Here is a 110500-nt window from a genome sequence, read left to right on the forward strand (position 1 = left end):
CGTTGACGAGCAGCGTGCCCCAGGGGAACGCCGAGCCGTGCCGGGACTGCACGGCCCGGTCGGTGAGGTAACGCAGCGGCGCGCCGACCGCCGCGCCCAGTGCGATGAGCAGGACGGTCATCGGGTCACCCGACGCAGCAGCCCGGCGGTGACGGCGTCGCCCAGGGCGACCGCCACGAGCGCACCGAGCACCGTCGCGGCGAGGTACGTCAGCGCCGTGCCCGGCGCGCCCGCGACGATCGCCTGCTGCACGTCGACCGCGTAGGTGGAGAAGGTGGTGAACCCGCCGAGCACCCCGACTCCGAGGAACGGGCGAGCCAGCGGGGGCCCACCGTCGAGGTGCCCGAGCACCGCCATCAGTACGCCGATCAGCAGACACCCGGCCGTGTTGATGGTGAACGTGGCCCACGGGAAGCCGGTCGGTGGGTGCGGAACGGCGTGTTGCAGGCCGGCCCGGGCCAGCGCGCCGAGCGCCCCGCCGGCCGCGATGGCGGCGAGGATCGTCGCGGGGCGCGCGGTCAACTCGCGGCGGTCGGCGGGGACGCGCAGGTCGACGTCGGGGTCGGTACGCGGCTCGAACGGCTCTGGCACGGCTCCTGAGCGTAGTGCCGGCGACGGCAGCGTCCGCGCACCGCCGCGACAGGGCGTCAACGCACCGCCGCGACAGGGCGTCAGCGCACCGCCGGCGACGGCCGGGTCAGCGCACCGCCGCGACGGCGGCGTCCGAGCCGCCTCGCCAGACCGTGCCCACCTCGCTGAATCCGGCCGCGGTGAGCGCGGCCAGGTGCCACGAGACCGGTGGGTTCCATTCTGGGCTGTGCCCGGTCGGGTAGATGGCGTGTCGCTGGGCGACCAGCGGGGCGAGCGACGGGTCTGCGCCGGCGCGCTGCCACCAGTCCGACCAGGACAGCACCGAGCCGGCGGCGTACCGGGCATTGCGCCGGTCCCGGGCCCGGTCCATCAGCCGCTTGGTCAGCTCCGGCACTGAGTCGTCGGGCATGTGATCGGCGTTGACGAAGACGCCGCCCGGCCGCAGCACGTCGCGTAGCTCGGCGTAGAGCTGCCCGAGCCGGTCTGCCGGCAGCCAGTGCAGGGCGGTGGCGGTGAGCACGGCGTCGTACTCCTGGTGCGGCAGCGTGGAGCGCCACTCGGGGGTGCCGAGGTCGGCCGTGACGATGGTGGCCCGGTCGGCAAGCGAGGCGTCGGCGATGGCGAGCAGCGCCGGGTCGAGGTCGACCACTGTGGTCTCGGCGGCGGGGAAGCGAGCGAGGGTCCGCAGCGAGATGGTGCCGGTGCCGCCGGCCAGGTCGAGCACGCGTGGCGGTCGGTCGTCGAGGACCGCGTCGACGGTGTCGAGCATGGCGGTGAACCGGTGCTCACGGTCCGGCATGAACGCTTCCTGCTGGCGGTCCCAGCTTTCCTGCCAGGCCCAGGGATCTGCGATGTAAGGACTCATGGCGATCAGGCTAGTTACGCCGCCGACGCGTTGTCCAGACCTTGTTGCACATCTTTTGCAATTGCGAGAAGATGGCAGGGCGATGATCGAAGCGACGCCGGGCCGGGCATCCGCCCGGCCCGGCGTTGTCGTCGAGGCGGGTCAGACGGCGGTCCCCGCCAGCTCCGCCTCGGCTCCCGCCGGCTCGTCGCGGCGGGCCAGCCGCAGCGCGCCGAGGAGTACGACCAGACCGATGAGGGTGAGTGCGGCGCCGGCCCAGATCGGCGAGGTGTAGCCGAGTCCGGCGGCGATGGTCACCCCGCCGATCCACGCGCCCAACGCGTTGCCGAGGTTGAACGCGGCGATGTTCGCCCCGGACGCCAGGGTCGGCGCCTGGTGGGCGTACCGCATGATCCGCATTTGCAGCGGCGGCACCGTGGCGAAGCCGAACCCGCCCATCAGCACCAGCGCGACGATGGTCAGCGCCGGATTCGTGGCCGTCAGCGCGAAGCCGACGAGCACCACGGTGAGCACCGCCAGGACGGTGACCAGCGTGCGCGACAGTGACCTGTCCGCCGCCCGGCCGCCGAGCAGGTTGCCCGCGAAGAGCCCCACGCCGAAGAGGACGAGCAGCCACGGCACGGTGCTGGAGGCGAAGCCGCTGACCTCGGTCAGCGTGTAGGCGATGTAGGTGAACGCGCCGAACATCCCACCGAAGCCCAGGACGGTGATCACCAGGGAGAGCCAGACCTGCGGGTGGGTGAAGGCGCGCAACTCCCCGCGCAGCCCACCGGCCGGCCGGTCGGCGTTGGTGGTGTCGCCCACCGGGATCAGCAGGGCCAGCCCGATCAGGGCGACCACCCCGATGGCGGTGATCGCCCAGAACGTCGACCGCCAGCCGAAGTGCTGCCCGAGGAAGGTGCCGAACGGCACGCCGAGCACGTTGGCGATGGTCAGACCGGCGAACATCATGGCGATGGCGCCCGCCCGTCGGGCCGGTGCGACCAGGCCGGCGGCGACCACGGCGCCGATGCCGAAGAACGCGCCGTGGCAGAGCGCGGCGACGATCCGGCCGGCCATCATCACGGCGTAGTCGCCGGCGACGGCGGACAGCAGGTTGCCGATGATGAAGAGCACCATCAGGCCGAGCAGCACGGGTTTGCGCGGCAGGCGGGTGACCGCCGCGGTGAGGGCGACCCCGCCGACGGCCACGCTGAGCGCGTAGCCGGAGATCAACCAGCCGGCCACCGGCTCGGTGACCGCGAAGTCGGCGGCCACCTCGGGCAACAGCCCCATGATCACGAACTCGGTGAGACCGATGCCGAAGGCACCGATGGCCAGCGCGATCAGGCCGGGCGGCAGGGACTTCTGGGGTACGGACATGGTCTTCCCATCGAGTGGAGGCAGATAGGCGGCGCGTGCAACTACACGCGCCAACAACGAAATACTTGCACGCGCTTTATATCGGCGCAAGCGTGCTAGTCTGGGGCCCGTTCAGATCACACCGAGGAGGCCAATATGGGCATCGCCGACGACGCGGTCGAGATCCGCGCCCAGGGCTGGCGCACCCTCGCCGCCCTGCACGCGCTGATCGAGACATCCCTGGAGCGGGCGCTGCAGGCCTACCACGAACTCTCCGTCGTCGAATACACGGTGCTCGACGCGCTCTCCCGCCAGGACGGCTGGCACATGCGGATGAGCCAGCTCGCCCGGGCCGCCGCGCTCTCCGGGAGCGCCACCACCCGGCTGGTCACCCGCCTCGAACAACGGGGGCTGCTCACCCGCATCCTCTGCGCCGACGACCGGCGCGGCATCTACACCGAGCTGACCCCGGCCGGCTCCGAGCTGCTCGCCCAGACCCGACCCACCCACGACCGGGTGCTCACCGACGCGCTCGCTCAGGCGGAGGCCGCCCCCGAGTTGGCGCCGCTCGTCGACGCCCTGCACCGGCTGCCAGCCACCCGCTGACCGCCCGGCGGCCGGCGCGGCAGCGGGCGTACGGTACCCGCAGCCCCACCGGGACCGCCGCGCCAAGGAGGCAGCCGATGCAGGATCGCACCCCTCGTCCCGAGGAGCTGGAGCCGATCGAGCGCGCCGGCATCGACGAGCTGCGCGCCCTGCAACGCGACCGACTGCGCTGGTCGTTGCGGCACGCGTACGACAACGTGCCGCACTACCGGCGGGCGTTCGACGCGGCCGGGGTGCACCCCGACGACTGCCGGGATCTCGACGACCTGGCGCGTTTCCCGTTCACGGGCAAGGCGGAGCTGCGGGAGAACTACCCGTTCGGCATGTTCGCCGTACCCCGGGAGCGGGTGGCCCGCCTGCACGCCTCCTCCGGCACCACCGGCCGGCCGACAGTCGTCGGCTACACCCGCGACGACCTGCGCACCTGGGCGCGACTGATGGCCCGCTCGATCCGCGCCTCCGGCGGCCGCCCGGGCGACCGGGTGCACGTCGCGTACGGCTACGGGCTCTTCACCGGCGGTCTGGGCGCGCACTACGGAGCCGAGGAACTGGGCTGCACCGTCATCCCGGTCTCCGGGGGCATGACCGAGCGTCAGGTCATGCTGATCCGCGACTTCGAACCCGAGGTCATCATGGTCACGCCCAGCTACCTGCTGGCCATCGTCGACGAGATGCGCCGCCAGGGCGTCGACCCGCGGGCCACCTCACTGCGGGTGGGCATCTTCGGCGCCGAGCCGTGGACCGAGGACATGCGCCGCGAGATCGAGCAGCAGTTGGACATCCACGCCGTCGACATCTACGGACTTTCCGAGGTGATGGGCCCCGGCGTGGCGACCGAGTGCGTCGAGACCAAGGACGGCCTGCACCTCTGGGAGGACCACTTCTACCCGGAGATCATCGACCCGGTCACCGGGGCGGTGCTGCCCGACGGCGAGCGGGGTGAGCTGGTGTTGACCTCCCTGACCAAGGAGGCGATGCCGGTGGTGCGCTACCGCACCCGCGACCTGACCCGGCTGCTACCCGGCACCGCCCGCCCGATGCGCCGGATCGAGAAGATCACCGGCCGCACCGACGACATGATGATCCTGCGTGGAGTGAACATCTTCCCCACCCAGATCGAGGAGCTGATCCTGCGCACCCCGCAGCTCTCGCCGCACTTCCAGTGCGTCCTCGATCGGCACGGCCGGCTGGACACCCTCACGGTGCGGGTGGAGCGGCGGGCCGACGTCGACGTGGACGCCGCCGAGCGGGCCGGCGGCGCGCTGGTTCAACTGGTCAAGAACACCATCGGCGTCAGCGTCGCGGTCGACGTCCTCGCCCCCGACACCGTGGAACGGTCGATGGGCAAGATGCGCCGCATCGTCGACCAGCGACCGTCCGCCTGACCACTGACCGACGTTCCGGGTCGGAAGCTGCGGGCGGATAGGCCGCCGGCCATCCCCACCGGCTGCATTGCCCGGCCTCGCCCTACGCTCGGCTGGTGGACACCATGAGGTACGGACACCTGGGCCGCTCAGGTCTGCTGGTCAGCCGGATCGGCCTCGGCACCATGAACTTCGGGTACACGGTGGACGAGGCGACCAGTTTCGCGGTCATGGACGCCGCCGTCGACGCTGGCATCAACATCTTCGACACCGCCGACGTCTACGGCGGGCCACAGTCACCGGAGATGCAAAAGGGCTACGGCATCGCGGAGGAGACCGTCGGCCGGTGGCTGCGGCGCAGTGGGCACCGTGATGACATCGTCCTGGCGACGAAGGTGTACCAGCCGATGGGGCTCGGCCCGAACGACCGCCGGTTGTCCGCCTACCACATCCGCCGCGCCTGCGAGGCCAGCCTGCGGCGACTGGAGACCGACCACATCGACCTGTACCAGATGCACCACGTGGACCGGGCCACGCCGTGGGAGGAGATCTGGCAGGCGATGGAGCAGCTCGTCCGCGAGGGCAAGATCACCTACGTCGGCAGCAGCAACTTCGCCGGCTGGGACGTGGCGCTCGCCCAGGCCGCCGCCTCGGCACGCCACTTTCTCGGCCTGACCAGCGAGCAGAGCCTCTACAACCTTGCCGTACGCGCCGTCGAGCAGGAGCTCGTCCCCGCCCTGCGTCACCTCGGCGTCGGACTGATCCCGTACAGCCCCCTGCACGCCGGTCTGCTCGCCGGCGCGCTCGACGCACTGGATCAGGGCCGCACCACCGACCCCTCGGCCCGGCAACGCGTCGAGGCGCACCGCGCCCAGCTCAGTGCCTACGAGGGGCTGTGCCGAGAGTTGGGCGCACAGCCGGCGGCCGTTGCTGTGGCCTGGCTGCTGCGCAATCCGGTCGTCGCCACCACGATCGTCGGCGCTACGACGATCGACGAACTGCGATTGGACCTCGACGCGTTGTCCGTGCGGCTGGACGACGAGGTGGTGGAACGACTCGACCGGATCTGGCCCGGGCCGGGAGAAGCCCCACAGTCCTACGCCTGGTGAGTCGGTTACCCGTCGGTGACGCCGACGGGCAGCAAGGGGCCCCTGGTGTGGCTGTGGTCGACATAGGATCGGGTCCATGCGCGTGTTGGTGGTCTCCGCCCCGCTCGTCGGTCACGTCTTCCCCCTGGTGCCGCTCGCGGTCGCCCTCCGCGATGCCGGCCACGAGGTGCTGGTGGCCACCGGCGGCGGAGCGCTGGCCGCCGCCGAGGCGGGTCTGCCGGTGCACGACATCGCGCCCGGTTTCGACTTCGGCCGGATCGCGCTGCGGGTCTTTCCCCGCCACCCGCTGATCGCGCGGGCGGAGCTGGCCGGCACCGCCGGCACCCGGGGCGCCGGCCTGTTGTTCGGCGCGCTCAACGACCAGCTCGTCGACCCGGTGGTCGCGCTGGCCACCCGGTGGCAGCCGGATCTGGTGCTGTACGAGCCGTTCGCGGTCGCCGGCGCGGTGGCCGCCGCGAGGCTCGACGTGCCGGCCGTCCGCCAGGAGAACGCCCTCTTCGACGGCCGGGACCTGGTCGGCGCCACCGTCGCCCGACTCGGCGCGGCGCTGCGCCGCCACGGCCTCACCGAACTGCCCGCGCCGGCCGCCGCCCTCGCCGTGGCCCCACCCAGCGTTGCCACGCAGGGCGGCTGGCCGATGCGCTACATGTCCTATGTCGGCGGCGGGGAACTGCCGGCCTGGCTGCGCGAGCCGGGTGAGCGCCCCCGGATCCTGGTCACCCGCAGCACCCTCACCGGCCCCGGAGACCGGGGGCCGATGCCCGCCGTGGTGGCCGCCGCCGCCGAGGTGGACGCCGAGATCGTGCTGGTCCGCCCCGACGAGCGGTCGGCCCGCTCGGTGCCCGGCAACGTGCGGGTGGTCGACTGGATCCCGCTCGACGAGGCGTTGCCGGCGAGCGCGGCGCTGGTGCACCACGGTGGTGCGGGCAGCGCCTTCGGCGCCCTCGCCGCAGGCCTGCCCCAGCTGGCCACCACGGGTGCGGGGGACCGGCGGCACAACGCCGAGCTGGTGGCCCGCCGGGGGGCCGGCCTGGCGCTGCGCCCCCGGGACATCACCGCGCGGGCACTGACCCAGCTGCTCACCGACGAGCGCCTGCGGACCGCTGCCGCGCAGGTCAGCCGCGAGATCGCCGAGATGCCGCCGCCGACGGACCTGGTCGCGCGGCTGGCGGCACTGGTCTGACGTCCACCCCGCGTGGCCACCCCGGATGCACTGTCGACTGCGGCAGGATGGCCGGATGCGACACGTCGTGCTGTTCCACTCCGTGTACGGGCTGCGACCCGCCGTGCGCGCCACCGCCGACCGGTTGCGCGCCGCCGGGCACCAGGTCAGCACCCCCGACCTGTACGGCGTCCCGGCCACCGACACCGTCGAGGAGGGCTTCGCGCTGCTCGACAAGATCGGCCAGGAGGTGGTGCTGGACCGGGCCCGCGCCGCGCTGCGTGACCTGCCACCGGAGACGGTGCTCGCCGGCTTCTCGATGGGCGCCGGGGTGGCCGGGGCGCTGCTCGCCGAGCGCCCCGCCGCCGCCGGTCTGCTCCTGCTGCACGGCACCGGTGGTGCCCCGGACGCGGTCTCACCCGGGTTGCCGGTGCAGCTGCACCTCGCCGACCCCGACCCGTACGACGCGCCGGACGAGGTCGACGAGTGGCAGCAGAGCATGACCGACGCCGACGCCGATCTGACGGTCTTCTGCTATCCCGGCGTGGGTCACCTGTTCACCGACCCGGACCTGGCCGAGTACTCCCCGGACGCCACCGCGGCGGTCTGGCCGCGCGTGCTGGCCTTCCTGGCTGCCCGCTGAGCGCCCGGCTCGACCGTGAGTTACCACTCCCGGGCGGTGACGTGCCGTTGCGCCAGCTCACGGCAGGTGCGGGCGGCGGCCCAGCAGCGCGCGGGGCACCGCCGAATACGCCTCGTTCGATAGCGTGACACCACCATCAAGATCCTCGAAGGGCGCGCCTGGCAATGACGACGACGGCCTTCGACGAATATGAACGGTCGCGCTGGGCCGGGCGCGCCGGAGCGTTCGACCGCAGTCTCGCCGCGCTCTGCGCGTACCCCGCGCCAGCGTTGTTGGACGCCGCCAACGTCGGGGCGGGGATGCGGGTGCTCGACGCGGGCACCGGCTCCGGCACGGTGGCCAGGCTGGCGTGCGCCCGCCACGCCAGCGTCGTCGCCGTCGACGCCGAACCCAGCATGGTCGAGTTGGTGCGCGGCCGCGTTCCGTCCGTCGACGAAGTCCGCCTCGCGTCGCTGCCGCACCTCCCGTTCGCCTCCCGGTCGTTCGACGCGGCCGTGGCGAACTTCGTGATCAATCACGTGGGCGATCCGCTGGCCGCGATCACCGAGCTGCGACGGGTCGTCCGGTCCGCTGGTCGGGTCGCGGTCACCGTGTGGCCGCACCCCCCACCCGAGGCGCAGAGCCTCTGGGGTGAGGTCTTCGACGCCGCTGGGGTCGACCGTCGCGCCGCCGCCCCGACGGTGGACGCCGACCGGGACTTCCCCCGTACCCCCGACGGGTTGGCGGGCCTGCTCGACCAGGCCGGGCTCACCGACGTACGCTGCGACACGATCACCTGGGCGCACCGCACCGACCCGGAGGCCTGGTGGAGCGGCCCCGCCAACGGCATCAGCACGCCAGGTCTGGTGATGGAGACCCAGCCGGCGGCCATGATCACCCGCATTCGTGCCGCGTACGACGAGCTGACCGCCCGCTACCGTGGCTCCGACGGCCTGCTCGCGCTGCCCACAGCGGCGCTGCTGGCCTCGGCGTCCGTGCCATAGGCGACAAACCGGTCGACCGAGTGGGCCGGGTTGTCGAGAATGCGCGGCATGGAGTTTCTCTGTTACCACAGTGACCGGCCCGGCTCGGCGGCGTTGCGCGACGAGTTGCTGCCCAAGCACTGGTCCTACATGGACCGGTACGCGGCGGGCATGATCGCCCGTGGCCCGACCCTCGTCGGCGACACGGCCACCGGCAGCGTGCACATCGTCGACGTGCCCGACCCGGCCGCCGCGCGAACCTTCGCCTTCGAGGAGCCGAACTACCAGGCCGGCGTGTACCGGGACGTGCTGCTGCGCCGGTGGCACAACATGCTGGGCCGCACCATGTGGGACTTCCCTGGCGGCCGGACCGGCGGCAACCGTTATCTGGTGCTCGGCCTCGGCGCCGGCCAGGCCGCCGACCTGGCCGTGCCGCCCGACCCCGACGAGCTGATCGCGTACGGACCTCTGCTGGCCGACGACGGCGTCACCTGGCTCGGCACCGCCGCGCTGCTCCGGGCGCCGAACCCGGACGCGGCGCGCGCCATCCTGACGGCCGACCGGTATGCCGACATCGAGGTGCACAACTGGCAGTTCGGCGGGCGACCGTCCTGACCTGCCCTGCTGACCAGTCGGCATGGGGCCGGTCTGGCTGCCGGGCATCAAGTGATCATCGGAGTCAGGCGGAGGCGGGCAGGCCGTCCAGTGGGCGGATCAACGGTGGGCGGAGTACTGCCCGCACCACCCCTGGTGGAGTGCCCGCGTCGGCGAGTGTCCAGTGCCCAGCCGAACTCGCTCGCGTGGGGCGGCTCGGCGCTGCGGGCCGTCCGAGGTCCCGAAATGGGTTACCGCCCGTACCGCGCGCAGGCCGGGACGCCGCTGTGGCCGGCGTCGGCGGTACGTCGCCCGCCGAGGCGACGGCTCGGAGCCGGCGTGGGCCCGCCGTACGGTTGGCGCCGGGGCCCGCCGCGGCGGGACGGGTGGCCATCGTCGGGATGGGGCTGCCTCGCCTCAGCACGGTAGGGCCGGTGGCACCGCCCGGCCCGGCCGAGGCCAGCGCCGCGAAGACGGCGTCGAGGCGGCCGCTCCGAGCGCCAACGGTGTCGAGGCGCTCGATCTCCGCGCTCCTCGCCGCCGAGCCGGTGACAGCACCAGCGAGCGAGTCGGGCGGGCCGGCGTCCCGGTGCACCGTGTCGAGGTGCGGCACGGCGGCGGTCCGGCGTTGGAAGACGGCCCGCAGGGCCCGGGGCAACCGTTCGACGGCGACCTGGCGCAGCGCGGGAGCGGCGAACGCGTACCCGTCGACGTGGTGGGGGAGCAGCAGCCCTGCGGTGACCAGCTCGCGGAGCGCGGGCGCGGACCGGCCGGGTGTCCAGCCGAGTGCCCGGTCCACGGCCGCCCCGGAGATCAGACCACCGAGGGTGCCGGCGGCCATCAGCACCGCCCGCCGCTCACCGTCGAGGTGGTCCAGCTCCGCGCCGACTGCCCGGCGTACGGTCTCGGGCAGCGGGAGGGCCGCCGGATCGGCACCGTCCACCAGCGACGTGACGTACGCCGCCGAGTGCCCGGGGCGGCCTCCCACCAGCGGCAGCAGCTGGTCGACCAGGGCCACCGGCTGTCCGGCCCGGGTGAGCAGGTGGCGCAGCAGCCGTCCGGACTGCACCGTGGCCAGGGGTCCGATCGTCATCTGGCGGGCCGGACCGGGCCGGGTGTCGGTCCACTGCGGCTGGTGCACTGTGAGCAGGGCCAGCGGCAGCCCACGCTCCGTCGCCGCGTCGTACAGCGCGTGCAGGAAGCGGCTCACCGCGGGCGCGGCCCGGTCCAGGTCGTCGACGGCCACGATCAGCGGCTGGTGGGCGGCCATCCGCAGCAGGACCTCGCGGCAGATCGCCGCGCCGGTGAGGGCGGTGGCCGAGCCGTCCGGGGTGGTCAGCATCCGCTGGAGCGCCGGAACCGCGGTGGCCACCCGGCTCGGCGGAAAGAGCGGAGTCAGGGCGGCGACGAGCCGGTCGTGGATCGCCGCCGGGCCGTCGCTGTGCCGAATCCCGGCGAGGCCGCGGAGCAGGTGCGCGACCGGCGCCAACACCTGGTCGGGGTACGGCTGGCAGGTCGCCACGCACCAGCGGACCGGCAGTCCGTCCACCGTGGTCAGCCCACGGGTCAGCTCGTGCAGCAGCCGGCTGCGGCCACTACCGGTGGGGCCAACCAGTGAGATCCAGCGCGGTGTCCGGTTTCGGATGGCCGAGCCCAGCTGGTCGCGGATGGTGGCCAGCTCGCGGCGTCGACCGATCAACGGGCCGTCGTGCCGGTCGGCACCGGGGCGAACCGGACCGAGGGCGTGCCAGACCGGCACCGGCGACACCCGGCCGGCGACGGGCGTCGGCGTCAGCTGACGTTGGGTGATCAGGCCGGCGGTGGCGCGGGCGGTGGCTGCGCAGAGTGCGACGGCGCCGGGCGCGGCGTACTCCTGCAGGCGGGCCGCTGTGGTGATCACCGCCCCGCTGGCCAGGCCGTGCCCGCCGGTGACGGCGTCGCCCAGGTCGACCACCACCTCGCCCGTGGCGACACCGACCCGGACGCGCAGCCTGATGCCGTCGACCATGGGCCGTCGGTCCAGCGCGGCCTGGATCTCGAGCCCGGCGCGCACCGCCCGGTACGCGTCGAAGCCGTCGGAGTGCCGGGCGCCGAAGAGCGCCATCACGGCGTCGCCGATGTACTTCTCCACCACCCCGTGCCAGCGGTGCAGCACACCGGCGACGGTGTCGAAGTAGGCCCGTTGCAACGCTCGGACGTCCTCGGGGTCGAGCCGGTCCACCAGGGCCGTGGATCCGACGATGTCCGCGAAGAGGACGGTGACGACGCGCCTCTCCTGGGGTACCGGCCAGAGCGGGGTGACGGTCCGCTGCGTGTCGACGATGATGCTGGTGGTCATGGGTGTCGCACCGGCCTCTCTCCCCGCTGTTGCCTGATCACCTCCGGAGATTGGCATTAGTGGGCCGACGGGGGATCTGCCGAACGACGTATGTCGGCCACCTGCAACCTTTAGTCGCAAAGTCGACGCGAGGAGTACCAGAAGCGGTGGGCGGCCGTAGAACGGTGTGGGGCCCTGTGATTAGGCTGCGTGGCATGGCCAGCGATGTGGACACCGCACCACTCGTGGGCCGGGCCGAGCTGGTGCAGACGGTTCGGTCCGCGTTGCTCGGTGAGGCCGCGCACGGGCAGACCGCGGCGGTCTTCCTGACCGGCGAGAGCGGTGTGGGAAAGACCCGGCTGTTGGGCGAGATCGGTGACCGCCTGCGGGAGCGGGGCGCCGTGGTGCTCACCGGCAGCTGCCTGGACATCGGCGACGCCTCTCCGTTGCACCCGTTGTTGCAGGCGCTGCGCCGGTTCGACGCCGAGGTTTCCACCTCGCCCGCCCGCACCTCCTCGGCGGTGCGGGGGCTGTTGCAGATGTTCGCCGACGAGACCGCCAGCCCGGACGGCGCCGGCGCGTTGCTGGAGCGGGTCTCCCGTGGCCTGCACCTGATCGCCGAGGGCCGCCCGCTGGTGCTGATCCTCGACGACCTTCAGTGGGTCGACCGCAGCACCCGGCAGCTCCTGCTCTACCTGCTCGCCGGCCTGGGTGATCTTCAGCTGTCGGTGCTGGCGGCGGTGCGCGCCGAGTCGTTGCAGGGCGCCCACCCACTGCGCCGGGTGCTCACCGAGCTGCGTCGGCTCCGCACGGTGCGGGTGCTCGACCTGGCGCCGCTGGGCCGGGCCGACACCGAGACGCTCGCCGTCGCGGTGGTCGGCCGGACGCTGAGCGCCGACGCGGCCGAGCAGGTGTGGCAGCGCAGCGGCGGCAACCCGTTCGTCATCGAGGAACTGGCCCGGGATCTGCGCGACGGCCGCGACGGGCTGTCCGAGACGCTGCGGGAGATCTTCCTCGACCGGGTCGACGCGCTGCCCCAGCACGCGCACGCCGTGGTGCACGCGGTGGCCGCCGGTGTCGAGCCGGTGCAGCACTGGCTGCTGGCCGAGGTGCTGCGGATGCCGGAGGACGAGCTGATCGCCGCGGCCCGGGCCGCGGTGGCGCACCGGCTGCTGGTCGGCGCGGACGAGGGCTACCGGCTGCGCCACCGCCTCGTGGCCGAGGTGCTGGCGCACGAGCTGCTGCCGGCCGAACGCTCCGGCCTGCACCGCCGCTACGCCGAGGCGCTGACCAGCGCGCCGGGTGAGTTGCACCAGGCCCGGCTGGCGCACCACTGGCGGCTGGCCGGCGAGCCGGCGCGCGCCCTGCCGGCGGCGGTGGCCGCCGCTCAGGAGGCCGAGCGGCTGCACGGTTACGCCGAGGCACACCGGCACTGGTCGGCGGCGTTGCAGTTGGCCGCCGAGCCGGGCCCGCTGACGGTGGACCCTGTCGAGTTGCTTGAGAACGCCGCCGAGGCGGCCCACCACTGTGGGGAGCACGCCCGCGCGTTGGCCCTGCTGGAGGAGCTGGCCGCGCTGCGGGGTGGCGAACCGAGCTGCGCGCTGCACATCCGCCGCGCCCGCTACCTGGCCGCCGCCGGTCGCTCCGCGCTGGCCGAGGAGGAGTACCAGCGGGCGCTGAAGGCGGCGGACTGCTCCCCTCGGGACCGGGCCAGCGCCGCCGCCCGCCTGGCCGAGCTGCTGCTGCACCTGGGTCGCTACGCCGACGCCGGTGAGCGGGCCCGCGAGGCGCTGGCGTTGGCCGAGAACGTGGCGGGCTCGGCCACCGAGGTGGTGCTGGCCAGTTCGGCGTTGGGCTTCAGCGACGCCTGTCTGGAAGACCCGGACGCCGGGCTGGCGGTCATGCGCGACGCCCTCGACACCGCCGAGCGTGCCGGTCAGCCCGAGGACGTGGCCTGCGCGTACCTGCACCTGGCTGAGCTGCTGACCGGGCCGCTGAACGTCCTCGAAGAGGGTGTGGTGGTGGCCCGGCGGGGCGCCGAACGGGTGACCGAGCTGGGCCTGGGCCGCACCTGGGGCACCCGGCTGCTGGCCATCGCCATCAACGGGCTGTTCCGGGTGGGCCAGTGGGCCGAGGCGGAGAAGGTGGTGGCCGCGGCCCTGCGACACCGACCGTCCGGTGCGGACGCCGTCGAGCTGCTGTTGGCGCGGTGCCGGCTGTCGGTGGGTTACGGCGACATCGAGGCCGCCGGTCGGGACCTCGACGCGGTGGCGACCCTGCTCGCCGGCGGCGGGGCGCGACACGTCATTCCGCTGCTCACCCTGCGCTCCGGGCTGGCCATGTGGGAGGGCCGGCACGACGTGGCGCGGCAGGCGGTGCAGCGCGGCCTGACCGAGAGCCGTTCCGACGACGTGATGATCCTGTCCGCGCTGGTCTGGCACGGCCTGCGCGCCGAGGCTGAGGCGCACGCCAGCCGCACTGTGGAGGTGGACCCGACGGCGGTCCGCCGACTGCGCGACGTGGCCGAGCGGGTGGCCCGCAAGAGCGCCGGTGCGGCCCGGCCGGTGCGTTCGGTGGTGGAGGGCTTCCTGGCGCTGTGCGCCGCCGAGGTCAGCCGCCTCGACGGCAGTGATCCGGAGCTGTGGGCCGCGTCGGCGGCCGAGTGGGATCGACGCAACCACCCCTATCCGGCGGCGTACTCGCGCCTGCGGCAGGCCGAGGCGCTGCTGGCTCGGCGCAGCCGGGTGGCAACCGCAGGCAAGCTCCTGCGGGAGGCGTACCGGGTGGCGCAGGGGTTGGGCGCGGTGCCGCTGACTTCGGAGATCCGCGAGTTGGCCGGGCGGGCCCGGGTGTCGCTGGACGAGCGCGACAACATCAGCGGTGCGCGCGGCGTCCCGGTCGAGGCGTCCGACGACGAGTTGGCAGCGCTCACCGCCCGGGAGCGGGAAGTGCTCGCCCTGGTCGCCGAGGGGTTGACCAACAGGGAGATCGGGCAGCGGCTGTTCATCAGCGAGCGGACCATCGGGGTGCACGTGTCGCACATCTTCGACAAGCTCCAGGTCCGTACCCGCGTGCAGGCCAGCGCGATCCAGTTGCGCAACCAACGGGGCTGACCGACTCCACAGTGCGTACGTATCCCGGCGCCTGTGCGCGCCGGGATACGTCGTTCTACTGATCCGGTGGCCGGGTGTCGGCTGAGAGGCTGGGCCGCGTCGACGACGGCACGGGGGATGCCGCCGACCACAATGGAGGAGAAATGATCGAACCGGTCTGGGGGCCCGTGCACCGGGACATCGTCGACCTGCTCGCCGATCATCCCGCGGACGTGCCGGCCGTGGTCGATCATCTGACCAAGCTTCAGGACATGCTGGTCCGGTTGCCACCGTTGGAAGCCAGTTGTCCGCTGGCCGACTTCAACAGGCTCTATCTGACAATCACCAGCAGCGTGCTGGACGGGCTGTACGACGACCGCTTCGTCGATCCGGTCTTCCTCTCCCGGCTCGACGTCGAGTTCGCCGCCCGGTACTTCGACGCGATGCGGCTGTGGACCGACTCCAGCCCCGGCACCCCGAAGGCGTGGTCGTGCCTCTTCGAGCGGATGCGGGGGCCGGATGCCCGGCCGCTGCCGTCGGCGGCGGCCGGGGTGAACGCGCACATCAACTTCGACCTGCCGTTCGCCCTGGTGACCACGTTCGATCACCTGGAGTCGGAGCCGGTCGACGGCAGCGACCAGCACCACGACTACCTCGAGATCAACAAAATCTTCGCGGACAAGATCCCCGGCCTGCGCCGGGGCTACCTGGAGCGGTGGCAGCTGCTCATCGACATGCTCAACGGCGACATCGACGACTGGTACCAGGGGGAACTGGTCGAGTACACCCGCGATGTCGCCTGGCGTAACGCGCAGAAGATCTGGCGGTGCCGGCACGATCCGGACGCCCGAGAGTGTGAGCGCACACGGCTGGACGACAACGCCGCGGCGCTCGGCCGGTTGCTGCTGTCGCCCCTCGGGGCGTTCCTGCAGTAGCCGGGACGGGGGGCCTCCGCGCTCCGCCCCGTGGGGGGCGGCGGAGCGCGGAGGCGCGTCCCACCAGTTCCACCCCGTGTGGCCGCCCGAGGTCGGGTCGGTCACTCAGGGGACAGCCGGTCGGCCCCGGGGGGTGTCGACCGTCTGCCGCCGTCGGCCGGCCCGGGGGGGTCGGCCGGCGGTGGGGGAACGCCGGGTGGGAGTCGCGTCGACGGCCGGCGGATCCGGGGGTGTCGGCGGGCGCGGATCGGGTACGCCCGCGCCATGACCGTCCTGGCCCGGCGTCGGCCCGCCGCCCGCCCCCGGCCCGCGCGGCCCGGCCCGCTGCGGCCGGGTGGCCCGGTGTCGAAACCCACCGCTCGGCCCGGCGCCCGATGACCGGCGTCGTGGCCCGGTTCCCGTTCCGCTTCGATCCAGCGTTCCGCCCGGTGCTGGCGCTGCTCGGGGTCCGCCCGGCGACGGCCTGGGTCGCCGTCACCGAACGGGATCTGATGATCCGGTACGGGCCGTGGCGGCTGCGGACCGACCGGGGCAACGTCACCGCCGTCGAGCTGAGCGGACCGTACCGCTGGTGGCGGGCGATCGGCCCGCACCTGTCGCTGGCCGACGGCGGCGCGACCTTCGGCAGCAGCGTGGCCGGCGGGATCTGCCTGCGCTTCGGCGTACCGGTGGCGGCGCTGGTGCCCGGGGGACGGCCCCGGCACCCGGCGGCCACTGTCACCGTCGCCGACCCACCCGCGCTGGCCCGGCTGCTCGCCGTCGCGGACCTGTCCTGAGCAGGCCGAACAGGTACCCGGTTCCGCCGATCGGGCGCCGGGGCACCGCCTACCGTCAGATCAGGACCTGTGAGGGTGGGACTGGCGATGGGTGACGAGCACCGGGCAAAACCACGGCGGTGGAGCGGGCGCCGACACGCGCCGAGCGGGCCGGACCCGGCGCTGCGGGCGGCCCGCGATCCGGCCCGCCCACATCGCGGTGGTCGGCAGGGCGTCGTGGTGCCCGAACGCGTGGCCACACCGGCCCGCTCGGCGCCGCCGGCCAGCCCGCTGCGCCGGTGGCTCTTCCAGCACCAGGTGCAGCCGCCCGGCCCTGAGGCGACCGAGGGGCAGAACCGTAGGCACGCCTGGTGGCAGGTGATGTGCCTGACCGGCGTGGACTACTTCTCCACGCTGTCGTACCTGCCGGGCATCGCGGCGGTGGCGGCCGGGGCGCTCTCCCCGCTGGCGACCTTGTTGATCGTCGTGCTCACCCTGTCCGGCATGCTGCCGATGTACCGGCGGGTGGCCCACGAGAGCCCGCACGGTCAGGGTTCGGTGGCGATGTTGGAGCGGTTGCTGCCGTTCTGGCGGGGCAAGATCTTCGTCCTCGTGCTGCTCGGCTTCGTGGCCACCTCCTGGATCATCACGATCACCCTCTCCTCGGCCGACGCCACCGTGCACCTGCTGGAGAACCCGTACCTGCCGGACGTCCTGCACGGGTCCGTGGTGCCGGTCGTGGTGACGGTGGCGCTGCTGCTCATCCTCGGCGGGGTGTTCCTGCTCGGGTTCCGCGAGGCGGTGGTGGTGGCCATCCCGCTGGTCGCGGTCTTCCTAGTGCTCAACGCGGTGATCGTCGTGGTCGCTGTGGGTCGGATCGTCGAGGACCCGGGCATCGTGTCGAACTGGACGGCCGCGGTGACCGCGACCGGTGGCGGACCGGGCCAGGTGCTGCTCACCGCCGTGTTGGCATTCCCGCTGCTGGTGCTGGGGTTGTCCGGTTTCGAGACCGGGGTCAGCATGATGCCTCTGGTGGCGGCCGACGGCCCGGACAAGCAGGCCCGGCTCGCCGCCCGGATCCGCAACACGCGCCGTCTGCTCACCACCGCCGCGTTGATCATGTCGGTGTACCTGATCTCGACGACCTTTGTGACCACGGCGCTCATTCCGGCGGAGGAGTTCCGGCCGGGCGGCGGCGCGAACGGGCGGGCGCTGGCGTTCCTGGCGCACGCCTACCTGGGGGAGGTGTTCGGCACCGTCTACGACGTGAGCAGCGTGCTCATCCTCTGGTTTGCCGGCGCCTCGGCGATGGCCGGGCTGATCAACATCGTGCCCCGCTACCTGCCGTCGTACGGCATGGCCCCGGAGTGGGCGCGGGCGGTCCGCCCCGTGGTGATCGTCTACACCGTCGTCAGCGTCGCCATCACGATCGCTTTCCGCGCCGATGTCAACGCCCAGGCCGGGGCGTACGCCACCGGGATCCTGGCCATGATGGTCTCCGGGGCGGTGGCGGTGACGATCTCCGCGGCCCGTCACCACCGGCGGGGTTCCGCGATCGGCTTCACGGTGCTGACCCTGGTGCTGCTGTACGCGCTGCTGGAGAACGTCATCGAACAGCCGGACGGCATCACGATCTCCGCGCTGTTCATCCTCGGCATCATCGTGGTCTCGTTGGTCTCCCGGGTCACCCGGACCACCGAGCTGCGCGCCGAGCGGATCGAGTTCGACGAGGCGGCCCGTCGGTTCATCAGCGAGTCGCTGGCGCACGACGGGCAGCTGCACCTGATCGCGAACAAGCGGCAGAAGGGGTCGGTGAAGGAGTACACGCTCAAGGAGCGGGCGCAGCGCGGGATGAATCCGGTGCCCGGGGCCGCGGACGTGCTGTTCCTGGAGATCGATGTGGTCGATCCGTCGGAGTTCAGTCAGGTGTTGCGAGTGCACGGCATCGAGGTGGGCGGCTTCCGGGTGCTGCGGGCCGACAGCCCGGCCGCGCCGAACGCGATCGCCGCGATCCTGCTGGCCCTGCGGGACGCCACCGGGGTCCGGCCGCACGCGCACTTCGAGTGGTCGGAGGGCAGCCCGATCGCGCACCTGGCGCGCTACCTCATCCTGGGCCGGGGGGACACCCCGCCGGTGGTGCGGGAGATCATCCGTCGGACCGAACGGGACCCGCTGCGTCGACCCGGCATCCACGTCGGCGGGTGAGCCTGATGCCGCTCTGGCGGTTTTAAAGATGAAAGAGGGCACTATTCACGTTCACACCTTCCTGTCCGTATTGCGGACCTATCGTGACGTTTGGTAGCCGGCGAACTCGTCGAGCCCCCCGCGCCCGAATCGGCGCGCGGTCACGTCACGTACGCAGGAAGGTAGGCACCGTTGATGTCCACGTACCGAGAGGGAGACCGCGCGACTCAACCCAGACGGCGGTCCCGATGGCTCTTAGCCAGCGGCTTGCTGGCGGGGAGCTTGGTCGTGGGAGCGGCCGGAGCGGCCGCCGCCGCCGACCGCGCCCTCGCCCTCCCCGGTCTGGCCCGGCTGACCCCGGCAGCCGACGACGACCGCCGCACCGGCGACCGGCCCGACCCCGACGCCGAGCGGGCCCGTCCCACCACCCCCGGCACCGGCAAGCGAGGAGTGGTGTCGGTGCCGTGCGACGCCGCGAAGCTGGTGGCGGCGCTGGTCACGGCCAACGCCGAGGGCGGCGGCGAACTCCGCCTCGCGCCCAAGTGCCGCTACACCCTCACCGAGGCGTTCCACGAGACCGACCAGTACGACGGCGGGATCCGGGACGCCCGCGAGGCCGCCGACGCCGCGGAAACCCCCGGCGACGCCGACGCGCCGCCGCACAACCCGGCCGACGACACCGCCGGCCTGCCGGTGATCTACCAGGCGATCACGATCGACGGCGCGGGCGCCACCATCTCCCGGGCCGCCCAGGCCGCCGCGTTCCGCTTCTTCACCGTCCGTGATGGCGGCGAGCTGACCCTGCGCGACGTGGAACTGCACAACGGCCGATCGGCCATCGAGGGCGGCAGCCTGCACGTGGTGCACGGCGCCACCGCCGTGGTGGAACGGGTCACCGTCACGCAGAGCACCTCGCTGTCGCCCGAGGGGGGTGGCGGCGGCATCTTCAACGACGGCAACATGGTGGTCACCGATTCCACGTTCGTCGGCAACAGCGCCTCCGGCGCCGCGGGCAAGGGCGGGGGCCTGCTCAACGGCGGCGTACTGACGCTGAAGCGCTCGGAGTTCCACCGCAACAGCGCCAACGCCTACGGCGGCGGGCTGGGCAACTACCGTGGTGCCGCCGACGTGGAGAGCGTCTCCTTCACCCAGAACAGCGCCGTCCAGGGTGGCGGGCTGGCCAGCTTCTCGGCCCGGACGAAGGTCTCCGACACCGAGCTGCTGAACAACACCGCGCAGGTCGGCGGCGGTGCCGCCAACTCCGACGCGGTGCTGGTGATGCGCACGATGACCATCCGCGGCAACACGTCCACACTCAACGGGGGCGGTGTCTCGACAGTGAAGGGCCTCACGCCGATCGACGACAGCGTGATCGAAGGCAACACCACCCACGGCCTCGGAGCCGGCATCTACGCCGAGAAGGCGAACCTGCTGGTCCGCGGCAGTGACGTGACCCGTAACGAGGCTGTCGGCGCCGCGTCCCAGGGCGGGGGCATCTACGCCAACGCGGGCTCGGTGGCGATCTACACCAGCAAGGTCACCCACAACGCGTCGACGGTGAAGCCCGGCGGCATCTTCGGCATGCACGCCCAGGTCAAGATCGACGATGAGAGCGTGGTGGTCGAGAACGAACCGACCAACTGCGAGGGCAGCCAGGTGCCGATCGCCCACTGCTTCCGCTGAGCGTCGACCCGCGCACCATCCCGAGCGCGTTCATCCCGAGTGCACCGCCCGTCCGGACGATCGTCCGGACGGGCGGTGCTCCGTCACGTGACGCCGAGGGTTCGGCGTCGTCACGGCGTTAACCCCTCGCGCGCAGGGTCACGGCGCGTCAACCCATCGCGCGCAGGCGGCCGGAGAGGTCGCCGGCGAAGAAGTCGAGAAAGCCGTCCGGGTCGGGGCCGGCGTTCTGCAGGACGATGTGGTCGAAGCCGGCCTCGACGTACGACCGGACCTTGGTGACGTGGGGTTCCGGGTCCGGGCCGATGGCGAAGAGCTGCCGGATGTGCTTCTCCTCGACGTACGCGCTGGCCGCGTCGAAGTTGACCGGGTTCGGCAGTTCGCTCATCACCTTCCAACCGGTGACCATCCATCGGCTCGTCTGCAACACCGCCTGCACCGCCCGTTGCTCGTCGGTGGCCCAGGCCAGTGGCACCTCGGCGTAGCGCGGGCCCGAACCCTTGGCGCGTCGGTAGTGTTCGACGATCGACGCGTCCGGCTCGGTGGCGAACAGGCCGTCGCCCAACTCGGCGGCGAGCCGCGCCGACACCTCGCCGCTGGCCGCCACCGCGATCACGGGCAGGGTGTCCGGCAGATCGAAGATGCGGGCGTCCTCCAGGTGCAGGTGCCGGCCCTCGTACGACTGGTAGCCGCCCTGCCAGAGCAGCCGGATGATCTCCAGCGCCTCGCGTAGTCGCTCGTGTCGCCCTCGAACGCTGGGGAAGCCCTGCCCGACCACGTGCTCGTTGAGCCGCTCGCCGGCGCCCACTCCGAGGGTGAACCGACCGTCGGAGATCAGCGCCATGGTCGCTGCGGCCTGCGCGATGATCGCCGGGTGGTAGCGGACGGTCGGGCAGGTGACCCCGGTGGCCAGGCGCAGGGTGCTGGTCCTGGCCGCGATGGCGCCGAGCACGCTCCAGGTGAAGGACGAGTGCCCCTGCGCGTCCAGCCACGGGTGGAAGTGGTCGCTCATCTCGACGAAGTCGAAGCCCGCCCGTTCGGCAAGGACGGCCTGGCGGATGATCTCCTGCGGGCCGTACCCCTCTGCGGCCAGCTTGTAGCCGATCTGCATGCCCACACTCCCGATCCCGTTCGCCGACTGAGGCATCGGCCGTTCCCGGCCCCGGCGTGGACAAACGCCGCAGGACTGCAAACCAGCCTCCTAGGATGCCTTAGGCGGCGTGCGGTGGCCGACCGCAAGCACCAAGCACCGGCCTCCAGCCACCGCACGCCGTCAGCGCACCAGCAGATCGATGACGCCCGTCAGGTCCTCCTCACCACCTCCCTCCGCCAGGCGGCGGCGCATCAGGTCGAAGTAGGGGCGGAGCAGTTCGGGGCTGACGCCCTGCTGCTCGGCGGTGCGCAGAAAGGTCGGCGTGCCCGCCACCTGCATGGCGAGAGGGGAGACGACTCCGTCGGTGTAGTTCCCGCTGCGCAGTTGGTCGGCGGTCTGCCGAACCGTCGGGATCATCGCGACGAGCCAGTCGGCGAGCAGTGGGGCGAGCGCCGTCGGGTCGATGTCCTCCCGACGGATCAGGGCGAAGGCGTGCGCGGTCCCGGCGAACATCCCGTACATGGCGCTGAGGAGAGCCACGTCGTGCAGGGCCGCGAAGCCCGCGTCCTCGCCCACGTAGGTGGTGCCGACCGGGACGCCCAGCGTCGTGCGGTGTCGTTCGAAGAGCGCTCGCGAGCCGCTGTAGAAGACGTAGCCGCCGGCCTCCGGAACGCCAACCATCGGCGGGACGGCCATGATGCCACCGTCCAGGTAACGCGCGCCGTGTCGGCGTGCCCAGGCCGCGCGGGCGCGGGCCTGGGCCGGGGTGCTGGTGGTCAGGTTGACCAGATCCCGGCCGGTCAGGTCCACACCGGCCAGCACCTCCTCGACCGAGCTGTCGTCCAGCAGGCACACGACGACCAGGGTGCTCGCCGCGACCGCCTGAGCAGCGCTGTCCGCGACCCTTGCCCCTTCGGGCGCGAGCGCGGCGGCGCGGGCCGGTGTGCGGTTCCAGACGGTGAGCGGGTGGCCGGCGGCAAGCCAGGCGCGGGCCAGTGCGGTACCCATCGCGCCGAGTCCCAGCATCGTGACGGACGGCTTCTCCACAGTGTTCGGTTCCATGCCGATTAGGCTGGTCATCGCCCACCAGGTGATCAAGTACGCACTTCGGAGTGCGTGGTTACCCGGGGGTGAGCGAGCAGGTCGGAGGGGTGGGCATGGCGACGGTGAACCGGCCGGGCACCGCGGACGGACACGCCTGCGGTATCGACACCGCGATGGAGGTGATCGGCGGCAAGTGGAAGGTGCTGATCCTCTGGGCGCTTCACGAGCACCCCCTACGTCGCTTCGGCGAGCTGCGTCGACTGCTTCCGGGGGTCACCGAGAAGGTGCTGGCCTCCCACCTGCGGGAGATGGAGGCGGACGGCATCGTACGCCGCGTCTCCCACGACGAGGTGCCGCCCCGCGTCGAGTACTCGTTGACCGAAGACGGCACGCGCCTCAACGACGCCCTCGAGCCGCTGGCCGCCTGGGGACGCGACCGGTCGACCGTTCGACGGTCGGGGGAGGAGTCGGGCTAGTGCTCCGGTGCGACCTCGCCGAAAACTGCACCGGCCCGCGCCCCACTGCGGGGGCACGGGCCGGACTACGTCTGTTGCCTACTTGGAAGGCTCGGGCAGCTTGCAGTCGACCTTCGGGTTGGCGCCGATGTAGTTCAACGGCCCGGCCACGATGGTGACCAGGATGGTGCCGGCCTCGGCGCAGTTGGTGTCGTCGCCGCTGTAGTAACCGCGCTGGCCACCGGCGATGGCGCCGATCACCAACCAGATCACGACGATGACTCCGAGAATCGAGGTGCCGCGCATCGCTGCCTCCTGAGGTATGTGGTGGATCTGAGGTGCAGCCGTTGTACCCAATCAGGTCGCGCGGCTAACGGTTGCGCGCTAGGACCCCCGCCGGATCCCCCATCCGGCCGATGCCGTCCGCCGTTGTGTACCGCCCGGGCATCCGCCGCCCGCACCGGGTAGCGCCTGTCGGCTATCGGATCGGCGACCGACCTCGCCGTCATCCGGGTGAGTGGACGTAGAACTGCCTCACGGCCCCGCCGAGGAGGACTCATGGACGCCCCGACACCGCCCCTCTACATCGACCGCCCCGAAGACGTCGCGGTCGCGGCCCGCGCGCTTGCTGGCGGCGCGATCGTCGCGGCGGCGTTCGCCAACTTCTACGCCATCGTGACGCGCCCCGACGCGGCCACCGTACGCCGGGTCAACCTGGCCAAGGGTCGACCGGCCCACCAGGTCGGCAGCATCACCACGGTGATCGGCCGGATCCCCGGGATGTTCGACTGGACGCGGATCTCGCCGCGGTTGCCGGTCGGTCGGGTGCGGGCGCTGATGGACGCCCTCTACGGGGCCGGGCCGTTCGGCTTCCGTGGGCCGGCCGCCGACCGGCTCCCCGACCATTTCACGCAGATCGACCAGGGGATGAGGACCACCCAGGTGATCGCACCAGGGCTGACCTGCCCCTCCAACGCCTTCTTCGAGCGGGCGCTCGCCGAGACCGGGACGGATCACCTCTACATCACCTCGGCGAACCGCTCCCGGCATCTCACCGGCGCGGCGGAGGAACCGGCGCACTGGAAGGCGGGCGCCCTCGCCGCCGACTTCGCCCACCTCGACGATCTGGTGGTGCTGGTCCACCGGGACGAGGCAGCCGCCCGCGCCGCGTACCCGGGCTACCTCACCACCTCGGTCACCCTGCTCTCGTTCCACGCGCCGGAGGGTGACCTCGAAGAACCGCCGGTGCTCACCGTGGACCGGCACGGATCGCTGCACGTGGACGATGTCCGCCGCGCCGCCGCGCCGCTCGGCCTGCAGGTGCGCCTGGCCGGAGGTGCCCGGGAACGACTGCAGGTCCGGGGGTACGCCGGGGCGCTGGTGTAGCTGGCGGGCGGCTCAGTGCGGCGGTGACGGGGCCTCCGGCGGCTTGCCGCGGCTACGCCGGAAGTCCGCGTAGGCAACGCCGACCAGGACCAGCAGCCCACCGAGGGAGGCGAACACCGGCGGCAGGTACAGCAGGCCGGGGGCGATGGTCAGCAGCGCCAGCACCCCGCCGGGTCGGGACCACGACACCCGGCTGAAGACCTCGTACTCGAACGAGGCCCGGCCGGCCAGGAACAGCGCCGGGCCGCCGAGGATCACCGCCAGCCAGGCCGGCGGTGTCCGTCCGGTCGGCTCGTGCAGCACCAGGTGGAAGCCGGCCGCCGTGGTGACCACGCCGGAAATCATCAACAGATGGGTGTACGGCGCGCTGAACAGGAACTTGCTGGGCGACTCCGCCGCCTTGATGGCGGTCGGCAGCAGCTCGCCGGACTTGTGCACGTAGATCCGCCAGAGCAGCAGCGTGGTCAGGAACGCCACAGCGAAGGCCCCGATGTTCTCGGCCTCGGTGTGCTCCATGCTGAACATGGTGCCGATAGTCAGGATGGCGTCGCCGAGCGCGATGATGAAGAACTGCTGGTAGCGCTCGGAGAGATGCTCCGCGGTGACGTTGCGCTGCTTCTCGGGCACCACCCCGAGACCCGGCACCGGGTACGCGAGTCGGAAGCCGAGGTAGTCGATGGCGAGCGCGATGGCCCAGCACACGATCCGGGCGTCTCCGCTGACGAATGCGCCGATGAGCCACGGGATCGCCGACACCACGAACCAGACGAAGATGCGGGCGGCCCGACGCTGGGTCTGTGGTTCGCGGCGTACCGCCGGCATCAGGAACAGCCCACGCCCCAGGTGGATCGCCACGTAGGTGCCGCCGAAGACGAGCCCTCGGTTGTTGAACGCCTCCGGGATCGCCGTGGTCATCAGCAGCGCGCCGAACATGACGGCGCTGATCAGCAGCTTGATCTCGGTGCGTTCCGGGTCGTACAGGTCGGTGACCAGCGTGGTGATCGCCCAGGTCCACCAGACGGCGGCCAGCATGATCAGTGCCTCGGCGGCCCGGTGCCAGTCGAGTCGTTCGGCCAGTCCCCGCGAGATGAGCGCCAGGGCGACCACGTACACCAGGTCGAAGAAGAGTTCGAGGAGGGTGACCCGGCGCGGGCCCTCTGGATCGCGCACCGGCGGACCGATGGCCCGTGGCGATCCGGGCTCCGGCGCGGGGAGGTGCACGGGTTACTCCTGCGGAACCGCTCGACTCGATGGACCTGTCCGGCCCACCTTCACGGACGGTAACGAGCGGGGGAGCGCGGGAACCCGCGTTCACCCGCTCGTCCCCCAACCGGGTCGTGCCGGGCGGTCACCCCGCCTGCGGGGATGTCGACGGCTTTTCGCCGCCGCGCGGGGCGGCGAGGGCGTCGACCAGGCGGCGGGCCGAGCCGGCCAGGTTCCATCGTTGGGCGAGCTCGAGCAGCCGGTCCGGGTCGGCCGGCGCGCTCGGCAGCGCGGTGGGCAGCTCCGGCAGGGGCACGTCCAGGGCGACCCGGACCACCGTCGGCGCGACGCCCAGGTAGTCGCGGGCCGCGACCAGCTTGGCGCGCAGGCCCGGTGCGAAGGACGAGTCGGAGTCGTCGAGCGCGGCCAGGATGCCGGCGATGCTGCCGTACCGCTCGATCAGCCGGGCGGCGGTCTTGTCGCCGACGCCGGCCACCCCGGGCAACCCGTCACTCGGGTCGCCGCGCAGCGCGGCGAAGTCGGCGTACCGGTCGGCGGGCACGCCGTAGCGGGCCCGCACGGCGGCGTCGTCGCAGTCGTCGAGCTTGGCGACGCCGCGCCCGACGTAGAGCAGTCGGACCGGTCGGGCGTCGTCGACGAGTTGGAACAGGTCGCGGTCGCCGGAGACCACCTCGATCGGGCCGGGCTGGGTCACCGAGAGGGTGCCGAGCACGTCGTCCGCCTCGTAGCCGGTCGCGCCGACAGCGGTGATGCCCACCGCGGTCAGCACCTCCAGGATCATCGGCACCTGCGGGGAGAGGGTGTCCGGAACGATCTCGCCGCCCTGCGGGGCGACCCGGTGCGCCTTGTACGACGGCAGCAGGTCGACCCGCCAGGCCGGGCGCCAGTCGTAGTCCAGTGCGCAGATCATCCGATCGGCGCCCCGCACCCGGATCAGGGTGGCGAGCATGTCGAGGAAGCCGCGCACCGCGTTGACCGGGGTGCCGTCCTCGGCCCTGGCGGCGGACTCCGGGATGCCGAAGTAGGCCCGGAAGTAGAGGCTGGCTGAGTCGATCAGCAGGATCGGGGGTCGGTGTGCCACGCCGGACAGCCTGGCACAACCGTCCGACGATCTGGGGTACGCCCGGCCGCTGGTGGTGGTGTCAGCGTCGCTCGTCGGGCTGGTAGACGGTGTCCCGGCGGGCCAGGTGCTGCACGACGTAGCTGGTCACCAGCAGCAGGATCGCGACCACCACCTCGACCCAGGCCGCGATGCCGTCGGCGACGGTGACGCCGATGACGAGCAGGACCAGGCCGACGAGCGCGAGGACTCCGGCCCACAGTTGGCGGCGACGGCGGGTCGCCGCCCGGTTCGTCTGGTTCCCTGCCACGTCGGTCCTCCCGGTCAGGTCGCCCGCACGGGCACCCCGATCCCAGGCTAGGGCCGTGGGGACGCGCCGGGCCGGCAAACGACGGTGCGGGCTGTTACGCGGACGGGGCCCAGGACGGTGCGCGCGGTCAGGGGCAGTGCGACCGCGCGCACCGCCGACCCGACCGTGCTGGTCGTGCCGGCGGCCCGCCAGCGCCAGAACACCCGGCCCGTTCGTCGACGTGCGCGTCGCCGTCCCCCGTTCGCCGAGCCAGTCCGTTCCAACCTGAAACGGACTATAGTCGGAACGGGGTAACGGAGGTAGCGGGTGCGGCGAGAAGATCTTGCCGATGCGGACTGCGGCATCGCGCAGGCGCTCGGCGTACTGGGGGACTGGTGGACGTTCCTCATCGTGCGTGACGTCGCTGGCGGGACGACCCGTTTCGACGCGCTGCAACGGGAGCTGGGCGTCAGCCGACGCGCGCTGACCGAACGCCTCGGCGCGCTGGTCGAGCACGGCGTGTTGGAGCGCCGGCCGTACTCACGACACCCACCGCGGTACGACTACCTGCTCACCCGGAAGGGCGAGGGGCTGTTGCCGGTGCTGATCGCGTTGCAGGACTGGGGAACGAGGCATCTGATGGGTGACGGTGACGTGACCGCCACGGCCGACGCCGACTCGGCCGAGGCGCGCCGGGTGCGCGACCTGGTGGGTCGGCGGTTGCCCGACGTCGTCCTGCCCGCCGCTGACGGGCATCCGGTGGCGGTGACCGCGACGGACGGGTGGACGGTCCTCTACCTGTTCCCCGGGGCGTACGCGCCGGGGATGCATGGCCATCCGCCCGGCTGGGCGGAGATTCCCGGCGCCCGGGGTTGCACACTGGAGTCGACCACCTACGCCAAGCGTCATCCGGACTTCGTGACCGCCGGTGTCCGGGTGTACGGGATCAGCACCCAGCGGCCCGACCAGCTCGCCGACTTCGCCGCGTACGCCGAACTGCCCTTCCCGTTGCTGTCCGACCAGGACGGGCGGCTCGGAGCGGGGCTGCTGCTGCCGGTGTTCCGCGCGGGCGGGGTGACCCGGTTCAAGCGGCTGACCCTGTTGGTCGACCCGACGGCGGTGGTGCGGGCCGTGCAGTTCCCGGTCACCGACCCGGCCGGCTCGGTGCAGGAGATGCTCGACCTGGTCGCTGAGCACGCCGGGGCCCCCGGCTGACGCCTACGCGCCGACCGGGGGCCCTGCGAGCCAGGCTGGTCCGGGGAGAGCCTGTGCGCGCGGTGTCAGGCCGGGAGCGTCCAGCGCTGGTTGGCGCCGGCGAAGCAGTCCCAGATCTGCAGCCGGGCGCCGTCGGCGGAGGTGTTGTCGGTGACGTCGAGGCACTTGTTCGACTGCGGGTTGCGCAGCGTCCCGTTGGACTGCGCCTGCCAGACCTGGGCGCCGCTGCCGTTGCAGTCCCAGAGCTGGACCTTCGCGCCGTTGGCGGTGGAGCCGCTGGTGATGTCGGCGCACTTGCCGAGGGCGCGCAGCGTGCTGTCGCTGGCGACCGTCCAGGTCTGCGCGTTGGTGCCGTTGCAGGTCCAGATCTGGATGGCGGCTCCGTTGGCGGTGCTGGCCGAGGCCACGTCGACGCACTTGCCACCGATGCCGGTGATCCGGCCGGTGCGTCCGGTCGGCGGCGGGGTGGTGCCGCCCATGATGGTGTCGTACATGGCGCTCAGCAGTGAGGTCGAGCCGCTGGTGTCCTGCGACAGCTCCCAGTTCATCACGCCGCCGGCGTTCGCGAGGGCCCACTGCGTCTTGCGCTTCACTGTCGGAATGCCGTTCCAGCACTGCTGGGACCCGTTGATGGTGGCGCAGTCCCGGTTGGCGTTCGCCGGGTCGAGCCCGACCAGGTACGAGTAGTTGTAGTAGACGGGGCGGCTGTAGAACGGGATGCCGAGGACGGCCTTGCTGGCCGGCAGGCCGCGGGCCTTCCATCCGTTGATGGCGTTGATCGACCAGTCGTAGTTGGCGTGCGGGCTGCCGCCGTCGTAGGCCATGATGTTGAGCCAGTCGACCTGGTTGAACACGGCCGTCTGGACGCCCTGGACGCTGCCGCCCTCGCTGACCACGGCGGCGGTGAGCAGCTTGCCGCGGCTGTGCAGGGCGCTGCCGAGTTGCGTCATGAGCGCCGTGTAGTTGTTGGCCGAGGCGCCCGGGTCGGGGTACTCCCAGTCCATGTCGACGCCGTCGAGGTTGTACTGGTTGACGAAGTTGATCAGGTTGTTGACGAAGTTCGTGCGGCTGGTGGTGTTGGCGGCGAGCGCCTCGAAGGCGGAGTCGTTGCCGTCGTTCCAGCCGCCGACGGCGATGGAGACCTTGACGTTGTTGGCGTGCCCCTGCGAGACCAGCGAGGAGAGCCGGGCCCCGTCCACCCCTTGCAGGGTGCCGTTGCTGTTGGGCAGGACGAAGGCGTAGTTGATGTGGGTGAGCTTGTTGTACTGGATCGTGTTGATGTTGCCGGCCCAGGAGGGCATGTAGCCGACGCTCTTGAAGTTGTTCGGCAGCACCACTGCCTGCGCGGCGGTGGGAATGACGGTGAGGGTGGCGCCGGCGGTAGCCAGCGCGAGCAGGCCGGCGGCAAGGACGCGGCGCAGTGGTGAGGACATCGGGGGCCTTCCCGTGGGCGGGGGACGACACCCGCCCGCGCAGGGTTGTCGCGGGCGGGCGGTGCGGGGACGCAGGGACGGGTGGGCCTCGAGGCAGCCAAATCTTAAAGAGTGTTAACTGTCTGAGTCAATCAACACCTATGGATTTCCGGTCATCCGGTGCAGATAGGGGGTTTGCCCAAACGACCGTTAAGCTGGCGGGGTGGGAATCGACGAGCTGTATCCGCCGGATCGGTTGACCGCCGCGCAGCGAGCGACGGCCGCCGCCGGCCTGGACGCACTGCTGCTCACACCCGGCTCCGACCTGCGGTACCTGACCGGGTACGACGCCCACGCGGGGGAGCGGCTGACCTGCCTGGTGCTGCCCGCCGACGGTGAGCCGACGCTGATCGTGCCGAGATTGGAACGTCCCGCGGCGGAGGCCGCCCCGAACACCGGCGTCCGCATCGTCGACCACGTCGACGGCACCGACCCGTACCCCCTGGTCGTCGCCGCCCTCGACGGCCCGGTCGCGGCGGTCGGGCTCGCCGACCGGATGTGGGCCGAGCAGGTTCTCGGCCTGCGCGCGGCGCTGCCCGACGCCGCGCAACGGCTCGCCGGGGAGGTTCTGCGCGAGTTGCGGATCCGCAAGTCCCCGGCGGAGATCGCGGCGCTCGCCGAGGCCGGCGCGGCGATCGACGAGGTGCACCTGCGGATGGGCGAGTGGTTGCGCCCCGGTCGCACCGAGGTCGAGGTCGCCACCGACATCGCCGCGGCGATCCGCGCCGCCGGACACGTCACTGTCGACTTCGTCATCGTGGCGGCCGGACCCAACGGGGCCAGCCCGCACCACGGCACCTCCGACCGGCCGATCGGCGTCGGCGAGCCGGTGGTGGTCGACATCGGCGGCACGATGGCGTCGGGCTACCGCTCGGACTGCACCCGCACCTACCTGGCGGGCGGGTCGGCACCGGCCGACTTCCTGGACTACTATGCCGTGCTGCGCGACGCCCAACGCGCCGCGGTCGAGGCGGTGCGGCCCGGGATCACCGCCGCGGCGGCCGACGCCGAGGCCCGCGCGCCGATCGCCGCCGCCGGCTTCGGTCCCGCGTTCCTGCACCGCACCGGTCACGGCATCGGTCTGGACGGGCACGAGGAGCCGTACCTGGTGGCCGGCAACGACCGACCCCTCGACGCCGGCATGGCGTTCTCCATCGAACCGGGCATCTACCTGGCGGGCCGGCACGGCGCCCGCATCGAGGACATCGTCGTCTGCACAACGGACGGCGTGCAACGGCTCAACACCACCCCCACGGAGCTCATCGCGCTATGACTGTCGACCGGATCCTCCCCACCGACGAGGCCCACGACCTGCTGGGTCTCGCCACCGAGCTCGCCGACGGGGAGCTCGCGCCGAAGGCCGCGGCCTTCGAGGAACGCGCCGAGTTCCCCCGCGAGGTGCTGCGCACGCTGGGCCGCGCCGGCCTGCTCGGCCTGCCCTACCCCGAGGAGTACGGCGGCGCGGCCCAGCCGTACGAGGTGTACCTGCAGGTCCTGGAGATCCTGGCCAGCCGCTGGCTCGCTGTCGCCGAGGCGGTCAGCGTGCACACCCTGTCCTGCTACCCGGTGGCGGCGTTCGGCAGCGACGAGCAGCGCAAGCTGCTGCCGGACATGCTCGGCGGCGAGTTGCTGGGCGCGTACTGCCTCTCCGAGCCGCAGGGTGGCTCGGACGCGGCGGCGCTGACCACCCGGGCGGATCGCGACGGTGACGCGTACCTGGTCTCCGGCACCAAGGCGTGGATCACCCACGCACGCACCGCCGATTTCTACAACGTCTTCTGCCGCACCGGCGGGCCCGGTCCGAAGGGGATCTCCTGTCTGCTCGCCGACGCGGGCACGGCCGGCATCACCCCGCAGGCGGCCGAGCGGACGATGGGGCTGCGCGCCTCCCCGGTCGCGCAGATCGCCTTCGACGAGGCCCGGGTGCCGGCCGACCGGTTGATCGGCGGCGAGGGGTTAGGCTTCACCATCGCGATGTCCGCGCTGGACTCCGGCCGGCTGGGCATCGCGGCGTGCGCGGTCGGGCTGGCCCAGGCCGCCCTGGACTACGCGGTCTCCTACGCCCGGGAGCGGCAGCAGTTCGGGCGTTCCATCATCGACTTCCAGGGGCTGGGGTTCCTGCTCGCCGACGCGGCCACCCAGATCTCCGCTGCCCGCGCGCTGACCCTGGCGGCGGCCCGGCTGCGTGACGCCGGCCGGCCGTACGCCATCGAGGCGGCCAAGGCGAAGCTGTTCGCCACCGATATGGCGATGCGGGTGACCACTGACGCGGTGCAGGTGCTCGGCGGTGCGGGTTACGTGGCCGACCACCCGGTGGAGCGGTACATGCGTGAGGCGAAGGTGTTGCAGATCGTCGAGGGCACCAACCAGATCCAGCGGATGGTGATCTCCCGGGCACTCGCCAAGAGCTGACAACGGTACGTGGTGGTGGGGCTGCGGTGGGTGCGTCACGGCCCACCGCGGTCCGCCACTCGGGTACCTCGTCGCCGTGCGACGGTTTTCCCGGTAGGTTGCACGCCGTGGAGGAGATCGACCGCGCTATCGTCGCCGCGCTGACCGCCGACGGCCGTCTGTCGTACACCGACCTGGCCGAGCGGGTGGGGCTGTCGGTGTCCGCCGTGCACCAGCGGGTCCGTCGGCTGGAGCAGCGTGGGGTGATCAAGGGGTACGCCGCCCGGGTGTCGTTCGAGGCGCTGGACCTGCCGCTCACCGCGTTCGTGGCGATCCGGCCGTTCGATCCGTCGCAGCCGGACGACGCCCCGGAGCGGCTGGCCCACCTGCCGGAGATCGACTCCTGCTACTCGGTGGCGGGGGAGGACTTCTACCTGCTGCTGGTGCGGGTGGCCAGCCCCACAGACCTGGAGCGGGTGCTGCAGGAGATCCGCACCTCGGCGAACGTCACGACCCGGACGACAGTGGTGTTGTCCACGCCGTACGAGAACCGGCCGCCGAAGATCAGCTCTGCGGCACCGAGTCGGTCGCGGTCCCGGGTGCCGGAGGAGCCGGCTGGTTCCACCGCAGGATGACCTGCCGGCCGTGTTCGTGACCGAGCGCGCTGACAGTGGCGGTGTCCAGGCGTAGCCGCCCACCGGCGGACGGGGGCAGGCCGATCCAGCGGGCACCGAGCACCCGCAGGCTGTGCGCGTGCCCGACCAGCGCCACGGTGCCGCGGTCGAGTAGCGGGGTGACGCGGGCCAGCACCCGGTCGAGCCGTTCGCCCACCTCTGCGGGGGACTCCCCGCCGGGGCAGCCGTCGGTCCAGATGTTCCAGTGCGGATCGTCGTCGTGGATGTCGACTGTGGTGCGACCTTCGTACTCGCCGTAGTTCCACTCGCTGAGGTTCTCGTCGACGGCGTCGACGGTGAGCCCGGCCAGCTGCGCGGTGCGCAGCGCCCGGGAGCGGGGGCTGGTCAGCACTGTGACGAAGCGCCGGCCGGCGAGGAAAGCCGCCAGGGTGCGGGCCTGTCGCTCGCCGTCGGGGGTCAGCTCCAGGTCGGTGTACGAGGTGTGCCGCAGGCTGGCGCTCCAGGTGGTCTCGCCGTGCCGGATCAGCAGGAGCTCTCCCATGCGGTCAGTTAACCATCGTGGGTCGGTGCCGACAGCCGACCTCCCACTACCTATCTTCCTAGGATGCTTTAGCGGGTGTACCGACCGACACTACCGGTTTCGGCACCCGGAGACCGGGCAAGCGAGCCAGGACAACCGCCAGACCGAGGAGGCGCGATGAGCTTCACCGAGAAGGCAAAGAACAAGGTTGAGCAGATGGCCGGCGCCGCGAGGGAGCGCGTCGGCGACATGACCGACAACGAGCGGATGCGTGGCGAGGGCGCCAGCCAGCAGAGCGACGCGCGCGCCAAGCAGGCCGGTCAGAACGTTAAGGACGCTGGCCGCAACGTGAAGGACTCCTTCACGAAGTGACCTGAGCGGTCCACGGGTCCCCGGGCGCACCGTCGCCCGGGGACCCGTCGCGCTGCGGTTCCTGTCTTGGCTCCCCTGCTCCGTCGATCATGGAGTTGTGGTGGGGGACCAAGCACCCTTGACTACCCAAACCCGGCACCACAACCCCATGATCGACGCTCCCAGGGCCTTCCCAGCCCTCACGCCTCGCCGATCTTGCACTTTCTGTTGCGGCATTTGGGGCATCCCGCTCAATCCGACGACCGTAAGTGCAAGATCGGCGAAGCAGCGGGCGCGGGCGGGGCAGTGAGGGTGGCTCGCGTTTGGGATGATCGGCGGCGTGATTCGGGGTCGGCTTCGTCCGTTGTGGTGTGGCGTACTCGCGGCGGTGGCCGTTGTCGGTGGTGCCGCGTGTACGGCGTCCCGGGTGCCGCCGCCGGACCGGCCCGTCTTCGTCGGGTCGTCGGCCTCGTCCACCCCGGCCGGTGCGCCGTCGGCCGGTGCCTCTTCGGCGGTGCCGTCGACGGGTGTTACTCCGGAGGTGCCGTCGGCCAGCGTCTCGTCGCCGCCGGTGGTGGTTGCCACGGTGCCGGGCGCGGCGCCCATCGGGACCAGGGCGCGGGTGGTGGATCACGGGCCGCGCACCGGTGCCAAGGTCGCGCTGACCTTCGACGCGGACATGACCGACGGGATGTTGGCCAGCCTGCGGGCCGGCCGGGTGAAGTCGTACGCGAACCTGCGCATCCTCGACCTGCTGGAGCGGGAGCAGGTGCCGGCGACGTTCTTCCTGACCGGCAAGTGGGTGCAGCGGTATCCGGACGTGACCCGGCGGATCGCCGGCAACCCGCGCTTCGAGTTGGCCAACCACACCTACGGGCACGCGGCGTTCACGGCGGACTGTTACGACCTGCCCCGGTTGCCGGTCGACGAGCTGGCCGGCGATGTGGCGAAGACGTTCGAGGTGATCGCGCCGTACGGCGGTCGGCAGACCCGGTACTTCCGGTTTCCCGGGTTGTGCCACGACGCGGCGGCGTTGGACGCGTTGGCGCCGCTGGGCGTGACTGTTGTCGACGGGGACGTGGTCAGTGGCGATCCGTTCGCGACGGCGTGGAAGCCGTTGGTGCGGGCGGTGTTGGACCACGTTCGCCCCGGCTCGGTGGTGATCATGCATGTGACCGAGGCGAACGCGGCGATGACCGATGAGGCGCTGCCGCACATTCTGGCGGGGTTGCGGGAGCGAGGGCTGGTTCCGGCACCGTTGTCCGAGGTGCTGGCCAGGGGCTGAGGCTCAGCTCTCCTGCACGTCGTCGACGGTCAGGACGATCTTTCCGCGGCGGGATCCGTGCTCGGCCGTGTGGTGCGCGTCGGCCGCCTTCTCAAGCGGGAAGGTCGCTTGGATTGGCACCCCGAAGCGGCCCTCGGTGAACAGTTCGGCTGCGGCGGGCAGGCCGTGGCGGCCGTCGGGTTCGCCGGCCAGTTGCCCCATGGACAGGCGGACGCCGTGGGTGGGCGCGGTGAAGTCCGCCAGGGTGAGCACCGCTGTCGGGTCGCCGGTGAGGTGGAGCAGTTCGGTCAGGGACCCGGCGCCGGCCACGTCGAGGGCGCGGTCGATCCGGGTCACGCCCAGGGCGTCGAGGCGGTTGGTGAGGTCGGGGCCGTAGGTGACCGGTGTCGTCCCGAGCTGGCGGAGGAAGTCGTGGTTGTCGGCGCGGGCGGTGCCGATGACATGGACTCCGCGGGCGGCGGCGAGTTGGACGGCGGTGCTGCCGACGCCACCGGCGGCGCCGTCGACGAGGAGCGTCATCCCGGGCCGTAGGTGCAGCAGATCGAGGGCCCGGGTGGCGGTCTCGATGCTGGTGCCCGCCGCGCCCGCCTGGGCCCACGGCATGGCGCTGGGTTTGTGCGCCCAGAGCTGTAGTACCGCGGACTGTGCGCTCGCGCCGCCGAGTCTGGCCAGCTCGACGATGCCGAAGACATGGTCGCCGAGGGTGACCCCGTCGACGTCGTCGCCGATCTCGTCGACGATGCCGGCCGCGTCGACGCCGGGGATGTGCGGCAACGGCAGTTGGGCGCTCATCGGGGTGCGGCCGGAGCGCAGGCCGATGTCGACGGGGGAGACACCGGCGGCTTGGACGCGGATGCGGATCTGGCCGGCCCGGGGCTGTGGCGCGTCGGTGCTGCCGAGGTGGAGTACCTCGGGACCGCCGAACCGGTCGTACTGCACGGCGAACATCAGGGGCTCCTCTGCCTGGTTGACGGGGTGGTAGTCGTACCGTAGGCGGGAAACGGAGCAGGCGTTCCGCTGCGGGGTCAAGTGAGAGGGTGGTTGGTCGGGGATGTCTCAGATGCAGCGTGCCGATGCCCGGTTCAACCGTGATCGGGTGGTGGCGGCGGCACGGGAGGCGTTCGCGTCGGCGGGGCTCGAGGTGCCCATGCGGGAGGTGGCGCGACGGGCGGGGGTGGGTGTGGCGACCCTGTACCGGCATTTTCCGACGCGTACGGAGTTGGTGGCGACGGTCCTGGCCGAGCGGGTGGACGACTGCGGTGTGCAGATGCGCCGCGCGCTCGACGATCCGGACCCGTGGCGGGCGCTGTCGGGGGTGGTGCGCGAGTTCGCTGAGCGGCAGATCCATGATCGGGCGCTCAACGAGGCGTTGTTGGGGCCGGGTGAGGTGGGTGCGGCGTTTCAGCGGGAGCGGCGGGAGCACGCGCAGGCGTTGAACGTGCTGGTGGTGCGGGCCCGGGCGGCGGGTGTGCTGCGCGAGGGCGTCGACGTGGACGACGTCCGCGCCGGCCTGCTGGCCATCGCGTCGCTACGGCGGTTGCCGGCGGCGACGAGTGCCCGGGTGATCGGTCGGGTCGCCGATCTGGTGCTAGCGGGTATCAGCGCCTGACTGGCTGCCGCACATCCTGGCCGATTTGCGACAGCGAGGGCTGGTGTCGGCGCCGGTGTCCGAGGTGCCGGTCGAGGGTTGAGCCGGCCCGGGCAACCGGGGCCTTACGCTCGTTCCGCTTCGAGGGATGCCCTCTCGTCGTCAGCGCGGTGGGTGGCCCGCCGGGCGTTTGTCACCAGCATCAGCACCAGGATGGCGATGGTGGTGACGAGCTGGACGGTCGCTGGCAGGGTGACGCCGATGGCGACGGTGGCCAGTGCCGCCGCCGCGGCGGCGAGTCGGGCCGGGGGGATGGGCAGGCGTAGGGCGCGGCGTACGGCGGCGATGCCGACGAGGTAGAGCGCGACGCCACCGCCGAGGGCGAGAGCGGCGCCGACCGTGCCCGGTTCGTCGGGTCGGGCGACGGCAGAGTGGAGACCGGCGACTGTCGCGATGACGCCGAGCAGCAGCAGGAAGTGCGGGAACACGTAGGTGCGGGCGGCCATCTGGCTGCGGGCGGCGGGGCTGGCGGCGGCCAGGGCCGCGGTGGCGGGTCGGGTGTCGGCGACGTAGGTCCACCACAGAGCGACGGGTACGGCGAGGGCGAGCACGATCGCGGTGGCCGTTGCGGCGGTGAGCTGGTCGGCGGGTACGCCCATGCCGATGGTGACGACGGATTCGCCGAGGGCGATGATGACGAGCAGTCCGTGTCGTTCGACGAAGTGCCCGGGGCGCAGGTGGAAGGCCTCGGGTACGCCGGTCCAGGACAGGCGGCGGGGGAGCAGGTAGGGCAGGACGGACTGGGTGACGACGGCGGCGGCCCAGAGTGCGGGTACGGCGGGGCCGGTGAACGCGGCGGCAGCGAGGACGAGGAGCGCGGCGCCGATGTTGTAGGGGGCGAGTCGCAGTGCGCCGCTGCGGGCGTTGGTGTGCAGAAAGAGGCTGAGGTGGACGGCGACGACGATGAGGTAGCCGATGGCGAAGAGCGCGCCGCCGCCGGTGAGGGCGTCGGGTAGGGCGACGGCGCTGATGAGGAAGCCTGCCATGCCGGCGAAGAGCAGCAGCCTGGTGGTGTTCTGTCGCGGTGGTAGGCGGTTGTTGAGCCAGGCGTAGCCGGTGTAGAGGTACCAGAGCAGGCCGAGGATCAGGGCGCTGCTGCCGAAACCGGCCCAGTTGAGGTGGGTTTCGAGGGCGTGGGCCAGTTGGGTGACGGTGAGGACGAAGACGACGTCGAAGAAGACTTCGTCGAGTGTGACCCGGTCGCCGGGGCCCGTGTTGGGAGCGGGCCGCGGGTGTCTCATGGTGGTGGACGCTAGTCGTCGGCGGTGTGTGGTGTTCCCGGGTTGAGGATTCCGCTGAGGGAGCGCCGTGGGTGGTTGTGGGCTGTGCCGGCAGCTGCTGGGGCCGAGCGTTGCGAGGTGGGTTTCGAGGGGCTGTCACGGTTGGGGCCGCACCGGACATGGAGTGGGTGTGAGCTCCGGCATTGAGTACTACGAGGACCGCTTCCAGCGCGTCTACCTTGAGCACTTCGAGCCGTTGTTGGCGTACGCGCTGCGGCGCGTCGCGCATCCCGAGGACGCGGCCGACGTCGTCGCGGAGACCTTCCTGGTCGCCTGGCGGCGCAGGCATGACATTCCGGCCGACGGTGAAGCTCGGCTGTGGCTGTACGGCGTGGCCCGGCGGGTGCTGGCCAACCATCACCGGGGTGGGGTTCGCCGGCAGCGGTTGGGTGAACGGCTACGTGAGCAGATCGCCGTCGTGGTGGCCGCCGATCCGGGCAGTGAGGTGCCCGAGCGGCTCGCTGTCCGGGCGGCGTTGGCGGGTCTGGGTGAGCTGGACCGCGAGGTGTTGATGCTCACCGTGTGGGAGGGCCTGCAGCCGCGCGAGGTGGCGGCGGTCCTGGGGGTGGGTCCCGCCGTGGTGCGGACACGGCTGTCGCGTGCGCGAGCCAGGTTGCGCGAGCTGGTCGGTGACGACCTGGGGCCGCCTGGACATGTACTCGACGTGCTGACCGCAGCGACCCGGAAGGAGCAGAGATGACCGAGGAACATTTTGACCGGCTGGTTCGGGAAGCTGACCCCGCTAGGCTGGACCTCGTCGGACAGCTCGACGGGGTGAAGCAGACCCTCCTGGGGGAGATCATGTCCGAGTCGACGCTCGATCGGTTCGTGGTACCTCCGCGAGGGCGACCGAGTGTGCGTCGCTTCGCTGGTGTGGCGGCGGTCGTCGTGGTCCTTGCCGGTGTCCTGGCCGTCTCTGTTCTGCCGGGCGAGCCCGGGGAGGTCGGGCAGGTGGCTTCCGCTCCGAGCACCGGTGCTCCGGTCGTCTACTCGCCGGTGGCGATGCGGGCCGCGGAGAAGAATCCGCGGCTGCTGATCAACCGGCCCGGCTGGAAGGCGACCACCGTGTACGGGTTCACCCAGGAGACGGGCACCATCACGTTTCGCAACGGTGGACGCGAGTTGGAGTTCGACTGGTATCCGGCTGACGGTTACGCCGACCGTTACGCCGACCGGCTCCACGTCAATCGTCCGAAGGCTGTGCAGGTCGATGGCTGGCCGGGTGACCAGTTCGAGTATTCCGCCAGCGACTTCGAGGTGTTGCTCCGTCCCCGTGACGGGGTCTTCGTCGAGTTGCAGACCGGGGGTGACTGGTCCCGGAAGGAGTTCGCCCGGGTCCTCGCGAATGTGGTCCGGGCGGATGCGCGTACGTGGTTGGGTGCGCTTCCGCCGGAGATCGTCATTCCGGAGCGGGCGTTGGCGCGGGCGGGCGAGGTGCTCGCGGACGTGCCGCTCCCGCCGGGCTTCGACGTCGCGGCCCTGGTTGATGTCGGCATCTACGATCCCTACCACTTCGGGGCCGCTGTGACGTCGCGGGTGGGTTGCGGGTGGATCGCCGAGTGGCGGCGGGCGAGGTCGAGCGGGGACGAGGCTGGGGTGCGGCGGGCCGCCGACGCGCTGCGGAGCAGCCACGGGTGGCGGGTGCTGCGGGACATGGACAAGGCCGGCGACTGGCCGGAGGTGTTCTGGGAGTACGCCGACGAGATCGCGGCCGGGACGTTACGGCCCTCCTATGTCCAGGGCCTGGACTGCCAGTGACGGAGGACGGCGGCGCCTCCCGGGGAAGACCACCCTGGGGGCGCCGCCGTCGGTGGGTCAGTCGTCGCGGTGGTCGTTCCACCACTGCTGGCCGTCGGCGGGCAGGGTGTCGATCGGGTCGTAGTAGGCGTAGCGCTTGTTGAGCGCCTCCAGGTCGGCGGACTCGATGGAGGTGCGGTAGTTCTTCGTCCAGTAGGAGATGCCGCGCTCACGGTCGTAGTCGGTGAGCATGTGCACCCAGCGCTTACCGACGAAGGGGACGTCGCAGACGATGCGGGGGGTGGCGTAGCCGGGGAGGTAGCCCATGATGTCGTGTTGGAGTTGCTGGGCGTGCCAGACCGGGACCCGCCAGTGTTCGGCGTTGGGGATCATGTCGCACATGTAGAAGTAGTACGGCAGGATCCCGGCTTCGCCCTGGAGCGCGAAGCAGAGGTCGAGCAGTTCCGGGGTGGTGGCGTTGACGCCGCGCATGAGCACGCCCTGGTTGCGGACGTCGCGGACGCCGACGTCGAGGGCGGTCTGGGCGGCCTTGGCGACCAGTGGGGTGAGTGACTGGGCGTGGTTGACGTGGGTGTGGATGGCGAGGTTGACGCCGCGGCGGGCGGCGGTGCGGGCGACGCGTTCGAGGCCCTGGACGACGTCGGGCTGGAGCCAGTGTTGGGGTAGGCCCATGAGGGCCTTGGTGGCGAGCCGGATGTCGCGGACCGTCTCCAGTTCCAGCAGGCGCATGAGGTACGACTCGAGGTTGCGCCAGGGGACGTTGGCCACGTCGCCGCCGGAGACGACGACGTCGCGGACGCCGGGGTGGGCCTTGAGGTAGGCGATGTGGGCGTCGTAGCGGTCGACGGGCTTGAGGGTGAGTTTGAGTTTGTCGACGGCGGGGGTGGAGTTGCCGACGAGGTCCATGCGGGTGCAGTGCCCGCAGTACTGGGGGCAGGTGGAGAGCAGCTCGGCGAGGACCTTGGTGGGGTAGCGGTGGGTGAGTCCTTCGGCGACCCACATGTCGTGCTCGTGGAGGCTGTCGCGGCTGGCGTAGGGGTGTGAGGGCCAGTCGGTGCGCCGGTCGGAGGCGACCGGGATCATGTAGCGGCGGATGGGGTCGGCGAGCAGGGCCTCGGTGGTGAGGGTCGCGAACGGCACCATCGTGTTGATCATTTGTGGTGGCACCAGCATGGACATGGTGGCCATTGCCGACTGGTCGGCTTCGAGGTCGTCGTAGAAGGTGTCGTCGATCAGGTCGCCGAAGACGGCGCGGAGCTGCTTGATGTTCTTGACGCAGTTGACGCGTTGCCACTGGGCGGATTCCCACTGGTCGCGGGTGACGTGGCGCCAGCCGGGGAAGCGGGTCCAGTCGGGTTCGACCAGGGGGCGGCGGTGGTATTCGTAGGGCTGCCCGGCGGTCGGTACGGCGACCGGGGCGTGACGGGGTTGAGGGACGGTCTCAACCGGTTGGGTCTGGGTCACGGCCCCTCCTCGGTGTTGCGGCTGATCATCGAAGCCCGAAGGCTACTGGAAAATATTCGGTACAGAAACTAGTCTGCCGTAAGTTTTCCCGTTACGCGAGCCTTGACCGGGGCTTCGGGCGGCTGGACAGGGGAGGTCGGCGTGACGTCACCGGTGGGACTGCACCGCGTCGTGCAACCGGCGGGGGTGCTGCCGCAGGCGGCCTGGCGCCTGGACACGTCGGCGGCGATCGCGCCGAACGAGGTGCGGATCCGGGTGCAGCGGCTCAACCTGGACGCGGCGAGCTTCCGGCAGTTGTCGGAGAAGCACGGCGGCGACGGTGACGCGGTCCGCGCCGAGGTGCTGGAGATCATCGCTACCCGGGGGAAGATGCAGAACCCGGTGACCGGGTCGGGCGGGATGCTGATCGGCACCGTCGAGGAGGCCGGTCGCCGGTCCCCACTGGGCCTCAGGGCGGGGGAGCGGGTCGCGACCCTGGTGTCGTTGACGTTGACGCCCCTGGTGATCACCGATGGGTTGGCCCGTTGGGACGGGCGCAGCGAGCAGGTGCCCTGTGACGGGTGGGCGATCCTGTTCGCGCGCTCCATCGCCGCGGTGCTGCCCGACGACGAGGACCCCCAGTTGTCCCTCGCCGTGCTGGATGTGTGCGGTGCGCCCGCGCTGACCGCCCGGGTGGTGTCGCGCTACGTCGAGGAGCGTCGGCGTGGCGGTGATCCGACACCCGTGCGGGTCGCGGTGATCGGTGGGGCGGGTAAGAGCGGGTCGTTGTCGCTCGCTGCGGCGCGACGGGCGGGCGCCGCGCGTACCGTCGGGGTGGTGCCGGTGGCGGCGGAGCGCGACGCGCTGACGGCCTCCGGCCTGGCGTCGGTGGTGGCGTTGGCCGACGCACGCGACCCGGTGGGGCTGTCCACGGCGGTGACCACCGCGTTGGGGGTGCCGGCGGACGTGACGGTGGTCTGCGTGGACGTGCCGGGGTGTGAGCACGGGGCGGTGCTGGCCACCGCTGACGGCGGCACGGTGATTTTCTTCTCCATGGCGACGAGCTTCTCCGCGGCCGCGTTGGGCGCGGAGGGGTTGGCGGCGGACGTGACGATGCTGGTGGGCAACGGGTACGTGCCGGGGCACGCGGAGTTGGCGTTGGGGCTGTTGCGGGCCGAGCCTGGGGTGCGTCAGCTGTTCGCGGCGCGGATCGCGGCAGACTGAGGTCATGACGAACCCCTCGACGTTGTACCGCGGCGGCGTGCTGCACTGCCCCGCCGACCCGAGCGCCACCGCGCTGCTGGTGTCCGGTGGGCGGATTGCCTGGTTGGGGACCGACGGTGACGCGCCGCCGGCCGACCGGGTGGTGGACCTGGGCGGGGCGTTGGTGACGCCGGCGTTCGTCGACGCGCACGTGCACGCCACCGACACCGGGTTGGCGTTGTCCGGGTTGGCGTTGTCCGGGGTGCGCTCGGCGGGGCAGTTGCTCGACGCGGTGGCGGGGTTCGCGGCGGGTCTGCCGGCGGACGCGGTGGTGCTCGGGCACGGCTGGGACGAGTCGGGTTGGTCGGATCCGACGTTGCCGGACGCTGCGGCGCTGGACCGGGCCGCCGGTGGTCGGCGGGTGTACCTGTCGCAGGCGTCGATCCACTCGGCGTTGGTGTCGTCGGCGTTGCTGGCGGCGTGCCCGCAGGCGGCGCAGGCGCCCGGGTACGACGCGTCGGGCTGGTTGCGGCGCGACGCGCACCACGTGGTGCGGGCGGCCGCGCAGGCGTCGGTGAGTCGGGCTCAGCGGGTCGGGGCGCAGCGGGTGGCCCTGGCTCATGCGGCGTCGTTGGGGATCGCGGCGGTGCACGAGTGTGGTGGCCCGGAGATCTCCGACGAGGAGGACTTCACCGGTCTGCTGGGCATCTCCGGCGCGGGCCTGCCGGAGGTGTACGGGTACTGGGGCGAGTTGGGTGGTGCGGCGCGGGCCCGGGAGTTGGGCGCGGTCGGCGCCGGTGGCGATTTGTTCGCCGACGGGGCGTTGGGGTCGCGTACGGCGCACGTGTCGCAGCCGTACGGCGACGGTGAGGGTTGCGGGCACGGGTACCTGTCGGTCGAGCAGGTGCGTGATCACCTGCTGGACTGCGCGGCGCACGGCATGCAGGGCGGTTTCCACGCCATCGGTGACGCGGCGATCGGCACCGTCCTGGACGGGTTCGCGGCGGCGGCGCGGACGGTGGGGGTGGAGCGGTTGCGCGCGGCCCGGCACCGCATCGAACACGCGGAGATCATGAGCAAGGCGTTGATCGCGCGGTTCGTGGAGTACGGGGTGGTGGCGAGCATGCAGCCGGCGTTCGACCGGTTGTGGGGTGGCGCGGGCCGGATGTACGAGACGCGGTTGGGGTTGGACCGGTCGTTGGAGTCGAACCCGATGGGTGCGATGCACTCGGTGGGGGTGGCGTTGGCGTTCGGGTCGGATTCGCCGGTGACGCCGCTGGACCCGTGGGGGTCGGTGCGGGCGGCGGTCGCGCACCACAACCCGGCGCAGCGCATGGGTGTGCGCTCGGCGTTCGCGGCGCACACCCGGGGCGGGTGGCGGGCGGTGCACCTGGACGTCGAGGGGGTCCTGGCGTTGGGTGCGCCGGCGACGTTCGCGGTGTGGTCGACGCCGGCGGGGGTGGAGCGGGGTCTGCCGGTGTTGCAGGCCGAGGACCCGGAGGCGCGGGGTCCGCACGACCCGACGCCGTTGCCGGTGTGTCGGCGTCTGGTGCTGCGCGGTGAGGTCATCTACGAGGAAGGGTCATCATGACCGGGAAGCTTGATCTTGATCCGGTGCTGGTGGCGCGGGCGCGGGAGTTGGCGCGTCGGGCCGGGCAGCCGGTGGTGGACCTGGCCCGCAGCCACACCACAGTGTCGGTGGAGCGGGCGGTCCTGCGGTTGGCCGGGGTGACCGGCGCCGACCCGGACGGCATTCCGTGGGTGAACCGGCTCGTCGAGGCGGTCGCCGCGGATGTGGGGTTGGGCCACGGGGTGGCGGTGCCGGTGTTCGACGCCCTGGTGCGGGAGGGCAGCACCGACGTGACGTTGCTGGCGCAGAAGGCCGCCGCCGGGTCGGTGCGGTTCACCCAGCCGACCGGGCGGGCGGCCACGTCGGCCCGGTCGGCGGCGCGTAAGGCCGTCGGCGCGGGCATCCGGCGCATCGACCGGCGGCGCGCCGAGCGGGACCGCCTCGTGAAGCGCCACGGCGACCCGGCGCAGCGGCCGTGGATCTACCTGATCGTGGCCACCGGCGACATCTACGAGGACATTCCGCAGGCACAGGCGGCGGCGCGCGCCGGCGCGGACGTGATCGCGGTGATCCGTTCCACCGGGCAGTCGCTGCTGGACTACGTGCCCGAGGGCGCGACCCGGGAGGGCTTCGCCGGCACGTACGCCACGCAGGAGAACTTCCGGCTGATGCGTGCGGCGTTGGACGAGTCGTCGAAGGAGGTGGGCCGCTACGTGCGGTTGACCAACTACGCGTCCGGGCTGTGCATGCCGGAGATGGCGGCCCTGGCCGGGTTGGAACGCCTCGACATGATGTTGAACGACTCGATGTACGGGATCCTGTTCCGCGACATCAACCCGGTGCGGACGTTCGTCGACCAGCGGTTCTCCCGGCAGGTGCACGCCCGCGCCGGGATCATCATCAACACCGGTGAGGACAACTACCTGACCACCGCCGACGCGGTCGACGAGGCGCACACGGTGACGGTGTCGCAGCTGCTCAACGAGTTCTTCGCGCACGAGGCGGGGTTGGCGGACTGGCAGTTGGGGTTGGGGCACGCGTTCGAGATCAACCCGGAGGTGCCGGAGTCGTTCCGGTTGGAGTTGGCGCACGCGTTGCTGGCCCGGGAGTTGTTCCCCGACGCGCCGCTGAAGTGGATGCCGCCAACCAAGCACATGACCGGTGACGTGTTCCGGGGCAACCTGCTCGACGGGTTCTTCAACCTGGCCGGTGCGCTGACCGGTCAGGGCATCCTGCTGGTGGGGATGATGACCGAGGCGGTGGTGACGCCGTGGTTGTCCGACCGCGACATCGCCCTGCAGAACGTGCGGTACGTCCTCGGCGCGGCCGGTGGGTTGCACGAGGACTTCGTGCCGGCGCCGGGCGGGTTCATCCGCCGCCGCGCCAACCAGGTCCTCGGTGAGGCACTGGACCTGCTGGATCGCATCGGGGAGCAGACGCTGCTCACGGCGATCGCCGAAGGCACCTTCGGGATCATGAAGCGGCCCGCGGACCGCGGCAAGGGCCTCGACGGGGTCGCCGCGCACGAGGCCGACTACTGCAACCCGGCCACCGACATCCTGGAAGGGGACGCGGCATGAGCGCCGCCGACGCCGCGAAGAAGATCGTGCGGCCGTACGGGGACACCACCGGTGACGGCATGGTGCAGGTGTCGTTCACCCTGCCGGTGACCCACGACAAGCGCGCCGAAGGCGCGGCGGTGCAGTTGGCCAACAAGATGGGCATGGACCCGGCGATGGTGGTGCACGCCAAGCCGATGGGTGACGGGTTCACGTTCTTCGTCGTGTACGGGCGGGTGAACCACCTGGTCGACCTCAACGCCGTGCAGGTGGTGGAACGGGACTTCGCGCTGCTGTCGGCGAAGGACGTCAATACGGTGATCAAGCAGCGGTTGCGGCGCAAGCTGTCGGTGGTCGGGGCGTGCATCGGCACCGACGCGCACACGGTGGGCATCGACGCGATCCTCAACGTCAAGGGCATCGCGGGCGAGAAGGGCCTGGAGTACTACCGGGAGTTGAAGGTCACCAACATGGGCGCGCAGGTCAGCGTGCCGGAGCTGGTGGAGACCGCCCGGGCGGAGAAGGCCGACGCGGTGCTCGTGTCGCAGGTGGTCACCCAACGCGACGCGCACCTGCACAACACCCGGGAGATGTCGGCGGCGTTCCGGGAGGCGATGCCGGCGGGGCGGCGTCCGCTGCTGATCGTCGGTGGTCCCCGCTTCGACGAGACGATGACCGACGAGTTGGGCGTGGACCGGATCTTCGGTCGGGGCACCACGCCCGGCGAGGTGGCCAGCTACCTCGTGCACGCCCTGATCACGCAACGGAAGGCGATGGCATGACCGACGCACGGCTCGGGTTGACGGTGACGCACCGGCGGTATGTGCCGTACTCCCACGCCCACTACGCCGGCAACCTCGTCGACGGGGCGTACGCCCTCGGGTTGTTCGGCGACGTCGCCACGGAGGTGTGCATCCGCACCGACGGCGACGAGGGCCTGTTCGCCGGGTACGCCGACGTGCGTTTCCACGCGCCGGTGCACGCCGGGGACGTGGTCGAGGTCACCGCGCGGGTGTCGCGGGTGGGCAGCCGCAGCCGCACCCTGGAGCTGAGCTGCGCGGTGGTGTGCCGGGGTCGCCCGGACCGTTCCGGGTCCGCCGCGGAGGTCCTCGATCCGCCGATAGTGGCCGTCACCGCGACCGGCACCGTGGTCGTTCCCGCCGCGTCGTGACCCTGGCGGTCTGCGCCGACGTGGGGTCCACGTACACGAAGGTGGCGGTGGTGGACCTGGCCGGCGGTGTCCTCGCCGGCGCGGCGTCGGCGCCCACCACGGTGGGCACCGACGTGCTGCACGGCCTGGACGCCGCGGTCGCGGCGGCCACCGCCGGGCTCGGTGTGCGCGACGTTCCCTGGTATGTGTGCTCGTCGGCCGGTGGCGGGTTGCGGCTGGCCGTGATCGGCTACGAGCCGCTGGTCACCGCGCAGGCCGGCCGGCGGGTCGGGTTGTCCGCCGGCGCGCACGTGGTGCACGTCGCGGCCGGGCGGCTCGGCGCCGCCGACCTGACGGCGTTGCGGGCGGCCCGCCCGGACGTGGTGCTGCTCGTGGGCGGCACCGATGGCGGCGACGCCGACACGATCACCCACAACGCCACCCGCCTGGCCCGGGCCCGGTGGCGGCGGCCCGTCGTGTACGCGGGCAACGCCGACGTGCGCGAGCAGCTGACCGGGCTGCTGCGCGACGCCGGGGTGCCGGTCACCGACGCTGACAACGTCCTGCCGCGCATCGGGGTGCTCGCCCCGGCGTCGGCGCGGGCGGCGATCCGCGCGGTGTTCCTGCGCCACGTCATCGGCGGTAAACGACTGTCGCGGGGTGCCCGGTTCGCGCGGTTGGTGCGGGCGGCCACCCCCGACGCGGTGCTCACCGGTGTGGAGGTGCTCGCCGACACCCTCGGCGGTGATCTGGCGGTGGTCGACGTGGGTGGCGCCACCACCGACGTGTACTCGGTGCTCACGCCCGACGAGCGGGCCACCGGGCCGGGCCGGGAGGTCGCCGGCAGTCTGTGGCGGGCCCGCACCGTGGAGGGCGATCTGGGAATGCGATGGAGCGCCCCCGGGGTGGTGCGGGCCGCCGCCGAGGAACGGCTGCTCACCGACGCCGAAGCCGACGACCTGGGTGCCGCCGCGGCGCGCCGGGCGGCCGACCCGGCGTTCCTGGCCGTCGACGACGTCGAGCGGGCCGTGGACCGACGCATCGCCACCCTCGCCGCGACGGTGGCGCTGCGCCGGCACGCCCGAGGCGCCGCCACCGGTGAGCGCGCCGGGCGGGACCTGCGCGACGTGCGGATGCTGGTGGGCTCCGGTGGGGTGCTGCGGCACTCGCCGGCGGACGTGTCCGGGCAGGTGCTGACGGCGGTCCTGGCCGACCACGCCGGCGGGTGGGCGCTGCCGCGCGCCGCCGCGGCGGTGGTCGACGCCGACTACGTGCTGGCCGCCGGAGGGCTGCTCGCCGAGGAGCACCGGGCGGCCGCGCAGGCGCTGCTGCGTGAACACCTGCGTACGCATTGAGACTCGCCGACCCGACACGCCGTGTCGCAACACACGACAGGCCGTCTGCGGGTTGACAACCGACGGGGGTCGGCACGTACCGTCTTTGAGTCCTACCACGGGAAGCGGCTGTTGTTCGCTTCGTCCCTTCGTCCGCTGGCCGAGCGACATGTTCGAGCGTCATCGTCGCGGCGGCCAGGTCCAGCGGGCGGGGGTCGGCGGGGCGGCGCGAACCGGCCGCGGTTACCGGTGTACGGGCAGGGTGAGGTGCACGGCCAGTAGACAACGGCCCGGCGGGGGCAGCCAGTCCACGTCCGGTCGGTCCGAAGGTCGTCGTGCCCCATCCTCGCCACACCGGCCGGGAAGGGCCTGGGAGCATCGGGGCGCGGCGAAAGCCGCGCCCCGATTTCATGTCCCCGCCCCCGCGCTCCCGCCCACGCTCCCGGCGATCTTGCGGTTTCTGTCGTTGATGTGAGCGGGAATGGCCCGTGTGTCGGCACCGAAAGTGCAAGATCGGCGAACAGGGGGCCCGGCCAGCGGGACCGTCAGCCGGGTAGCCTTCGCCGGGTGATCGAGGTGAAGCTGCGGTGACGATGCTGGACCGGGATGAGACACCCGCCCCCACGGTGATCAGCGCGCCTGCCGTCGTGGGCCGCCCCCTGCCGCTGCGGGTCGCCGTGCCCCTGGCCGTGGCCGCCGGGCTGGCCCTGCTGGTGGCGTTCCCCCCGTACGGGGTGTGGCCGCTCGCGCCGGTCGGGGTGGCGTTGCTGGCCGCCGCCGCGCACCGGCGGCGGTTGCGCGCCGGCGCCGGTCTGGGCTTCCTGACCGGGTTGGCGTTCTTCGCCCCGCTGCTGGCCTGGACGAACCTGCACACCGGCTACCTGCCGTGGGTGCTGCTGACGCTGCTGCAGGCCGGCTACCTGGCGTTGCTGGGCACCGCCACCGCCTGGGTGTCGCCGCTGGTCGACCGCGTCCGCTGGGCGTGGCCGGCGCTGACCGGGCTGCTCTGGGTCGGGCAGGAGGCGCTGCGCGACCGCACCCCGTTCGGCGGGTTCCCATGGGGGCGGTTGGCGTTCAGCCAGGACGACTCGCCGCTGCTGCGGCTGGCCGCGTTGGGCGGCGCCCCGCTGGTGACCTTCGCGGTGGCGCTCGTCGGCGGGTTGCTGGTCACCGCCGTCTGGCGGGGCTGGGTCACCGCCCAGCACCACGCACCCGAGCCCACCACCACGGCGAGCGACGCCGTGCCGGGCGCTGACAGCCCGCTGGACGGCCCCGCACGCGCCGGGGGTGCCGCGGGGCGTCGCTGGGCGCCGGTGGCCGTACCGGCCGTCGTGGCCGTCGCGCTGACCGCCGGGGCGCTGCTGGTGCCGGTCGCCTCCGCCGGGTCCGGCGCGGACGTGACAGTGGCGATCGTGCAGGGCAACGTTCCCCGGCTGGGCCTGGACTTCAACGCCCAACGGCAGGCGGTGCTCAACAACCACGTCGACGCCACCATCGAACTGGCCGAGCGGGTCGCCTCCGGGCAACAGCGGCGACCCGACCTGGTGGTGTGGCCGGAGAACTCCAGCGACATCGACCCGCTGCGCAACCCCACCGCCGGGGCGCGCATCTCCCAGGCCGCCGACACCATCGGCGCGCCGATCCTGGTCGGCGCGGTGCTGCTGGGCCCCGACGCCGGGCAGGTCCGCAACGCGGGCATCCTGTGGCACCCCGGCACCGGCGCGGACCTCGAGCAGCTGTACACGAAACGCCACCCGGTGCCGTTCGCCGAGTACGTGCCGCTGCGCGACGTGGCCCGGATGGTCAGCAAGAAGGTCGACCTGATCCGCAACGACTTCGTGCCCGGAAGCACCCCGGGCGTGGTACGCGCCGGCCCCACCGTGCTCGGTGACGTGATCTGCTTCGAGGTCGCCTACGACGAGGTGGTCCGCGACACCGTCACCGGCGGCGCGCAACTGCTGGTGGTGCAGACCAACAACGCCACCTTCGACGTGGCGGAGGCCCGCCAGCAGATGGCCATGGTGCGGCTGCGGGCGGTGGAGCACGGACGGCCGGCGTTGATGGCCTCAACGGTCGGGGTGTCCGGGTTCGTCGCACCCGACGGGCGGGTAAGCGATGCCACCGGGTTCAACACCCGGGAGGTCGTGGTGCGGCAGTTGCGGCTCGACGACGGACGCACCCTCGCCACCCGCCTCGGCTGGTGGCCCGAGGTGGCGCTCGCCGCGCTGGCCGCGGCGGCCCTGGTCGGCGCGGCGGTGCTGCGCCGGCGGCAGCGGGTCAGGCCCGGATAGCAACAGCCGGTACGCCGGCGGGAGCGGAGGAACCGTGATCCAGGCGACCGATACGATCCGACGCGCGGACGAGGTGCCCGGGGTGGGCCGGGTACTGGTGGTGATCCCCACCTACAACGAGGCCGACAACATCGCCGTGATCGTGGGCCGGGTCCGGCGGGCCGCCCCGGCGGTGCGGATCCTCATCGCCGACGACAACAGCCCCGACGGCACCGGCGCGATCGCCGACGCCCTCGCCGACGGCGACGCGCACGTGCAGGTGCTGCACCGCCAGGGCAAGGAGGGCCTCGGCGCGGCGTACCTGGCCGGGTTCGGGTGGGCGCGTGAGCGTGGCTACCAGGCGGTCGTGGAGATGGACGCCGACGGCTCGCACGCCCCGGAGGACCTGCCGGCGCTGCTGGACGCCGCCCGCGACGCCGACGTGGTGATCGGCTCCCGGTGGACCAGTGGCGCGCGGGTGCTCAACTGGCCGCTGCGACGGCTGCTGCTGTCACGCGGCGGCAACCTGTACGCGCGCCTGGCGCTGGGCATGCCCGTCTCGGACGCCACCGGCGGTTACCGGGTGTACCGGATCAGCGCGTTGGACGCCATCGACCTGGAGTCGGTGACCTCGCAGGGCTACTCGTTCCAGGTGGAGCTGTCGCGGCTGGCGCACCGGGCCGGGGTACGGATCGTCGAGGTGCCGATCACCTTCGCCGAGCGGGAGCGCGGCGACAGCAAGATGAGCCCGAAGATCGTGGCCGAGGCGCTGTGGCGGATCACCGCCTGGGGGGTGCGCGACCGGCGCCAGGCGGTACGCCGGGGCCTGCACGGTACCGCCACCGGCCAGGCACGGTGGCCGTGAGCGGTCGGGCACGGTGGCCGTGGGCGCGGCCGTGTCATGCTGGATGAGCGGAACCTGTCCGTGGTGTCCGCAGGAATGGCGATGAGGTGAGATGCGCCGAGGACTGAGGTTCGTGCCGTTGGCCCTGTTGCTGGCGGTGGTGCTGGAGCTGGCGGTGTTCGTCGGCGTGGGACGGGCGCTGGGGTTCGGCGCGGCGGTGTTGCTGGTGTTCGCCGCGTCCCTGCTGGGGTTGGTCCTGCTGCGCCGCGAGGGGATGCGCGCCTGGCGTGGGTTCCGGGCCGCGGCGTCGGCCGGGCAACCCCCGGGTGGGCAGGTGACTGACGGGCTTGTCGGGCTGGCCGGGGCACTGTTGCTGGCGGTGCCCGGCCTGGTCAGTGGGCTGGTCGGGTTGCTGCTGCTGGTCCCGCCGGTGCGTCGACTGGCCCGCGTCGGGGTGCGCCGCGCCACCGAGCGGCGGGTGTCGTCGATGGTCGCCGGTGACCTGTTCGGGCCCCGCACGGTGCGGGTGCGCCAGGGTGCGCCGCAACCGACACCGCAGCCGGAACAGCCCGTGGTGGTCGACGGCGGTCGCGCCATCGAGGGCGAGATCGTCGAACCCGGCCGGCACTGACACCACGCCACACACAGACACGACGGCGCCCCCGGGGAGAACCCCGGGGGCGCCGTCGTCGTACGTCGTGCGGGTCAGGCGCGGCCGCGGCGGGTCCGAACCTCCTGCAGGCGTTCCTCCAGGATGTCCTCCAGCTCGGCGATGGAACGCCGCTCCAGAAGCATGTCCCAGTGGGTACGCGGCGGCTTGGCCTTCTTCTGCTCCGGCTCGTTGCCGTCGACGAGTCGGGCGACGCTGCCGTCGAACTTGCATTCCCAGGTCATCGGGACCTCGGCGTCGACGGCGAACGGCACCTCGAACTGGTGGCCCTTGGCACAGAGGTACTCGCGGGTCTGACGCGGCGCGAGCTCCGTGTTGCGGTCGGATTCATAGCTCACCGCGCCAAGGCGGCTTCCGCGCAGCATACGCTCGCCCATGATCGACTTCCCCTCGTTCGTGGTGCTGGTCTTCTGGGTGTAACGGTGCGTCCCCGTCGAGCCATTCCCGCCCGAGGGCGTGAGGCGTCCACGGGTGGGCCGGGACCAAGGGTAGCTGGCCGGGACGCTCACCCGGAGAGGTGATCCCCAGGCGGGTCGGGACGACGGTGCGTGTCCGCTGCCACCGGGGTGGTTAACCGCTTGAGCCTACCGAAGGTTGCGCCACGATCGTCAGGTGGCGTCCTTGGTAGTGCTGGCGCCGAGGCGGGCCAGCGCCAGCGCCAGGTCGCTGACCTGGTCACCGAGCTGCGCCACCCGCCGCTGCGCGAGATCCCGGTCGGTCTCGGCGGCGTCGAGTCGTACCGTCAGGGCGGTGCGGTGACCCTCGGCGGTCGCCGCGGCCTGCCGGGCCACGGTCAGCTCGGCGGTGAGCGTGTCGCGCTGGGCGGCCAGGGCCGCCACCTCCGCGCGCAGGCGGGCCGCGACCTCGGCGGCCTCCTGCCGGGCGTCGTCGGCCTGCCGGGCGGCGACCTCGGCGCGGTCGCGGGCCCGGTCGGCCTGCTCGCGCGCCCGGGCGGCGTCGGCAGCCTCGGCGCGGGTCCGCGCCGCGTCGGCGCGCGACTGCTCGATCTGGCGCCGGACGTCCTGCACCTCGGCCTGCCACCGCCCGGCCCGCTCGGTCGCCTCGGCGGCGGCCCGGCTGGCCCGTTCGGCCTCGGCGCGCAGCGCGTCGCGTTCCACGCTCAGGTCGGCCACCCGCTGCCGTTCGGCGTCGCGCTCCGTGCGCAGGTCCCGCGCCTCGGCGCGGGCCTGGTCGCGGTCGCGTTCGGCCTGGGCGCGCAGCGCCTCGGCGGCGCTGGCGTCGTGGCGCGCCTGGTCGCGGGCGGCCTCGGCGTGCCGCGCCCGCTCGTCGGCGGCGGTGCCCTGCCGCTGGGCCAGCTCGGCGCGCTGGCGGGCGTCGTCGGCCTCGGCGCGGGCCTCGCGGGCCTGCTCGCGGGCGCGCGCCGCGTCGGCCGCCGCGTTCTCGGCGTCGTCGCGGGCCTCGTCGCGTTCGGTCTGCGCCGCCGCGATCTCGGTGGCGGCCTCCGCGCGGACCTGCGCGAGCTGCCGCTGCACACCCACCGGGGACAACTCGGCGTGCAGCGACTCGGTCAACGTCTCGACGATCTGGTCGAGTCGGTCCACCGCCTCCCAGGTGCGGGCCACCTGCCCGGGCAGACCGGGGGCGTTGCGGTGGCGCATCCGGCTGTTGCGCGAGGCGCGCTGGCACGCGCCGTCGTTGTCGCGGCAGTAGCGAAACGGTCGACCCGCGCCGACACGCTGCGGCACCGGCGCTCCACAGTGGGCGCACGGGCGGGTCTCGGTGGTGCTGGGCTGGGCGTCCATCGAGGGCGAAGTCTAGTGCCGGCCGATCAGCTCGCCGCCCGGGCCGTCGCGTCCAGGGTGTAGCGGCGTTGCAGCAGCACCGCCGCCAGCATCGCCACCGCCGGCAGCAACCCGAAGCCGTAGCGGACCGCCGCGAGCGCGGCGTCGGGCTGCACCGGCGACTCACCGGCCGTCGAGGCCACGAAACCACCCACGGTCAGGCACAGCGCGTACGCGTACGGGCCCAGGGCCGCGCCGGTGGCCTCGGTGGCCGTCCACACCCCGGTGTAGGTGCCGGCCCCGGTGCCGCCGGCGTTGCGGATCACGTCGGGCAGCATCGAGAACGGCAGCAGTTGCATGCCGGCGAACGCCACCCCGAGCACCGCCACCGCGCCGATGAGCACCGGCAGGCCGGCCGGTCGGCCCACCGCCAGCACCAGGGAGCCGATCGCGAACGCGCCCTGTGCGCCGAGCAGCGCCCGCTGCTTGCCGACGCGTCGGGCCACCACCAGCCAGGCCGGAGTGACCAGCAGCGCCGGCGCCACGAACGCGGCCACCAGCACCGTGGTCAGGCCGGGCGCGCGCAGCTCGTACTCGGCGTAGTAGGGCACCCCGGCGAGCACCAGGTGGGTGGTGGTGGACATCGCCAGGTACGCGGCGACCAGCCACCGGAACTGCCTGTCGCGCAGCGCCGTGCGCAACGCCCGCCACCCGCCGTGCCCGGGCGCGGTGCTGGCCGGCGCGGACCCGCGCAGCCGGGCGATGCCGGCGACACCGACCAGCATGGCCACCAGCATCCCCACGGCCAGGACCACGCCCATCCGCTGGTAGCCGCCCCGCGTCGCGGCGTCGCCGCCGGTGAGCAGCGGGGCCAGCAGCCCGGAGACCAGGATGCCCAGGGTCAGCACCACCATCCGGAACGCCATCAGCCGGGTGCGTTCGTCATAACCGATGCGCAGGTCGGCCGGGGTGGCCAGGTAGGGGACCTGGTAGGCGGCGAAGAGCAGGTTGCCGGCGATGAAGAACACCGCCACCCACGCGGCGGCCGGCGTGCCGGTCAGGCCGCCGGGCACCGCGAAGAGCGCGGCGAACGCGACCGGCAGGGCGCAGCCGATCAGCAGCAGGCGACGACGGTCGCCGCGTCGGGTCTGCTCGACGTCGGCGCGGTGCCCCACCCACGGGTGCAGCAGCACGTCGGCGACCTTCGGCAGCAGCAGCGCCAGGCCGGCCAGCCACGGCGCGACGGCCAGCACGTCGGTGAGGAAGTAGAGCAGCAGCAGGCCGGGCACTGTCACCCAGACGCCCATGCCAAGCGAGCCGGCCGCGAAGCCCGCCAGCGGGCCGCGTGGCAGTGTCGCTTCGGTGGCGGCCACAGGCCGCCGGTCCAGCCCGGTCATCGCCGCATCCTCTCCGCAATCCAACGGTTGCTGGATTCTAGGGGCAGAATGGCGCCATGACCATGCCCCGCCGCCGCCCGGGTCGGCCCCGCCGCGACGAGACCCGGCCGACCCGCGAGGTGGTGCTCACCGCGGCGACCGCGCTCTTCGCCGAGCGGGGCTTCGACGCCGTCGGGCTGCGGGAGGTCGCCGCCGCCGCCGGCGTCGACGTCGCCACTGTCGCGCACCACACGGGTACGAAGGCAGCGCTCTACGACGCGTGCTTCGCCCGGGTGTTCGCCGCCGAGCGGGACGTCCTCAACGAGGCCGCCGAGCAGGCCCGCGCCGCTCTCGACGCCGGTCCGGACGCGGCGCGAAGAGCCCTGCACGAGCTGGTCGACGTCTTCGTCGACTTCCTGGAGGACCGCCCCGAAACCACCGCGCTGTGGCTGCGCCGCTGGTTGGAACCGCAGCGGCACGCCGAGCTCGACCAGCGCTACGCCGACCCGTTGTACCGACTGGTCGCGGAGCTGCTCACCGCCGCCGCGGCGACCGGCGCCCTCGCCGAGCCGACCCCGCACATCACCGTGCGCAGTCTGGTGTGGGCGACGCACGGGCACGTGGTGGCGCTGGCCGCGGGCGCGCCCGGCGCTCGGGAACGGCGCGAGTTCCGGGCGTTCGTGCACCGCCTGCTCGACGGGCTCTACGGATCACCGACCCCTTGACGGGCCGCCGCCGTACGACGATTATCCATCGGACGTTGGATTAAATGGGGGCGGCAATGGGCGTACCACCTCGGGTGGCGGTGATCGGGGCCGGCGCCGCCGGGCTCGCCGCGGTCAAGGCACTGCGCGACGTCGACGTGGCGACGGTGGGCTTCGAGGCCGCCGAGCAGGTCGGTGGCCTCTGGGTGTACGGGGCGCCTGACTCGCCCGCGTACCGCACGCTGCACCTCAACACCAGCCGTGGTCGAACCCAGTTCGCCGACCACCCGATGCCGGCCGACTGGCCCGACTACCCCGACCACAGTCGTGTCGCCGGTTACCTCGCCGACTACGCCGCGCGCTTCGGCCTCGCCGACAGCATCCGGCTGGGGCACACAGTGCAGCGGGTCACCCAGCACCCCGACGGCACCTGGACGGTGGCCGCCAGCGGCCCGACCGGCCCGGTCGAGGTCACCGTCGACGCCGTGGTCGTCGCCAACGGGCACAACCGGGTGCCCCGCCTCCCCGACCCCGGCTACCCCGGCACCTGCACCGCCGAGCAGATCCACAGCCACGACTACCGGGGTCCGGAGCAGTTGGCCGGCCGGCGGGTCCTGGTCGTCGGCGGCGGCAACTCCGCTATGGACATCGCCGTCGACGCGTCGTACGCCGCCACCCGCACCCTGCTGTCGTTGCGCCGGGGCGTCTGGGTGGTACCGAAGTACCTGCTGGGACGACCCTCGGACACCCTCAACGGGGCGTTGGCCCGCCGACTGCCGTGGCGTCTGCGCCAACGCATCACCCAGACGATGCTGAGCGCCACCGTCGGCAACCCCAGCCGCTACGGGCTGCCCGCGCCGACGCACGGCTTCCTGCAGGACCACCCGACGCTCTCCGACGGGTTGCTGTCGCGGCTGACCCACGGTGACGTCGAGGCCCGACCCGGCGTCGCCGCCCTCGACGGCGACCGGGTGGAGTTCACCGACGGTCGCAGCGACAGCGTCGACCTGATCATCTGGTGCACCGGCTACCGGGTGGACGTCCCGTTCCTCGACCCGCCGTTGCTCGCCGGAGGCGCCGACACCCTGCCGCTGTACCGGCACGTGTTCCACCCCGACGCCCCCGGGCTGAGCTTCGTCGGGTTGATGCAGTCCACCGGCTCCGCGTTCCCCCTGGTAGAAGCGCAGGCCAAGCTGATCGCGGCGCACCTCGCCGGCCGGTACGCGCTGCCGGACCCGGCCCGACAGCGCGCCGCGTGCCGGGCCGAACTGCGGGCCGCGACCGCCCGCTGGGGTCAGCGCCGCCCGGCGATGCGGGTGGACTTCGACGTCTACCTGGCCGAGCTGGCCCGGGAGTTGGCCGTCGGGACCCGTCGCGCCCGCCCCACCGCGAGCGGAGCCGGGCGGTGACGAGATCGTTGACCGGTCGGCGGGTGCTGGTCACCGGGGCGAGCGGGACCTTCGGCCGACACCTCGGCGCCGCGCTGAGCGCTGCCGGCGCCCGGGTGGTCGGGCTCGACCTGCACGCCCGTTCCGACGGGGACGTGCCGGTGCTGGCCTGCGACCTGACCGACCCGGACGCCGTACCGGCTGGGGTGCGGGCCGTCGTCGACCGGCTCGGCGGGCTCGATCTGCTGATCAACAACGCCGGTGTCGGTGGTCCCGCGCCGGCCGAGTTGCCGCCCGACGAGGTGGTCCGCCAGCAGTTGGAGGTCAACCTGCTCGCCGCCTGGCGTACCACCGCCGCCGCGCTGCCCCCACTGCTCACCGCACGCGGACGGGTGATCTTCGTGGCCAGCCGGATGGCGGTGCTGCCGCTGCCGCTCGCCGCCGCGTACGGGGTGAGCAAACGGGCCCTGGTCGCCTACGCCGACGCGCTGCGCCACGAGGTGGGCACCCACGTCGGGGTCAGCGTCGTCTACCCGAGCATGGTCGCCTCACCGATCCACGACAGCACCGCCGAGGCCGGGCTGTCCCTGCGAGGGGTGTCGCGCCCCGAGCCCGTCGAAGGAGTGGTCGCGGCGATCCTGCGGACCGCCACCGCCCGGCGGGCGCCCCGTGACGTGGCGACCACCGCACGCGGTCGGCTGGAGATGGCCGTCGGCCGGCACGCGCCCGCGCTGGCCGACCGGCTGGTACGCCGTACCCTCGCCGCCCGGCTCGCCGCCGGTGACCTGGACGCGGCGCCGCTTGCCGCGGGGATGCTCGGCCGCCACCGGGGGCGCTGACCGCCTAGGTCAGGGCGTGGCGACGGCAGCGCGCGAGCGGTCGGCGGCGATGCGCACGGCCAGCGCCGCAAGCGCGGTGCCGGTGACCCACCGCTGCACCCGCAACCACACCGGCCGGCGGGCGAAGAACCCCGCGAGGGCGCCGGCGCTGAGCACGATCAGCGCGTTCACGCTCAGCGCCACGATGATCTGGGTCAGACCGAGCAGCAGGCTCTGTGTGGCCACGTGCCCCCGCGTCGGGTCGATGAACTGCGGTAGCAGCGACACATAGAGGATCGCGATCTTCGGGTTCAGCAGGTTGGTGACCAGGCCCATGGTGAACAGCCGCCGGGGCGGGTCCGGTGGCAGCGGCGCGGGCCGGAACGGTGACTGCCCACCCGGGCGCAACGTCCGCCAGGCCAGCCAGAGCAGGTAGCCGGCGCCGGCCAGCTTCACCACCGCGTACAGCGTCGGCACCAGGACGAAGACGGTGGCCAGGCCGGCGACCGCCGCCGCCAGGTAGACGCCGAAGCCGGCGGCGACCCCGAGCAGCGAGATGAGCCCGGCACGGCGGCCCTGCGCCACGGAGCGGGAGATCAGATAGACCATGTTCGGGCCGGGCGTGAGCACCAGCCCCAACGCCACCAGCGCGATGCCCAGCAGTGCACCCGTACTCACCATGACGCTTCCCCCGTCCGATGGATCCCTCCCCGACCGTAATCGGAACGAACGTCCCCACCCAGGGCCACCTGGCAGGCCGTGGCCTGCGATCCGCGGTGATCACTCGCGTTCGGCGCGACGGCAGCACCATCGGCGGGAATGCTCACCGTCGCGGGCGTGCTGACCCCTGGCAAGGGCGTGTCGCCGGCCGCAGGCGGCGCGTTACGGTGGCCAGGGAGGTGCCGCACGGTGACCGAGGCGTGGAAAGCGTCAGTGGAGGCGAAGATCCAGGATGCCGTTCAGCGCGGCGAGTTCGACCGCCTGCCCGGCATGGGCAAGCCGATCCCCGGTCGGGGGGCGCCGTATGACGAGGCGTGGTGGATCAAAAGCTTCCTGGAGCGCGAGGCGCTCCCCAGTGACCTGCTCCTGCCCACGTCGCTGCAACTGCGCCGACGCATCGAGCAGGTCCCCGACGAAGTCCGTGACCTGCCCACCGAACAGTCCGTCCGCGACTTCGTGGGACAGCTGAACGCGCAGATCGTGGCGTGGCTGCGCTTCCCCGACGACGGCCCCCGGGTCGCGGTGCGCCCGGTGAACACCGAGGACGTGATCCGCCGCTGGCGCGCCGAACGGGCCCGCCCCAAGGTCACCACAACCGTCACCGAAGCGGCGGACGTGCTGGCGCCCGCGCGCCGACCCCGCCGTAGCTGGTGGCGGCGGTGGCGCCGTCGGGGCTGACCGCCGGGCCACCGCCACGGCAGACTGTGCCGATGCTGATCGGATCGCGGTCACCCGACACGCCCTCGACGCCGGGTGTCGCCCTGCGTCAGTGGTGCGCCGACGACCTGGATGAGCTGGTGCGGGCGTACCGGGATCCGGTGCTGCGTCGCTGGACCAGAGCTCCGGTGACCAACGCCGCCGAGGCCCGACGGTGGCTGGAAGGCGCGCTGCGCGACTGGGCCGACGGGCGGCGATACACCTTCGCCGTCCTCGAAGAGCAGGCCGACGGCGCCCGGCTGGTGGGCAACGTGGTGCTCAAGGGGGTCACGGCGGAGCGCCCGGCCCCGGAGGTCGGCTACTGGACGGCGTCGTGGGCACGCGGCCGTGGCGTCGCCCCGCGTGCGGTCACCGCGCTGAGCCGCTGGGCGTTCGACCGGTTCCCCGACGTGGCGCGTCTCGACCTGCTGCACCAGGTGGACAACGTGGCGTCCTGCCGGGTGGCGCAGAAGTGCGGCTTCGTGTTCCAGGAGGTGTTGCCGGCCCGGCCGCCCTTCCCGCTCGACGGCCACCGGCACTCGCTGCACGCCGGCTAGCACTGTCGACACCTCCCGCGTCGACCGTCCGCCCCTGGCGCGAACGGACCCGAACAGGTCCGAACACTCGTTCCCGGCCGCGACTGCGCGAACGCGGATACGGTCTGCGCCGAGCGCCCAGACGACCGCCGGCGCGGGAGGGACGGGGCGACGTGACCGAGCGCGCCGCGACGTACGCCGAGGTTTTCGCGGTGCGCGAGTACCGCCACCTGTTCGGTGCGTACCTGCTGTCCCTGGCCGGTGACCAGCTCACGGCCGTGACCGTGGCCTATCTCGTGTTCAGCGAGACCGGCTCGGCCGCACTGGCGGCGGCCGCCTACGCCAGCTCCTACCTGGCCTGGCTCACCGGCGGACCGCTGCTGTCCGGTCTCGCCGACCGGTTCCCCCGGCGAAGCGTGATGATCGCCTGCGACCTCGCCCGCGCGGCGCTCATCCCGCTGGCGGCGCTGCCGGCCCTCCCCGCGCCGGCCCTGGTGGTGCTCCTGTTCGTGGTCAACCTGATGCGGCCACCGTTCGTGGCGGCGCGGGCGGCATTGATGCCGGAAGTGCTCGACGACGACCGCTACGCGGTGGCCAACGGCGTGGACAACATCTGCGCCCAGGTGGTGCAGGTGGTCGGTTTCGCCGTCGGCGGGAGTCTGGTGGCGTTGCTGTCGCTGCGCGGTGCCCTGCTGGTCGACGCCGGCACGTTCCTGGTTTCGGCTCTGCTGATCGGGATCGGCGTGCGTTCCCGCCCGGCACCTCGAACGCGGTCGGGCCCACCGGGGCAGGGCCGGGCGGTCGGTCTGCGGGTGATCTTCGCGGATTCGCGGCTGCGGTCCTACGTTCTGGTCCTGTGGACGGCCAGCGCCTTCACCTACGCTGCCGAGGGGTTGATGGCGCCGCTGGCCCGACAGTACGGCGGCGGCGCCGGCACCGTCGGGCTGTTGCTGGCGGCGGCGCCGTTGGGGATGTCCCTCGGTGGGGTCGCGCTCACCCGGTTCTGTCCACCGGCGGCCCGGCCACGGCTCATCCTGCCGCTGGCCGCGATGTCGGCCGGCGTGCTGACGGTGGCCTGGTTGGTCCCTCCGCTGTGGTTGATGCTCCTGCTGTTGGTGTTGGCCGGAGCCGCGAGCGCCTTCGCCATCCCCTTGAACGCGTTGTTCGGCCGGGCGGTGCCGACGCAGTACCGGGGACGCGTGTTCGGGGTGGCCATCACCGGCCTCAGTGGGTTGCAGGGGACGGCGATGGTCCTCGCGGGTCTGGGCGCCGACCGGTGGCCGGCCACCACGGTGATCGGGTTCAGCGGATTGTCGGGTCTGGTGGTGGTTCTCGCTGTCGTGCCGCTGTGGTCACGGCGACGCGACTCCAGAGCTGTGACGTCCGAGTGCCCGGTCGAACAAGCCCGAACGACTCCGAACGCCGACATCCCTACCGCCGAAGCAGGCAGTGGCCGACCCTGAGGTCACCTGGCGGGCACGGGGGCCGTCACCGAGGGGAGAGGAGAAGGGCATGCGCAGCGTTCGTAACCGTGGCATCAGCTGGACCTGACCCTGACGCTTCAACCGGGTGGTCGCCTTCCGGGCGACCACCCACCCCGCAACGTCGGTGCGAGTCAGTCGACAGCGGCCCGCCAGCTCCAGGAGGTGCGCCGGGCCCGGCCGGGCAGCTCGCCGCGGCCGGTCATCCAGAGCAGCACCTCGGGCGCCGTCCCGGGCGGGGCGTCCGGGAAGAGTCGGCGCAGCACCAGCGCGCTCAGCCGCTGCGACGGCTGCCACGGCACACCGAGACCGAGGGTGATGTCGTAGGTGTGCAGCAGAGTCTCGGCCACGCCCATGGCGGCGAAACCGGCCGGATCGCACGGACCCCAGTGCCAGGCCCGCACGTCCGGCGAGGCGGCGTCGACGGCGGCGGCGAGCAGACCGGCGCAGGCCCGCACCACTGTGAGCACCTGCGTCGGGCTCGCGTCGGGGGAGACCCGCAGGTCGTACGGCAGATAGCCGTCATCCGGGCGGCCGGTGACCTGGCCCGCGTACGCGAGGAGATCGTGCGCAACGTGCGCCGCTGTCGTCCAGCAGCTCCAGCTCAGCGAGCCGGCCGGCACCGACCAGTCGCGGTCCCGGTGGGGCAGCAGCACCCCGGTCATCTCGTCGGCTGCCTCCCGAATGTCGGCGCCGGTCACCGTCGACACCCGCCAACCCGCCGAGCGGCACCGGGCGTGGAAAACCCGTCGTGGGTAAGGGGAGTCGAGGCATGCAAGAATCCATCTTCGCATATGCGGGGAGGCGAACGGAGTGCTGCCCAACCTGGTTTTGGACACGACGGTGTTGCCTCCGGCGGACCGGTTCGCGTTCTGGTATGCCCTGGTGGCTCAGGAGACGGCACCGGTGCACATCAGCAGCGGTCACCTGGACAACTTCGTGGCCTACGCCCAGGCCATCGATCTCGGCCGCATTCGGATGACCTCTTTGCGCTACCCGTCGCTGGACGCGATCCGGCCCACGAAACTGGTCCGCAGAATCGAGGGGGATTTCTATCAACTCGCGATACCACTGACGGGTCACAGCACGTTGATTCAGGACCGCACCGAGTCCACGCTGGAAGCCAGGAACCATTTCACGCTCCTGGACACCGGACGACCGCACGTCGCCCGACACCGCGTCGAGGGCTCCGGTCCCGCCACCACGATCACCGTGCAGATACCGTACGCGGCGCTGCCCCTGGCACCGGACCGGCTCCGCCGTCTGCTGGCCACGCCGATGCCGTCGCACCTCGGCGTCGGCGGGCTGTTGTCCCACCACCTGCGCAACATCGCGGCACACCCGGAGCAGTTCGAGCCGACCGAGGCCGAGATCCTGGGCGGGGTGGCGGTGGACCTGCTCACCGCCGCGCTCGCCCAGTACCTCGACATCGAGGACAGCCTGTCGCCGGAAGCGCGGCAGACCGCACTACGAGCCCGGGTCGTCGACTTCATCGACCGCCACCTCGACAGTGACGAGCTCAGCCCCCACAGCGTCGCCGCCGCCCACCACATCTCGGTGCGGTCGCTGCACCGGCTGTTCGAGACGGAGACGACAACCGTTGCCGAACTCATCCGCGCCAAGCGCCTGGAGCAGTGCCGGCGTGATCTCGGCAACCCGCTGTTGCGGCAGTCGATTCAGGCCATCGCCGCCCGTTGGGGTTTCCCAGACAAGGCTCACTTCAGCCGCCTCTTCCGTGCCCACTACGGACGCTCGCCGCAGGAATACCGCACCGGCGTCGCTCGCCAGGACCGGTGACCCGACCGACCGTTACCGGCGGCGGTCGGTCGGATCGTCAGCGACGAAGTCCCGGACCGCGGCGCGGATGCTCTCGCCGTACGGGTCGTCCGGCAGCCGCACCAGGTGTTCGCGGGCTCGGGCGAGGTGCTCCCGGGCCGGGCCGACGTTGCCCAGGCGTCGGTGGCAGTCGGCCAGGTTGAGGTACAGCGACGGCAGGAACGCCTGGACCTGGAGCGAGGACAGATACCGCTGAGCGCGTTCGTCGGTCAGGTCGGAAACGGCGGCCAGGGCGCGTTCGTCCCAGGCAAGCTCCGCCTCGGTGGTGTCCTGCAGATCGGCGAGGTAGTGCGCCAGGGTGCAGCGGTGCAGGGCGTCACCGGTGGGGCCGAGCTCGTCCCACAACGCGGTGAGCAGCTCACGTGCTCGGGCAGGTGCGCCGCTCTGGCCGAGCTGCACGGCCTCGACGATGCGGGTCATGGTCGGGTCGGCGGTCGTCTGGTCGGTCATGTCGCCGATGGTCGAGCCTCGACCCGGTCGAGGGTCAAATCCAGACCACGTCTAGAAATTACAAAGAACTGCTCAGATCTTGCACTCTACTGTCGACTCTCCCTAGGCTGCCGGGGTGAGCGAACATGCGCTGGTCGAAGCGAGAGATCTGACGAAGGTCTATCCAGCACGCGGGTCCACTGCGGAGTTCCGCGCTGTCGACGGCATCGACTTCGCGCTTGAACGGGGTGAGTCGTTCGGGCTCCTCGGCCCCAACGGCGCCGGCAAGTCCACCACCATGCGGATGATCGCCGCCACGTCGCCGATCAGCGGGGGCAGCCTGCGCGTGCTGGGCATGGACCCGATGAGACAGGGACCGGAGATCCGGGCCAGGCTGGGTGTCGTCACGCAGGACGACTACCTGGACAACGAACTCACCGTGCGGGAGAACCTGCACATCTACGGGCGATACTTCGGCCTGTCGCGGGCCGTCATCCGCGACCGCGCGACCCGACTGCTCGACTTCGCCCAGCTGCAGGAGAAAGCCGGCGACCAGGTCGAGACGCTCTCCGGCGGCATGCGGCGGCGGCTCACCATCGCCCGCTCCCTGATCAACGAACCGGACATCCTGCTGCTCGACGAGCCGACCACCGGCCTCGACCCGCAGGCCCGACACGTTCTGTGGGACCGGCTTTTCCAGCTCAAACAGCAGGGCGTCACGCTCATCCTCACGACGCACTACATGGACGAGGCCGAGCAGCTCTGCGACCGGATCATCGTGGTCGACCACGGCCGGATCGTCGCGCAGGGCTCACCCCGGGAACTGATCACCAGGTACGCCACCCGCGAGGTTCTCGAACTCCGCTTCCGCCTCGACGAACGCGACACCGCGGCGGAGAAACTGCGGATGTCGGCGCTGGCCACCGGCGGCAACGAGACCGACGGCCGCGTCGAACTGCTCCCCGACCGGGTGCTCGTCTACACCGCCGACGGCGAGGCGGCCCTCGCCACGGTGCACGCCATGTCGCTCACGCCGCTCACCGCACTGGTCCGCCGCGCGACGTTGGAGGACGTGTTCCTCAAGCTCACCGGCCGATCGCTCATCGAGTAGCAGGAGAAACCACTGGTGTTTCGTGTGTTCGGGTACTGGTTGACCCGCTACCGGCGTACCTGGCGGGGCTCGATCGTGATCAACGTGTTGAACCCTTTGCTGTTCCTCATCGGCATCGGCGCCGGGCTGGGCGCCCTGGTCGACGACAACGCGCCCGCCCAGATCGCCGGCGTCTCGTACGCGGCGTTCTTCGCCCCGGGCATGCTGGCCGCCGCCGCGATGCAGAACGCGTTCCTGGAAGGGGCCCCGGGTGTCGCCCGGGCTGCCGGCTTCGGGGCCTACCGCAGCGCCACACCGACGCCGCTGAGGCCCGAGCAACTCGCCGCCGGGCACCTGCTCTTCATCACCTTCCGGGTGCTCATCGCCAGCGGCGCCTTCATCGTGGTGATGGCCGCGTTCGGGTTGATCGGAGGATGGTGGGCCCTCGGCGCCCTGCTCGGCGCGACGCTGACCGGGGTCGCGTTCGCGGCACCAGCCGCCGCGTGGGCGGTCGGCGTACGCAAGCTGCGCCACATCGACACGGTGTTCCGCTTCGTCATCATGCCGCTCTACATGTTCTCCGGCACGTTCTTCGCGGTCTCGCAGCTACCCGAGTGGATCCGACCGGTGTCCTATCTGCTGCCGCTGTGGCACGGGGTGGAGCTGTGCCGCACCCTCAGCCTCGGTACGGCGACGGTCGCCGGCAGCTCCGTGCACATCGGCTACCTACTGGCACTCGCCATCGGCGGCTACCTGGTCGCCCGGGTCACCTACCGCCGGCGGTTGCATCCGTGACGGCCCACGCCCGAAGCCTCCTGGAGGCACCATGACCACCGTCGCCGTACCCACCTGGACGAGACGCCGGGCCCTGGCGCTCATCGAACGCAACTTCATGATCTACCGCCGGTCGGTCACGCCGCTGCTCAACGCCCTCGTCGAACCGATCCTGTATTTGCTGTCGATCGGCGTCGGCGTCGGGGTGCTCGTCGGCACGGTCCCCGGCGTCGATGTCCCGTACGCCGCCTACGTGGCCCCGGCGATCCTGGCGACCACGGCGATGAACACGGCGTTCAACCAGACGAGCTTCGGTGTGTTCATCCGGATGAGGGTGGAGAAGACCTACGAGGCGATCCTGCCGACACCGCTATCCGTCACCGACATCGCCGTCGGCGAGGTGACCAGCGCGATGATCAACGGGCTGCTGACGTCGATCGGATTCCTCGCCCTCATGGCCGTCGGTGGGCTGGTCACGTCGGCCTGGGTGCTGCTGGCCCTGCCGGCGTCGCTGCTGATCTCGTACGCGTTCGCGGCCGGCGGACTGGCCGTCACCACGTACCTGCGCGATTTCCCCGACTTCCAGTACATCCAGCTGTTCATGCTGCCGATGTACCTGTTCGCCACGACGTTCTATCCCCTGTCGGTCTACCCGGAGGCGGTGCGGCCGGTGATCCAGGCGCTACCGCTTTACCACAGCATCGAGCTGGTCCGAGAACCCGCTTTGGGTCACGTCGGCTGGGAGCTGCTGATCCCGGTGGCGTACCTCGTCGGGTTCGGCTCGATCGCGATGTACGTCGCCACCCGTCGCATGACCCGGGCGATGCTGCGCTGACCGGCTCGAGGGATCGTCATCGCCGGGCGACGATGGCCTCGAGCACCGAGCGGACGGGTGTCGGGCGGTGGCCGATGACCGTCTCCAGCGTCGGATCGGTCACGGCGAACTCCTTCGCTCGCGCCGCGCGGTACATGCCGAGGGTGAAGTCGGCCGCAGCCGCGGGCATGCCTCGCGCGATGGCGGCCTCCCGCCACTCGTCGTCATCAGCGACGACACGTTCGACGGTGCGGCCCGTGATGTCGCTGAGGATGGCGGCCACCGCTTCGAGGTCGAGCATCTCCGCGGCGGTCAACGGTGCAGTGACCCCGTCGAGTACGCCGTCCTCGGTGAGAGCGACGGCGGCGGCCTCGGCCAGGTCGGCGTGCGCGGTCCAGGACACCGGGCCGTCCGCCGGCGCCACAAGTTGCCCGGTCTCAAGCGCGGCGCCGATGGAGAGGCTGAGCGTGCTCGCGTAGAACCCGTTGCGCAGGGCGGTGAAGGCAACCCCCAGTTCGGCCAGGTGCTCCTCGGCGGCGGCGTGGATCGGCTGGGCGGCGAAGAGCGAGTCCCGGGAGGCGGCCTGGTGGCTGGTGTAGAGGATCCGGTTGGCTCCCGCGGCGCGGGCGGCGTCGATGGCGGCGCGGTTCGCGACGAACGCGTCGGCGCCGCGGATCGCGGCGGACACGATGAGGACCTTGTCGGCACCCTCGAAGGCGTGCGTCAGCGTGGCCGGGTCGGTGAAGTCCGCGGCGCGCACCCGTACGCCCCGCTCGGCGAGGCCGGCGGCCCTGTCGACGTCGCGCACGCTCACACCCACGGCGTCGGCCGGCAGCCGGTCGAGCAGCCGGTCGACGATCTGGGATCCGAGGTTTCCAGTGACACCGGTGACGACGATCATGATGAGAGCTCCTTTGTTATCGGCGTTGCGTTGCTGACGTTAGCACCGATAATTCGGGGATAACAAGAAGCTGTTAGCATCGGTTCATGGTGACGACGCAGGACACCCGCGACGACGTCCGTGCGGGCATCGTCGCGGCAGCGACCCAACTGCTGCGGGAGAAGGGCGCGAACGCGGTGACGACGCGCGCCGTCGCCCAGGCCGCTGGCGTCCAGGCGCCGACCATCTATCGCCTGTTCGGCGACAAGGACGGCCTCATCGACGCCGTCGCCGAGCACGTCATGGCGGCCTACGTCAGCGGCAAATCGGTCGCCGCCGACGCCGCGACGGGCGACCCCGTAACAGATCTACGCGCCGGATGGCGCCTGCACGTGGAGTTCGGCCTGACAAACCCCGAGCTGTACGCGCTGATCGCCACGCGGGGGAGCGGCGCACCCTCGCCGGCAACAGTCGCCGGCCTCGACGTGCTACGTCGCCGCGTCCGGCGACTCGCCGCAGCCGGCCTGCTCCGGGTCGACGAGGAACGCGCACTGCTGATGATCCACTCTGCGGGCAACGGAACCATCCTCACGCTGCTGGGAATGCCCCCGGACCAGCGAGACCTCGGTCTGGGGGAGGCCATGCTCGAGACCGTGCTCTCCGGCATCCTGGCGACAACTCCAGCGACACCCGACACCACCGCGAAGGCCGTCGCGGTGACCTTCGCGACGGTGCTGCCCGACCTCCCGGGGCTCACCGACGCCGAACGCGCGCTGATGGCCGAGTGGCTCCACCGATCGCTGACCCACCCGACCCCGTGATCACGTGGCGGGGAAAGAGCTCGACGGGATCGCGCTGGGGGAGATAGCTTGCAGGTGACCGCGACACCGCCTGAGGAGGTGAGACCCATGAACGTTGCAGCGATGTGGGTGCTCCCCCTTGCCGTCACGGTCGGGCGATTGACGTAGGTTTCGCCGGGAGCGCCTTGCCAACACGGCACTCCCGAAAGGCAATACCTGTGCAACTCTCCACCACGTCACCGACGACCGATCGCACGTACGACGTGATCATCGCCGGCTGCGGGCCGACCGGTGCCATGCTCGCCGCCGAACTACGACTGCACGACGTGCGGGTCCTCGTTCTGGAGAAGGAGACCGAGCCGACGTCGGCCGTCCGGATCGTCAGCCTGCACATCCGCAGTCTGGAGCTGATGGCGATGCGCGGGCTGCTGGACCGCATCCTCCCGCACGGGCGGCGGCGGCCGGCCAGCGCCTTCTTCGCCGCCATCCCCAAGCCCGCACCCGAGGGCCTGGATCCCCGGTACGCCTACCTCCTGGGTATCCCGCAGCCGGTCATCGAACGTCTGCTCGAAGAACACGCCATCGCACTGGGCGCGCAGGTCCGACGCGGTTGCGCGGTCGCCGGCCTCACGCAGGACGACGAGGGTGTGACCGTCGAACTGGCCGACGGGAAACAGCTGCGGTCGCGCTATCTCGTCGGTTGTGACGGCGGGCGCAGCACGGTGCGCAAACTGCTCGGCGTCGGCTTTCCCGGCGAGCCCGCCCGGACCGAGAGCCTGATGGGCGAGATGGAAGTGGGCGTCCCGCAGGAGGAGCTCGCCGTCACGGTGGCCAAGGTCCGCGAGACCCATCAGCGATTCTGGCTCCGGCCGGCCGGCGTCGGGGTCTACAGCGTCCTGGTGCCCGCCGCCGGGGTCAGCGACCGCGCCGAACCGCCCACCCTCGACGACTTCAAGCGCCAGTTGCGCGCCGTCGCCGGATCGGACTTCGGCGTGCACTCCCCGCGCTGGTTGTCCCGCTTCGGCGACGCCACCCGGCTGGCCGACAGGTATCGGGTCGGACGGGTGCTGCTGGCCGGCGACGCGGCGCACATCCATCCGCCCATCGGCGGACAGGGCCTCAACCTGGGCGTTCAGGACGCAGTCAACCTCGGCTGGAAACTGGCCGCGCGGATCCGCGGCTGGGCGCCGGAGGCACTGCTGGACACCTACCAGGCCGAACGTCGCCCCGTCGCCGAAGCGGTGTTGGACAACACCCGAGCCCAGACGGAGTTGCTGTCCACCGAATCGGGCGCACAGGCGGTGCGGAGGCTGCTCATCGAGTTGATGGACTTCGACGAGGTGAACCTCCATCTGCTGGGGAAGATCACCGCCATCGGCATCCGTTACGACTTCGGCGCGGGCCCCGACCTGCTCGGTCGCCGCCTGCCCGACATCGCCGTGAAGCGGGGCAACCTCTACGGTCTGCTGCACCACGGCCGGGGCCTGCTGCTGGACCGTACCGAAAGCCTGACCGTCGGCAGCTGGTCAGACCGGGTCGATCACCTGGCCGATCCGACCGCGGCACTGGACGTCCCCGGTGTCCTGCTTCGCCCCGACGGGCACGTCGCCTGGGTCGGTGACGACCAGCAGGATCTGGACGAGCACCTCTCCCGCTGGTTCGGCGAGCCCGCCCACTGATCTCAGGCCGGCGGCCTCGTCGTCGAGGCTGCGGGCCGGACCAACCAGCGGCGAACGGGCGCGGGGCGACTTTCTGCTGGATCGCCCCGCGCCCGGTCACTCAGGTGCGGTTGAACCGCCAACGAGTGTCGACTGTCATGACGGATCCTCTGTCGTGTCGTACTCGTCGTGCAGCCGCCACCACTGGTACGGCTGGGTCTGCGGCCAGCCTTCCGGCGAGTCCTCCCAGGTCTCCTGTCGGCCGTACGGTGTCAGGTCGAGAAAGGACCAGTTACTCCCGAGCCGTTCCACGCCGCGGGAGGTGGTGGTGTAGGTGCGGAAGATCCGGTCGTCGGCGCGGAGGAAGACGTTCAGCGCGAACCCGTCACCGGTTCCCATGTCGGCGTTGAAGCTGTTGTTCAGCGACGAGTACCAGGGCAGGGCCCAACCCATCCGCCGCCGCAACGCCAGCAGGTCGTCCAGCGGGCCATGGGACGTCAACGCCAGGGTGACGTCGCGGGCGTTGAGGTGGGCCGGGTGTCCGACGTTGTCGGTGAACAGCGAGCAGCCGGAGCAGACAGCGTCGACGCCGTGCCACATGAAGGTGTAGACGATGAGCTGACGGCGGCCTTCGAACAAATCGGTCAAACTGGCAGGCCCGGACGGGCCCTCGAACACGTAGTCCTGCTCGACCGGCGTCATCGGCAGCCGGCGGCGCGCCGCGGCCACTGCGTCGAGCTGACGGGTGAGTGCCTTTTCGCGGACGCGCAAGGCGTTCACTGCGTCTTGCCAGTCCCTGGTCGGCACGACCGGCGGATGGTTCATGCGGGCCTCTTTTCGGCTTCCATGCACGTGTGGAGGGGGCACAGACCAGTCCGTTCCTTAAAGAGATGGACTGATGTGACGCTAACAGAGTCAGTTCCCTGAAGGAACCACCTTGCGTATCGTGGCGTCATGCAGCGAACGCAGTTCGGCGCCATGGCGTGCTCGATCGCCCGCACCCTCGACGTCATCGGTGAGCCGTGGTCTCCGCTGATCCTGCGGGACGTCTACGCCGGCACACACCGCTTCGAGCAACTCCAGCGGGGGCTCGGCATCTCCCGCAAGGTGCTCGCCGAGCGGCTGAACTGGCTGGTCGGACAGGGCGTCCTGACCCAGCGTGAATACTCGACCCGGCCGGTCCGACACGAATACCTGCTCACCGACAAGGGCCGGGAGCTGTGCGATCTGCTGCTCGTCATGGTGCGCTGGGGTGACCGGTGGACGGCGGGCGACGCCGGCCCGCCGGTGCTCTACCGTCACCACGCCTGCGGCGAGATCAGTCACGTCGAACTACGGTGCTCGGAGTGCGAACAGCCCATGCGGGCTACGGACATCGATCTGCTGCCCGGGCCTGGGGCACACCTACCATCGTGACCATCGGCTCGGTCAACACCCGCCGTCATCCGGTCCCGTCGACGGCGGGCGATCGATCGCGGCGAGTTCGGTGAGAACCGGGCGTAACCGATCGGCCAGCGTCGGGTCCGTACGGGTGAGTTCCGCGGTCAGGGCCGTCACGGCCGCCGAGAGCGCACGGCGTAACTCGGCCTCGTCAGTGGAACGGACCAATGTCGTTTCGAGCGGGCCGGTGATGTCGGAGGGCAGTAGGTGAGCGCCTTTGGCGTAGCTGGTGGGGTGGCCCAGACGCTGGCAGGCGAGTGCGATTGTCTGGGTCCGCATGGCGCTGACCCAATGCTCCGCCTGCCAGAATCTGCCTCGTTCGATGCTGATCCGTGCGTGCAGCGCGTGGTGCCATGCCAGGCCGGCCGTGCCGTCGTGGCCGCTCGACGCGGGGGCCCGGGATGGTGTGCAACGCCCGAACATGAGTCGCCAACTCGGGCCTCGCGGCCCGAACTCGCCTTCGAGGGTGAAGGAGAGGTCGACTTCCAGGCAGTGAGGCAGCAGGAACACCCGGTAGATCGCGGACCCGGCCGCCAGGTCCCAGTGGTGGACCGCCGCGAAGTCCTGATACATCTGTCGCGTCCATCGACGCATGACGGCGTCGAGCGGGTCACTGACCCCGAAGGCCAGATCGATGTCCGACCAGCGATCCTCATCGTTCGTGGCGTGGGAGCCGGTGATCGCGGCGGCGACCACACCGGGGTCTTGTTCCGCAAGATGTAGCAGCCGCCGCTGGATCCGGTCGCGTTCCTCTACTGAGAACATCAGGTCACGCTGCTCCGACACCTACTCGCCCCGGCGGCGGACGCCGGGCCAGGACGGCGGCGAGCCGTTCCCGCTCGCGCCATGGCTAGCAAGCCGCGAGCGTCCATGGCGACATCATGCCTCGCCAGTGCGTCGATCCAGCACCGGATCGGTCGCATGGTGTTTCGTGGATGCTGGCAGACTCGTCGCATGATGGGTCTCACCGCCGAACTCGTGGTCGATGGTCGTGCCCCGCAGACCCCGGCACTCGCCCCGAACGGGCGCCTGCTCTGCTACGTCCTCGCTCCCAGCTGTCGCACCGGTGACCACCTCGACACCGAACTCTGGCTCGTACACACCGATTCCGGTGTCGCGCCGCGCCGGGCGATCGACGACACGGCAACCGAGTCCCAGCCGCGCTGGTCGGCCGACTCAGAGACGCTGTTCTTCCTCTCCGACCGCGCCGAACGCGGCATGTCGCAACTACACAGGCTCACCCTCGCCGACGGCATGGTGACCACGTTGACCAGCTGGCGCGGCGGCGTCATCGACCACCTGCCGCTCGCCGACCCCAACCTGGTCGCTCTGCTCACCGAGGACGAACCCACCGAGCAGGACACTCGCCGTACCCGCGACCGCGACGACGCCATCGTCGTCGGCGAGCGCGAACCACGCGCCCGGTTGCGCCTGCTCGACCTGCGCACCGGCCAGGTCACCACGCCGAAGGTGTTCGGTGACCGACACGTCGTGGAACTGCGCCAACGTCCCGACGGCGGCCCAATTGCGGTGTTGACGTGGGCCAGCGCCGACAGCGACCACGGCCCGCGAACAGGCCAACTGCACCTGTTCGACCCCACGACCGGGACCGCGGAGAACCTCGGACCGGTCGAGGTCGACGCACGGTCTCTGGCCTGGTGGCCGGGCCAGGACAGTTGGCACCTCGGTTACCTCGCGCTCACCCCACCGCTTCTGCAGGCCGGCACCGCCGTGTTCGACCTGGCCATGGAGACCCGTGTCCTGCGCAACCGCACCGCTGGCCTCACGATGTGCCCCACCGAACTGTGCCAGACCGACGCCGCCCCGCTGGTGGTGTTCGCCGACGGCCTGAACACGACACTGGCCAGGCTCGACCTCACCGACCTCACGACCCTGTCGCATCACCCCGGACGTCTCGACAATCTCACCGCCACCCCTGCCGGCGACGAGATCGCTGTGCTCACCGGCACCCGCTATCAGCCCGCGAATGTTCACATCGGAGCGCCCACCGGGCCGCTGCGCAGAATCACCAACACCCGACCGGAACTGGATGCCGTCGCACTCGGCACGCAACGACCGCTGGCCTACCGCGCCGCCGACGGCCTCGACCTGGACGGCCTGCTCGTACTGCCGGTCGGTAAAACCGTGTCGGAAGGTCCGTTCCCGCTGGTCACGATCGTGCACGGAGGCCCGTACGACCGCTACGCCGATCGTTGCCAGTTGTTCTGGTTCCCCAGCGCGCAATGGCTGGCCGCCGCCGGCTACGCGGTGTTGCTGCCCAACCCGCGCGGCGGCCAGGGCCATGGTCATCAGTTCGCCGCCAGCGTCGCCGGCCGGGTCGGCCAGCAGGAGTGGACAGACATCCTGACCGGTATCGACCTGCTCATCGCCGAGGGCATCGCTGACCCTGACCGGCTGGGCATCGCCGGCTGGAGCCACGGCGGCTTCATGTCCGCCTGGGCCGTCGGCCAGACCGACCGCTTCCGCGCCGCGCTGGTCGGCGCCGGCATCATCGACTGGGGCATGCTCGCCGCGACCGGGGAGAACGGCCAGTTCGAAGCCGCGCTCGGCGGCAGCACCGGCTGGTCCGGCATCGGCCCCCACCCACACGACGCGGTCAGCCCGATCTCCTTCGCCAGCAACATCAGCACGCCGGTGCTCATCCTGCACGGTGCCGAGGACACCAACGTCCCCCTCGGACAGGCCGTGTACCTGCACCGGGCGCTACGCCACTTCGACGTCGAGCACGAGTTCGTGATCTACCCGAGAGAGGGCCACTCGATCCGGGAACGCCACCACCAACTCGACGTTCTGCGCCGGACCCGCTCCTGGTTCGATCGCTGGCTCCGACCCTGATCGAAGGCACGTGGACGAGATCCTGTTCTTCTGACCGGCCTGGGGGCAATCACCGACGCGGCGCGTGTCGGTTGGATGCGACACCTAGGACAGCGCTGCCGCAAGGTCGGTAGCAGCCTCATACGCAGCCGCAGCCCGTGTGGCCTGGTCCGCGCTCAACGCGACACTGTCAACACGGGTGAGCATCTCGATCGCCGTGGCCGGATCGTTCAGGACCATCGCGACCTCGGCGCGGTACACGAGCACCTCCACCAATGCGACCGGGTCGTCATCTGTATCGGGATGGCCCAGCGCACTGTCAAGAATCCGAGCCGCCTGCCGGGCGTCCCCTCGGGAGTCGGCCTGCACGACGGCGTTCGCCAACGCTTTGCCCAGCCGCCCAGTCGGCGCCGACGCGGGGGAGACCGAGGCGTTCTGGAAGACGCGGATCCAGTTGCCGCCTGGATCGATGACGCTGAAGCCGCTCAGCCCGTCGGCGTTCTTCCGCGCGCGGGGCCGGGTCATCCGGGGCGTCCCGGAGACCAACACCTTGCCGTACGCGGCGCGCATTCCCGCCGCGAAAGCCCGGTACAGCTGCCCCGTGTCCGAGGTCAGCACGAGACACGAACCGTAGGACTGCGCCGGATCGAACCCCGCGATCTCGAAGAACTGCAACTGTAGATCTTCGCGTTGCAACCCCACGCACGGGTTGGGTTTGCGCTGCTGGTAGGTGGTGTGGAAACCGAGCACCTCGTAGAAGGCGACGATGTCGTCGATGGACGCGCAGGGCAGCAGGGGAACAGTTACCTCGTTGGTCACCCGTACTTCGTAGCCGTCGGGAGGAGGCACACGCACATGGAAATAGCCGATCATCGGCCGCGAACGACTGAACGGCCGATGCAGCGCAAGCTGGACTGGTCCGTCTGCGCTCTCTGTCCGCACTCACCTCCGAAGGAGGTGCGCGGTGATCCACATCGCGTCGCGTTGGTAGAGCCCGACGTGACCGCGAATGTCCTCCTGGCCCTGATCAGCCCGCGCCTCGGTGAATGCGGCGAGGTCGTGTAGTCGGTGGACCGCGGCCTGGAGGATGTGGGCAGGGTTTTGCCCCGAGCCGTAGGCGTCGCAGAGCATCCGCAGCCGACGTGCCCGCTCGGCCAGGTCACTGTCGATCGCGTCGCCGTTGTCGGGGTGGGCCAGCGGCACCAGCCGATAGGCGAGGTAGGCCAGATCCCACGACCGGGGACCGGGCGAGGCCGTGTCCCAGTCGATGATTCCGGTGAGCCGCCGGTCGGTGAAGACCATGTTGTAGGGCGCGAAGTCGTTGTGACAGATGACCTCAGCTGGCTGTCGCACCGGAAGCTGCCACACTCCGCCGACGGTGTCGAAGCTGGCACTGACCTCGTGAAGTTGTGCGAGGTGCAGACCTGCATCGGCGAGGATGCCGTCGCTCCAGATCCAGTGCGGCAACGGGTACTGCGGCACGATGCCCGGCAGGTAGGAGACGCTGTCGCGTCCGTGCTCATCGGTCCCGAGCGGTTGCGGAACCCAGGTGACCCCGCGCTCCCGTAGGTGTCGTAGTAGGCGCTGAACTGTCGGGCTCCATGCCCCATGACCGCGCCGAACAGTGGCACCGACCCGTGTCGCACCCCCCATGTTGCCGCCGGGCAGCGCTTCCTCCTGCTCGTCGGCCGCGTTCGGGCTGTGGTCATCCATGCCGACATCCTCAGCGCGTAAGGGCCGTAACGCCACCGCGTTCCCGAGCTGGACCGAAGCGAGGGTCCACAGTCCAATTGGGAGATTATTGGATTGTCGTTAATAAGAATCCGGTAATTGTCTGGGACAAAAGGTACGAAACGTGCATGCACCATAATGACAGTTCTTGTGCGTAAAGAATCAGGATGTTGTAGTGACCATTCCGTGCGACTCTGGCGGCCTGCTCACGTGCTCCGAGCGGGCCCGTCCGTGTCCATGGCCCAAGCCGGGTAACCACCCTCGGCGAGCAACTCATCGCCGCGCGCAGGTTGTGGCCCCGGCCTTCTTCAGCTGCCGGGCGATCCGGCGCCGGTAGGTCTCGTCGGCCAGATAGCGGGTGGCGTAGACGATGCGTCGCAACGCCCGTAATCCTTGATCGCGCTGTCAGTTCAGTGAACTCGGCGGCCGAGAGGGACCGGAGACGGCGGCCGTACGACTCAGTCCACCTGTCGCCCGTAGGTCGCCCGTGCTGCGGCAACCTCTGCGGCCTGGCGGACGCGCCACCTCTTCTGGGCCTCGCTGTTGCACACACGACATACCTTGCGGTATCGGCCACTCGCGGGATCGATTTCGCGCTCGTGCCCGTGGTGGCAGCGCGGCTGCTGGGCGCGGTTGCGGCAGTTCTCGGCGTGTGTCACCTGCTGCAGATGAGTAGGTTCGATGCAGTCCGGGACGCCACAAAGGTGGTGCACGTCCAAACTCGGGTCGTAGCCGCCCACGAAGACAACGTAGGCCGTGATGTGAGCCCAAGCCCTTCCGGCGACCTTCTGGTACACGCCCCGCTGGCTACCGTAGCCGCAGACAATCAGACAGCCGTCGTCTCGACGAACCGAACGATCGATGAGGTGAGCCCGCAGACTCTCCTCGGTGAAATGTCGGGACAAGCCTTTCACCTGCGACAGCATCTCACCAGGCTAGGTCAGTGCTCCGACATTTCGATCTGCTGGTACCCGGGCCGTACGGCAGCGACGCGATCAAGGGATGGAGGAACGGCGTGAGCGTCGTACGGCGGCAGTTGCTCGACCATGTCGCTGACCTGGTGCCGACGTTCCCCGCGTCGCGGTGCGTACGGGTGGCCGTTGACGGGGTCGATGGGGTGGGTAAGTCCACATTCGCCGGAGAGTTGGCCGCGTTGCTGAGCGACCGGAAACGTCCTGTCGTGCACGTGTCGGCGGACGACTTTCATCACCGTCGGGCTGTGCGGCATCGCCGTGGCCGGGATTCGCCGGAAGGCTTCTGGCTCGACAGTTACGACTACGAAGCCCTCGTCCACAACGTGCTGGAGCCGTTCGGTCCGGGGGCTCTCGTCGTTACCGTCCCGCCGCCCATGATCTTCGGACAGACGAAATCCTGGATCGTGAGTGGCGGACCGCGGCGCCCGGCACGGTACTCATCGTCGATGGGCTGTTCCTGCACCGTGACGAGCTTGTGGAGTGCTGGGACTTCTCCGTCTTCGTTGACGCGCCGTTCGCGGTCACCGTCGCACGGATGGCCCGGCGCGACGGTTCGCATCCGGATCCCGAGCATCCCAGCCTCGGCCGCTACGTCCGCGGGCAGCGGCTGTACTTCGCCGCCTGCGCGCCTCACGAACGCGCGGACGTCGTCATCGACAACGAGGATGTGACCCGACCGGTCCTCGTGGAGGTCGTCGCGCAGGCCGAGGCAGTTGACGCTTGGACGGCTGCCGACGGATGATCCAGCGATGTGTCGCTCGGGTCAGCGAGCCGGGACGCTGGTTCTCATGGGCACCATGATCGCCGTCATTCGGTGGCTTCAGGAGAGCGGATGGCATGAAGTTTCTTCTCACGTCGGGGGGCATCAGCAACCCGAGCATCTCCGACGCGCTGGTCGACCTGTTGGGCAAGCCGCTCGCTGAGGCCACGGCTCTATTCGTTCCTACCGGTGTCTACCCCTTTCCCGGCGGAGCCGAGAAGGCGTGGAAGGCGATTCACGGCCAACCCGACATCCCGCTGTGCCAGCTGGGTTGGAAGTCGCTGGGGTTGTTGGAGCTCACCGCGCTGCCGAGCATCCGAGAAGAGAACTGGGTCCCGGCGGTCCGTGAGGCCGATGCCCTCCTGGTCTGGGGCGGCGATGTGCTGTACCTGACCTACTGGCTACGCCAGTCGGGCCTGGCCGACCTCCTGCCGTCGCTGAGTGACACGGTCTATGTGGGGGTCAGCGCCGGCAGCATCGCGGTCACCCCGTACAACTGCGACGCCGAGTTCGACAGTCAATTCGTCCCCGACGGCAGCGACAGGGCGCAGGATGCCGACCGGGCGCTGGGGTTGGTGGATTTCACGCTCTACCCTCACCTCAATCATCCGGACATGGAGGACACCGAGCTGTCCCACATCCAGAAGTGGGCGTCCGGGATCCCGGTCCCGACCTACGCCGTCGACGACAACACCGCGATCAAGGTGGTTGATGGCAGCGTTGAGGTCGTCTCCGAAGGAGACTGGAGACTGATCAACCCCTGACCGAGACGCCCCTTCGGCCGATTGCTGTGATCGTGGCTGCTCGGCGGCAGGGGCGGCGTCACCGACCCCCGAAGAACGCCGGTGACGCCGACGACCGTCTCAGGTGCGGATGCGGTAGTGCAGGGACGCCACACCGTTGCCAAATCGGTGATTGCTCAGCAGCTCCAGGTCGAGGCGGGTGCCGCTGGGCAGACCGGGCTTGCCTCCGCCGGTGAGGATGGGGTGGATCAGCAGGTGGCACTCGTCGACCAGCCCGGCCTGGAATGCCTGCGCCGCGAGGTGTGCGCCCCCGATGGTGAGGTCGCTGGTGGCCGAGGCTTTCATGGCGCGTACCGAGGCGGGGTCGAAGCCCCTTTCGAGCCGGGTCCTGGCGGTCGAGGTCGCGTCCAGCGTGGTGGAGTAGACGACCTTGTCCGCTGCCTGCCAGACGTCGGCGAAGTCGGCAGTGAGCTTCGATTGTGCGGCGAGAGCGGGCTCGGTCTCCCAGACAGCCATCGACTCGTACAGGCGCCGACCGTAGAGGTAGGTGCCCGCGGGCCGAACCAGGTCGGTGATGAACGTGAGGTAGTCGTCCTCGGGTGGGGTCCAGTCGAATCTGCCGTGTTCGTCCTCGATGTAACCGTCGAGGGACACGTTGGTCACGTAGATCAGCTTTGCCATGGCGCTACACCTCGATGGCGACGGGTTGGGCATTGCTGAGTGTCGCGTCCAGTTTGGAGAAGGCCTCGTTCCAACCCTGGTTGGCGGGAGCGGACAACTGCTCGGGGAGCCACTGACGGATCTCGAGTCGAGTCCGTCCGTCGGCGTCGTCGTGGAACTCGACCCGCATCCTCGTCTCGTGCGGCGCGATGCCCTCCGGGAGTTGCCCGGTGACGTGCGCGATGCCGTCGATCAGTTCGCCGTCGACGACGTCGGTGAGATCGATGTGGACCTCGACTCGCAGGCCGGGTTGGGTCGGGAAGACCTCGGTCCACCGCTGGTAGCCGCCAGGCCGGACGTCGAAGTCCATCTCGTCGCGGGGTAGTGAGTTGCCGATCGGCCCCCACCATGCCGCCAGGTGCTCCGGGTCGGTGAAAGCTCGATAGACCAGCTCCCGTGGCGCGTTGACCACGCGCGAGATGACGATCGGCGGCTTGTCGCTGTCCATCAATTCTCCTTGTCGTGAGCCTTGCTCGGGGATTCCCTGTCGGGGATCGCCGGGCCGTGGGCCGTTCGGTCCGTTGGGCGGTCGGCGGCCTGTACGGCCGCGAGGTGGGCGTCGAGGCGGGTGAGGGACGTGTCCCAGAACCGCCGGTAGCGCTCGATCCACTCGGCCGCTTCGCGCAGCGGGGCGGCCTCGATGCGACTCATCCGCAACTTTCCCGACCGGGTGCGGGAGATGAGCCCGGCGCGTTCAAGCGCCTTCAGGTGCCGTGACACCGCCGGCATCGAGATCGGGAGCGGAGCGGTGAGCTCGGTGACCGTGGCGTCGCGGTCGGCCAGCTCGGCGAGGATCGCCCGTCGAGTCGGGTCGGCGAGCGCCGAGAACACCGCGCTGAGTTGATCGCTGCCAGACACCAGAGCCTCCAGTCACTTAACCAACACGTTAAACGTAGTGCCGGGCCACCGCAACTACCAGCGGTGATTGGCAGGGATGGTGTCGGCACCACGAGGGACGGCGGGCTGGTCAACGTCGACGGCCCGGTCGCGTGCTCGCGCCGGGGGCGAGGTCGGTCGGCGGACGGTGACCATGGCGTGCACGCCCAGGCCCAGCCGGGTCAGCGCGAGTGCGGCGGCCAGGACGACCACGACGCGGATACCGTGACCGACGTCCGGTGCCCACAACTGGAGTTTGGCCAGCCCGGCACCCTCCCAGAAGGCCGGCACCTGCCAGGCGACGCCGACGGCCACCAACGCGCAGGCACCGATCCAGGCGGTGGTGGCGGCGATCGTCCGGCCACGGGAACGCACCGGCGGAACGCGGTCGCTCCGGCGCCCGTGCAGGACGCGGGCCCAGGACCAGGCCAGCAGGGCGAGCAGCACCGCGGCGACCCCGAGCAGGCCGACCAGAGCCCAGACCTGCATCGGATCTTCGGTGGCGGTCGCGGGCGTGCCGCCGTGCAGGATGCGGGTGAGGTTGAACGCCCCGGCGCTCAGTGGCGCGTCCATGTGCAGGCCGTAGAGGTTGGTCATGATGATCACGGCGAGGTTCGAGTCGGGTGCCAGCACGATATGGGTGAAGAAGTCCGGGGTCGCGCCGGCGTGCCAGACGATGCGGGCGCCGACGCCGTCCAGGGTGCTGTTCTTCCACCCGAACCCGTAGGTGCCGTGACCGGTGGCCACGGTGCCGGTGTGCAGCTGTCGCGTGCCCTGCGGTCCGAGGATCCGGGTGTCGCCGTAGCGGCCATCGGCGAGCTGCGCGATGGCGTAGTGGGACAGGTCGTCGAGACTGGCGGCGAGGAAGCCGTAGGGCACTCCGGCGGTGTCGAACGGCGCGGCGAAGCGCTGCGGCTGGCCGAAGTAGTACCGGTGACCGGGCGGGATGCCGACGGCGCGGGCCTCGTCGGCGGTCGCCGCGGAGTGCGTCATCTGGAGCGGGTCCAGCACGTGACGGCGCAGGTAGCCGCCGAAGGTGTCGCCGGTGACGTCCTCGACGAGCGCGCCGAGGATCATGTAGTTGGCGTCGCTGTACTGATACGTCTGTCCGACGGCGGTGGTGGGCCGCACGCTGGCCAGGTCCCGTACCGAGCGGGCCAGCGCGCCGGGGCGGTTGTCGTAGCGGTCGGTCAGGTCGGTGCTCCACACCTGCGGCAGGCCGCTGGTGTGGGTCAGCAGTTGGCGGACGGTGACCGTCCGGGCGGTGTCCGCGTCGCCCAGGCGCAGCCACGGGAGGTACGTGGAGGCGGTGGTGTCGAGGTCGATCCGTTCGGCCTCGACCAGTTGCGCCACCGCCAGCGCGGTGAACGACTTGCTGGTGGACCCGAGCAGGAACGGGGTCTGCGTGGTGATCGGTCGGCCGTCACCGTCGACGCCCCATGCGCCTCGCTGGAGGACCTCGTCGCCGCGAATGACCGCGTACGCCAGCCCCGGTGCCTTGATCTGCTTCAGGTACGCGCGCAGGTAGCGTTCGCCAGCGGCGAGGTCGTCGACAGCCGCGGGGCTGGCCATGACCGGGGCGGCCAGCCCCGCGGCTGTCACCATCAGGCAGCCCGCCACGGCGACGAGCCGTCGGACCCGCGTCAGCGCGTCATTCCAGGTGCTCATGTGGCGCGTCCTCCCCGTCGGTGGGCCGTCAGCCGATCTGGCTCAGCAGCTTCTCGAGCGCGGCCAGGCGCTGCCGAACCTCGCCGAGCTCGTCCCGCACGCCCTTGATCTCGTCCGCCGTGGCCTGGGCGCCGGTGGCGCTGCGTTCGGCCAGCACCCGGTAGCCCTCCTCCCGAGCCGCCGCGTACCGGGCGCGGTAGATGCCCGTCCCGATGAGACCGGCGACCACGATCATCGCCGTCACGATCACCGCCGCGGCGATGGTGGAGGTCTGTGCGATGTCCAACGCGACCTGATGGGTCATTGCTCACTTCTCCTGTTCTGCGGCCGGCCCCGAGCCGGTCAGGTTCTGTGCGGCCAGTGCGATCGCGTCCAGATCCAGGGACACCGTGAACGGCACCGCCTGGACGTACTTCACCGAGCTGCCGTCCGGTGCGGTCACCAGCTCACCGGTCACCAGGCCGGCCGCTTCCAATTTCTGCAGGTGCATGTAGAGCAGCGGCCGGTTCATCTGCAGCTGCCGGGCCAACTCGCTGACGTAGGTCCGCTGCCGGGCCACGGCGGCCAGGATTCGCAGCCGATGCGGGCTGGCCAGTGCGGCCAGCAACGACACGAGTTCGTCACCGGTCGGCGAGGTGCCGCTCATCCTGGTTTCCCTTCTCCATGAAGGTGTCAGATTCCTCTGACGCCCCCTGTCAGGTGAGTCTGACAGGGGAGGGCGGCAGGTGTCAACGAACGCCGTAGCGCGCCGGTCACTGACCCCAGGGCGGTAGCCAGACCTCGACGTCGGGGGCCTGCACCCGCCGGGAGGCGAGGTAGTCGCGCAGTGCCCGCAGCGCGGGATGCGGGTTGTCGTCGCGCCAGATGATTGACATGGGGTAGACGGGCGCCGGGCCACGCACCGGTACGCGCCGCAGGTCGTAGCTGTCCGGCCACAGGTACCGGGTGCGCTCGCCAGCGAGGGTTGCCAGCTCCGCGGAGTCGGCGATCTCGGCCAGCAGCGCCTCGTTGCCGAAGACCGGCCCGACCAGGTCGATGGTGAGACCGAACGCGGCGGCGAGTTCGTCGTAGTAGTCGGCCCATTCGGTGCCGGGGGCCATGCCGGGCATCCAGATGCGGTGCTCGGCCAGTTGCGCGGGCGTGACGGCGCGGGCGTTGGCGAGCGCGTGGCGGGGGCCGACGAGCAGTTCGTGGTACTCGTCGATCACGCGGGTGGTCCTGATCGCGGCGGGCAGGTGACGCGCGGCGACGGTGACGGCGTGGAAGGTGGCGTCGACCGTCCCCGCCTCGACGGCGGCCATCGCGGCGTGGACGTCGGCGTCGAGGGTGACGACGTCGAGCTCGATGCGGGGATGCGCGCGGTGGAAGTCCTGCAACAGCACCGCTGGTGCGATCCGTCGGCTGTGCACGTCGACGCGCAGTGCCCGTCGGCCCGGGCGTACGGAGGCGTCGGCGCGCGCCTCCACCCGGAGCAGTTCACGGGCGTGCGGCAGGAAGGTCTGACCGTCGACGGTGAGGTGGGTGCCGCGCGCGGTGCGGGTGAACAGCCGTACCCCGAGGTCCTTCTCCAGTGCCGCGATGCGCTTGGAGACGGCCTGCTGGGTGATCGACAGCGCCGCGGCGGCGTCCTGGAACTGGCCGGCGTCGACGGCGGCGACGAAGGTGCGGACGGCGTCGAGATTCACCCGGCAACCCTACTGACACAACCTCTGGTTGTGGCTCGCCGCTCACCGGGTTGTTTGATCCCTCGTCACTGGGCTTGCTGTGATCGCGGTGGTCAACGGCGGGTTGTCGGGAGCGGGAGGTGTGGGTTGTCCACGAGCCGATCCCTCGGCCGGCGGTTCGGCTGGTTGTGGGCGTCGTACGCGGTCAGCGCCTACGGCTCGGGGCTGGGTTTCGGGGCGTTGCCGTTGATCGCCGTGCTGGTGTTGCAGGCCAGCCCCGCCCAGGTGTCCATGTTGGCCGCGCTGGGGCCGGCCGTGGGGGCGCTGATCGCGTTGCCGCTCGGGCCGTGGGTGGAGTTCCACCGCAAGCGGCGGGTAATGATCGCGATGGACCTGGCCCGGTTCGCGGTCCTGCTGACGGTCCCCGTCGCGTACGCGCTGGGTCGGCTCAGCTTCGGGCAGTTGCTGGTCGTCTCGGCCGTGCTCGCCACCGCCAAGATCGCCTTCAACGCGGCCAGCGGCGCGTTCCTCAAGGCCCTCGTGCGGCCGGACGACCTGCTGGTGGCGAACGCCCGGTTCGAGTCGACGACCTGGAGTTCGATCGCGCTCGGGCCGCCGCTGGGCGGTGCCGCGGTGGGACTCTTCGGGCCGGTCGTCACCGTCGTGGCCGACGCGCTCAGCTACCTGCTCTCCGCGCTGGGCCTCAGCGCCATTCGCGACCCCGACGACCACCCCCAACGCACCGGCGCTGGCTGGGTCCGGGCCAGTGAGCTGCTCGACGGCTGGCGGCACCTGCTGGCGCACCCCGGTCTGCGGGCGCTCTACCTCAACCAGTTGCTCGTCGCTGGGCTGATCATGGCCACCGAGCCGTTGTTGGCAGTGCTCCTGCTCGGCGAGCTGGGCTTTCCGCCCTGGCAATACGGCCTCGCCTTCGCCGTGCCCTGCGTCGGCGGGCTCATCGGGTCACGCCTGGCCCGCCGGGTGGTGGCACGCCACGGCCAACACCGGATCATCCGCGCCGTGGGCACGGTGCGCGCGATCTGGCTGATCGGCCTCGCCTTCGTCCAGCCCGGCGTGGTCGGTCTCGCCACGGTGATCGCCGTCGAGTTCGCGATCATCATCAGCATGAGCCTGTACAACCCGGTGCTCGCCACCTACCGCCTGGAACAGACTCCGAAGGATCGCATCGTCCGCACCCTGTCTGCCTGGTCGATCGGCAGCAGCGCCACCATCGCCGTCCTCAGCGCGCTCGGTGGGCTGCTCGCGCAGGCCACCAGCCCGCGCACGGCGATCACTGTCGCCGGGCTGGTGATCTTGGTGAGCCCACTGCTGCTGCCCCGGCGTTCGGACGCCGATCAGCCGGCACCGGAGCGCTCCGCACGGGTCTCTACGATCGCGTGATGTTCCAGCCGACCTTCCCGATCCGCACCGCACGGCTCGCCCTGCGTCCGGTCACGATCGACGACCTCGACGACGTGTACGCGTTTCAGCGTCGACCCGACGTCGTGCGCTGGATGCTCGGCGCGGAGCCGCGTACACGTGAGCAGTCGCGGGTGTCGGTGCTCGCCCTGGCGGGCGAGGACGCGTGGCGCGCGGAGGGTGACTGCCTGACGGTGGCCGCGGTCACCGACGCCGGAGTGATCGGGATCGTGGAGTTGGTGTGGCGCAGCCAGCTCGACCGTACCGCCGAACTCGGGTTCGTCTTCCACCCCGACCATCGCGGTCGCGGGTTGGCGACGGAGGCCGCCACCGCGGTGCTGGCCTTGGGGTTCGACGAGTTCGGGCTGCACCGGGTCTACGGCCGGTGCCACGGCCGCAACGCCGCGTCGGCGCGGATGATGACGCGACTCGGCATGCGCAAGGAGGCCCGCCATGTCGAGAGTTACCTGTTCAAGGGGGAGTGGGCCGACCAGCTCGTCTTCGCGATCCTGGCGCACGAGTGGCGGGCCGGGACCCGCACGCCGCCGTCATGATCGTTCACCACGGCGACGTGCGGGTCGGGTCCACACCTCAGACCTGGCGGCCGAGCCACTCCCGGTAGGCGGTGGGCGCGATGACAGCGTCGTCGCCTGCGATGAGGACGTCGCCGGGCGCGGCGGCGAACATGCCGACGGTGTCGTCGGTGGTGACGGTGCGCTGGTCACCGCGGGCGGCGAGCGTCACGCGCCCCAGCTCGTCGAGGGCGAAGACATCCGGGCCGGCGACGTTGCGGATGCCCTTGAGCGGCGCGCCCATGCTGACCTCGGAGACGGCCTGCGCCACGTCGGCCGCGGCCATCGGCTGCACCGGCGTGCGGGGCAGGCGGACGGTGGTGTCGTCGGCGGTCCAGGACATGATCGACTCGACGAACTCGAAGAACTGGGTGGCGCGGACGATCGAGTACGAGATCGGACCGGCCGTGAGGATCTCCTCCTGGAGGGTCTTGGCGCGGTAGTAGTCCAGGTCGGGCACCTGGTCGACGCCGACGATGGAGAGGATCACCGCGTGGCCGACGCCCGCGCGAGCGGCTGCGGCCAGCAGGTTGTCCATGGTCGTCTGGAAGAAGGCGGGCGAGGCCTCGTCGAAGGTCGGCGAGTTCGTCAGGTTGACGACGACCTCGGCGCCGGCGAGCCCGTCGGACAGGCCCTGCCCGGTGAGCAGGTCCACCCCGGTCGACGGCGAGAGCGGCACCGCCTCGTGGCCCGCAGCCTGCAGGATCTTGACGACCTGCGACCCGATGAGGCCGGTCCCGCCCAGTACGGCGATCTTCATGCCCATGCACCTTCCCGTGACGTGTGGTCCGCCTGCTGAGGCTCAGCCGATACTCGGACCTTCCTTGTCCGGGAACTATACTCGGACACAATGTGTCTGAGTAACGGGGTGGCTAGGGTGACGTCATGAAGATGTCCGGCGGGGTCGAGTGGGCGCTGCACTGCTGCGTGGTGCTCACCACCAGCCACACGCCCGTTCCGGCGGCCAAGCTGGCGGAACTGCACGACGTCTCCAGCAGCTACCTCGCCAAGCAGCTCCAGGCGCTCGCCCGCGCCGGCCTGATCCACTCCGTGCAGGGCAAGTCGGGCGGCTACGTGCTGACCCGCGCGCCGGAGAGCATCACCCTGCTCGACGTGGTCCGGGCCGTCGACGGGCCCGGCCCCACCTTCGTCTGCACGGAGATCCGCCAACGCGGCCCCTTCGCGACCCCGGCCGACGCCTGCACCACGCCGTGCCCGGTGTCCCGCGCCATGTGGGCTGCCGAGGACGCGTGGCACCAGGCGCTCGCCGCGGTCACCATCGCCGATCTCGCCCGCGACGTCGACGCCACCTCCGGCCCCGAGGCGCTGGTCGGCATCCAGGCCTGGCTGACCGGCGGAGCCTGACCGACCCCGCAGAGCCGGGCGAACACGGTCAGCCGGTGTGGCGTACCTCGGTGTCCCAGATCTGCGCCCACGGACGCCGCAGCCCCCGGCACACGTGGATCGGGCCGCCGTTCTCGTCGTTGTCCACCTCGACCCGCTGGTCCACCTGCCCGGCCAGGGTGCACTGCTCGAACCAGGTGTTGAGCTGGTCGGGGCGCTCCCAGCCGACGGCGATGACCACGTCCGCGTCGGGGGGCGGCCGACCGAAGTCGACCATGCTGTTGTGCCCGGAGTACGCCCGGGGCAGACCACGGGCCGGCCCGTAGCGGGCCACCGCGCCAGCCTCGCCGTAGTTGCCGGTGAGGACGACCGCCCGCGAACGCTCCTGCGGCGACAACCCACGATGGACAGCCGCGAGAGAGTCGGTGAACTCGGGCCAACCAATCGTCTCGCCGGCGTCGTAGTTGACGTCGACCACGAAGGCGGGCAGCCGGTCGGCCGGCAGCACCGGCAGCAGCAGGACGACGTTGGGCAGCAGGAACGGCACCACACCCAGCGCGAGCAACCCCCGACGCCACCAGAGTGACCCGTGCGAGGCCCACGCCACGGCGACCAGCGCACCGGCGGCGGTGAGGACCAGCAGCAGCGGCGCGTCGTAGTAACCCTTGCCGCCGGCGATCAGCACGATGCCGACGACGACCACCCAGGCCCAGCCCACCGCCCGGTAGGCCCGCCACGCCGGTCGGCGTAGCAGCGCGACCAGGCCGGCGATCCATATCGGTACGGCGTACGGGCTGATGATGACGAACTGGAGGGTGAACGCGTCGAGCCGGCCGCTGTAGGAGCTGTCGCCGTCGGAGATGGAGGCGGCCACGCCGAGCTGCGGAAAGCCGTTGGTCGCCTGCCAGATCAGGTTCGGCGCGGCCAGCAGCAGGGCGATCCCGGCCCCGGCGAGAACCCACCGGTCGCGCAGCAGCCGGCGTGGCCCGGCGATGAGCACCCCGGCGACCAGGCCGACGGCCAGCAGCGCCGGCAGCAGCTTGCTGAGCATGCCCACACCGATCGCCAGCCCGATGCCCAGCGCCCAGCGGCTGTCACCGGTGCGCAGCAACCGCACCGCGCACCACGCCGCGACCAACCAGACCAGCAGGTCGACGGTGGTGGTGCTGAGCAGGTGGCCACTGGCGAGCACGATGCCGGACAGCGCGGCGAGCACCGCCGCGAAGAGCTGCGCGCCCCGGCCGGCACCCAGCTCCCGGGTGATCGCGGCGACCAGCAGCACCGCGCCGCCGGCCAGCGCCGCCGACGGGGTACGCAGCACCACCAGGTTGCCCGGGGCGATCGTGTCGAGCAGCCGGGCCAGCGCCGGGACCAGGGGCCCCTGATCGACGTAGCCCCAGTCGAGGTGCCGGCCGGCGAGCAGGAAGTACAGCTCGTCGCGGTGGTAGCCGTAACGGCCGGCGAGCAGCAGGAGCGTCACTGTGGTGGCGGCGGCCACCAGCCACGGGCCGCGGGTGCGAACGCCGGGCTCCGGCGGCCGCCCCGGCGGCGGCGACTGGGTCGGCCGCTGAGGTCGGTCGATCTCGATCGCGGGCTCGCTCACCCGCTCATGATGACTGGCGGCGTCGCCGCGTGGGTGCCCCTACCGGCGTTCGGCACGGTCCCGAATGCGGGTGGCCGAGGCGGGTGCGAAGATCAGCTTTGTCACTCGGACCGAAAGGACGATATGCGCTATCGCACTCTGGGCAACACCGGCACCGTGGTGTCCACCCTGTGTCTGGGCACGATGACCTTCGGCGCGGAGACCGACGAGGCCGGCAGCTTCGCCCAACTGGACCGGTTCGTCGAGGCCGGCGGCACCTTCATCGACACCGCTGACGTCTACTCCACCGGCATCTCCGAGGACATCATCGGACGTTGGCTGCGCAGCCGACCCGACGTGCGTGACCGCCTGGTGATCGCCACCAAGGGGCGGTTCCCGATGGGCCCGGGGGCAAACGACGCCGGCCTGTCCCGGGTGCACCTCACCCGCGCCCTGGACGCCAGCCTGCGCCGTCTCGGCGTCGAGGCTGTCGACCTGTACCAGGCGCACGCCTGGGATCCGCTGACTCCGCTGCCGGAGACGCTGCGGTTCTTCGACGACGCGGTCAGCGCCGGCAAGATCCGCTACGCGGGGGTCAGCAACTTCACCGGTTGGCAGTTGCAGAAGGCCGCACTGCTCACCCAGCACCTCAACCTCACCCCGATCGTGACCCTGCAACCGCAGTACAACCTGCTGGCCCGGGACATCGAGTTCGAGCTGGTGCCGGTCTGCGAGAACGAGGGCATCGGCATCCTGCCGTGGTCACCGCTGGGCGGCGGGTGGCTCACCGGCAAGTACCAGCGCGACACCACGCCCACCGGCGCGACGCGGCTCGGCGAGAACCCGCAGCGCGGCGTCGAGGCGTACGCGGGTCGCAACGCCGAGGAGCGCACCTGGCGGGTGCTCGACGGGGTCCGCCAGATCGCCGACGACCGGGGCGTGTCCATGTCGGCGGTGTCGCTGGCCTGGCTGGCGGCCCGACCGGCGGTCACCTCGGTGATCCTCGGCGCGCGGACCACCGACCAGCTCGACGACAACCTGACCGCCGCCGACCTGGTCCTCGACGCCGAGCAGATGCGGCTGCTGGACGAGGCGAGCGCCCCGCTGGTGGGCGACTACCCGTACGGCGCCGCCGGGGTGCGTCAGCGCGGCCGTGACCTGCCGGCAGGATCATGACCTCGTTCCCCGATCCCGCCGACCCGGCCGGCAGCCGCACCGAGGTCTTCCTGCGCCACCTCGACGTGGTCGCCGAACTCGCGGGCGGCCCGACCGCGGAGTGAGGCCGTCGGCTCGATAATGGGCGGATGCCGCTGCTCGTCGTACCAGCCCTGCCCGCCGGGAGCCTCGCCGCCCAGGAGCAACCCCACCTTCCGGTACGTCCCGGGCTGGCCCTGCGGCCGTGGCGCGACGACGACGCCCCGGCCGTCCGGGCCGCCTTCGACTGTCCGCAGATCCAGCGGTGGCACGTCCGCCGCATCGACGGCGACGACGAGGCGCGGGTGTGGACGGCACAGTGGGCCGGCCGTTGGCGCGACGAGACAGCCGCCAGCTGGGCGATCGTCGACGCCGACGACCGGCCGCTGGGTCAGGTGGGATTGCGGGGCGTGCTGCTGGCCGAGGCGTCGGCGCAACTGTCGTACTGGTTGGTGCCCGCCGCGCGTGGTCGGGGCATCGCCACCGAGGCGCTGAGGGCACTCACCCGGTGGAGTTTCACGCGGGCCGGTCTGCACCGGCTGGCCCTGGACCACTCGACCGCCAATACGGCGTCGTGCCGGGTGGCCACGCGGGCCGACTTTCCGGTGGAGGGCGTGCTCCGGGGGTCGGTTCGCCACGCCGACGGCTGGCACGACATGCACCTGCACGCACGGCTGCGCACCGACGGCCCGATCTGATCACCCGGTCTACTCGATGGGCGGGGCGGATGGTGTCGGCGTCGCACCACCGGCGTCGGCGCGCCGCATCGCTCGCGGCAGTCGCAGCGCGACGATGCCGGTAGCCACCAGTCCGCCGACGCCCGCGACCATCAGTGTCACCGGGGCGGACGTGGCGTCCAGCAGGACGCCACCGGCGAGGTAGGACGTCGCGGCGGCGACCCCGATCGCACCGTACAGATTGCCGAAGACCCTGCCGAGCATGCCCGGTGGCACCGTACGTTGCAGCAGGGTGCTGGACGCGACGTCCATGGCCGCCAACCCGAAGCCACGGACGGCCTGCAGGGCGATCGCGGCGGCGACGGCCCAGGCGAGCCCGGTCAGCAGATTGCCGACACTGCTGACGGCGAAACCCGCGATCAGCAGCAGCGGCATCGACGCCCTGGTGCCCCACCTGGACAGCATGGCGTAACCGGCCACCAACCCGACACCGACGGCGCCCAGCAGAAGCCCGACCGCTGATCCGCCGACGTGGAAGGTGTCTTTGGCCAGCAGCACCAGGGCCACGTCATCGACCCCGTTGAAGGCGACCACCGCGGTGAAGCCCAGGAAGATCACCCGCACCGTCGGAACACTCGACAGATAGCCGAGGCCCGCTCTGGCCTGTCGCAGCAGGGACGGCTGGCGCTCGTCGCCGGTCGTCGGCGCAAGGGAGGGAAGCCTCGCGAGCAGCATGGCCGAGACCAGGAACGACACGGCGTCGACGAGCAGCACACCACGCAGTCCGACCAGCGGGAACAGCGCTGCGGCCAGCAGGGGGCCGATCGCCTCTGCCGCATTGGAGCCGAACCCGAGGGTGGAGTTGGCGGTCTCCAGGTCACGGTCATCGACCAGGGCGGGCACCGCCGCCCGGGACGCCGGCTGGAAGAGCTGCGACGCGGTGGCGCGAATCGCGACGAGAGCCAACAGCATCGGCAGCGAGGGCATTGTCAGCACGATGACCAGCAGCACCGCAGCTTGGACGAGTTCACAGACGACCATCAATCGTCGGAGATTGAGCCGATCAGCGAGGGCGCCGGTGAAGGGACCCAGCAGGGATGGCGTGAAGTCCCCGACGAGGAGCAGAAGCGCGACTGCCAGCCCTTTACCCGTCGTCTCGGCGACGTGGAAGATCAGCGCGACAAGGCTGAGGGAATCGCCCGCGTACGAGACGAGCCGTGCCGAGAACAGCGTTCGGAATGGCCTGTTGCGGCGAAGCAGCTGGATGGGACGCAACGGCGCAGCGCCTGCCGTGGCAGACGCTGCGCCGGACATCTCGAAGGTCCCCTGTCGCCGAGGGCTGCGGTGAGGCGTCGTGCCGCCGATACCCGGGACGGGTGAATCAGCCTGTGGGTGAAGGTAGCCACGAGAGCGTCAATGAGCGCGGTATTTACCGTTGTCGGGAGCTGATTCAGGAAGCGATCGGAACGCTGGTGGTGGCCCCGCTGGCGTCGGTGACCCGTACCTCGGTCGCTGTCGCGGGCAGCAGCGCCGCGTTGCGGCCGACGTCCTGCCACTGGCCGTCGCCGACCCGGAAGCTCAGCGCTGACCCTTCGGCGGCGACGAGAACGCCCTGGTCGTCGGGCAGTCGAAGCCGCACAGGCAGGGGTGCCGACCAGTCCGCGGTCGTGCTGGCCACCGCCTCGAACGGCAGATATGTAGGGGCGAGCAGCGCGATGACGCGCGACGGGCCGTCGTCGTACTGGACGGTTTCCACGAGGAGCCGCCGGCCGTCGGAGGTTGCCCCGTAGACCCACAGGAGGGGAGAGCCGTTGTGCGTGTGCGCTCCGACCGGGTCGATGTATTCGGCGAGGGCTTCGGTCGGCGCGTTCACTTCTGCGGCGGCCGGGTCGGTGCCCCAGACCTGCACCGCACCGGGCAATGTGTGGCGGAGAAGCGGTGGTGCGGGCCGATCCTTGTTGTCGGGGAAGAGGATCTCGCTCGTACCGTCGATGTGAATCGCGTTCTGCCGTTGAACGGGAGTCCGTGAGAGCGCGACGGTGAGCTTCGTGCGCTGTGGCGGCACCGACAACACCGCCGCACCGTCTCGGAACACCACCGGCTCGAAGGTCCGCTCGACCTTGCCATCGGGCCTGGACCGCAGTTGCGCGGAGAACTCCACCGGTTGCCCGGAGTCGAGCACAAGGAGCACATCGCGCTGCGATCCGAGCAGTACCGCCTGATCGAGGCCGTCTGTTTCGCTGCTGGTGGCCTGCGTCAGGGTGCGCACGCGCGGGCCTCCGGCGGTGGGTTCGACGAACCCCACGGTCGTGCCGTGCGCGGTGGCGTGGGCCACGTAGGCGGCCGGGCCAGCAGGCGTACCTCCTGCCCACACGACGTGCGGCTCGCCGCGCGTCCGATCCCCGACCTCCTTGATCCGGCGCTGCCACACCTGGCGGACCTGCCGCAGGTATCCCTCGTCGGCAGCGAGGTCACCGCGAGTCGGCTGGTCGAGCAGCGGTGACGCGGCACGGGTGTCTCCGGCGTCGCCGGGCAGGTCGAGAACGCCGGCCACGGGCACGGCCACCACTGCCGCGCAGAGCGCCGCCAACAGCGCTCGCCGGCGCACCACCCGCCGCCGCCCGCCCCGACGCACCTCAGCGAGCAGGCCCGGCGGGCTGACCAGGTCGTCCGTAGCGCGATGCAGGATGCCGCGTACGTCACTGTCGTTCATGGTCATCGCGAACTCCCGGTTCCAGTGATGGGTATGACGAGGTTCGACCCGTCCAGCGCCTCTCGCAGCCGAGCCAACCCACGGGAGGCGTGACTCTTCACCGCACCCTCTGAGCAGCCCATCGCCGCCGCAACGTCGACGACCGGCAGGTCTTCCAGGTACCGGAGCACGACAGCGGCCCGCTGCCGAGCCGGCAGCGCCCGCAGCGCCCCGACGACCAGTTCGCGAACCGCCACTGCGTCGGCGTGGTCGCGGGCAACCCCGTCGTGGTCGCCCAGTGACTGTTCCGGACGGCGCGCACGCCACCGCCACCGGTTGATCGACCGGTTGACCAGCGCACGTCGCGCGTACGCCTCCGGGCTGCTCTGCACCCGCCGCCAGCGCACGTACACCTGCTCCAGCACCTCCTGGAGCAGGTCCTCGGCGGCGTGCCGGTCCCCGGTCAGCAGGAAGGCGACCCGCAACAGCACCGCCGACCGTGTGCGAACGAAGTCGTCGAACTCCGCCCCGCGCGAATCCCTCATCTGACCTCCCGGCCTCGTCAACCAGCAAGACACCGGGTGCGCTCGCGAGGTTTACCGGTCCCGGCAACTTTGCCCGGTGGATCCGTCCCGCAGGGGGCCGGTCGTTCAGCGGGCTTCGGCCCAGCCGACGAAACGCGGGGTCAGATCGGGCAGTGCGACGTCCGGGTTGAGCCGGGTGAGATCGGCGCGGGCTTCCTCCTGGACCTTCGCCAGGTGGACCAACAGGCCCGGCCGGTCCTCGCGATACTGGCCGAGCAGGCGCAGCTTCGCGGCCGAACACGGCCACAGGATGCCGCAGACCGGGCAGCGCCAGGACGGCCGCAGTGGAGAGTGGTTCGGTCGCTCGGGCATCAGCTGACCCCCACCATCGCGCGGCGCCGAAGGGGTACGGACGCAGCCTGCACGCCGGCGCGCCGCACGTACAGCTCGCGGCGCGCGACGGCGTCTCCCTTCCTGTCGAGTTGGTAGGCGTCGAGCCAGAGCCAACCGTCGTACGTGTACCGGTCGGCCAGTTCGCGGATGACCCGCACGACGATCGGTTTCCGGAATTGAACGCTGGCCGCGGTGGTCAGCAGGACCATGTCACCGGCTCTGAGAGCGCCCTGTATCTCGTTCTGCACAGCTTCTCCTCCTCGTCGCAGCGCCGTCTACACCGCACTTTGCCGGGGGTTGCTGGACAAACACACAGCGTTACGTAACCTCTTCATCGCAGTGGATTTGTTCCAGGGGAGGGACGGCATGAACCATGCCTTTGTCGCGGCGCTGGCTGCGGCGGGTCACACCGCCGAGAGCCTCGCGGGCCAGCTCGGCGTGCACCCGAAGACCGTCGCCAGGTGGGCGAACCCGGGCCACATTCCCCAGAGCCGCCACCGTGCGACAGTCGCGGGCCTGCTGGCGAAGGACGCCGACGCGCTGTGGCCGGACGTGGTCCGTCGCCGCGAACCGGTGTGGTTCCGGCCCTGGGTCGACCTCGAACGCGAGGCCGTGACGCTGCGATCGTTCGAGCTCACGTGGGTGCCCGGGCTGCTGCAGACCGAGGCGTACGCCCGGGCGACGCTGGCCGGTGGGGTGCTGTCGCCGGAGGCGGTCGCCGAATTCGCCGACGCACGCATCGCCCGGCAGGCGATTCTCGGCCACAGCGGTGGGCCACTGCTGATCGCCGTACTCGACGAGGCGGTGCTGAGGCGGCGCGTCGGTGACGACCGGGCGTTGATGGCGGCGCAGCTCGCGCGCCTGGTGGGTTACACCGAGACCGGCACCATCCAGCTGCACGTCGTTCCGGCGGACGCGCCAAGCTACCCCGGGCTCGACGGGCCGTTCACCATCGTCGATATGCCGGACGGGTCACGGGTCGCGCACGTCGACAGCGCGGCACAGGCGCAGATCCTCGATCAAACGTCGGATCTTGTTAGCCTGGAACGGCGGTGGGAGCGTATTCGCGGCGAGGCCCTGCCCCGAGGGCGTTCGTTGGACCTTCTCAGAGAAGCGGCGGCATCATGGACATGACCGGTGCGCGGTGGCGGAAGAGCACGAGGAGCGGCGGTAACGGTGGCAACTGTGTCGAGGTTGCCGACAACCTTCCGGGCGTGGTCCTGGTCCGCGACACGAAGGACCGCGACGGCGGCACGCTGACGTTCAGCGCGCAGTCCTGGCGTGGCTTCGTCACGATGACCCGTGACGCCGACGGTCTCCGGTAGCTCACCCCGACGGCCCATGCTGGCCTTTGAGATCTCGTCCCCGCAGCCTTCGCGGACGCTTGTGCCGCGAATGCGGTTGCCGCGCCCCGTAGGATTTCGACCATGAGTTGCTTCGCTGCTTGGCGTACCCGCCACTGAGGAATCGGCTCGCCGCCGTTCCGGCCGCCAGCTGACCATCTGATGCCCGATTTGTTGGCTTTCAGAACCTCAGTTCGAGAGGCACACTCACATGCGTATCCGCTCGTTTCTTCAGCATGACCTGACCCGGCTCACCGAACTGACCATCGAGACGTTCGGGCCGTTCCACGAGGACTCCTTCCGCCCGCTCGTGGGGGAGGTCGTCTTCTCCAACCAGCACGGCAGGTGGCGCGACGACTACGTCACGCAGGTTGCCCAGCTCCACGACCCCGCCGAGCACAGGTACGTCGCGGTCGCCGAGATCAACGGCGCCATCGCCGGCTACGTGGCCTGGGCGGTGCAGCCTGAGCGCCGAGATGCCAGCGTCACGATCCTCGCCGTCTCCGCGGAGCACCGCCGGCTCGGGGCGGGCACCGTGCTGTGCGAGCACGCGTTCGCCGCGATGCGGGACCTCGGCGCCGAGGTCGTCACTATCGGCACGGGTGGGGACGGATTCCACGCGCCCGCCCGAGCCCTGTACGAAGCACTCGGCTGCACACCGCTACCGATCGCCGTCTACTACCGGGAACTCTGAACTGATCCGGGGTGGGGTGCGGCGACGCACCCCACCCCGGCCACCGCAGCCCAACGGGCCGTGCCAGCCCTGTGCGTTGGGGGGCACCGGGTGGTGTCGCCCTGCCTGCCGGAGTCCGGTCAGCATCCCGCACACCGACTCCCGCGCTGGTCGAGGTCCTTGCGCGTCAGCCCGTCACCGGCCGCGAACGGCCCGGATCAACGGACATCGGCGGGTTGCGCCGCCTGCGCCTGCGGTTGCGGGGTGGTCGGCCAGGTGAGGCGGCGTACGCCGGGAACGAGGGCGGTTCCCGCGCAGGAGGCGAGCACCAGCAGGCCGGCGACGGCCAGCGGGACGGGTGCGCCGAACGCGTCGGCGGCCAACGGCGCCAGCGCGTAGCCCAGCGGCATGGCGCCCAGCGACACCAGCCAGTCGTAGGAGGTGACCCGAGCCAGCACCTCCGGCGGGAAGTGGTGCTGCACGACGGTCTCCCACACCGGGTTGAGGTAACCGAGGGCGGTCAGCGCCACCGCGTAGGCGGCGATGACCGCGGGGGCGGGCGCGGCGACGGCCAGCAGGAACAGCGGGGCGGCGTAGCAGGCCAGCCCGAGGTTGGCCAGCAGTACCGGTCGGTGCAGCCGGACCCGCCCGGCCAGCAGCGATCCGGTCAGCATTCCGAGCGCGCCGGCCTGCAACAGCAGCACCCAGGTCGTCTCGCCGCCGAGACGGTCGATGGCGACGGCCGGTCCGAGGGTCATCAGCACGGCAGCCGCGCCGTTCCAGACGCCGTGCCCGAGCAGGCTGGTCCAGAACCAGTCGCGGGCGCGTACCTCGCCGAAGCCGTGTCGCAGGTCGGCGAGGACGGAGCGGCGGGGGACCGGCACGTGGCGGACCCGCACCAGCGCGAGCAGCGTGGCGCTGAGCGCGAACGATGCGCCGTCCAGGATGAACGCCCAGCCGGGCCCGGCGGCCCAGATGAGCGCGCCGGCCAGTGCCGGGCCGGCGAGGCGGCTGGTGTTGGCGGTGATTCCCATCAGCGCGTTGGCGCGCTGCCGCTCGGCCGGCTCGACGGTGCCGGCGACCAGCGGGGAAGAGGTAGGGATGGCGAACGCCGAGGCGGTGCCGCCGAGCGCGGACGCCACCACCACTGTGGTCAGCGACGGGTCGCCGCCGAGCAGTTCCACGCCGACCGCGAGCTGCGTGGCGCAGCGGACCAGGTCGGCCAGGAGGGCGACCCGGCGGGCGTTGAACCGGTCGGCCACCACCCCGCCGAACGGCAGCAGGACCAGCCGGGGGACGACCGCCGCGGCGAGGACGACGGCCAGCGCGCCGGTGGAGCCGGTGGCCCGCAGCACGGCCAGCGCCAGGGCGGCGGGCACCACCGCGTCGCCGAGGGCGGAGATGGTGCGCCCCAGGAACAGCAGCCGGAAGGAGTGGTCGCGCAGTGGGTGAGCCATGGCCTGAATATACTTCGACGTCGAACATTTTGACAACGAATATTTCGGCGTTGAGGTAAGGTGGCACGGTGACCACCACTCCGGACGCCGTCGACCGACACATCGAGCGATGGCTGCCCGTGGTGCCCGACCTCGACGCGGACGTCGAGGGGGCGGTGACCAGGATGATCCGACTGACCCGGCACCTGCGGGCCGTCAAGGAGCGGGTCCTGGTCGACCTCGACCTGCCGGCCCACGAGTACGACACCCTGCACGCCCTGGCCGGTCGCGGTGGCCGGGCCGCACCCTCTGACCTCGCCGCGGACCTCACGATGGCCCCCGCCTCGATCACCGCGCGGGTGGACGCGCTGCTGCGGCGGGGCTTCGTCCGCCGGATTCCGTCGACAGTCGACCGTCGACGCGTCGACGTGGAGCTCACCGAGGCGGGCCAGGCCGCCTGGCGCGGGGCGATGGAGGTCCAGGGCGCCGAGGAGCATCGCCTGCTCGGCGCGCTCACCCCGACCGAGCGACGACACCTCAGCACCCTGCTGCGCCGGGTGCTGCTCGTCGCCGAAGAGCCACAGAGCACGCCGCAGGCCGACTGAGCGAGGCCGAAAATCGCCTGGCGGCGCGCGTACCGCTGATGCGAGGGTGACCGGCGTGACTGCGCATGTGCTGGCCGGGGCCCTGGCCGACGACGGACGGCGACGGATCTTCGCGGCGATCGTGCTGGGTGCGACCAGCGCGACTGAGGTCGCCACGCGGACCCGCCTGCCGGCGCGGGTGGTGCTCACCGGGGTCCGCCGGCTCACCGACGCGGGCCTCGTCACCGGCGCGGACGGCACGCTCGCGGCCGACGAGGCGTCGCTGCGGGCGGCCACGCGTGACAGCCGCCCGGCCGCCGACGCCGAACCCGGCGTCGACCCGGTGCTGCGGACCTTCCTGCGGGCGGGCGTCCTGGTGAGCCTGCCGGCGCAGCGGGGTCGACGGCGGGTGCTGCTGGCGCACATCGCCGAGCAGTCGTTCGAGCCGGGCACCCGCTATCCGGAGCGGGCCGTCGACGACGCGCTCAAGCCGTGGTGCGCCGCAGGCGGGTCGGATCACGCGACGCTGCGCCGGTATCTGATCGACGAGCAGCTGCTCACCCGCGAGCACGGCATCTACCAGCGGCTCTGAACGTCGACTACGGGAACCGTCTGGTCGCGGAGGATCTTGCTAGCCTCGGCGCATGACCTCCTGCACGCCGTCCGATGGCCCGCCGGACCTGTTGTTTCTGCTCTCCTGGGCGAGTCACGCGTTGCAGACCGAGCACGCCGCCGGGCTGGCCGAGCTGGGCATATCGCCGCGGGCGCACTACGTGCTGGCGCAGGCCCACACCGGCGAACTGACCCAGCGGGAGATCGGCGAGCGGTGCGGTGTGGACAAGACCACGATGGTGGTGACGCTCGACCAGCTGGAACGGGCCGGCCTGGCCGAGCGCCGCCCGGTGCCAACGGACCGGCGGGCCCGGATGGTCGCCGTGACTCCGGCGGGGGAGCAGGTGTTGCGGCAGGCGCAACAGGTTGTCCGACGCATCCAGGACGACCTGCTGGCAACCCTGCCCGAGCAGGACCGGGAGGTGTTCCTGCGGGCTCTCCTGGGGTTGGTGAGCGGACCACTGGCCAACACCTCCCCGTATGCGCCGGGGGCCCGCTCCGGCTGTTAGTTCCGTGAGAGATAGTTCTGAACAAGACTATCTGTTACGGTCGTACTCGTTCGTTTCCCCTGAACGAGGAGCCGTCATGAGTGCTGCCACCGTCACGACCCCCGCCCCGTCACTACTGCGCCGCCGCGCCCTCGGCGTCGCCGCCGCTGTCGTGGCCCCCCTGGCCATCTGGGCGATCGGCGCGTTGGCCGGAGTCGACTACACCGTTGAGAGCCCGGGCCAGCCCGCCACTGTCATCGGGGCCGGCGCGATCGTCATGATCGCCCTGGTGGCCGCGCTGCTCGGCTGGGCGTCGCTGGCGCTGCTGGAGCGGTTCGCCAGCCGGGTCGCGCGACCGGTCTGGATCTCGCTGGCCATCGTCGTGACGGTGCTGTCCTTCGTTCCCCTGCTCGGCGTCGAGGCCACCGGCGGCGCCAAGCTCGCTCTCGGCGCGACGCACGTGGCCGTGGCGGTCGCGTTGATCGCCCTGCTGCCCCGCCCCCGCCGGTAGACGGCACCCTGATATTCCCCCCGCCCACCTCGTGTCGCGCTGACCACGGGGTGGGCGAAACCCCCAGGACTCGACGCGTCGAGGTTGCTAGCATCGCCGTCATGGCACGAGGTATCTGGTCGCAGAAGGTCCGCTCCGCCCGCTGACGGCGGCGCCCTTCGTTCTGCTGAATTCGCGCTCGCCGTCCCGGTTCCCGCCGGGCGGCCGTTAGCTGCTGCCCGGCTCCATCGCGAGCTGCGGAGCACCGTTGAACCTCACACCTAACCCCGAAACCACGTCCCGGCCCGTCGAGGCCGGCAGCGCGCACATCCGCGCCACCGACGTCACAGTGACCCGCGGGTCCCGGCGCGTCCTGACCGACGTCTCGGTCACCGTCTCCGCCCGTTCGAGGGTGGCGGTCGTCGGCGAGAACGGCCGCGGCAAGACGACGCTGCTGCACGTCCTCGCCGGGCTGATCACGCCGGACGGCGGCACCGTGCGGCGGGCCGGCACGATCGGACTGGCCCGCCAGGAGCTACCCGCCCGCGACGGCGAGACGGTCGGCACCCTCACGTCCGAGGCCCTCGCCGCGTCGCTCACCGCCCTCGCCGCGCTGGACGAGGCGACCCTTGCCCTGACTGCTGGCGCCCCGAGCGCCGAGGACCGCTACGCCGCCGCGCTCGACGCGGCCACCCGCCTCGACGCGTGGGACGCCGAGCGCCGCGTCGACGTGGCACTGGAGGCCCTCGACGCCTGCACCGACCGCGACCGCCCCCTGGCGACGTTGTCGGTGGGGCAGCGCTACCGGGTGCGGCTGGCGTGCCTGCTCGGCGCCCGCCACGATGTGCTGCTGCTCGACGAGCCGACCAACCACCTCGACGCCGGCGGCCTGGACTTCCTGACCCGCCGGCTCCGCGAGCACGACGGCGGTCTCGCCATCGTCAGCCACGACCGGGCGCTGCTCCGCGACGTCGCGGACCGGTTCCTCGACCTCGACCCCACCCACGACGCGAAGGCGCGGCTCCACGCCGGCGGTTATGACGCCTGGCAGGACGCCCGCCGTCGCGAGCGGGAGCACTGGGAGCAGGAGTACGAGCAGCAGCAGACCGAGCGTCGACGACTCCAGGACGCGGTGTCGAAGGCCCGCGACCGGCTCTCCACCGGCTGGCGACCGGACAAGGGGACCGGCAAGCACCAGCGTCAGTCCCGCGCGCCGGGCGTCGTGCAGGCCCTGAACCGGCAGCAGGACGCGCTCCAGGCACACCGGATCGACGTACCGAAACCACCGCCGACGCTGCGGTTGCCGGACCTCGGCGTACGGCAGGGCGCGCCGCAGGTACGCGCGCAGGGTGTCGCCGTCGACGGGCGGCTCGCTGGTCCGGTCGACCTCACCATCGACGGCGGCGACCGGCTGCTTGTCACCGGGCCCAACGGCGCCGGGAAGTCCACACTGCTCGCGGTGCTCGCCGGAGCGCTCGAACCCTCCGACGGGTACACCTGGACGGCGAGGGAGGCCCGGGTCGCCCGGCTCACCCAGGAGACCGCCGGGCAGGCTCCCGAACTCACCGCCGACGAGGTGTACGCCGGCCAGGTGGGACGGCTGGTGTCCGCTGGGGTGCTGCCCGCCGCCGAGGCCGTGTCGCTCGGATCGCTCGGGCTGCTGGACTCCGCCGCGACGCGTACGCCCGTCGGGCGGTTGTCGCAGGGGCAGCAGCGCCGTCTCGATCTGGCACTGGTGCTGGCCGGGCGGCCCACGGTGATCCTGCTCGACGAGCCGACCAACCACCTGTCGTCGACGCTTGCCGACGAGCTGACCGCCGCGATCCGCGCGACGAGCGCCGCCGTCGTCGTCGCCACCCACGATCGGCAACTGCTGCGGGACCTGGCCGACTGGCCGCTGCTACGGGTCGGCGAGGCCGTGACACCGGGTACGCGAACCGGGGCGACCGGATAAAACCGTTGACCGGGCGGTGATGATCAACAGGTGACCGTTACCGCCCGGCCCACCTGGACGACAAGCGCCAGCCGGCCCGACCACCCCGACGCGGTGCTGCTGCTGCGCGAGTACATGACCGAGATGGTGGTCCGCTACCACCGTCGCCCGGCCCGGCCCGGTGAGGTCGACGCCGCCCTGGCCGAAATACCCAGCGACGACCTGACCGCGCCGAGCGGGCTGCTCCTGCTCGCCCACCACGGCACCGACCTGGCCGGCTGCGCCGGGCTGCGCTGGCAACCGGGATGGGCCGAGCTGACCCGGGTGTTCATCCGCGGTGAGCATCGCGGCGCCGGTGGGGGCGCCGTGCTGCTGGCCGCCGTCGAGGAGCAGGCCCGCGCGGCCGGGACGGACCGGATCCGGCTCGACACCCGGCACGACCTGGTCGAGGCCCGCGCCCTGTACGCCCGGCACGGCTACGTGGAGATCCCGGCGTACTCGCGGGGCCCCTACGCCGACCACTGGTTCGAGAAGCAGTTGACGTTCGCTTCCGAAGGCGCTAAATAAGAAGAGGAAGTTGAGTCACCCCGGCTCAACTCATCACCTTCGGCCAGGAGATCCGAGGAGGCATGACCATGTTGATGCGTACCGACCCGTTCCGCGAGATCGACCGGCTCGCCGAGCAGTTCTTCGGTACGGCGGCCCGTCCCGCGACGATGCACCTGGACGCCTACCGCGACGGCGACCACTTCTACGCGGCGTTCGACCTGCCCGGCGTCGACCCGGACAGCATCGACTGCACCGTCGAGCGCAACGTGCTCACCGTCCGCGCCGAGCGTCGCCGGCCCGCCGGCGACGGCGTCGAGCTGGTCGCCGCCGAACGCCCGATGGGCACCTTCACCCGGCAACTGTTCCTCGGCGACACGCTCGACACCGACAAGCTGGAGGCCGGCTACGAGAACGGGGTGCTGACGCTGCGCATCCCGGTGGCCGAGCGCGCCAAGCCCCGCCGGGTGACCATCCAGGCCAACGGCGCCGCCCGCCGAGAGATCAAAGCCTGACCCGACACGGTGACGGGTGGGATCGGCGCGCCTGCACGCCGATCCCACCCGAGGCTGAGAGCCTTTTTCACATGGTGTTCTCCGACGCTCCGGTGCTCGCCCGCCCGTCCGCGCCACCGGCGCTGCCGAGCGGGCCGGTCGAGGTCACCGAGGCGTGGCTGCGCAACCGGCGGCTGTCCGAGCACACCCGAGACGCCTACCGACGTGACGTCACCGGCTGGCTCACCTGGTGCAGCGGGCACGACCTCGACCCGCTGCGGGCCACGTTCCTGCACGTCAACGAATACGCCCGCGCCCTGGAGAGCAGCCTCGGCACCCGCAGTGGCCGCCCACTGACCCCGGCGACAGTCGCCCGCCGACTCTCGGCGCTGTCCAGTTGGTACGACTTCCTGGTCAAACTGGGCGCTGTGCCGGCCAACCCGGTCTCCGGCGCCGACCGCCCCCGCCTCGACCGAGACCACTCCGCCACGGTCGGGCTCACCCCCGAGGAGGTGGACGCCCTGCTCAGCGCCGCCGACGCGGACACCGGCGCGACCGCCGTCCGCAACCGGGCAGCCCTCGCGCTCCTCGCCGACCTGGGCCTGCGGGTCGGGGAGCTGATCTCGCTGGACCTGACCGACCTCGGCACCGAACGCGGCCACCGCAGCGTGCGTTTCGTCGGCAAGGGCGGCAAACAACGCCGCCGCGCCCTCACCCCCGGCACCGGGCACGCCCTGGACGCCTACCTGGCCCAGCGGGCCGCCACCACCGGCGTGCCGGTGTCGCAGCTCACCGGCCCGCTGCTGGTCACCGCCAGCGGTGCCCGGCTGGACCGGCACTCGGTGTTCCGGATGGTCCGTCGGCTGGCCCGCGCCGCTGGCATCCCGGCCTGGGCGAAGCTGTCCCCGCACTCGCTGCGGCACGCCTTCGCCACCACGGCCCGCTCGGAGGGCGTGCCGTTGGAGGACGTGCAGGACGCCATGGGGCACGCCGACCCGCGCACCACCCGCCGCTACGACCGGGACCGGCACAACCTCGACCGCGACCCGGCCTACGCGGTGTGGGCGGCCCGGTCGCGTCGTCGCGGCTGAGCAGCGCGGGCAGCGCTGCCGCGGCTCTGCGTCCGCCCGCGTCAGCTCTGCGGGCGGGGGCAGATGCAGAACGGCTGCCCGATCGGGTCGAGAAGCACCACCCACCGCTCACCACCGGGCTGGAAGGCCGGCTTCGACGCGCCAGCGGCAACGAACTTCTCCTCCGCCGCCGCCAGGTCGTCGACGTAAAGATCCAGGTGGTAGCGCTTGTCACCGGTCTCGTCCGGCCAGGAGGGCGGTCGGTAACCCTCCACCAGCCCGAAGCCGATGGAGACACCACCGGAGCTGATCATCGCGTATTCCGGTTGGCTGTGGGTGACCTCCCAGCCGAGCGCCTCGTGATAGAACGCGGCGTGGCCGGCGGGATCGGAACTGTCGAGGTTGACCATCGCGAGGTCGGCAGAAACTGTCACGCCGGCAGTATGCCGCCGGGGCCCGACACCTTCGGTTCCGCGACACTCGCCGCGCCCCAGTGTCAGGCCCCCGCCCTACGGTCGGCGGATGAGACACGGTCTGGAGATTTCCTGCGGTGGAGCCTCGATCGCGGTGTCCACACTGGTCGAGCTGGGTGAGCTGGCCGAACGCGCCGACTGGGACGGCGTGTTCCTGGAGGACTATCTGATCCACTATTCCGGCGACGAGCCGTTCACCTACGACCCGTGGCTCGTCCTCGCCGCGATCGCCGGGCGCACCGACCGGGTGCGACTGGGCACCACCGTCACCGCGCTGCCCCGACGCCGCCCGGCGAAGTTGGCGCGGGAGGTCCTCACCCTCGACCACCTCAGCGCGGGCCGGGCGACAGTGGCGGTCGGTGTCGGTGACCCCGGCGACCGGGGTCTGGTCGCCTTCGGCGAGCAGACCGAGGTGTCCGTGCGGGCCGCGATGCTCGACGAGGGTCTCGACCTGCTGACCGGGCTGCTCAGCGGTGGGCGGGTCAGTCACCAGGGCACCCACTACCGCGCCGACGGGGTGTCGCTGCGGCCTGCGCCGGTGCAGTCGCCGCGGGTGCCGGTCTGGGTCGGCGGGAGCACCCAGGCCGGGGCGGTGCGCCGCCGGGCCGCCCGCGCCGACGGCATCGTGCCGTACAAGCTCACCGACACCGACGGGTGGTCCGACTTCACCCCCGACGAGGTCCACGACCTGGCGAACGCCCTGCCATCGACGCGCGCCGACGGTCAGCCGTTCGACGTGGCGATCGGCGGCCGGCGACGCCGTTCCGACGAACGCGCCGAACGGGCCTACCTCGGCGAGCTGGCCGCCGCCGGGGCCACGTGGTGGTTGGAGTTCGTCCCGGCCGGAGATCCGGCGACGATGCGCGCTGCCGTTACCCGAGGCCCCCTGCGCTGACCCGGGGTCAGGGGATGTCGAGGGGCCAGAACGTCACGCGGGCCGTGCCGTCGCGGCAGATCAACCCGGCGCCGACCCGGCGGCAGTCGGTCACACCCGCCGGGAGCACAGCGGACACCCGATGACCGTCGCGCCCCACCGTCGCGACCAGGGAGCGCCTACCGTCGGCCGCCATCCCCAGCACCACCAGGGGTTCCGTGGCGACCCGTGGGCCAGCGACCGTTCGCCAGCGCGCCCCGCCCGGCCACGTCCACACCCGCACCCCGCTGCCCGCGTCGATCGCCCAGCGTCCCTGCTCGTCCTGCCCGCAGAGCAGACCCTGGCAGGGCCGCAGGATCAGGTCACCCGGCTGCACCGGCGACCGCCAGCGCGGCACCAGCCCGGGTAGGTCGTAGCCGGTCAGCGCCACCGCACCGCCGCGTGGGTGGCGCAGCACCAGGTGCGCCCCGACGACCTGGGGATTGTCCGGGCCGTAGTCGGCCGGCGGAAGCTGTCCCCGCCCACGTTCGGTGCCGTCGCGGGCGTCGAGCAGCCGGACCAACCCGTCGTCCTGCACCAGCAGCACCCGCCCAGGCAGGCCGGGCAGCGCCCGCAGCACCGCAGTGGAGGGCAGCGGGACCGACCACCGGGTCGCGCCGGTGGCCGGGTCGACGCCGTGCACCGTGCCCTCGACCCGCCGACCCGGTTCGGAGGCGCTGCGCACCTCGCTCACCGCGACCGCCGCGTCCCCGGCCGCGTACACCCGCTCGGGTCGCCGCCACACCGGCTCGCCGGTCCGCAACGACCGCCCGGTGGTCATCCGTGCCCCGAGCGCCTGGTCGCGCTCGACCAGCAGCAACACATCACCGGCGACCTCAGCGGACCACCCGGCGGCGGGCGGCACTGTGACCCGCCACCGCGGCGGGCCGTTCGGCGCGACCGAGTCGTAGGCGCTCAGCGTCGGCGGGTTCGGCTCAGGGTCGACGACCAGCAGCAGCGGCCCCGCGCCCAGCACCGTCGCCCGGGCGGGCAGCGCCGGCCCGGACTGCGGCGTCAGGCGCGCGGCCGGGGCGGCACCACCGAGCAGCAGGACACAGGCCGCCACCAGCACCGCCACCCGCCAGCGGCGGGACACCTGCGGCGGTGGGCGGCGCTCCTCCAGGGGCGCGCCCCTGTCGTCACCCAGCTCGATCAGCACCGACATGGCGTTCACCCGTCCGCTCGCGCCGACCGGTCAGCAGAGCAAGTCGAGGTGATGGTGGGCGTCCTCGGCGATCTCCTCGTGCCGCAGCCAACGGCGCGCCCACAGCCGGGCGGCCAGCTCCGCCTGCTCGTCGCCCCACGTGGCGTGCTCGACGAGCAACGCGGTGGTCAGCGCGTACGCCAGGCGCAACGCCAGACCGCGGGCACCCGCGAGCACCGCCGGCGCACCCGGTTCGACGGTCACCGCGGCGATGGTCTCCGCCAACTGCGCGGCGGCGGTGGCCAGGGTGTCGGCCAGCACCGGCGACAGCGGCCGCGCGAGGTCGACGGCGGCGGTCAGCCGACTCAGCAGCGGCGTCCCGGCGTCCTCCCGGGTCAACGCGCGCAGCACGTCCAGGGCCAGCACATTGGTGGTGCCCTCCCAGATCGGCAGCACCTGGGCGTCGCGCAGCAGGCGGGGCACGCCGGTGTCCTCCACGTAGCCGGCCCCGCCGAAGCTCTCCACGTACTCGCTGGCGGAGCTGACGGCGAGCCGACCGGTGGCGAGCTTCGCCAACGGTGCCACGATGCGCAGCTCGGCCGCGGCCTCCGGGTCGGCGCCGACCTCGACCCGCCCGAGCAGGGCGAAGGCGTGCCCGGCGAGAGCGAACGCGCCCGCCGCGTCAACCGCGAGGGTGCCCAGGGTGGCCCGGTGCAGGGGCGAGGACACCAGCGGGCCGCCGGCGACGTGCCGCACCTCGGCGTACGCGCGGGCGTAGGCGAGACCCCGTCGCATCCCGCCGGCCGCCGCCGCGGCGTTGTGCACCCGGGTCACCACGACCAGAGTCATCGCCCGGACCAGACCGGGCACCGCCGGGTCACCCAGCGGGAGGGCGTACACGTCGCGCAGGCCGATCTCGGCGGTGGGCAGCGCCCGGGTGCCCAGCTTGTCCTTGAGCCGGTGCACCGTGACACCCGGTGCGGGTGCACCGGGCGCCGCGCCGTCGGCCAGCGGTGAGTCGACCGCGTACCGGGGAACGAGGAACGGGGCGAGCACCCGGCTGCCCCGCCCGGCGCCCTCGGGCCGGGCCAGCGCCACCGCCATCGCCGCGTCGGCGGCGGAGCAGAACCACTTCTCCCCGGTCAGCCGCCACGAACCGTCCGCCGCGGGTCGGCCGAGGGTGCTGGAGCGGCCCAGATCGGAACCGCCCTGCGACTCGGTCATCCACTGCCCGCTGGTGATCGCCGTGGCCGGGTCCGTGGAGATCAGCCGGGGCAGCCACGTGTCGCGGACCGTGGCGTCGACGTCGGGCGTGCTGAGCAGCGCCGCCGCCCCGTCGGCCATCGCCACCGGGCAGGAGAACGTCGCCGACTCCGGCCCGTACAGGTGCAGCAGGGCGTGCTGCACGACCCGCGCGGCGGCACCCCAGGTGCCCCGCGCGTCCGGCAGGTAGGGCAGCGCCACCACGGCGTGTCGGGCGGCGGCGGCACGTTGCGCCTGCCAACCGGCGGAGGTGTCGATGCGATCGATCCGGGCACCCCACGGGTCGTAGCGGACCAGTGTCGGCGGGTTCGCCTCGGCGTCGGCGTGCGCCGCGCGCAGCGGGCCGGTGACGTCGGCGGCCAGGTCCGCGAGACGGCCCTTCGCGGCGGCGTGCCCGCCCGGGCCGAGGTGACGCTCCAGCCAGGACCGCAGCAGACCATCGCCGGCGTACGGGTCGACGGGGGGTGGTACCGGCTGCACGAAGCGGCTCATCGATCGGCTCCTGGCACTGCTCGGGGGATGTGCGCCGACGGTAGACGATGCGGGGCCGCCGCGAACAGGGCACACCCGCCCATCGGGCGCACCCAGTTTCCGGCTTGTCGCCCGTCGGCGTGACCGTCTTCTCTACGGTCGGTAGTCGTGGGTGCGGGCCAGTCGTGGAGCCGACCGGCCCGGCGTCACCGCCCGATGCGCACCGGGTTGGCGTTCGCCGGGTTCGGTGTGGCGCTGTGCTGCGTGGGGGTGGCCGGGCTGGGCGCCTGGAACCTGCAGACCGTCCGGCAGGCCGCCGGCCCGATCCGGGAGACCGCCGACGGTTTCCTCAGCGAGGTGGCCCTCGGCGACAGCGACCGGGCGTACGAGCGGCTCTGCGAGGACGCGCGCAGCCGCTGGAGCGCGATCGGCTTCACCAGTTGGGTGCGGACACCACCGATGGTCACCGACTACGAGATCACCGACGTGTCGGTCGCGACCCGCAGCGGACGACCGCAGGGCACGGTGACCGTGAAGGTGACCCGCGACGGCGGGCTCAGCGAAGAACGTCGCCTGCCGGTGGTCCGTGAGGACGGGAGCTGGCGGGTGTGCGGTGACCCCTTCTAGGCCCACGGTCGCCGCCCCGCTACGCCCACAGTTGCTGCGACCGCGCGAGGGGGTGCAGCCGACCACCTCGACGGAACTCTTCTTCGACCTCGTCTTCATCTTCACCATCACCCAGCTGTCGCACTACCTGCTCGCGCACCTGGACTGGCGGGGCGCGGGACGTACCGGCCTGTTGCTGGCGCTGGTGTGGCTCGTCTGGGTCTACACCACCTGGCTGACGAACTGGCTGCAACCGGACCAGGGGCCGGTGCGGACGATGCTGATCGGGGTGGGGCTGGGCAGCCTGCTGTTGTCGGCGGCGATCCCGGAGGCGTTCGGCGCGACCGGCCTGCTCTTCGCGCTGGTCTACGTGATCGTGCAGGTGGGCCGGACCCTGTTCTCGTTGTGGGCGGTGCAGGGCAGTCCGTGGTTGGTGGCCGGATTCCAGCAGTCGCTGCCGTGGATCACCGGGACGTCGGTGCTCGTGGTCGTCGGTGGCCTGGTCGGCGGTGCCGCCCGGGACGCGGTGTGGGCGGCGGTGATCGTGATCGAGGTGGTCGGCCTTTCGCTCGGCTATCCGCTGCCGCGACGGGGACGCAGCCGTCCCGAGCGGTGGATGGTGGAGGGCGGGCACCTGGCCGAACGGTGTGCGGCGTTCGTTCTGATCGCGCTGGGGGAGTCGATCCTGGTCACCGGCAGCACCCTCACGTCGCAGGTGAACCTGGTGACGTCCGGGGCGTTCCTGCTGGCGTTCGGCGGTTCGGTGGCGCTGTGGTGGGTGTACTTCGCCCGTTCGGCCCCGGCGGCCACGCAGGTCATCGCCCAGGCCGGGGAGCGTACCGGCGCGTTGAGCCGGGTCGCGTTCAACTTCCTGCACCCGGTGATCGTCGCCGGTGTCGTCGTCGCGTCGGCGGCGGACGAGCGGTTGCTGCGGGAGCCCGGCGCGCCGGCCACCACTGTCGACGTACTGCTCACCCTGGGGGGTCCCGCGCTGTTCCTGGCCGGGCACGCCGCCTACAAGGCGCTGCTGTGGCGGATCCTGCCGATCAGCCGGGTCGCGGCGGTGGTGGTCCTGCTGGCGCTGATGCCGACAGCTGTGGTGCTGGGGGCACCCGTCGCGGTGTGCGCCGCTGTGGCGTTGGCGGTGACGGTCGCCGTGATCCTGACCGACCGGTTCCGGGTGCGGGCCGCAGCGGCCCGGCGGCCGTCCTGACCGTCCGGCGCACCGGGTCGGTTCCAGCTGGTGGGCCGCCTCAGTCGCGGGGGCCGAGGTCGCCGCTGCGGTAGTGCCGGCGGCAGAGCACCTGGTAGCGCACCTCGGCGGTGTCGACGGTGTCGCCGATGACGACCTGGGCGCCCTCACGGACGACCCGCCCGTCGACGACGCGGGCGTTGAGCAGCCCTTCGCGGCCGCACCAGCAGAGCACTTCGACCTGGATGCGGGCCACCTCGTCGGCCAGTTCGAACAGGCGTTGCGCGGCGGGGAACATCCGCGACCGGAAGTCGGTGGCCAGGCCGAACGCGAACACGTCGACGTCGTAGCTGTCGACCAGTTCGGCCATCTGCTCGACGTGCTCGACGGTGTAGAAGCACGCCTCGTCGCAGATCAGGTAGTCCACGCGTACCCCGTCGGCCCACCGGCCGCGCACCAGGGCCCGCAGGTCCAGGTCGTCGGTGACCTCGATGGCCTCGTGGGCCAGGCCGATGCGGGTGGTGACCTGCGGTCCCAGCGACCGGTCGATGCGGGTGGTGACCAGCCCGCGCCGGCCCTGCCGGGCGTGGTTGTAGTTCATCTGCAACGCCATCGTGGACTTGCCGCAGTCCATCGGCCCCCAGAAGAACTTCAACGCCGCCGCGTGCACCGGCCGCCCGTCGAGCCCACGCGCCGCCGCGCACGCGGCCGGAGCGTGCGGCTGGCCGGGAAACGGATGGGCCAGGCAGGTCGGGGCGGTGGTGGCGTCGTCAGTCACGGTCGGGCAGCCTAGCCGATCGGCCACTCCTGATCTGTCGGGCGCGGGACGCGTGCTCAGAGTACCCGCGGTGGCGTGTTGCCGGCGGCGACGATGGCACGGCGCATCGGTACGGCGGCGAGGAGCAGGAAACCGACCACGAAGAAGATCAGCAGTGAGACCAGGCCCACCCGGTAGGAGGAGGTGAGCTGGAACACCAGGCCGAAGGCGAGCGGGCCGAGCCAGCTGGTGCCCTTGTCGCTGATCTCGTAGAAGCCGTAGTACTCGCCTTCCTTCCCGGTGGGGATGAGCTGGCTGAACAGCGACCGGCTCAGCGCCTGGCTGCCGCCCAGGACCAGGCCGATGGCCGCGCCGAGGACCATGAACGGCACCGGCGCCTCGGCGGGCAGCCGGAACGCCGCGATGATCACACCGGTCCAGAGGACCAGGCTGAGCAGCACTGTCTTCCACGCGCCGATGCGCCGGGCCAGCGCGCCCAGGCTCAACGCTCCGCCGAAGGCGAGGAACTGCACCAGCAGGATGGTGATGATCAGGGTGCTCTGCTCCAGGCGCAGTTCCTCGGTGCCGTACTGGCTGGCCAGGGTGATGACGGTCTGGATGCCGTCGTTGTAGACCAGGAAAGCCAGCAGGAAGTACAGCGTCAGCGGGTACGCCTTGATCTCGCGGACGGTGCGGCCGAGCTGGCGGAACCCGTCGGTGAGAATGTTGCCGCCACCGGCCAGTGCCGCCGCCGGCGGGCGCTCACGCAGCCACCGAAGCGGGACCAGCGTGAACAGCGCCCACCAGACACCGGCGGACACGATCGACCAGCGGGCCAGGTCCAGGGTGCGTTGCGGGTTGTCACCGTCGTCGAGCAGGGTGATCGCGACCAGGTTGAGCGCCAGCAGCAGACCGCCGCCGAGGTAGCCCAGCGCCCAGCCGCGACTGGAGATGCCGTCGCGTTCGTCGGGGCCGCCGAGCTGCGGCAGGAACGAGTTGTAGACCACGATCGCGGCGCCGAACGAGATGTTGGCGACCAGGAACAGCGCCCCGCCGAGCAGGTATCGGTCGCCGGTGACCAACGCCATCGCGATGGTGGCGCCGGCGCCGGTG

Annotated in this window: 115 protein-coding genes (2 of these 115 running past the window's edge); 67 read left to right on the top strand and 48 right to left on the bottom strand. The window is 71.6% G+C overall.

Features of this window, described 5'->3' with window-relative positions; translation table 11 throughout:
* From crcB to ABZU43_RS16860, 4 genes are all read right to left on the bottom strand, one after another.
* A protein-coding gene (crcB, locus tag ABZU43_RS16845) for a fluoride efflux transporter CrcB (protein ID WP_355007427.1) crosses the window boundary here: on the bottom strand, positions 1 to 121 show its start. Its footprint begins 242 nt before the window's first position; the window shows 121 of its 363 coding nt (coding positions 1–121); it begins with the start codon at positions 119 to 121; its stop codon lies off the left edge, out of view.
* Entirely contained in the window at positions 118 to 591 is a 474-nt protein-coding gene (locus ABZU43_RS16850; RefSeq protein WP_355007428.1) for a CrcB family protein, read from the bottom strand. Before ABZU43_RS16850 ends, crcB begins: the two co-directional genes overlap by 4 nt.
* Positions 592 to 697: 106 nt before the next feature.
* Positions 698 to 1456, bottom strand: coding sequence for a class I SAM-dependent methyltransferase (locus tag ABZU43_RS16855; protein WP_355007429.1), 759 nt, complete (start codon positions 1454 to 1456; stop codon positions 698 to 700).
* A gap of 141 nt (positions 1457 to 1597) precedes the next feature.
* Positions 1598 to 2818, bottom strand: coding sequence for an MFS transporter (locus ABZU43_RS16860; RefSeq protein ID WP_355007430.1), 1221 nt, complete (start codon positions 2816 to 2818; stop codon positions 1598 to 1600).
* A gap of 135 nt (positions 2819 to 2953) precedes the next feature.
* Here ABZU43_RS16860 and ABZU43_RS16865 point away from each other — a divergent pair, with 135 nt between their 5' ends.
* The 7 genes from ABZU43_RS16865 to ABZU43_RS16895 all read left to right on the top strand — a co-directional run bounded on the left by ABZU43_RS16865 (position 2954) and on the right by ABZU43_RS16895 (position 9258).
* Positions 2954 to 3403 (top strand): MarR family transcriptional regulator, encoded by a 450-nt coding sequence (locus tag ABZU43_RS16865; protein ID WP_355007431.1) that lies wholly within the window; start codon positions 2954 to 2956, stop codon positions 3401 to 3403.
* A 77-nt stretch (positions 3404 to 3480) separates the two neighbouring features.
* On the top strand, positions 3481 to 4788 hold the full coding sequence (paaK, locus tag ABZU43_RS16870; protein ID WP_355007432.1) for a phenylacetate--CoA ligase PaaK: 1308 nt from the start codon (positions 3481 to 3483) through the stop codon (positions 4786 to 4788).
* Between the two features lie 104 nt (positions 4789 to 4892).
* The gene (locus ABZU43_RS16875; RefSeq protein ID WP_355007579.1) at positions 4893 to 5876 is read left to right on the top strand and encodes an aldo/keto reductase; all 984 of its coding nucleotides are present in this window, start codon (positions 4893 to 4895) and stop codon (positions 5874 to 5876) included.
* 76 nt (positions 5877 to 5952) lie between these two features.
* Complete coding sequence (locus tag ABZU43_RS16880; protein ID WP_355007433.1) at positions 5953 to 7059, top strand: nucleotide disphospho-sugar-binding domain-containing protein; 1107 nt, start codon at positions 5953 to 5955, stop codon at positions 7057 to 7059.
* A gap of 55 nt (positions 7060 to 7114) precedes the next feature.
* Positions 7115 to 7681, top strand: coding sequence for a dienelactone hydrolase family protein (locus tag ABZU43_RS16885; RefSeq protein ID WP_355007434.1), 567 nt, complete (start codon positions 7115 to 7117; stop codon positions 7679 to 7681).
* Positions 7682 to 7845: 164 nt separating this feature from the next.
* Positions 7846 to 8664 carry a class I SAM-dependent methyltransferase gene (locus ABZU43_RS16890; protein WP_355007435.1) on the top strand — a complete coding sequence of 273 codons (819 nt, stop codon included), beginning with the start codon at positions 7846 to 7848 and terminating at the stop codon, positions 8662 to 8664.
* A 48-nt stretch (positions 8665 to 8712) separates the two neighbouring features.
* Positions 8713 to 9258 (top strand): YciI family protein, encoded by a 546-nt coding sequence (locus tag ABZU43_RS16895; protein ID WP_355007436.1) that lies wholly within the window; start codon positions 8713 to 8715, stop codon positions 9256 to 9258.
* 64 nt (positions 9259 to 9322) lie between these two features.
* On the opposite strand, the gene ABZU43_RS16900 is transcribed toward ABZU43_RS16895, so the two are convergent.
* Positions 9323 to 11575 carry an adenylate/guanylate cyclase domain-containing protein gene (locus ABZU43_RS16900; RefSeq protein WP_355007437.1) on the bottom strand — a complete coding sequence of 751 codons (2253 nt, stop codon included), beginning with the start codon at positions 11573 to 11575 and terminating at the stop codon, positions 9323 to 9325.
* A gap of 194 nt (positions 11576 to 11769) precedes the next feature.
* On the opposite strand from ABZU43_RS16900, the gene ABZU43_RS16905 reads away from it, so the two are divergent.
* The 5 genes from ABZU43_RS16905 to ABZU43_RS16925 all read left to right on the top strand — a co-directional run bounded on the left by ABZU43_RS16905 (position 11770) and on the right by ABZU43_RS16925 (position 20203).
* Positions 11770 to 14667, top strand: a complete 2898-nt coding sequence (locus ABZU43_RS16905; protein WP_355007438.1) for an AAA family ATPase — start codon at positions 11770 to 11772, stop codon at positions 14665 to 14667.
* Between the two features lie 143 nt (positions 14668 to 14810).
* Positions 14811 to 15581: a DUF5995 family protein gene (locus ABZU43_RS16910; RefSeq protein WP_355007439.1), complete on the top strand. Its 771-nt coding sequence runs from the start codon at positions 14811 to 14813 to the stop codon at positions 15579 to 15581.
* 374 nt (positions 15582 to 15955) lie between these two features.
* Entirely contained in the window at positions 15956 to 16357 is a 402-nt protein-coding gene (locus ABZU43_RS16915) for a hypothetical protein (protein WP_355007440.1), read from the top strand.
* A gap of 87 nt (positions 16358 to 16444) precedes the next feature.
* A complete protein-coding gene (locus ABZU43_RS16920; protein WP_355007441.1) occupies positions 16445 to 18541 on the top strand; it encodes an amino acid transporter in 2097 nt (698 codons plus the stop codon).
* A gap of 174 nt (positions 18542 to 18715) precedes the next feature.
* A complete protein-coding gene (locus ABZU43_RS16925) occupies positions 18716 to 20203 on the top strand; it encodes a hypothetical protein (RefSeq protein ID WP_355007442.1) in 1488 nt (495 codons plus the stop codon).
* A gap of 148 nt (positions 20204 to 20351) precedes the next feature.
* Here the strand turns inward: ABZU43_RS16925 and ABZU43_RS16930 are convergent, their stop codons facing one another.
* A complete protein-coding gene (locus ABZU43_RS16930) occupies positions 20352 to 21311 on the bottom strand; it encodes a TIGR03557 family F420-dependent LLM class oxidoreductase (protein ID WP_355007443.1) in 960 nt (319 codons plus the stop codon).
* Between the two features lie 162 nt (positions 21312 to 21473).
* Positions 21474 to 22355 (bottom strand): NAD(P)-binding domain-containing protein, encoded by an 882-nt coding sequence (locus ABZU43_RS16935; protein ID WP_355007444.1) that lies wholly within the window; start codon positions 22353 to 22355, stop codon positions 21474 to 21476.
* A 68-nt stretch (positions 22356 to 22423) separates the two neighbouring features.
* On the opposite strand from ABZU43_RS16935, the gene ABZU43_RS16940 reads away from it, so the two are divergent.
* Positions 22424 to 22813 (top strand): helix-turn-helix domain-containing protein, encoded by a 390-nt coding sequence (locus ABZU43_RS16940; RefSeq protein WP_355007445.1) that lies wholly within the window; start codon positions 22424 to 22426, stop codon positions 22811 to 22813.
* A gap of 78 nt (positions 22814 to 22891) precedes the next feature.
* On the opposite strand, the gene ABZU43_RS16945 is transcribed toward ABZU43_RS16940, so the two are convergent.
* Positions 22892 to 23098 carry a hypothetical protein gene (locus ABZU43_RS16945; RefSeq protein ID WP_007460667.1) on the bottom strand — a complete coding sequence of 69 codons (207 nt, stop codon included), beginning with the start codon at positions 23096 to 23098 and terminating at the stop codon, positions 22892 to 22894.
* A gap of 252 nt (positions 23099 to 23350) precedes the next feature.
* Here ABZU43_RS16945 and ABZU43_RS16950 point away from each other — a divergent pair, with 252 nt between their 5' ends.
* Positions 23351 to 24178, top strand: coding sequence for a hypothetical protein (locus ABZU43_RS16950; RefSeq protein ID WP_355007446.1), 828 nt, complete (start codon positions 23351 to 23353; stop codon positions 24176 to 24178).
* 12 nt (positions 24179 to 24190) lie between these two features.
* Here ABZU43_RS16950 and ABZU43_RS16955 read toward each other — a convergent pair whose 3' ends face one another.
* The 3 genes from ABZU43_RS16955 to ABZU43_RS16965 all read right to left on the bottom strand — a co-directional run bounded on the left by ABZU43_RS16955 (position 24191) and on the right by ABZU43_RS16965 (position 26772).
* Complete coding sequence (locus tag ABZU43_RS16955; RefSeq protein WP_355007447.1) at positions 24191 to 25348, bottom strand: low temperature requirement protein A; 1158 nt, start codon at positions 25346 to 25348, stop codon at positions 24191 to 24193.
* Positions 25349 to 25526: 178 nt separating this feature from the next.
* Complete coding sequence (locus ABZU43_RS16960; RefSeq protein WP_355007448.1) at positions 25527 to 26483, bottom strand: 5'-3' exonuclease; 957 nt, start codon at positions 26481 to 26483, stop codon at positions 25527 to 25529.
* Positions 26484 to 26544: 61 nt separating this feature from the next.
* Entirely contained in the window at positions 26545 to 26772 is a 228-nt protein-coding gene (locus ABZU43_RS16965; protein WP_355007449.1) for a hypothetical protein, read from the bottom strand.
* 306 nt (positions 26773 to 27078) lie between these two features.
* Here ABZU43_RS16965 and ABZU43_RS16970 point away from each other — a divergent pair, with 306 nt between their 5' ends.
* Positions 27079 to 27966 (top strand): winged helix-turn-helix transcriptional regulator, encoded by an 888-nt coding sequence (locus ABZU43_RS16970; RefSeq protein ID WP_355007450.1) that lies wholly within the window; start codon positions 27079 to 27081, stop codon positions 27964 to 27966.
* Between the two features lie 65 nt (positions 27967 to 28031).
* Here ABZU43_RS16970 and ABZU43_RS16975 read toward each other — a convergent pair whose 3' ends face one another.
* Positions 28032 to 29399, bottom strand: a complete 1368-nt coding sequence (locus tag ABZU43_RS16975) for a glycosyl hydrolase family 18 protein (RefSeq protein WP_355007451.1) — start codon at positions 29397 to 29399, stop codon at positions 28032 to 28034.
* 202 nt (positions 29400 to 29601) lie between these two features.
* On the opposite strand from ABZU43_RS16975, the gene ABZU43_RS16980 reads away from it, so the two are divergent.
* The 3 genes from ABZU43_RS16980 to ABZU43_RS16990 all read left to right on the top strand — a co-directional run bounded on the left by ABZU43_RS16980 (position 29602) and on the right by ABZU43_RS16990 (position 32464).
* Entirely contained in the window at positions 29602 to 30711 is a 1110-nt protein-coding gene (locus tag ABZU43_RS16980; protein ID WP_355007452.1) for a Xaa-Pro peptidase family protein, read from the top strand.
* A complete protein-coding gene (locus ABZU43_RS16985) occupies positions 30708 to 31850 on the top strand; it encodes an acyl-CoA dehydrogenase family protein (RefSeq protein ID WP_355007453.1) in 1143 nt (380 codons plus the stop codon). The genes ABZU43_RS16980 and ABZU43_RS16985 overlap by 4 nt, the downstream gene beginning before the upstream one ends.
* Positions 31851 to 31957: 107 nt before the next feature.
* The gene (locus ABZU43_RS16990) at positions 31958 to 32464 is read left to right on the top strand and encodes an Lrp/AsnC family transcriptional regulator (protein WP_112732312.1); all 507 of its coding nucleotides are present in this window, start codon (positions 31958 to 31960) and stop codon (positions 32462 to 32464) included.
* Here ABZU43_RS16990 and ABZU43_RS16995 read toward each other — a convergent pair.
* Positions 32394 to 33005, bottom strand: a complete 612-nt coding sequence (locus ABZU43_RS16995; RefSeq protein WP_355007454.1) for a histidine phosphatase family protein — start codon at positions 33003 to 33005, stop codon at positions 32394 to 32396. The two genes, ABZU43_RS16990 and ABZU43_RS16995, sit on opposite strands and share 71 nt — an antisense overlap.
* Positions 33006 to 33161: 156 nt before the next feature.
* Here ABZU43_RS16995 and ABZU43_RS17000 point away from each other — a divergent pair, with 156 nt between their 5' ends.
* Both ABZU43_RS17000 and ABZU43_RS17005 read left to right on the top strand, forming a co-directional pair.
* A complete protein-coding gene (locus ABZU43_RS17000; RefSeq protein ID WP_088989634.1) occupies positions 33162 to 33356 on the top strand; it encodes a CsbD family protein in 195 nt (64 codons plus the stop codon).
* Positions 33357 to 33675: 319 nt separating this feature from the next.
* A complete protein-coding gene (locus tag ABZU43_RS17005; protein ID WP_355007455.1) occupies positions 33676 to 34620 on the top strand; it encodes a polysaccharide deacetylase family protein in 945 nt (314 codons plus the stop codon).
* 3 nt (positions 34621 to 34623) lie between these two features.
* Here ABZU43_RS17005 and ABZU43_RS17010 read toward each other — a convergent pair whose 3' ends face one another.
* A complete protein-coding gene (locus ABZU43_RS17010) occupies positions 34624 to 35568 on the bottom strand; it encodes an NADP-dependent oxidoreductase (protein ID WP_355007456.1) in 945 nt (314 codons plus the stop codon).
* Positions 35569 to 35680: 112 nt separating this feature from the next.
* Between ABZU43_RS17010 and ABZU43_RS17015 the strand changes: the two genes are divergently transcribed.
* Entirely contained in the window at positions 35681 to 36229 is a 549-nt protein-coding gene (locus ABZU43_RS17015) for a helix-turn-helix domain-containing protein (RefSeq protein ID WP_355007457.1), read from the top strand.
* A gap of 104 nt (positions 36230 to 36333) precedes the next feature.
* On the opposite strand, the gene ABZU43_RS17020 is transcribed toward ABZU43_RS17015, so the two are convergent.
* Positions 36334 to 37509, bottom strand: a complete 1176-nt coding sequence (locus tag ABZU43_RS17020; protein ID WP_355007458.1) for a low temperature requirement protein A — start codon at positions 37507 to 37509, stop codon at positions 36334 to 36336.
* Positions 37510 to 37678: 169 nt separating this feature from the next.
* On the opposite strand from ABZU43_RS17020, the gene ABZU43_RS17025 reads away from it, so the two are divergent.
* Both ABZU43_RS17025 and ABZU43_RS17030 read left to right on the top strand, forming a co-directional pair.
* Positions 37679 to 38248, top strand: a complete 570-nt coding sequence (locus tag ABZU43_RS17025) for an RNA polymerase sigma factor (RefSeq protein WP_355007459.1) — start codon at positions 37679 to 37681, stop codon at positions 38246 to 38248.
* A complete protein-coding gene (locus ABZU43_RS17030; protein WP_355007460.1) occupies positions 38245 to 39306 on the top strand; it encodes a hypothetical protein in 1062 nt (353 codons plus the stop codon). The genes ABZU43_RS17025 and ABZU43_RS17030 overlap by 4 nt, the downstream gene beginning before the upstream one ends.
* Positions 39307 to 39363: 57 nt before the next feature.
* Here ABZU43_RS17030 and ABZU43_RS17035 read toward each other — a convergent pair whose 3' ends face one another.
* Entirely contained in the window at positions 39364 to 40770 is a 1407-nt protein-coding gene (locus ABZU43_RS17035; protein ID WP_355007461.1) for a lysine 2,3-aminomutase, read from the bottom strand.
* A gap of 153 nt (positions 40771 to 40923) precedes the next feature.
* On the opposite strand from ABZU43_RS17035, the gene ABZU43_RS17040 reads away from it, so the two are divergent.
* The 9 genes from ABZU43_RS17040 to ABZU43_RS17080 all read left to right on the top strand — a co-directional run bounded on the left by ABZU43_RS17040 (position 40924) and on the right by ABZU43_RS17080 (position 51310).
* On the top strand, positions 40924 to 41973 hold the full coding sequence (locus ABZU43_RS17040; protein WP_355007580.1) for a zinc-binding alcohol dehydrogenase: 1050 nt from the start codon (positions 40924 to 40926) through the stop codon (positions 41971 to 41973).
* Between the two features lie 4 nt (positions 41974 to 41977).
* Complete coding sequence (locus ABZU43_RS17045; protein WP_355007462.1) at positions 41978 to 43543, top strand: amidohydrolase; 1566 nt, start codon at positions 41978 to 41980, stop codon at positions 43541 to 43543.
* Entirely contained in the window at positions 43540 to 45102 is a 1563-nt protein-coding gene (locus ABZU43_RS17050) for a lysine 5,6-aminomutase subunit alpha (protein ID WP_355007463.1), read from the top strand. The genes ABZU43_RS17045 and ABZU43_RS17050 overlap by 4 nt, the downstream gene beginning before the upstream one ends.
* The gene (locus tag ABZU43_RS17055) at positions 45099 to 45863 is read left to right on the top strand and encodes an OAM dimerization domain-containing protein (RefSeq protein WP_355007464.1); all 765 of its coding nucleotides are present in this window, start codon (positions 45099 to 45101) and stop codon (positions 45861 to 45863) included. The genes ABZU43_RS17050 and ABZU43_RS17055 overlap by 4 nt, the downstream gene beginning before the upstream one ends.
* Positions 45860 to 46252 carry a hotdog domain-containing protein gene (locus ABZU43_RS17060; RefSeq protein ID WP_355007465.1) on the top strand — a complete coding sequence of 131 codons (393 nt, stop codon included), beginning with the start codon at positions 45860 to 45862 and terminating at the stop codon, positions 46250 to 46252. The genes ABZU43_RS17055 and ABZU43_RS17060 overlap by 4 nt, the downstream gene beginning before the upstream one ends.
* Positions 46249 to 47586: a glutamate mutase L gene (locus tag ABZU43_RS17065; RefSeq protein WP_355007466.1), complete on the top strand. Its 1338-nt coding sequence runs from the start codon at positions 46249 to 46251 to the stop codon at positions 47584 to 47586. Before ABZU43_RS17060 ends, ABZU43_RS17065 begins: the two co-directional genes overlap by 4 nt.
* A 572-nt stretch (positions 47587 to 48158) precedes the next feature.
* Positions 48159 to 49856 (top strand): apolipoprotein N-acyltransferase, encoded by a 1698-nt coding sequence (gene lnt, locus ABZU43_RS17070; RefSeq protein ID WP_355007581.1) that lies wholly within the window; start codon positions 48159 to 48161, stop codon positions 49854 to 49856.
* A gap of 55 nt (positions 49857 to 49911) precedes the next feature.
* A complete protein-coding gene (locus ABZU43_RS17075) occupies positions 49912 to 50700 on the top strand; it encodes a polyprenol monophosphomannose synthase (protein WP_355007582.1) in 789 nt (262 codons plus the stop codon).
* A gap of 91 nt (positions 50701 to 50791) precedes the next feature.
* Complete coding sequence (locus tag ABZU43_RS17080; RefSeq protein ID WP_355007467.1) at positions 50792 to 51310, top strand: FxsA family protein; 519 nt, start codon at positions 50792 to 50794, stop codon at positions 51308 to 51310.
* A gap of 74 nt (positions 51311 to 51384) precedes the next feature.
* Here ABZU43_RS17080 and ABZU43_RS17085 read toward each other — a convergent pair whose 3' ends face one another.
* The 3 genes from ABZU43_RS17085 to ABZU43_RS17095 all read right to left on the bottom strand — a co-directional run bounded on the left by ABZU43_RS17085 (position 51385) and on the right by ABZU43_RS17095 (position 54488).
* The gene (locus ABZU43_RS17085; RefSeq protein WP_030489777.1) at positions 51385 to 51726 is read right to left on the bottom strand and encodes an RNA polymerase-binding protein RbpA; all 342 of its coding nucleotides are present in this window, start codon (positions 51724 to 51726) and stop codon (positions 51385 to 51387) included.
* 231 nt (positions 51727 to 51957) lie between these two features.
* Positions 51958 to 53112 (bottom strand): hypothetical protein, encoded by a 1155-nt coding sequence (locus ABZU43_RS17090; RefSeq protein ID WP_355007468.1) that lies wholly within the window; start codon positions 53110 to 53112, stop codon positions 51958 to 51960.
* Between the two features lie 26 nt (positions 53113 to 53138).
* On the bottom strand, positions 53139 to 54488 hold the full coding sequence (locus tag ABZU43_RS17095) for an MFS transporter (protein WP_355007469.1): 1350 nt from the start codon (positions 54486 to 54488) through the stop codon (positions 53139 to 53141).
* 62 nt (positions 54489 to 54550) lie between these two features.
* Here ABZU43_RS17095 and ABZU43_RS17100 point away from each other — a divergent pair, with 62 nt between their 5' ends.
* Genes ABZU43_RS17100 through ABZU43_RS17110 form a run of 3 tightly spaced genes read left to right on the top strand, consistent with a single transcriptional unit; the run spans position 54551 to position 57398 of the window.
* Positions 54551 to 55192: a TetR/AcrR family transcriptional regulator gene (locus ABZU43_RS17100; RefSeq protein ID WP_355007583.1), complete on the top strand. Its 642-nt coding sequence runs from the start codon at positions 54551 to 54553 to the stop codon at positions 55190 to 55192.
* 56 nt (positions 55193 to 55248) lie between these two features.
* Positions 55249 to 56580, top strand: coding sequence for an NAD(P)-binding domain-containing protein (locus tag ABZU43_RS17105; protein WP_355007470.1), 1332 nt, complete (start codon positions 55249 to 55251; stop codon positions 56578 to 56580).
* Positions 56577 to 57398: an SDR family NAD(P)-dependent oxidoreductase gene (locus ABZU43_RS17110; RefSeq protein WP_355007471.1), complete on the top strand. Its 822-nt coding sequence runs from the start codon at positions 56577 to 56579 to the stop codon at positions 57396 to 57398. The genes ABZU43_RS17105 and ABZU43_RS17110 overlap by 4 nt, the downstream gene beginning before the upstream one ends.
* A 9-nt stretch (positions 57399 to 57407) precedes the next feature.
* On the opposite strand, the gene ABZU43_RS17115 is transcribed toward ABZU43_RS17110, so the two are convergent.
* Positions 57408 to 58058, bottom strand: a complete 651-nt coding sequence (locus ABZU43_RS17115) for a LysE family translocator (RefSeq protein WP_355007472.1) — start codon at positions 58056 to 58058, stop codon at positions 57408 to 57410.
* A 228-nt stretch (positions 58059 to 58286) separates the two neighbouring features.
* Between ABZU43_RS17115 and ABZU43_RS17120 the strand changes: the two genes are divergently transcribed.
* The 3 genes from ABZU43_RS17120 to ABZU43_RS17130 all read left to right on the top strand — a co-directional run bounded on the left by ABZU43_RS17120 (position 58287) and on the right by ABZU43_RS17130 (position 60792).
* On the top strand, positions 58287 to 58775 hold the full coding sequence (locus tag ABZU43_RS17120; RefSeq protein ID WP_355007473.1) for a DUF1992 domain-containing protein: 489 nt from the start codon (positions 58287 to 58289) through the stop codon (positions 58773 to 58775).
* 32 nt (positions 58776 to 58807) lie between these two features.
* A complete protein-coding gene (locus tag ABZU43_RS17125) occupies positions 58808 to 59350 on the top strand; it encodes a GNAT family N-acetyltransferase (protein ID WP_355007474.1) in 543 nt (180 codons plus the stop codon).
* A gap of 152 nt (positions 59351 to 59502) precedes the next feature.
* The gene (locus ABZU43_RS17130) at positions 59503 to 60792 is read left to right on the top strand and encodes an MFS transporter (RefSeq protein WP_355007475.1); all 1290 of its coding nucleotides are present in this window, start codon (positions 59503 to 59505) and stop codon (positions 60790 to 60792) included.
* A gap of 152 nt (positions 60793 to 60944) precedes the next feature.
* On the opposite strand, the gene ABZU43_RS17135 is transcribed toward ABZU43_RS17130, so the two are convergent.
* On the bottom strand, positions 60945 to 61511 hold the full coding sequence (locus ABZU43_RS17135) for a maleylpyruvate isomerase N-terminal domain-containing protein (protein ID WP_355007584.1): 567 nt from the start codon (positions 61509 to 61511) through the stop codon (positions 60945 to 60947).
* A gap of 112 nt (positions 61512 to 61623) precedes the next feature.
* Between ABZU43_RS17135 and ABZU43_RS17140 the strand changes: the two genes are divergently transcribed.
* A complete protein-coding gene (locus ABZU43_RS17140; RefSeq protein WP_355007476.1) occupies positions 61624 to 62607 on the top strand; it encodes a helix-turn-helix domain-containing protein in 984 nt (327 codons plus the stop codon).
* Positions 62608 to 62619: 12 nt separating this feature from the next.
* On the opposite strand, the gene ABZU43_RS17145 is transcribed toward ABZU43_RS17140, so the two are convergent.
* Positions 62620 to 63096, bottom strand: coding sequence for a hypothetical protein (locus tag ABZU43_RS17145; RefSeq protein WP_355007477.1), 477 nt, complete (start codon positions 63094 to 63096; stop codon positions 62620 to 62622).
* 148 nt (positions 63097 to 63244) lie between these two features.
* On the opposite strand from ABZU43_RS17145, the gene ABZU43_RS17150 reads away from it, so the two are divergent.
* The 3 genes from ABZU43_RS17150 to ABZU43_RS17160 are packed head-to-tail and all read left to right on the top strand — an operon-like array spanning position 63245 to position 65774.
* Entirely contained in the window at positions 63245 to 64186 is a 942-nt protein-coding gene (locus ABZU43_RS17150) for an ABC transporter ATP-binding protein (protein ID WP_355007585.1), read from the top strand.
* 15 nt (positions 64187 to 64201) lie between these two features.
* Positions 64202 to 64960 (top strand): ABC transporter permease, encoded by a 759-nt coding sequence (locus ABZU43_RS17155; RefSeq protein WP_355007478.1) that lies wholly within the window; start codon positions 64202 to 64204, stop codon positions 64958 to 64960.
* A gap of 31 nt (positions 64961 to 64991) precedes the next feature.
* Positions 64992 to 65774: an ABC transporter permease gene (locus ABZU43_RS17160; RefSeq protein ID WP_355007479.1), complete on the top strand. Its 783-nt coding sequence runs from the start codon at positions 64992 to 64994 to the stop codon at positions 65772 to 65774.
* Positions 65775 to 65790: 16 nt separating this feature from the next.
* On the opposite strand, the gene ABZU43_RS17165 is transcribed toward ABZU43_RS17160, so the two are convergent.
* On the bottom strand, positions 65791 to 66654 hold the full coding sequence (locus tag ABZU43_RS17165) for an NAD(P)H-binding protein (protein ID WP_355007480.1): 864 nt from the start codon (positions 66652 to 66654) through the stop codon (positions 65791 to 65793).
* An 86-nt stretch (positions 66655 to 66740) separates the two neighbouring features.
* Here ABZU43_RS17165 and ABZU43_RS17170 point away from each other — a divergent pair, with 86 nt between their 5' ends.
* The gene (locus ABZU43_RS17170) at positions 66741 to 67454 is read left to right on the top strand and encodes a TetR/AcrR family transcriptional regulator (protein ID WP_355007481.1); all 714 of its coding nucleotides are present in this window, start codon (positions 66741 to 66743) and stop codon (positions 67452 to 67454) included.
* A 197-nt stretch (positions 67455 to 67651) separates the two neighbouring features.
* A complete protein-coding gene (gene rox / locus ABZU43_RS17175) occupies positions 67652 to 69112 on the top strand; it encodes a rifampin monooxygenase (protein WP_355007482.1) in 1461 nt (486 codons plus the stop codon).
* 135 nt (positions 69113 to 69247) lie between these two features.
* On the opposite strand, the gene ABZU43_RS17180 is transcribed toward rox, so the two are convergent.
* Positions 69248 to 69916 carry a DUF899 domain-containing protein gene (locus ABZU43_RS17180; protein ID WP_355007483.1) on the bottom strand — a complete coding sequence of 223 codons (669 nt, stop codon included), beginning with the start codon at positions 69914 to 69916 and terminating at the stop codon, positions 69248 to 69250.
* 129 nt (positions 69917 to 70045) lie between these two features.
* Here ABZU43_RS17180 and ABZU43_RS17185 point away from each other — a divergent pair, with 129 nt between their 5' ends.
* Complete coding sequence (locus ABZU43_RS17185; protein ID WP_355007484.1) at positions 70046 to 70507, top strand: helix-turn-helix domain-containing protein; 462 nt, start codon at positions 70046 to 70048, stop codon at positions 70505 to 70507.
* Positions 70508 to 70519: 12 nt separating this feature from the next.
* On the opposite strand, the gene ABZU43_RS17190 is transcribed toward ABZU43_RS17185, so the two are convergent.
* Positions 70520 to 71317, bottom strand: a complete 798-nt coding sequence (locus ABZU43_RS17190) for a nucleotidyltransferase domain-containing protein (RefSeq protein WP_355007485.1) — start codon at positions 71315 to 71317, stop codon at positions 70520 to 70522.
* Between the two features lie 168 nt (positions 71318 to 71485).
* Here ABZU43_RS17190 and ABZU43_RS17195 point away from each other — a divergent pair, with 168 nt between their 5' ends.
* Complete coding sequence (locus ABZU43_RS17195; protein ID WP_355007486.1) at positions 71486 to 73387, top strand: prolyl oligopeptidase family serine peptidase; 1902 nt, start codon at positions 71486 to 71488, stop codon at positions 73385 to 73387.
* A gap of 84 nt (positions 73388 to 73471) precedes the next feature.
* Here ABZU43_RS17195 and ABZU43_RS17200 read toward each other — a convergent pair whose 3' ends face one another.
* From ABZU43_RS17200 to ABZU43_RS17210, 3 genes are all read right to left on the bottom strand, one after another.
* Positions 73472 to 74185: a VOC family protein gene (locus ABZU43_RS17200; RefSeq protein ID WP_355007586.1), complete on the bottom strand. Its 714-nt coding sequence runs from the start codon at positions 74183 to 74185 to the stop codon at positions 73472 to 73474.
* Between the two features lie 123 nt (positions 74186 to 74308).
* Complete coding sequence (locus ABZU43_RS17205) at positions 74309 to 75079, bottom strand: phosphotransferase (RefSeq protein ID WP_355007487.1); 771 nt, start codon at positions 75077 to 75079, stop codon at positions 74309 to 74311.
* A 476-nt stretch (positions 75080 to 75555) separates the two neighbouring features.
* On the bottom strand, positions 75556 to 76023 hold the full coding sequence (locus ABZU43_RS17210) for an HNH endonuclease (protein WP_355007488.1): 468 nt from the start codon (positions 76021 to 76023) through the stop codon (positions 75556 to 75558).
* Positions 76024 to 76606: 583 nt separating this feature from the next.
* On the opposite strand from ABZU43_RS17210, the gene ABZU43_RS17215 reads away from it, so the two are divergent.
* Entirely contained in the window at positions 76607 to 76813 is a 207-nt protein-coding gene (locus ABZU43_RS17215; RefSeq protein WP_355007489.1) for a hypothetical protein, read from the top strand.
* Between the two features lie 95 nt (positions 76814 to 76908).
* Entirely contained in the window at positions 76909 to 77595 is a 687-nt protein-coding gene (locus ABZU43_RS17220; RefSeq protein ID WP_355007490.1) for a Type 1 glutamine amidotransferase-like domain-containing protein, read from the top strand.
* A gap of 99 nt (positions 77596 to 77694) precedes the next feature.
* On the opposite strand, the gene ABZU43_RS17225 is transcribed toward ABZU43_RS17220, so the two are convergent.
* From ABZU43_RS17225 to ABZU43_RS17255, 7 genes are all read right to left on the bottom strand, one after another.
* Complete coding sequence (locus ABZU43_RS17225) at positions 77695 to 78255, bottom strand: dihydrofolate reductase family protein (RefSeq protein ID WP_355007491.1); 561 nt, start codon at positions 78253 to 78255, stop codon at positions 77695 to 77697.
* Positions 78256 to 78259: 4 nt separating this feature from the next.
* Positions 78260 to 78742: an SRPBCC domain-containing protein gene (locus tag ABZU43_RS17230; RefSeq protein WP_355007492.1), complete on the bottom strand. Its 483-nt coding sequence runs from the start codon at positions 78740 to 78742 to the stop codon at positions 78260 to 78262.
* A complete protein-coding gene (locus ABZU43_RS17235; protein WP_355007493.1) occupies positions 78742 to 79152 on the bottom strand; it encodes a metalloregulator ArsR/SmtB family transcription factor in 411 nt (136 codons plus the stop codon). The genes ABZU43_RS17230 and ABZU43_RS17235 overlap by 1 nt, the downstream gene beginning before the upstream one ends.
* Before the next feature lie 54 nt (positions 79153 to 79206).
* Positions 79207 to 80838 carry a serine hydrolase domain-containing protein gene (locus ABZU43_RS17240; protein ID WP_355007494.1) on the bottom strand — a complete coding sequence of 544 codons (1632 nt, stop codon included), beginning with the start codon at positions 80836 to 80838 and terminating at the stop codon, positions 79207 to 79209.
* A 28-nt stretch (positions 80839 to 80866) separates the two neighbouring features.
* Complete coding sequence (locus ABZU43_RS17245) at positions 80867 to 81142, bottom strand: hypothetical protein (RefSeq protein ID WP_124857923.1); 276 nt, start codon at positions 81140 to 81142, stop codon at positions 80867 to 80869.
* Positions 81143 to 81145: 3 nt separating this feature from the next.
* The gene (locus ABZU43_RS17250; protein ID WP_124857925.1) at positions 81146 to 81484 is read right to left on the bottom strand and encodes a winged helix-turn-helix domain-containing protein; all 339 of its coding nucleotides are present in this window, start codon (positions 81482 to 81484) and stop codon (positions 81146 to 81148) included.
* Positions 81485 to 81590: 106 nt separating this feature from the next.
* Positions 81591 to 82523 carry a LysR family transcriptional regulator gene (locus tag ABZU43_RS17255; protein WP_355007495.1) on the bottom strand — a complete coding sequence of 311 codons (933 nt, stop codon included), beginning with the start codon at positions 82521 to 82523 and terminating at the stop codon, positions 81591 to 81593.
* A 126-nt stretch (positions 82524 to 82649) separates the two neighbouring features.
* Here ABZU43_RS17255 and ABZU43_RS17260 point away from each other — a divergent pair, with 126 nt between their 5' ends.
* Positions 82650 to 83903, top strand: coding sequence for an MFS transporter (locus ABZU43_RS17260; protein ID WP_355007496.1), 1254 nt, complete (start codon positions 82650 to 82652; stop codon positions 83901 to 83903).
* A complete protein-coding gene (locus ABZU43_RS17265; protein WP_355007497.1) occupies positions 83903 to 84475 on the top strand; it encodes a GNAT family N-acetyltransferase in 573 nt (190 codons plus the stop codon). The genes ABZU43_RS17260 and ABZU43_RS17265 overlap by 1 nt, the downstream gene beginning before the upstream one ends.
* Before the next feature lie 37 nt (positions 84476 to 84512).
* Here ABZU43_RS17265 and ABZU43_RS17270 read toward each other — a convergent pair whose 3' ends face one another.
* Positions 84513 to 85253: an SDR family oxidoreductase gene (locus ABZU43_RS17270; RefSeq protein ID WP_355007498.1), complete on the bottom strand. Its 741-nt coding sequence runs from the start codon at positions 85251 to 85253 to the stop codon at positions 84513 to 84515.
* Between the two features lie 125 nt (positions 85254 to 85378).
* Here ABZU43_RS17270 and ABZU43_RS17275 point away from each other — a divergent pair, with 125 nt between their 5' ends.
* The gene (locus ABZU43_RS17275) at positions 85379 to 85858 is read left to right on the top strand and encodes an Rrf2 family transcriptional regulator (protein ID WP_208741183.1); all 480 of its coding nucleotides are present in this window, start codon (positions 85379 to 85381) and stop codon (positions 85856 to 85858) included.
* 28 nt (positions 85859 to 85886) lie between these two features.
* On the opposite strand, the gene ABZU43_RS17280 is transcribed toward ABZU43_RS17275, so the two are convergent.
* Positions 85887 to 87440: a glycosyltransferase family 39 protein gene (locus tag ABZU43_RS17280; RefSeq protein ID WP_355007499.1), complete on the bottom strand. Its 1554-nt coding sequence runs from the start codon at positions 87438 to 87440 to the stop codon at positions 85887 to 85889.
* A gap of 123 nt (positions 87441 to 87563) precedes the next feature.
* On the opposite strand from ABZU43_RS17280, the gene ABZU43_RS17285 reads away from it, so the two are divergent.
* Together ABZU43_RS17285 and ABZU43_RS17290 are read left to right on the top strand one after the other, a co-directional pair.
* Positions 87564 to 88595: an aldo/keto reductase gene (locus tag ABZU43_RS17285; RefSeq protein WP_355007500.1), complete on the top strand. Its 1032-nt coding sequence runs from the start codon at positions 87564 to 87566 to the stop codon at positions 88593 to 88595.
* A 128-nt stretch (positions 88596 to 88723) separates the two neighbouring features.
* The gene (locus ABZU43_RS17290; RefSeq protein WP_355007501.1) at positions 88724 to 89311 is read left to right on the top strand and encodes a GNAT family N-acetyltransferase; all 588 of its coding nucleotides are present in this window, start codon (positions 88724 to 88726) and stop codon (positions 89309 to 89311) included.
* Positions 89312 to 89320: 9 nt separating this feature from the next.
* Here the strand turns inward: ABZU43_RS17290 and ABZU43_RS17295 are convergent, their stop codons facing one another.
* The 5 genes from ABZU43_RS17295 to ABZU43_RS17315 all read right to left on the bottom strand — a co-directional run bounded on the left by ABZU43_RS17295 (position 89321) and on the right by ABZU43_RS17315 (position 93108).
* A complete protein-coding gene (locus tag ABZU43_RS17295; protein ID WP_355007502.1) occupies positions 89321 to 90565 on the bottom strand; it encodes an MFS transporter in 1245 nt (414 codons plus the stop codon).
* A 175-nt stretch (positions 90566 to 90740) separates the two neighbouring features.
* Positions 90741 to 92009: a hypothetical protein gene (locus tag ABZU43_RS17300; protein WP_355007503.1), complete on the bottom strand. Its 1269-nt coding sequence runs from the start codon at positions 92007 to 92009 to the stop codon at positions 90741 to 90743.
* On the bottom strand, positions 92006 to 92527 hold the full coding sequence (locus tag ABZU43_RS17305) for a SigE family RNA polymerase sigma factor (protein WP_355007504.1): 522 nt from the start codon (positions 92525 to 92527) through the stop codon (positions 92006 to 92008). The genes ABZU43_RS17300 and ABZU43_RS17305 overlap by 4 nt, the downstream gene beginning before the upstream one ends.
* 105 nt (positions 92528 to 92632) lie before the next feature.
* Positions 92633 to 92878 (bottom strand): flavin reductase, encoded by a 246-nt coding sequence (locus tag ABZU43_RS17310; protein ID WP_355007505.1) that lies wholly within the window; start codon positions 92876 to 92878, stop codon positions 92633 to 92635.
* Positions 92878 to 93108, bottom strand: coding sequence for a hypothetical protein (locus ABZU43_RS17315; protein ID WP_355007587.1), 231 nt, complete (start codon positions 93106 to 93108; stop codon positions 92878 to 92880). Before ABZU43_RS17315 ends, ABZU43_RS17310 begins: the two co-directional genes overlap by 1 nt.
* A gap of 157 nt (positions 93109 to 93265) precedes the next feature.
* Here ABZU43_RS17315 and ABZU43_RS17320 point away from each other — a divergent pair, with 157 nt between their 5' ends.
* The 3 genes from ABZU43_RS17320 (at position 93266) to ABZU43_RS17330 (ending at position 94936) form a co-directional block, all read left to right on the top strand.
* Positions 93266 to 94033: a DUF5753 domain-containing protein gene (locus tag ABZU43_RS17320; protein ID WP_355007588.1), complete on the top strand. Its 768-nt coding sequence runs from the start codon at positions 93266 to 93268 to the stop codon at positions 94031 to 94033.
* Positions 94024 to 94224 carry a DUF397 domain-containing protein gene (locus ABZU43_RS17325; RefSeq protein ID WP_355007506.1) on the top strand — a complete coding sequence of 67 codons (201 nt, stop codon included), beginning with the start codon at positions 94024 to 94026 and terminating at the stop codon, positions 94222 to 94224. Before ABZU43_RS17320 ends, ABZU43_RS17325 begins: the two co-directional genes overlap by 10 nt.
* Before the next feature lie 229 nt (positions 94225 to 94453).
* Complete coding sequence (locus ABZU43_RS17330; RefSeq protein ID WP_355007507.1) at positions 94454 to 94936, top strand: GNAT family N-acetyltransferase; 483 nt, start codon at positions 94454 to 94456, stop codon at positions 94934 to 94936.
* A gap of 197 nt (positions 94937 to 95133) precedes the next feature.
* On the opposite strand, the gene ABZU43_RS17335 is transcribed toward ABZU43_RS17330, so the two are convergent.
* Positions 95134 to 96372, bottom strand: coding sequence for an MFS transporter (locus ABZU43_RS17335; protein WP_355007508.1), 1239 nt, complete (start codon positions 96370 to 96372; stop codon positions 95134 to 95136).
* Between the two features lie 68 nt (positions 96373 to 96440).
* Here ABZU43_RS17335 and ABZU43_RS17340 point away from each other — a divergent pair, with 68 nt between their 5' ends.
* The 8 genes from ABZU43_RS17340 to ABZU43_RS17375 all read left to right on the top strand — a co-directional run bounded on the left by ABZU43_RS17340 (position 96441) and on the right by ABZU43_RS17375 (position 102589).
* Positions 96441 to 96956: a MarR family transcriptional regulator gene (locus tag ABZU43_RS17340; protein ID WP_355007509.1), complete on the top strand. Its 516-nt coding sequence runs from the start codon at positions 96441 to 96443 to the stop codon at positions 96954 to 96956.
* Positions 96957 to 97011: 55 nt separating this feature from the next.
* Entirely contained in the window at positions 97012 to 97527 is a 516-nt protein-coding gene (locus ABZU43_RS17345) for a DUF2087 domain-containing protein (RefSeq protein ID WP_355007510.1), read from the top strand.
* 52 nt (positions 97528 to 97579) lie between these two features.
* Complete coding sequence (locus ABZU43_RS17350; protein ID WP_238669826.1) at positions 97580 to 98056, top strand: MarR family transcriptional regulator; 477 nt, start codon at positions 97580 to 97582, stop codon at positions 98054 to 98056.
* A 76-nt stretch (positions 98057 to 98132) separates the two neighbouring features.
* The gene (locus tag ABZU43_RS17355) at positions 98133 to 98546 is read left to right on the top strand and encodes a DUF6069 family protein (protein ID WP_355007511.1); all 414 of its coding nucleotides are present in this window, start codon (positions 98133 to 98135) and stop codon (positions 98544 to 98546) included.
* A gap of 247 nt (positions 98547 to 98793) precedes the next feature.
* Positions 98794 to 100479 carry an ABC-F family ATP-binding cassette domain-containing protein gene (locus ABZU43_RS17360; RefSeq protein WP_355007512.1) on the top strand — a complete coding sequence of 562 codons (1686 nt, stop codon included), beginning with the start codon at positions 98794 to 98796 and terminating at the stop codon, positions 100477 to 100479.
* Positions 100480 to 100509: 30 nt separating this feature from the next.
* Positions 100510 to 101025: a GNAT family N-acetyltransferase gene (locus ABZU43_RS17365; RefSeq protein ID WP_355007513.1), complete on the top strand. Its 516-nt coding sequence runs from the start codon at positions 100510 to 100512 to the stop codon at positions 101023 to 101025.
* Between the two features lie 68 nt (positions 101026 to 101093).
* Positions 101094 to 101519, top strand: coding sequence for an Hsp20/alpha crystallin family protein (locus ABZU43_RS17370; protein WP_355007589.1), 426 nt, complete (start codon positions 101094 to 101096; stop codon positions 101517 to 101519).
* 71 nt (positions 101520 to 101590) lie between these two features.
* The gene (locus ABZU43_RS17375) at positions 101591 to 102589 is read left to right on the top strand and encodes a tyrosine-type recombinase/integrase (RefSeq protein ID WP_355007514.1); all 999 of its coding nucleotides are present in this window, start codon (positions 101591 to 101593) and stop codon (positions 102587 to 102589) included.
* Positions 102590 to 102630: 41 nt separating this feature from the next.
* Here the strand turns inward: ABZU43_RS17375 and ABZU43_RS17380 are convergent, their stop codons facing one another.
* Positions 102631 to 103002: a VOC family protein gene (locus tag ABZU43_RS17380; protein ID WP_355007515.1), complete on the bottom strand. Its 372-nt coding sequence runs from the start codon at positions 103000 to 103002 to the stop codon at positions 102631 to 102633.
* A gap of 88 nt (positions 103003 to 103090) precedes the next feature.
* On the opposite strand from ABZU43_RS17380, the gene ABZU43_RS17385 reads away from it, so the two are divergent.
* Complete coding sequence (locus ABZU43_RS17385; RefSeq protein WP_355007516.1) at positions 103091 to 103936, top strand: LLM class flavin-dependent oxidoreductase; 846 nt, start codon at positions 103091 to 103093, stop codon at positions 103934 to 103936.
* A 7-nt stretch (positions 103937 to 103943) separates the two neighbouring features.
* Here the strand turns inward: ABZU43_RS17385 and ABZU43_RS17390 are convergent, their stop codons facing one another.
* A complete protein-coding gene (locus ABZU43_RS17390) occupies positions 103944 to 105119 on the bottom strand; it encodes a PQQ-binding-like beta-propeller repeat protein (protein WP_355007517.1) in 1176 nt (391 codons plus the stop codon).
* Between the two features lie 30 nt (positions 105120 to 105149).
* Positions 105150 to 106853 carry an acyl-CoA dehydrogenase family protein gene (locus tag ABZU43_RS17395; protein ID WP_355007518.1) on the bottom strand — a complete coding sequence of 568 codons (1704 nt, stop codon included), beginning with the start codon at positions 106851 to 106853 and terminating at the stop codon, positions 105150 to 105152.
* Positions 106854 to 107048: 195 nt separating this feature from the next.
* Here ABZU43_RS17395 and ABZU43_RS17400 point away from each other — a divergent pair, with 195 nt between their 5' ends.
* Both ABZU43_RS17400 and ABZU43_RS17405 read left to right on the top strand, forming a co-directional pair.
* The gene (locus tag ABZU43_RS17400; RefSeq protein WP_355007590.1) at positions 107049 to 107459 is read left to right on the top strand and encodes a hypothetical protein; all 411 of its coding nucleotides are present in this window, start codon (positions 107049 to 107051) and stop codon (positions 107457 to 107459) included.
* Complete coding sequence (locus tag ABZU43_RS17405; RefSeq protein WP_355007519.1) at positions 107446 to 108651, top strand: low temperature requirement protein A; 1206 nt, start codon at positions 107446 to 107448, stop codon at positions 108649 to 108651. The genes ABZU43_RS17400 and ABZU43_RS17405 overlap by 14 nt, the downstream gene beginning before the upstream one ends.
* Positions 108652 to 108691: 40 nt before the next feature.
* Here ABZU43_RS17405 and ABZU43_RS17410 read toward each other — a convergent pair whose 3' ends face one another.
* Both ABZU43_RS17410 and ABZU43_RS17415 read right to left on the bottom strand, forming a co-directional pair.
* Positions 108692 to 109300, bottom strand: coding sequence for a thymidine kinase (locus ABZU43_RS17410; RefSeq protein WP_238688998.1), 609 nt, complete (start codon positions 109298 to 109300; stop codon positions 108692 to 108694).
* Between the two features lie 164 nt (positions 109301 to 109464).
* Positions 109465 to 110500 carry the 3' portion of an MFS transporter gene (locus ABZU43_RS17415; RefSeq protein WP_355007520.1) on the bottom strand. 356 nt of this gene lie beyond the right edge of the window, so 1036 of the gene's 1392 nt are visible here — the last part of the coding sequence; its start codon lies beyond the right edge, outside the window; it ends in the stop codon at positions 109465 to 109467.

The organism is Micromonospora sp. NPDC005205, assembly GCF_040608275.1.
In the GTDB taxonomy this organism is placed as follows: Bacteria; Actinomycetota; Actinomycetes; order Mycobacteriales; family Micromonosporaceae; genus Micromonospora.

Bases quoted from the DNA above. Each gene is read 5' to 3' on its own strand.
- ABZU43_RS16855 (WP_355007429.1), bottom strand. From the start codon at position 1,456: ATGAGTCCTTACATCGCAGATCCCTGGGCCTGGCAGGAAAGCTGGGAC.
- ABZU43_RS16860 (WP_355007430.1), bottom strand. From the start codon at position 2,818: ATGTCCGTACCCCAGAAGTCCCTGCCGCCCGGCCTGATCGCGCTGGCC.
- ABZU43_RS16865 (WP_355007431.1), top strand. From the start codon at position 2,954: ATGGGCATCGCCGACGACGCGGTCGAGATCCGCGCCCAGGGCTGGCGC.
- paaK (WP_355007432.1), top strand. From the start codon at position 3,481: ATGCAGGATCGCACCCCTCGTCCCGAGGAGCTGGAGCCGATCGAGCGC.
- ABZU43_RS16875 (WP_355007579.1), top strand. From the start codon at position 4,893: ATGAGGTACGGACACCTGGGCCGCTCAGGTCTGCTGGTCAGCCGGATC.
- ABZU43_RS16880 (WP_355007433.1), top strand. From the start codon at position 5,953: ATGCGCGTGTTGGTGGTCTCCGCCCCGCTCGTCGGTCACGTCTTCCCC.
- ABZU43_RS16885 (WP_355007434.1), top strand. From the start codon at position 7,115: ATGCGACACGTCGTGCTGTTCCACTCCGTGTACGGGCTGCGACCCGCC.
- ABZU43_RS16890 (WP_355007435.1), top strand. From the start codon at position 7,846: ATGACGACGACGGCCTTCGACGAATATGAACGGTCGCGCTGGGCCGGG.
- ABZU43_RS16895 (WP_355007436.1), top strand. From the start codon at position 8,713: ATGGAGTTTCTCTGTTACCACAGTGACCGGCCCGGCTCGGCGGCGTTG.
- ABZU43_RS16900 (WP_355007437.1), bottom strand. From the start codon at position 11,575: ATGACCACCAGCATCATCGTCGACACGCAGCGGACCGTCACCCCGCTC.
- ABZU43_RS16905 (WP_355007438.1), top strand. From the start codon at position 11,770: ATGGCCAGCGATGTGGACACCGCACCACTCGTGGGCCGGGCCGAGCTG.
- ABZU43_RS16910 (WP_355007439.1), top strand. From the start codon at position 14,811: ATGATCGAACCGGTCTGGGGGCCCGTGCACCGGGACATCGTCGACCTG.
- ABZU43_RS16915 (WP_355007440.1), top strand. From the start codon at position 15,956: ATGACCGGCGTCGTGGCCCGGTTCCCGTTCCGCTTCGATCCAGCGTTC.
- ABZU43_RS16920 (WP_355007441.1), top strand. From the start codon at position 16,445: ATGGGTGACGAGCACCGGGCAAAACCACGGCGGTGGAGCGGGCGCCGA.
- ABZU43_RS16925 (WP_355007442.1), top strand. From the start codon at position 18,716: ATGTCCACGTACCGAGAGGGAGACCGCGCGACTCAACCCAGACGGCGG.
- ABZU43_RS16930 (WP_355007443.1), bottom strand. From the start codon at position 21,311: ATGCAGATCGGCTACAAGCTGGCCGCAGAGGGGTACGGCCCGCAGGAG.
- ABZU43_RS16935 (WP_355007444.1), bottom strand. From the start codon at position 22,355: ATGGAACCGAACACTGTGGAGAAGCCGTCCGTCACGATGCTGGGACTC.
- ABZU43_RS16945 (WP_007460667.1), bottom strand. From the start codon at position 23,098: ATGCGCGGCACCTCGATTCTCGGAGTCATCGTCGTGATCTGGTTGGTG.
- ABZU43_RS16950 (WP_355007446.1), top strand. From the start codon at position 23,351: ATGGACGCCCCGACACCGCCCCTCTACATCGACCGCCCCGAAGACGTC.
- ABZU43_RS16975 (WP_355007451.1), bottom strand. From the start codon at position 29,399: ATGTCCTCACCACTGCGCCGCGTCCTTGCCGCCGGCCTGCTCGCGCTG.
- ABZU43_RS16985 (WP_355007453.1), top strand. From the start codon at position 30,708: ATGACTGTCGACCGGATCCTCCCCACCGACGAGGCCCACGACCTGCTG.
- ABZU43_RS16995 (WP_355007454.1), bottom strand. From the start codon at position 33,005: ATGGGAGAGCTCCTGCTGATCCGGCACGGCGAGACCACCTGGAGCGCC.
- ABZU43_RS17000 (WP_088989634.1), top strand. From the start codon at position 33,162: ATGAGCTTCACCGAGAAGGCAAAGAACAAGGTTGAGCAGATGGCCGGC.
- ABZU43_RS17010 (WP_355007456.1), bottom strand. From the start codon at position 35,568: ATGTTCGCCGTGCAGTACGACCGGTTCGGCGGTCCCGAGGTACTCCAC.
- ABZU43_RS17015 (WP_355007457.1), top strand. From the start codon at position 35,681: ATGCAGCGTGCCGATGCCCGGTTCAACCGTGATCGGGTGGTGGCGGCG.
- ABZU43_RS17020 (WP_355007458.1), bottom strand. From the start codon at position 37,509: ATGAGACACCCGCGGCCCGCTCCCAACACGGGCCCCGGCGACCGGGTC.
- ABZU43_RS17030 (WP_355007460.1), top strand. From the start codon at position 38,245: ATGACCGAGGAACATTTTGACCGGCTGGTTCGGGAAGCTGACCCCGCT.
- ABZU43_RS17045 (WP_355007462.1), top strand. From the start codon at position 41,978: ATGACGAACCCCTCGACGTTGTACCGCGGCGGCGTGCTGCACTGCCCC.
- ABZU43_RS17050 (WP_355007463.1), top strand. From the start codon at position 43,540: ATGACCGGGAAGCTTGATCTTGATCCGGTGCTGGTGGCGCGGGCGCGG.
- ABZU43_RS17055 (WP_355007464.1), top strand. From the start codon at position 45,099: ATGAGCGCCGCCGACGCCGCGAAGAAGATCGTGCGGCCGTACGGGGAC.
- ABZU43_RS17060 (WP_355007465.1), top strand. From the start codon at position 45,860: ATGACCGACGCACGGCTCGGGTTGACGGTGACGCACCGGCGGTATGTG.
- lnt (WP_355007581.1), top strand. From the start codon at position 48,159: ATGCTGGACCGGGATGAGACACCCGCCCCCACGGTGATCAGCGCGCCT.
- ABZU43_RS17080 (WP_355007467.1), top strand. From the start codon at position 50,792: ATGCGCCGAGGACTGAGGTTCGTGCCGTTGGCCCTGTTGCTGGCGGTG.
- ABZU43_RS17085 (WP_030489777.1), bottom strand. From the start codon at position 51,726: ATGGGCGAGCGTATGCTGCGCGGAAGCCGCCTTGGCGCGGTGAGCTAT.
- ABZU43_RS17090 (WP_355007468.1), bottom strand. From the start codon at position 53,112: ATGGACGCCCAGCCCAGCACCACCGAGACCCGCCCGTGCGCCCACTGT.
- ABZU43_RS17095 (WP_355007469.1), bottom strand. From the start codon at position 54,488: ATGACCGGGCTGGACCGGCGGCCTGTGGCCGCCACCGAAGCGACACTG.
- ABZU43_RS17100 (WP_355007583.1), top strand. From the start codon at position 54,551: ATGCCCCGCCGCCGCCCGGGTCGGCCCCGCCGCGACGAGACCCGGCCG.
- ABZU43_RS17105 (WP_355007470.1), top strand. From the start codon at position 55,249: ATGGGCGTACCACCTCGGGTGGCGGTGATCGGGGCCGGCGCCGCCGGG.
- ABZU43_RS17115 (WP_355007472.1), bottom strand. From the start codon at position 58,058: ATGGTGAGTACGGGTGCACTGCTGGGCATCGCGCTGGTGGCGTTGGGG.
- ABZU43_RS17125 (WP_355007474.1), top strand. From the start codon at position 58,808: ATGCTGATCGGATCGCGGTCACCCGACACGCCCTCGACGCCGGGTGTC.
- ABZU43_RS17145 (WP_355007477.1), bottom strand. From the start codon at position 63,096: ATGACCGACCAGACGACCGCCGACCCGACCATGACCCGCATCGTCGAG.
- ABZU43_RS17160 (WP_355007479.1), top strand. From the start codon at position 64,992: ATGACCACCGTCGCCGTACCCACCTGGACGAGACGCCGGGCCCTGGCG.
- ABZU43_RS17165 (WP_355007480.1), bottom strand. From the start codon at position 66,654: ATGATCGTCGTCACCGGTGTCACTGGAAACCTCGGATCCCAGATCGTC.
- ABZU43_RS17170 (WP_355007481.1), top strand. From the start codon at position 66,741: ATGGTGACGACGCAGGACACCCGCGACGACGTCCGTGCGGGCATCGTC.
- ABZU43_RS17180 (WP_355007483.1), bottom strand. From the start codon at position 69,916: ATGAACCATCCGCCGGTCGTGCCGACCAGGGACTGGCAAGACGCAGTG.
- ABZU43_RS17185 (WP_355007484.1), top strand. From the start codon at position 70,046: ATGCAGCGAACGCAGTTCGGCGCCATGGCGTGCTCGATCGCCCGCACC.
- ABZU43_RS17195 (WP_355007486.1), top strand. From the start codon at position 71,486: ATGATGGGTCTCACCGCCGAACTCGTGGTCGATGGTCGTGCCCCGCAG.
- ABZU43_RS17205 (WP_355007487.1), bottom strand. From the start codon at position 75,079: ATGGATGACCACAGCCCGAACGCGGCCGACGAGCAGGAGGAAGCGCTG.
- ABZU43_RS17210 (WP_355007488.1), bottom strand. From the start codon at position 76,023: ATGCTGTCGCAGGTGAAAGGCTTGTCCCGACATTTCACCGAGGAGAGT.
- ABZU43_RS17215 (WP_355007489.1), top strand. From the start codon at position 76,607: ATGGCCCGGCGCGACGGTTCGCATCCGGATCCCGAGCATCCCAGCCTC.
- ABZU43_RS17220 (WP_355007490.1), top strand. From the start codon at position 76,909: ATGAAGTTTCTTCTCACGTCGGGGGGCATCAGCAACCCGAGCATCTCC.
- ABZU43_RS17225 (WP_355007491.1), bottom strand. From the start codon at position 78,255: ATGGCAAAGCTGATCTACGTGACCAACGTGTCCCTCGACGGTTACATC.
- ABZU43_RS17230 (WP_355007492.1), bottom strand. From the start codon at position 78,742: ATGGACAGCGACAAGCCGCCGATCGTCATCTCGCGCGTGGTCAACGCG.
- ABZU43_RS17240 (WP_355007494.1), bottom strand. From the start codon at position 80,838: ATGAGCACCTGGAATGACGCGCTGACGCGGGTCCGACGGCTCGTCGCC.
- ABZU43_RS17245 (WP_124857923.1), bottom strand. From the start codon at position 81,142: ATGACCCATCAGGTCGCGTTGGACATCGCACAGACCTCCACCATCGCC.
- ABZU43_RS17250 (WP_124857925.1), bottom strand. From the start codon at position 81,484: ATGAGCGGCACCTCGCCGACCGGTGACGAACTCGTGTCGTTGCTGGCC.
- ABZU43_RS17265 (WP_355007497.1), top strand. From the start codon at position 83,903: ATGTTCCAGCCGACCTTCCCGATCCGCACCGCACGGCTCGCCCTGCGT.
- ABZU43_RS17270 (WP_355007498.1), bottom strand. From the start codon at position 85,253: ATGAAGATCGCCGTACTGGGCGGGACCGGCCTCATCGGGTCGCAGGTC.
- ABZU43_RS17275 (WP_208741183.1), top strand. From the start codon at position 85,379: ATGAAGATGTCCGGCGGGGTCGAGTGGGCGCTGCACTGCTGCGTGGTG.
- ABZU43_RS17285 (WP_355007500.1), top strand. From the start codon at position 87,564: ATGCGCTATCGCACTCTGGGCAACACCGGCACCGTGGTGTCCACCCTG.
- ABZU43_RS17290 (WP_355007501.1), top strand. From the start codon at position 88,724: ATGCCGCTGCTCGTCGTACCAGCCCTGCCCGCCGGGAGCCTCGCCGCC.
- ABZU43_RS17300 (WP_355007503.1), bottom strand. From the start codon at position 92,009: ATGACCATGAACGACAGTGACGTACGCGGCATCCTGCATCGCGCTACG.
- ABZU43_RS17305 (WP_355007504.1), bottom strand. From the start codon at position 92,527: ATGAGGGATTCGCGCGGGGCGGAGTTCGACGACTTCGTTCGCACACGG.
- ABZU43_RS17310 (WP_355007505.1), bottom strand. From the start codon at position 92,878: ATGCCCGAGCGACCGAACCACTCTCCACTGCGGCCGTCCTGGCGCTGC.
- ABZU43_RS17315 (WP_355007587.1), bottom strand. From the start codon at position 93,108: ATGGTCCTGCTGACCACCGCGGCCAGCGTTCAATTCCGGAAACCGATC.
- ABZU43_RS17320 (WP_355007588.1), top strand. From the start codon at position 93,266: ATGAACCATGCCTTTGTCGCGGCGCTGGCTGCGGCGGGTCACACCGCC.
- ABZU43_RS17325 (WP_355007506.1), top strand. From the start codon at position 94,024: ATGGACATGACCGGTGCGCGGTGGCGGAAGAGCACGAGGAGCGGCGGT.
- ABZU43_RS17330 (WP_355007507.1), top strand. From the start codon at position 94,454: ATGCGTATCCGCTCGTTTCTTCAGCATGACCTGACCCGGCTCACCGAA.
- ABZU43_RS17335 (WP_355007508.1), bottom strand. From the start codon at position 96,372: ATGGCTCACCCACTGCGCGACCACTCCTTCCGGCTGCTGTTCCTGGGG.
- ABZU43_RS17350 (WP_238669826.1), top strand. From the start codon at position 97,580: ATGACCTCCTGCACGCCGTCCGATGGCCCGCCGGACCTGTTGTTTCTG.
- ABZU43_RS17355 (WP_355007511.1), top strand. From the start codon at position 98,133: ATGAGTGCTGCCACCGTCACGACCCCCGCCCCGTCACTACTGCGCCGC.
- ABZU43_RS17370 (WP_355007589.1), top strand. From the start codon at position 101,094: ATGTTGATGCGTACCGACCCGTTCCGCGAGATCGACCGGCTCGCCGAG.
- ABZU43_RS17375 (WP_355007514.1), top strand. From the start codon at position 101,591: ATGGTGTTCTCCGACGCTCCGGTGCTCGCCCGCCCGTCCGCGCCACCG.
- ABZU43_RS17385 (WP_355007516.1), top strand. From the start codon at position 103,091: ATGAGACACGGTCTGGAGATTTCCTGCGGTGGAGCCTCGATCGCGGTG.
- ABZU43_RS17390 (WP_355007517.1), bottom strand. From the start codon at position 105,119: ATGTCGGTGCTGATCGAGCTGGGTGACGACAGGGGCGCGCCCCTGGAG.
- ABZU43_RS17395 (WP_355007518.1), bottom strand. From the start codon at position 106,853: ATGAGCCGCTTCGTGCAGCCGGTACCACCCCCCGTCGACCCGTACGCC.
- ABZU43_RS17400 (WP_355007590.1), top strand. From the start codon at position 107,049: ATGCGCACCGGGTTGGCGTTCGCCGGGTTCGGTGTGGCGCTGTGCTGC.